Annotated in this window: 106 protein-coding genes and 1 tRNA gene (2 of these 107 only partly in view); 72 read left to right on the top strand and 35 right to left on the bottom strand. The window is 72.8% G+C overall.

What is annotated here, in order from left to right:
- Positions 1 to 347 carry the end of a LysR family transcriptional regulator ArgP gene (locus AB7F12_RS01645; protein WP_428497149.1) on the top strand. Its footprint begins 571 nt before the window's first position, so 347 of the gene's 918 nt are visible here — the last part of the coding sequence; its start codon lies beyond the left edge, outside the window; its stop codon occupies positions 345 to 347.
- A 270-nt stretch (positions 348 to 617) separates the two neighbouring features.
- On the opposite strand, the gene AB7F12_RS01640 is transcribed toward AB7F12_RS01645, so the two are convergent.
- A complete protein-coding gene (locus tag AB7F12_RS01640; protein WP_428497148.1) occupies positions 618 to 1574 on the bottom strand; it encodes a helix-turn-helix transcriptional regulator in 957 nt (318 codons plus the stop codon).
- A gap of 60 nt (positions 1575 to 1634) precedes the next feature.
- Here AB7F12_RS01640 and AB7F12_RS01635 point away from each other — a divergent pair, with 60 nt between their 5' ends.
- The 7 genes from AB7F12_RS01635 to AB7F12_RS01605 all read left to right on the top strand — a co-directional run bounded on the left by AB7F12_RS01635 (position 1635) and on the right by AB7F12_RS01605 (position 10173).
- Entirely contained in the window at positions 1635 to 2378 is a 744-nt protein-coding gene (locus AB7F12_RS01635) for an alpha/beta fold hydrolase (protein WP_428497147.1), read from the top strand.
- Positions 2379 to 2616: 238 nt separating this feature from the next.
- Positions 2617 to 4440, top strand: a complete 1824-nt coding sequence (locus tag AB7F12_RS01630; RefSeq protein WP_428497146.1) for a phosphoenolpyruvate carboxykinase (GTP) — start codon at positions 2617 to 2619, stop codon at positions 4438 to 4440.
- A 147-nt stretch (positions 4441 to 4587) separates the two neighbouring features.
- A complete protein-coding gene (locus AB7F12_RS01625; RefSeq protein WP_428497145.1) occupies positions 4588 to 4881 on the top strand; it encodes a DUF3311 domain-containing protein in 294 nt (97 codons plus the stop codon).
- Positions 4878 to 6569, top strand: a complete 1692-nt coding sequence (gene mctP / locus AB7F12_RS01620) for a monocarboxylate uptake permease MctP (RefSeq protein WP_428497144.1) — start codon at positions 4878 to 4880, stop codon at positions 6567 to 6569. Before AB7F12_RS01625 ends, mctP begins: the two co-directional genes overlap by 4 nt.
- 355 nt (positions 6570 to 6924) lie before the next feature.
- Positions 6925 to 8814: a hypothetical protein gene (locus AB7F12_RS01615; RefSeq protein WP_428497143.1), complete on the top strand. Its 1890-nt coding sequence runs from the start codon at positions 6925 to 6927 to the stop codon at positions 8812 to 8814.
- A 51-nt stretch (positions 8815 to 8865) separates the two neighbouring features.
- Positions 8866 to 9450, top strand: a complete 585-nt coding sequence (locus tag AB7F12_RS01610; RefSeq protein WP_428497142.1) for a peroxidase-related enzyme — start codon at positions 8866 to 8868, stop codon at positions 9448 to 9450.
- A gap of 246 nt (positions 9451 to 9696) precedes the next feature.
- Positions 9697 to 10173: a hypothetical protein gene (locus tag AB7F12_RS01605; protein WP_428497141.1), complete on the top strand. Its 477-nt coding sequence runs from the start codon at positions 9697 to 9699 to the stop codon at positions 10171 to 10173.
- Positions 10174 to 10220: 47 nt separating this feature from the next.
- On the opposite strand, the gene AB7F12_RS01600 is transcribed toward AB7F12_RS01605, so the two are convergent.
- Genes AB7F12_RS01600 through AB7F12_RS01590 form a run of 3 tightly spaced genes read right to left on the bottom strand, consistent with a single transcriptional unit; the run spans position 10221 to position 12810 of the window.
- On the bottom strand, positions 10221 to 10982 hold the full coding sequence (locus AB7F12_RS01600; protein ID WP_428497140.1) for an amino acid ABC transporter ATP-binding protein: 762 nt from the start codon (positions 10980 to 10982) through the stop codon (positions 10221 to 10223).
- Positions 10979 to 11887: an amino acid ABC transporter permease gene (locus tag AB7F12_RS01595; RefSeq protein WP_428497139.1), complete on the bottom strand. Its 909-nt coding sequence runs from the start codon at positions 11885 to 11887 to the stop codon at positions 10979 to 10981. The genes AB7F12_RS01600 and AB7F12_RS01595 overlap by 4 nt, the downstream gene beginning before the upstream one ends.
- 2 nt (positions 11888 to 11889) lie before the next feature.
- The gene (locus tag AB7F12_RS01590) at positions 11890 to 12810 is read right to left on the bottom strand and encodes an ABC transporter substrate-binding protein (RefSeq protein ID WP_428497138.1); all 921 of its coding nucleotides are present in this window, start codon (positions 12808 to 12810) and stop codon (positions 11890 to 11892) included.
- A gap of 202 nt (positions 12811 to 13012) precedes the next feature.
- On the opposite strand from AB7F12_RS01590, the gene AB7F12_RS01585 reads away from it, so the two are divergent.
- The 5 genes from AB7F12_RS01585 (at position 13013) to AB7F12_RS01565 (ending at position 17730) form a co-directional block, all read left to right on the top strand.
- A complete protein-coding gene (locus tag AB7F12_RS01585) occupies positions 13013 to 13228 on the top strand; it encodes an antitoxin (RefSeq protein WP_428497137.1) in 216 nt (71 codons plus the stop codon).
- Between the two features lie 244 nt (positions 13229 to 13472).
- Positions 13473 to 14684 carry a pyruvate dehydrogenase (acetyl-transferring) E1 component subunit alpha gene (pdhA, locus tag AB7F12_RS01580; RefSeq protein WP_428497136.1) on the top strand — a complete coding sequence of 404 codons (1212 nt, stop codon included), beginning with the start codon at positions 13473 to 13475 and terminating at the stop codon, positions 14682 to 14684.
- A 1-nt stretch (position 14685) separates the two neighbouring features.
- On the top strand, positions 14686 to 15660 hold the full coding sequence (locus AB7F12_RS01575; RefSeq protein WP_428497135.1) for an alpha-ketoacid dehydrogenase subunit beta: 975 nt from the start codon (positions 14686 to 14688) through the stop codon (positions 15658 to 15660).
- 23 nt (positions 15661 to 15683) lie between these two features.
- A complete protein-coding gene (locus AB7F12_RS01570; protein ID WP_428497161.1) occupies positions 15684 to 17066 on the top strand; it encodes a dihydrolipoamide acetyltransferase family protein in 1383 nt (460 codons plus the stop codon).
- Between the two features lie 70 nt (positions 17067 to 17136).
- Positions 17137 to 17730 (top strand): FxsA family protein, encoded by a 594-nt coding sequence (locus tag AB7F12_RS01565; RefSeq protein WP_428497134.1) that lies wholly within the window; start codon positions 17137 to 17139, stop codon positions 17728 to 17730.
- Between the two features lie 418 nt (positions 17731 to 18148).
- Here AB7F12_RS01565 and AB7F12_RS01560 read toward each other — a convergent pair whose 3' ends face one another.
- Together AB7F12_RS01560 and AB7F12_RS01555 are read right to left on the bottom strand one after the other, a co-directional pair.
- Positions 18149 to 18688, bottom strand: coding sequence for an Rv1733c family protein (locus AB7F12_RS01560; protein WP_428497133.1), 540 nt, complete (start codon positions 18686 to 18688; stop codon positions 18149 to 18151).
- Positions 18689 to 18700: 12 nt separating this feature from the next.
- Positions 18701 to 19330, bottom strand: coding sequence for an SIMPL domain-containing protein (locus AB7F12_RS01555; RefSeq protein ID WP_428497132.1), 630 nt, complete (start codon positions 19328 to 19330; stop codon positions 18701 to 18703).
- A 208-nt stretch (positions 19331 to 19538) separates the two neighbouring features.
- On the opposite strand from AB7F12_RS01555, the gene AB7F12_RS01550 reads away from it, so the two are divergent.
- The 4 genes from AB7F12_RS01550 (at position 19539) to AB7F12_RS01535 (ending at position 25716) form a co-directional block, all read left to right on the top strand.
- A complete protein-coding gene (locus tag AB7F12_RS01550) occupies positions 19539 to 20729 on the top strand; it encodes an AAA family ATPase (RefSeq protein WP_428497131.1) in 1191 nt (396 codons plus the stop codon).
- A 748-nt stretch (positions 20730 to 21477) separates the two neighbouring features.
- Entirely contained in the window at positions 21478 to 21798 is a 321-nt protein-coding gene (locus AB7F12_RS01545) for a GroES family chaperonin (RefSeq protein WP_428497130.1), read from the top strand.
- Between the two features lie 115 nt (positions 21799 to 21913).
- The gene (locus tag AB7F12_RS01540; protein ID WP_428497129.1) at positions 21914 to 25195 is read left to right on the top strand and encodes a VanW family protein; all 3282 of its coding nucleotides are present in this window, start codon (positions 21914 to 21916) and stop codon (positions 25193 to 25195) included.
- A 95-nt stretch (positions 25196 to 25290) separates the two neighbouring features.
- Entirely contained in the window at positions 25291 to 25716 is a 426-nt protein-coding gene (locus AB7F12_RS01535) for a CBS domain-containing protein (protein ID WP_428497128.1), read from the top strand.
- 51 nt (positions 25717 to 25767) lie between these two features.
- On the opposite strand, the gene AB7F12_RS01530 is transcribed toward AB7F12_RS01535, so the two are convergent.
- Positions 25768 to 27582: an acyl-CoA dehydrogenase gene (locus AB7F12_RS01530; RefSeq protein ID WP_428497127.1), complete on the bottom strand. Its 1815-nt coding sequence runs from the start codon at positions 27580 to 27582 to the stop codon at positions 25768 to 25770.
- Positions 27583 to 27810: 228 nt separating this feature from the next.
- Between AB7F12_RS01530 and AB7F12_RS01525 the strand changes: the two genes are divergently transcribed.
- From AB7F12_RS01525 to AB7F12_RS01510, 4 genes are all read left to right on the top strand, one after another.
- A complete protein-coding gene (locus AB7F12_RS01525; protein WP_428497126.1) occupies positions 27811 to 28875 on the top strand; it encodes an N-acetylmuramoyl-L-alanine amidase in 1065 nt (354 codons plus the stop codon).
- A gap of 244 nt (positions 28876 to 29119) precedes the next feature.
- A complete protein-coding gene (locus tag AB7F12_RS01520; protein ID WP_428497125.1) occupies positions 29120 to 31861 on the top strand; it encodes a LuxR C-terminal-related transcriptional regulator in 2742 nt (913 codons plus the stop codon).
- 498 nt (positions 31862 to 32359) lie between these two features.
- A complete protein-coding gene (locus AB7F12_RS01515) occupies positions 32360 to 32707 on the top strand; it encodes a PE domain-containing protein (protein WP_428497124.1) in 348 nt (115 codons plus the stop codon).
- On the top strand, positions 32704 to 33243 hold the full coding sequence (locus AB7F12_RS01510) for a DUF3558 family protein (protein WP_428497123.1): 540 nt from the start codon (positions 32704 to 32706) through the stop codon (positions 33241 to 33243). Before AB7F12_RS01515 ends, AB7F12_RS01510 begins: the two co-directional genes overlap by 4 nt.
- 16 nt (positions 33244 to 33259) lie before the next feature.
- Here AB7F12_RS01510 and AB7F12_RS01505 read toward each other — a convergent pair whose 3' ends face one another.
- From AB7F12_RS01505 to AB7F12_RS01490, 4 genes are all read right to left on the bottom strand, one after another.
- On the bottom strand, positions 33260 to 34759 hold the full coding sequence (locus tag AB7F12_RS01505) for a dynamin family protein (RefSeq protein WP_428497122.1): 1500 nt from the start codon (positions 34757 to 34759) through the stop codon (positions 33260 to 33262).
- A gap of 73 nt (positions 34760 to 34832) precedes the next feature.
- Positions 34833 to 36659 carry a dynamin family protein gene (locus AB7F12_RS01500; RefSeq protein WP_428497121.1) on the bottom strand — a complete coding sequence of 609 codons (1827 nt, stop codon included), beginning with the start codon at positions 36657 to 36659 and terminating at the stop codon, positions 34833 to 34835.
- A gap of 134 nt (positions 36660 to 36793) precedes the next feature.
- Positions 36794 to 37696, bottom strand: coding sequence for an IniB N-terminal domain-containing protein (locus AB7F12_RS01495; RefSeq protein WP_428497120.1), 903 nt, complete (start codon positions 37694 to 37696; stop codon positions 36794 to 36796).
- 45 nt (positions 37697 to 37741) lie between these two features.
- A complete protein-coding gene (locus AB7F12_RS01490; protein WP_428497119.1) occupies positions 37742 to 38656 on the bottom strand; it encodes an IniB N-terminal domain-containing protein in 915 nt (304 codons plus the stop codon).
- A 370-nt stretch (positions 38657 to 39026) separates the two neighbouring features.
- Here AB7F12_RS01490 and AB7F12_RS01485 point away from each other — a divergent pair, with 370 nt between their 5' ends.
- The 10 genes from AB7F12_RS01485 (at position 39027) to AB7F12_RS01440 (ending at position 49236) form a co-directional block, all read left to right on the top strand.
- The gene (locus AB7F12_RS01485) at positions 39027 to 40874 is read left to right on the top strand and encodes an Hsp70 family protein (RefSeq protein ID WP_428497118.1); all 1848 of its coding nucleotides are present in this window, start codon (positions 39027 to 39029) and stop codon (positions 40872 to 40874) included.
- Between the two features lie 201 nt (positions 40875 to 41075).
- The gene (locus tag AB7F12_RS01480; protein WP_428517839.1) at positions 41076 to 41510 is read left to right on the top strand and encodes a hypothetical protein; all 435 of its coding nucleotides are present in this window, start codon (positions 41076 to 41078) and stop codon (positions 41508 to 41510) included.
- Positions 41511 to 41570: 60 nt separating this feature from the next.
- The gene (locus tag AB7F12_RS01475) at positions 41571 to 42812 is read left to right on the top strand and encodes an MFS transporter (RefSeq protein ID WP_428497116.1); all 1242 of its coding nucleotides are present in this window, start codon (positions 41571 to 41573) and stop codon (positions 42810 to 42812) included.
- A gap of 39 nt (positions 42813 to 42851) precedes the next feature.
- Entirely contained in the window at positions 42852 to 43670 is an 819-nt protein-coding gene (locus AB7F12_RS01470; RefSeq protein ID WP_428497115.1) for a hypothetical protein, read from the top strand.
- Between the two features lie 67 nt (positions 43671 to 43737).
- Entirely contained in the window at positions 43738 to 44073 is a 336-nt protein-coding gene (locus tag AB7F12_RS01465) for an MmcQ/YjbR family DNA-binding protein (RefSeq protein ID WP_428497114.1), read from the top strand.
- A 97-nt stretch (positions 44074 to 44170) separates the two neighbouring features.
- A complete protein-coding gene (locus AB7F12_RS01460; protein WP_428497113.1) occupies positions 44171 to 44944 on the top strand; it encodes a hypothetical protein in 774 nt (257 codons plus the stop codon).
- Positions 44945 to 44948: 4 nt separating this feature from the next.
- Positions 44949 to 46106 carry an FAD-dependent oxidoreductase gene (locus AB7F12_RS01455; protein ID WP_428497112.1) on the top strand — a complete coding sequence of 386 codons (1158 nt, stop codon included), beginning with the start codon at positions 44949 to 44951 and terminating at the stop codon, positions 46104 to 46106.
- A 48-nt stretch (positions 46107 to 46154) separates the two neighbouring features.
- Complete coding sequence (locus AB7F12_RS01450; RefSeq protein WP_428497111.1) at positions 46155 to 46586, top strand: hypothetical protein; 432 nt, start codon at positions 46155 to 46157, stop codon at positions 46584 to 46586.
- 99 nt (positions 46587 to 46685) lie between these two features.
- Positions 46686 to 46880, top strand: a complete 195-nt coding sequence (locus AB7F12_RS01445) for a hypothetical protein (RefSeq protein WP_428497110.1) — start codon at positions 46686 to 46688, stop codon at positions 46878 to 46880.
- A 121-nt stretch (positions 46881 to 47001) separates the two neighbouring features.
- Positions 47002 to 49236: a UvrD-helicase domain-containing protein gene (locus AB7F12_RS01440; protein ID WP_428497109.1), complete on the top strand. Its 2235-nt coding sequence runs from the start codon at positions 47002 to 47004 to the stop codon at positions 49234 to 49236.
- Between the two features lie 147 nt (positions 49237 to 49383).
- Here the strand turns inward: AB7F12_RS01440 and AB7F12_RS01435 are convergent, their stop codons facing one another.
- Together AB7F12_RS01435 and AB7F12_RS01430 are read right to left on the bottom strand one after the other, a co-directional pair.
- Positions 49384 to 49806: a VOC family protein gene (locus AB7F12_RS01435; RefSeq protein ID WP_428497108.1), complete on the bottom strand. Its 423-nt coding sequence runs from the start codon at positions 49804 to 49806 to the stop codon at positions 49384 to 49386.
- Positions 49807 to 49972: 166 nt separating this feature from the next.
- Positions 49973 to 50046: transfer RNA gene (locus AB7F12_RS01430), tRNA-Gly, on the bottom strand.
- 175 nt (positions 50047 to 50221) lie between these two features.
- Between AB7F12_RS01430 and AB7F12_RS01425 the strand changes: the two genes are divergently transcribed.
- Together AB7F12_RS01425 and dcd are read left to right on the top strand one after the other, a co-directional pair.
- Positions 50222 to 51340, top strand: coding sequence for a UDP-N-acetylglucosamine 2-epimerase (locus AB7F12_RS01425; RefSeq protein WP_428497107.1), 1119 nt, complete (start codon positions 50222 to 50224; stop codon positions 51338 to 51340).
- A 25-nt stretch (positions 51341 to 51365) separates the two neighbouring features.
- A complete protein-coding gene (gene dcd, locus AB7F12_RS01420; protein WP_428497106.1) occupies positions 51366 to 51947 on the top strand; it encodes a dCTP deaminase in 582 nt (193 codons plus the stop codon).
- A 79-nt stretch (positions 51948 to 52026) separates the two neighbouring features.
- Here the strand turns inward: dcd and AB7F12_RS01415 are convergent, their stop codons facing one another.
- The gene (locus AB7F12_RS01415; protein ID WP_428497105.1) at positions 52027 to 52797 is read right to left on the bottom strand and encodes an ABC transporter permease; all 771 of its coding nucleotides are present in this window, start codon (positions 52795 to 52797) and stop codon (positions 52027 to 52029) included.
- A complete protein-coding gene (locus tag AB7F12_RS01410) occupies positions 52794 to 53801 on the bottom strand; it encodes an ABC transporter ATP-binding protein (protein ID WP_428497104.1) in 1008 nt (335 codons plus the stop codon). Before AB7F12_RS01410 ends, AB7F12_RS01415 begins: the two co-directional genes overlap by 4 nt.
- A gap of 121 nt (positions 53802 to 53922) precedes the next feature.
- Between AB7F12_RS01410 and AB7F12_RS01405 the strand changes: the two genes are divergently transcribed.
- The 10 genes from AB7F12_RS01405 (at position 53923) to AB7F12_RS01360 (ending at position 67249) form a co-directional block, all read left to right on the top strand.
- Positions 53923 to 55113 carry a sensor histidine kinase gene (locus AB7F12_RS01405; protein WP_428497103.1) on the top strand — a complete coding sequence of 397 codons (1191 nt, stop codon included), beginning with the start codon at positions 53923 to 53925 and terminating at the stop codon, positions 55111 to 55113.
- A complete protein-coding gene (locus AB7F12_RS01400) occupies positions 55110 to 55724 on the top strand; it encodes a response regulator transcription factor (protein ID WP_428497102.1) in 615 nt (204 codons plus the stop codon). Before AB7F12_RS01405 ends, AB7F12_RS01400 begins: the two co-directional genes overlap by 4 nt.
- A 107-nt stretch (positions 55725 to 55831) precedes the next feature.
- The gene (locus AB7F12_RS01395; protein ID WP_428497101.1) at positions 55832 to 56920 is read left to right on the top strand and encodes a hypothetical protein; all 1089 of its coding nucleotides are present in this window, start codon (positions 55832 to 55834) and stop codon (positions 56918 to 56920) included.
- Between the two features lie 180 nt (positions 56921 to 57100).
- Positions 57101 to 59380: a (Fe-S)-binding protein gene (locus tag AB7F12_RS01390; protein ID WP_428497100.1), complete on the top strand. Its 2280-nt coding sequence runs from the start codon at positions 57101 to 57103 to the stop codon at positions 59378 to 59380.
- 422 nt (positions 59381 to 59802) lie between these two features.
- Entirely contained in the window at positions 59803 to 60069 is a 267-nt protein-coding gene (locus AB7F12_RS01385; protein WP_428497099.1) for a hypothetical protein, read from the top strand.
- A 4-nt stretch (positions 60070 to 60073) separates the two neighbouring features.
- On the top strand, positions 60074 to 60649 hold the full coding sequence (locus tag AB7F12_RS01380; RefSeq protein WP_428497098.1) for a hypothetical protein: 576 nt from the start codon (positions 60074 to 60076) through the stop codon (positions 60647 to 60649).
- Complete coding sequence (locus tag AB7F12_RS01375) at positions 60636 to 63644, top strand: ATP-binding protein (protein ID WP_428497097.1); 3009 nt, start codon at positions 60636 to 60638, stop codon at positions 63642 to 63644. The genes AB7F12_RS01380 and AB7F12_RS01375 overlap by 14 nt, the downstream gene beginning before the upstream one ends.
- The gene (locus tag AB7F12_RS01370) at positions 63641 to 65635 is read left to right on the top strand and encodes a hypothetical protein (protein WP_428497096.1); all 1995 of its coding nucleotides are present in this window, start codon (positions 63641 to 63643) and stop codon (positions 65633 to 65635) included. Before AB7F12_RS01375 ends, AB7F12_RS01370 begins: the two co-directional genes overlap by 4 nt.
- 2 nt (positions 65636 to 65637) lie before the next feature.
- Positions 65638 to 66225, top strand: a complete 588-nt coding sequence (locus AB7F12_RS01365; RefSeq protein ID WP_428497095.1) for a hypothetical protein — start codon at positions 65638 to 65640, stop codon at positions 66223 to 66225.
- Between the two features lie 7 nt (positions 66226 to 66232).
- Positions 66233 to 67249: a C40 family peptidase gene (locus AB7F12_RS01360; protein ID WP_428497094.1), complete on the top strand. Its 1017-nt coding sequence runs from the start codon at positions 66233 to 66235 to the stop codon at positions 67247 to 67249.
- A gap of 7 nt (positions 67250 to 67256) precedes the next feature.
- On the opposite strand, the gene AB7F12_RS01355 is transcribed toward AB7F12_RS01360, so the two are convergent.
- Genes AB7F12_RS01355 through AB7F12_RS01340 form a run of 4 tightly spaced genes read right to left on the bottom strand, consistent with a single transcriptional unit; the run spans position 67257 to position 71114 of the window.
- Positions 67257 to 68066: a cytidyltransferase gene (locus AB7F12_RS01355; RefSeq protein ID WP_428497093.1), complete on the bottom strand. Its 810-nt coding sequence runs from the start codon at positions 68064 to 68066 to the stop codon at positions 67257 to 67259.
- Positions 68063 to 68926 carry a dioxygenase gene (locus AB7F12_RS01350; RefSeq protein ID WP_428517837.1) on the bottom strand — a complete coding sequence of 288 codons (864 nt, stop codon included), beginning with the start codon at positions 68924 to 68926 and terminating at the stop codon, positions 68063 to 68065. The genes AB7F12_RS01355 and AB7F12_RS01350 overlap by 4 nt, the downstream gene beginning before the upstream one ends.
- 59 nt (positions 68927 to 68985) lie before the next feature.
- The gene (locus AB7F12_RS01345) at positions 68986 to 70572 is read right to left on the bottom strand and encodes a 4-hydroxyphenylacetate 3-hydroxylase family protein (RefSeq protein WP_428516735.1); all 1587 of its coding nucleotides are present in this window, start codon (positions 70570 to 70572) and stop codon (positions 68986 to 68988) included.
- A gap of 35 nt (positions 70573 to 70607) precedes the next feature.
- Positions 70608 to 71114, bottom strand: a complete 507-nt coding sequence (locus AB7F12_RS01340) for a flavin reductase family protein (protein ID WP_428497090.1) — start codon at positions 71112 to 71114, stop codon at positions 70608 to 70610.
- 122 nt (positions 71115 to 71236) lie between these two features.
- Between AB7F12_RS01340 and AB7F12_RS01335 the strand changes: the two genes are divergently transcribed.
- The 3 genes from AB7F12_RS01335 to AB7F12_RS01325 all read left to right on the top strand — a co-directional run bounded on the left by AB7F12_RS01335 (position 71237) and on the right by AB7F12_RS01325 (position 73923).
- Positions 71237 to 72160 carry a LysR family transcriptional regulator gene (locus tag AB7F12_RS01335; protein ID WP_428497089.1) on the top strand — a complete coding sequence of 308 codons (924 nt, stop codon included), beginning with the start codon at positions 71237 to 71239 and terminating at the stop codon, positions 72158 to 72160.
- 155 nt (positions 72161 to 72315) lie between these two features.
- Positions 72316 to 73350: a maleylacetate reductase gene (locus AB7F12_RS01330; protein ID WP_428497088.1), complete on the top strand. Its 1035-nt coding sequence runs from the start codon at positions 72316 to 72318 to the stop codon at positions 73348 to 73350.
- Positions 73351 to 73491: 141 nt separating this feature from the next.
- Positions 73492 to 73923: a hypothetical protein gene (locus AB7F12_RS01325; RefSeq protein ID WP_428497087.1), complete on the top strand. Its 432-nt coding sequence runs from the start codon at positions 73492 to 73494 to the stop codon at positions 73921 to 73923.
- A 4-nt stretch (positions 73924 to 73927) separates the two neighbouring features.
- On the opposite strand, the gene AB7F12_RS01320 is transcribed toward AB7F12_RS01325, so the two are convergent.
- The 3 genes from AB7F12_RS01320 to AB7F12_RS01310 form a co-directional block, all read right to left on the bottom strand.
- Entirely contained in the window at positions 73928 to 74692 is a 765-nt protein-coding gene (locus tag AB7F12_RS01320) for an ESX secretion-associated protein EspG (protein WP_428516733.1), read from the bottom strand.
- Positions 74689 to 75996 carry a hypothetical protein gene (locus tag AB7F12_RS01315; RefSeq protein WP_428498990.1) on the bottom strand — a complete coding sequence of 436 codons (1308 nt, stop codon included), beginning with the start codon at positions 75994 to 75996 and terminating at the stop codon, positions 74689 to 74691. The genes AB7F12_RS01320 and AB7F12_RS01315 overlap by 4 nt, the downstream gene beginning before the upstream one ends.
- A 559-nt stretch (positions 75997 to 76555) precedes the next feature.
- Positions 76556 to 77122 (bottom strand): DUF3558 family protein, encoded by a 567-nt coding sequence (locus tag AB7F12_RS01310; RefSeq protein ID WP_428498989.1) that lies wholly within the window; start codon positions 77120 to 77122, stop codon positions 76556 to 76558.
- Between the two features lie 225 nt (positions 77123 to 77347).
- On the opposite strand from AB7F12_RS01310, the gene dnaK reads away from it, so the two are divergent.
- Genes dnaK through AB7F12_RS01290 form a run of 4 tightly spaced genes read left to right on the top strand, consistent with a single transcriptional unit; the run spans position 77348 to position 81558 of the window.
- Positions 77348 to 79204: a molecular chaperone DnaK gene (gene dnaK / locus AB7F12_RS01305; protein WP_428498988.1), complete on the top strand. Its 1857-nt coding sequence runs from the start codon at positions 77348 to 77350 to the stop codon at positions 79202 to 79204.
- The gene (gene grpE / locus AB7F12_RS01300) at positions 79201 to 79872 is read left to right on the top strand and encodes a nucleotide exchange factor GrpE (RefSeq protein WP_428516731.1); all 672 of its coding nucleotides are present in this window, start codon (positions 79201 to 79203) and stop codon (positions 79870 to 79872) included. The genes dnaK and grpE overlap by 4 nt, the downstream gene beginning before the upstream one ends.
- Positions 79873 to 79891: 19 nt before the next feature.
- Entirely contained in the window at positions 79892 to 81088 is a 1197-nt protein-coding gene (gene dnaJ / locus AB7F12_RS01295) for a molecular chaperone DnaJ (RefSeq protein WP_428498986.1), read from the top strand.
- 5 nt (positions 81089 to 81093) lie between these two features.
- A complete protein-coding gene (locus AB7F12_RS01290) occupies positions 81094 to 81558 on the top strand; it encodes a heat shock protein transcriptional repressor HspR (protein WP_428498985.1) in 465 nt (154 codons plus the stop codon).
- Between the two features lie 58 nt (positions 81559 to 81616).
- Here the strand turns inward: AB7F12_RS01290 and AB7F12_RS01285 are convergent, their stop codons facing one another.
- Entirely contained in the window at positions 81617 to 82798 is a 1182-nt protein-coding gene (locus AB7F12_RS01285) for a globin domain-containing protein (RefSeq protein ID WP_428498984.1), read from the bottom strand.
- Positions 82799 to 83020: 222 nt separating this feature from the next.
- Here AB7F12_RS01285 and AB7F12_RS01280 point away from each other — a divergent pair, with 222 nt between their 5' ends.
- Positions 83021 to 83863 carry a pyridoxamine 5'-phosphate oxidase family protein gene (locus tag AB7F12_RS01280; RefSeq protein WP_428498983.1) on the top strand — a complete coding sequence of 281 codons (843 nt, stop codon included), beginning with the start codon at positions 83021 to 83023 and terminating at the stop codon, positions 83861 to 83863.
- A gap of 2 nt (positions 83864 to 83865) precedes the next feature.
- On the opposite strand, the gene AB7F12_RS01275 is transcribed toward AB7F12_RS01280, so the two are convergent.
- Positions 83866 to 84915, bottom strand: a complete 1050-nt coding sequence (locus AB7F12_RS01275) for a tetratricopeptide repeat protein (RefSeq protein ID WP_428498982.1) — start codon at positions 84913 to 84915, stop codon at positions 83866 to 83868.
- Positions 84912 to 86165, bottom strand: coding sequence for an ATP-binding protein (locus AB7F12_RS01270; RefSeq protein ID WP_428498981.1), 1254 nt, complete (start codon positions 86163 to 86165; stop codon positions 84912 to 84914). The genes AB7F12_RS01275 and AB7F12_RS01270 overlap by 4 nt, the downstream gene beginning before the upstream one ends.
- A gap of 143 nt (positions 86166 to 86308) precedes the next feature.
- Between AB7F12_RS01270 and clpB the strand changes: the two genes are divergently transcribed.
- The 14 genes from clpB to AB7F12_RS01200 all read left to right on the top strand — a co-directional run bounded on the left by clpB (position 86309) and on the right by AB7F12_RS01200 (position 100306).
- Entirely contained in the window at positions 86309 to 88924 is a 2616-nt protein-coding gene (gene clpB, locus AB7F12_RS01265) for an ATP-dependent chaperone ClpB (RefSeq protein ID WP_428517835.1), read from the top strand.
- A 117-nt stretch (positions 88925 to 89041) separates the two neighbouring features.
- On the top strand, positions 89042 to 89404 hold the full coding sequence (locus tag AB7F12_RS01260) for a YbaB/EbfC family nucleoid-associated protein (protein ID WP_428498979.1): 363 nt from the start codon (positions 89042 to 89044) through the stop codon (positions 89402 to 89404).
- Entirely contained in the window at positions 89401 to 89703 is a 303-nt protein-coding gene (locus AB7F12_RS01255) for a hypothetical protein (protein WP_428498978.1), read from the top strand. Before AB7F12_RS01260 ends, AB7F12_RS01255 begins: the two co-directional genes overlap by 4 nt.
- A complete protein-coding gene (locus AB7F12_RS01250) occupies positions 89700 to 90644 on the top strand; it encodes a WXG100 family type VII secretion target (protein WP_428498977.1) in 945 nt (314 codons plus the stop codon). The genes AB7F12_RS01255 and AB7F12_RS01250 overlap by 4 nt, the downstream gene beginning before the upstream one ends.
- Before the next feature lie 81 nt (positions 90645 to 90725).
- Complete coding sequence (locus AB7F12_RS01245; protein ID WP_428498976.1) at positions 90726 to 91388, top strand: hypothetical protein; 663 nt, start codon at positions 90726 to 90728, stop codon at positions 91386 to 91388.
- A 44-nt stretch (positions 91389 to 91432) separates the two neighbouring features.
- Positions 91433 to 92203 carry an SDR family NAD(P)-dependent oxidoreductase gene (locus AB7F12_RS01240; protein ID WP_428498975.1) on the top strand — a complete coding sequence of 257 codons (771 nt, stop codon included), beginning with the start codon at positions 91433 to 91435 and terminating at the stop codon, positions 92201 to 92203.
- A 26-nt stretch (positions 92204 to 92229) separates the two neighbouring features.
- The gene (gene pyrE, locus AB7F12_RS01235) at positions 92230 to 92778 is read left to right on the top strand and encodes an orotate phosphoribosyltransferase (protein WP_428498974.1); all 549 of its coding nucleotides are present in this window, start codon (positions 92230 to 92232) and stop codon (positions 92776 to 92778) included.
- A gap of 315 nt (positions 92779 to 93093) precedes the next feature.
- Entirely contained in the window at positions 93094 to 93633 is a 540-nt protein-coding gene (locus AB7F12_RS01230; protein WP_428498973.1) for a hypothetical protein, read from the top strand.
- Positions 93630 to 96035, top strand: a complete 2406-nt coding sequence (locus tag AB7F12_RS01225) for an AAA family ATPase (protein WP_428498972.1) — start codon at positions 93630 to 93632, stop codon at positions 96033 to 96035. Before AB7F12_RS01230 ends, AB7F12_RS01225 begins: the two co-directional genes overlap by 4 nt.
- A gap of 245 nt (positions 96036 to 96280) precedes the next feature.
- Positions 96281 to 96862: a hypothetical protein gene (locus AB7F12_RS01220; protein WP_428498971.1), complete on the top strand. Its 582-nt coding sequence runs from the start codon at positions 96281 to 96283 to the stop codon at positions 96860 to 96862.
- 4 nt (positions 96863 to 96866) lie between these two features.
- Positions 96867 to 97529: a TrmH family RNA methyltransferase gene (locus AB7F12_RS01215; protein ID WP_428498970.1), complete on the top strand. Its 663-nt coding sequence runs from the start codon at positions 96867 to 96869 to the stop codon at positions 97527 to 97529.
- Positions 97530 to 97825: 296 nt separating this feature from the next.
- Positions 97826 to 98749, top strand: a complete 924-nt coding sequence (locus AB7F12_RS01210; RefSeq protein ID WP_428517190.1) for a pyridoxamine 5'-phosphate oxidase family protein — start codon at positions 97826 to 97828, stop codon at positions 98747 to 98749.
- 61 nt (positions 98750 to 98810) lie between these two features.
- Positions 98811 to 99260, top strand: coding sequence for a hypothetical protein (locus AB7F12_RS01205; protein WP_428498968.1), 450 nt, complete (start codon positions 98811 to 98813; stop codon positions 99258 to 99260).
- Positions 99257 to 100306 carry a glycoside hydrolase family 76 protein gene (locus tag AB7F12_RS01200; RefSeq protein ID WP_428498967.1) on the top strand — a complete coding sequence of 350 codons (1050 nt, stop codon included), beginning with the start codon at positions 99257 to 99259 and terminating at the stop codon, positions 100304 to 100306. The genes AB7F12_RS01205 and AB7F12_RS01200 overlap by 4 nt, the downstream gene beginning before the upstream one ends.
- 19 nt (positions 100307 to 100325) lie before the next feature.
- Here AB7F12_RS01200 and AB7F12_RS01195 read toward each other — a convergent pair whose 3' ends face one another.
- The 4 genes from AB7F12_RS01195 to AB7F12_RS01180 are packed head-to-tail and all read right to left on the bottom strand — an operon-like array spanning position 100326 to position 102959.
- Complete coding sequence (locus tag AB7F12_RS01195; RefSeq protein ID WP_428498966.1) at positions 100326 to 101066, bottom strand: DedA family protein; 741 nt, start codon at positions 101064 to 101066, stop codon at positions 100326 to 100328.
- A 43-nt stretch (positions 101067 to 101109) separates the two neighbouring features.
- Positions 101110 to 101778 carry a DedA family protein gene (locus AB7F12_RS01190; RefSeq protein WP_428498995.1) on the bottom strand — a complete coding sequence of 223 codons (669 nt, stop codon included), beginning with the start codon at positions 101776 to 101778 and terminating at the stop codon, positions 101110 to 101112.
- A 46-nt stretch (positions 101779 to 101824) separates the two neighbouring features.
- Positions 101825 to 102214 carry a hypothetical protein gene (locus AB7F12_RS01185; RefSeq protein WP_428498965.1) on the bottom strand — a complete coding sequence of 130 codons (390 nt, stop codon included), beginning with the start codon at positions 102212 to 102214 and terminating at the stop codon, positions 101825 to 101827.
- A gap of 43 nt (positions 102215 to 102257) precedes the next feature.
- Positions 102258 to 102959, bottom strand: coding sequence for an RNA polymerase sigma factor (locus AB7F12_RS01180; protein ID WP_428498964.1), 702 nt, complete (start codon positions 102957 to 102959; stop codon positions 102258 to 102260).
- A gap of 122 nt (positions 102960 to 103081) precedes the next feature.
- Here AB7F12_RS01180 and fbaA point away from each other — a divergent pair, with 122 nt between their 5' ends.
- The 3 genes from fbaA (at position 103082) to AB7F12_RS01165 (ending at position 105514) form a co-directional block, all read left to right on the top strand.
- Positions 103082 to 104113: a class II fructose-bisphosphate aldolase gene (gene fbaA, locus AB7F12_RS01175; protein ID WP_428498963.1), complete on the top strand. Its 1032-nt coding sequence runs from the start codon at positions 103082 to 103084 to the stop codon at positions 104111 to 104113.
- 34 nt (positions 104114 to 104147) lie between these two features.
- Entirely contained in the window at positions 104148 to 104561 is a 414-nt protein-coding gene (locus AB7F12_RS01170) for a DUF3151 domain-containing protein (RefSeq protein WP_428498962.1), read from the top strand.
- Between the two features lie 317 nt (positions 104562 to 104878).
- Positions 104879 to 105514 (top strand): lysophospholipid acyltransferase family protein, encoded by a 636-nt coding sequence (locus tag AB7F12_RS01165; RefSeq protein WP_428498994.1) that lies wholly within the window; start codon positions 104879 to 104881, stop codon positions 105512 to 105514.
- A gap of 279 nt (positions 105515 to 105793) precedes the next feature.
- Here AB7F12_RS01165 and AB7F12_RS01160 read toward each other — a convergent pair whose 3' ends face one another.
- On the bottom strand, positions 105794 to 106495 hold the full coding sequence (locus AB7F12_RS01160) for a hypothetical protein (RefSeq protein WP_428498961.1): 702 nt from the start codon (positions 106493 to 106495) through the stop codon (positions 105794 to 105796).
- Positions 106496 to 106571: 76 nt separating this feature from the next.
- Between AB7F12_RS01160 and AB7F12_RS01155 the strand changes: the two genes are divergently transcribed.
- Positions 106572 to 107852: an adenylosuccinate synthase gene (locus AB7F12_RS01155; protein ID WP_428498960.1), complete on the top strand. Its 1281-nt coding sequence runs from the start codon at positions 106572 to 106574 to the stop codon at positions 107850 to 107852.
- A gap of 342 nt (positions 107853 to 108194) precedes the next feature.
- Here the strand turns inward: AB7F12_RS01155 and AB7F12_RS01150 are convergent, their stop codons facing one another.
- Genes AB7F12_RS01150 through nth form a run of 4 tightly spaced genes read right to left on the bottom strand, consistent with a single transcriptional unit; the run spans position 108195 to position 111496 of the window.
- On the bottom strand, positions 108195 to 109391 hold the full coding sequence (locus AB7F12_RS01150) for a MarP family serine protease (RefSeq protein ID WP_428498959.1): 1197 nt from the start codon (positions 109389 to 109391) through the stop codon (positions 108195 to 108197).
- Positions 109392 to 109404: 13 nt separating this feature from the next.
- Positions 109405 to 110112, bottom strand: coding sequence for an NUDIX hydrolase (locus AB7F12_RS01145; protein ID WP_428498958.1), 708 nt, complete (start codon positions 110110 to 110112; stop codon positions 109405 to 109407).
- On the bottom strand, positions 110109 to 110756 hold the full coding sequence (locus AB7F12_RS01140) for a TlpA family protein disulfide reductase (RefSeq protein ID WP_428498957.1): 648 nt from the start codon (positions 110754 to 110756) through the stop codon (positions 110109 to 110111). The genes AB7F12_RS01145 and AB7F12_RS01140 overlap by 4 nt, the downstream gene beginning before the upstream one ends.
- The gene (gene nth / locus AB7F12_RS01135; RefSeq protein WP_428498993.1) at positions 110753 to 111496 is read right to left on the bottom strand and encodes an endonuclease III; all 744 of its coding nucleotides are present in this window, start codon (positions 111494 to 111496) and stop codon (positions 110753 to 110755) included. The genes AB7F12_RS01140 and nth overlap by 4 nt, the downstream gene beginning before the upstream one ends.
- Positions 111497 to 111734: 238 nt before the next feature.
- On the opposite strand from nth, the gene AB7F12_RS01130 reads away from it, so the two are divergent.
- From AB7F12_RS01130 to AB7F12_RS01120, 3 genes are all read left to right on the top strand, one after another.
- The gene (locus AB7F12_RS01130; protein ID WP_428498956.1) at positions 111735 to 111989 is read left to right on the top strand and encodes a hypothetical protein; all 255 of its coding nucleotides are present in this window, start codon (positions 111735 to 111737) and stop codon (positions 111987 to 111989) included.
- 143 nt (positions 111990 to 112132) lie between these two features.
- The gene (locus AB7F12_RS01125) at positions 112133 to 112807 is read left to right on the top strand and encodes a Crp/Fnr family transcriptional regulator (protein ID WP_296153377.1); all 675 of its coding nucleotides are present in this window, start codon (positions 112133 to 112135) and stop codon (positions 112805 to 112807) included.
- A gap of 43 nt (positions 112808 to 112850) precedes the next feature.
- Complete coding sequence (locus AB7F12_RS01120) at positions 112851 to 114101, top strand: MFS transporter (RefSeq protein WP_428498955.1); 1251 nt, start codon at positions 112851 to 112853, stop codon at positions 114099 to 114101.
- Here the strand turns inward: AB7F12_RS01120 and AB7F12_RS01115 are convergent.
- Positions 114064 to 114840, bottom strand: the 3' portion of a protein-coding gene (locus AB7F12_RS01115) for an MBL fold metallo-hydrolase (protein ID WP_428498992.1). The gene runs 18 nt beyond the window's last position; only the last 777 of its 795 coding nucleotides appear in the window; its start codon lies off the right edge, out of view; it ends in the stop codon at positions 114064 to 114066. The genes AB7F12_RS01120 and AB7F12_RS01115 overlap by 38 nt on opposite strands.

Genomic DNA, 114840 nt, shown 5'->3' with positions numbered 1-114840 from the left:
TGGTCGACTACGACCGTCGCGACGACCTTCAGACCCGCTGGCTGCGCTCCCGTGGTGTCGACCCGGATGCGCCGCCGCGCAATCTCGTGCCCGCGACCAGCGACTTCGCCACCGCGGTGCGGTTGGGTCTGGGGTGGGGGCTGCTGATGCCGGCGCAGTCCCGCGATCCGGCGCCGGGGGGTGAGCTGGTGGGCCTCGGGGGTCCGCCGGTGACGGTCCCGCTGTTCTGGCAGCGCTGGCGGCTGCGTTCGCCGTTGCTCGACGCCGTCGCTGCCGAGGTGGCCGCCGAGGCAGCGACGGCCCTCGACCAGCCACCGATCAAGCGCCCGTCCCCGAGCGTGTCGTGAGCGCCGTCCGCCCGCGCTGACGACACGTCCGGCAGGTGGTCCGGGGGCAGCGCCGGCCCGTGCCGCCGACGCACACGCACCGGGCAGGTCGGGGAACGGCGCGTCCGGCAGTGCCCTGATCGGCGGCCGTGTCATGCGAGCGATCGAGCCGCGCTGATGACACGCCGGATCGGGTGACGTCCCACGCAACCGCGCCGGCGCACCGGGCGGGTCGTGGGAGCGGCCCGACCGCGCTGAGAACACGGCGGGTGCCGGACGGCCACCACGACGTCAGGGCGGTGTCACCTGGCGCAGGAGCCGCTCGGCCAGCGCGCGGACCTCTGCCCGCAGGTCGGCGGGAGCGACGACGGTGAAGCCCACGCCGAGGCCCGCGAGCATCCGGGCAGCGCCGTCGAGGTGTTCGGCGCGTCCGGTGAACAGCGTTCCGGACGGATGGGGCGCAAGGGTTCCCGCGCTCCGGGGCACGAGCCGGCGGGCCTCGTCGACGGGGACGTGCAGCACGACCTCCATCGCGTGCGCCCAGCCCGCCGCGGCGATGCCGGCGACGACCTCGTCGGCGGCGTCGAACCCGGCGGGCGGCGCCGTCCCGGGTCCGAGGACGTCGACGCGGGAGACGCGGTCGACGCGGAAGTTGCGGACGTCGTCGCGGTCGCGGTCGTGCCCGCTGACGTACCAGCGCCCGGCGTGGAAGGTGATGCCCCAGGGGTCGAGCTCGCGCCGGGAGGCCGTCCCGCTCCAGGAGCGGTAGGCGAACCGGACCCTGACCCGGTCGCGGGCGGCGGTGCCGAGCGCGAGCAGGACGCCGGCGTCGGGCGGGGTGGCGGGGTGGGCGGGGGCGGTGAAGCCGAGCACGTCGGCGACGGCTCGGACCTGGTCGCGGACGGCGTCGGGCAGGACGCGTTCGAGCTTCGCGCGGGCGCTCGCGACGGCGGGTGCGGCCGCGTGCAGGCCGGTGCGCTCGGCGGCGAGCAGACCGAGGACGACCGCGACGGCCTCGTCGCCCGACAGCATCAGCGGTGGCAGCCGGTAGCCGGGGAGCAGCCGGTAGCCGCCGTGCCGACCGCGGCGGGCGACGACGGGGACGCCGAGCTCGTCGAGGGTGCGCACGTGGCGTCGGACGGTGCGTTCGTCGACGTCGAGGCGCTGGGCGAGTTCGGGTCCGGTGAGGCCGGGGCGGGCCTGGAGGAGTTCGAGGAGGGCCAGGACGCGGCTCGCGGAGGAGGCCATGCGGCGATTCTCGCCGAAACAGGACGGTTTCGGCCCGGTTAAGTTCCTACAGTCCCGGACATGGCGACATACGTGCTGGTCCCGGGGTTCTGGTTGGGTGCATGGGCGTGGGACGGGGTGGCGGCCCGGCTGCGCGCCGACGGTCACGACGTCCACGCGGTGACGCCGTTGGGCGTCGGGGAGCGGGCCACGACGGCCGACGTGAGCGCCGACGACCAGGTCGCGGACATCGTCTCGATCCTGCGCGCGACGTCGGCTCCGGTGGTGCTCGTCGGGCACAGCGGCGCCGGCCCGGTGGTGGTCGCCGCGGCGGAGAAGGCGCGTGGGCGCGTCGCGCACCTGGTGCTCGTCGACACCGGTCCGCTGCCGGACGGTATGGCGCACATCGACTTCCACGAGCCGCCGGTGCAGGAGTGGATCCGCGCGCGGATCGCCGCCGACGACGGCTGGTACCCCGTCCCGGACGTGGACCGGCTGCGCGCGTGGGGAGTGAGCCTGGACGGGCTGGACGACGACACGCTGGAGACGATGTGGGCGGGCGCGACCCCCGAACCGGGCGGGGTCGTGACAGGATCGGCGTCGCGCGGGACGAACGACCCGACGCTGCCGAAGACTCTCGTCGCGAGCAGCTTCCCGTCCGGGCAGGTGCGGGCGCTCGCGGCGGCGGGGGTGCCGGCGTTCGTGGAGCTGGCGGGACCCGAGTGGGACATCCGGGATCTTCCGACGGGCCACTGGCCGATGCTCTCGGAGCCTGACGCGCTCGCCGCCGTGCTCCAGGGCGTGGGCGCCGTCACGATCATGTGACAGCCGTGTGAATCGATCTTCGAGCAGGCCGGATCTTCCTGTGCCGTTGGTCTCTGAATCGATTACCTGATCGGTCTTGTGAGCCGGTCGACAGGTCACTCGTAGGAGTGGAACACGGTTTTCCGGGTAACCTCCATTGTCATCTTCCTGCGCCACACCCGGCCTTCACCGGACGGGTGGGCGTTGGCATTCCCAGGGTCGGGTGGTTGGCCTGACCAGGCAGGAGAGCTCACACCAGATGACCACTGCAGCCGTTCGAGGTATCGACGCAGCTCCGACGACGAACGCCCAGCTGATCGACTGGGTCCGGGAGATCGCCGATCTGACGGGCCCGGACGAGGTCGTCTGGTGCGATGGTTCCGACGCCGAGTGGGACCGCATGACGAGCCGCCTGGTCGAGGCCGGCACGTTCGTGAAACTGAACGAGAAGAAGAAACCGAACTCCTTCCTCGCCGTCTCCGATCCCGATGACGTCGCCCGCGTCGAGGAGCGCACCTTCATCTGCACCGCCGACGAGACCGGCGCGGGCCCGACCAACAACTGGGTCGACCCGGCCGAGATGAAGTCGACGATGTCGGAGCTCTACCGCGGCTGCATGCGGGGCCGCACGATGTACGTCATCCCGTTCTGCATGGGCCCGCTCGACGCCAACCCGCCGATGCTCGGCGTGGAGATCACCGACTCCGAGTACGTGGTCGCGTCCATGAAGATCATGACGCGCATGGGTGCCGACGTCGTCAAGCTCCTCGACGCGCGCGGTGGCGAGTACGTGAAGTGCCTGCACTCCGTCGGCGCGCCGCTGGAGGAGGGCGCCGCCGACGTCGCGTGGCCCTGCAACGACACGAAGTACATCAGCCACTTCCCCGAGACCCGCGAGATCTGGAGCTACGGCTCGGGCTACGGCGGCAACGCGCTGCTGGGCAAGAAGTGCTACGCGCTGCGCATCGCGTCGGCCATCGCGCACGACGAGGGCTGGCTCGCCGAGCACATGCTGATCCTCAAGCTGATCAGCCCCGAGGACAAGGTGCACTACGTCGCGGCCGCGTTCCCGTCGGCGTGCGGCAAGACGAACCTCGCGATGCTGCAGCCGACCATCCCGGGCTGGCGTGCCGAGACCGTCGGCGACGACATCGCGTGGATGCGCTTCGGTGAGGACGGCCGGCTCTACGCCGTCAACCCCGAGTTCGGCTTCTTCGGCGTCGCGCCGGGCACCAACTGGAAGACCAACCCGAACGCGATGCGCACCATCGAGCAGGGCAACTCCTTGTTCACCAACGTCGCGCTGACCGACGACGGCGACGTGTGGTGGGAAGGCCTCGAAGGCGACCCGCAGCACCTCACCTCCTGGACCGGCGACAGCTGGACCCCGGAGTCGGCGAAGCCGGCCGCGCACGCCAACTCCCGCTACACGACGCCGATCAGCCAGTGCCCGGTCGTCGCGCCGGAGTGGGAGGACCCCAACGGCGTCCCGATCTCGGCGATCCTGTTCGGCGGTCGCCGCAAGACGACGGTCCCGCTGGTCAGCGAGTCGCGCGACTGGCAGCACGGCACCTTCATGGGCGCCACCATGTCCAGCGAGATGACCGCGGCCGCCAAGGGTGGGCTCGGCCAGGTCCGTCGCGACCCGATGGCGATGCTGCCGTTCCTGGGCTACAACGTCGGCGACTACTTCCAGCACTGGATCAACGTCGGCAAGGGCGCGGACGCCGACAAGCTGCCGAAGATCTTCTACGTGAACTGGTTCCGCCGCGGCGACGAGGGCCAGTTCCTGTGGCCCGGCTTCGGCGAGAACAGCCGGGTCCTGAAGTGGGCCATCGAGCGCATCGAGGGCACGGCCGCCGCGGAGGAGACCGCGATCGGCTACGTCCCGACGCCCGAGGCGCTCGACCTCGAGGGCCTCGACGCCCCGCTCGCCGACATCGAGGCAGCCCTGACCGTCGACGTCGAGGAGTGGAAGGCCGAGCTCCCGCTCATCGAGGAGTGGTTCGCCAAGGTCGGCGACAACCTGCCGACGTCGATGCGTGACGAGCTGGAGGCCCTGCGCCTGCGCCTCGGCGCCTGATCGACCCGCAGTCCCCGGCGGCCCGTCGCACCCCTCGTGGGGCGGCGGGCCGCTGTCGTGTCCGGCGTGTGCCGGCTGCGCGATGCGTGCGGTGCCGCGTGGTCTTACGATCCCGCAGTTCGTCGGATCGAGGGGAGGCGCGCACCGATGCCGGAGACGACGCCGCGGGAGCCGCGAGGCGGTGGCGAGCAGACAGGGCTGCGTTTCAGCGCGTGGAACCTGCTGCTGCTCGTGCCGCTGTTGATGCTGGTCACGCCGTGGTTCAACAAGACGGACCCCAAGTTCCTGGGGATGCCGTTCTTCTACTGGATCCAGTTCGTGTGGGTGTTCGTCGGCGTCATCTGCGTCGCGATCGTCTTCCGGATGACACGTGACGAGCCGGTGACCCACGGCGCCGACCACCTCGGCATCGACGACCTCGACGAGAGGGACGCCCGATGATCGACTGGCTCGAGCTCATCGTCTTCCTCGTCCTGTTCCTGCTGGTGACCGTGATGGGCTTCATGGCCGCGCGCTGGCAGCGCGGCGGCGACCTGGGGCATCTCGACGAGTGGGGCCTGGGCGGGCGCAAGTTCGGCTCGTGGATCACCTGGTTCCTCGTCGGCGGCGACCTCTACACCGCGTACACCTTCGTCGCGGTCCCGGCGCTGCTGTTCAGCTCCGGCGCGCTCGGCTTCTACGCGCTCCCGTACACCGTCGTGCTCTACCCACTGGTGTTCCTGCCGGTACTGCGTCTGTGGTCGGTCTCGCGGGTGCACGGCTACGTGACGCCCGCCGACTTCGTGCGCGGCCGCTACGGCAGCTCGCTGCTGGCGCTGATCGTCGCCGTCACCGGCATCGTCGCGACGATGCCCTACATCGCACTGCAGCTCGTCGGCCTGGAGGCCGTGCTGCGCACGATGGGGATCAACGCGTCGGGGTTCCTGGGCCACCTGCCGCTGCTGATCGCGTTCGTCATCCTCGCCCTCTACACCTACCAGTCGGGGCTGCGGGCGCCGGCGCTGATCGCGTTCGTCAAGGACATCCTGATCTACGTCGTCATCCTGGTGGCCGTGTTCTACCTGCCGGCCAAGCTGGGCGGGTGGTCGGCGATCTTCTCGGCGGCCGAGCAGAAGATGGCGCAGCCGAGCGCGACGAGCGGGGGCAAGCCGCAGGGCTCGATCCTGCTGACGGCCAACAACCAGCTGCAGTACATCACCCTGGCGCTGGGCTCGGCGCTCGCGCTGTTCCTCTACCCGCACTCGCTCACCGGCGTGCTGGCGTCGCGGGGGCGGAAGGTCCTCAAGCGCAACATGGTCGCGTTGCCGGCGTACTCGTTCCTGCTGGGGCTGCTCGCGCTGCTCGGCTACGTCGCCATCGCGGCGGGGGTCAAGCCCATCACCAACAACGCGACCGGCCGGCCGGACACGAACACGATCATCCCGGCGCTGTTCGACTCGCAGTTCGGGTCGCTGTTCGCGGGCATCGCGTTCGCGGCCATCGGCATCGGCGCCCTGGTGCCGGCGGCGATCATGTCGATCGCGGCGGCGAACCTGTGGACGCGCAACATCTACAAGGAGTACCTGCACAAGGGGGCGACGCCGGGTCAGGAGGCGCGGCAGGCCAAGCTGGCGTCGCTCGTGGTGAAGTTCGGCGCGGTGGCCTTCATCCTGTTCGTCGACCCGCAGTTCTCCATCGACCTGCAGCTCATCGGCGGCGTGATCATCCTGCAGACGCTGCCGTCGGTGGCGATCGCGCTGTACACGCGTTGGCTGCACCGCTGGGCGCTGGTGGCGGGCTGGATCGTCGGCATGGGCTACGGGATGTACCTGCTGTACCTGATCCCGAACCCGGCCAGCGGGAAGCTGCACTTCGGCGGCTCCGCGCTGACCCTGGACAAGCTCACGGTGTTCGGCTGGCATCCCTTCGCCGGTTCGGCGGTGCAGATCTACGTCGGCTTCGTGGCGCTGGTGGTCAACCTCGTGGTCGCGGTCGTCGTCAGCCTCGTGCTGCGTGCGGGGCAGGTGCCCAACGGCCCCGACCAGACCGACCCGGCCGACTACCACGCCGACGAGGACTCGCCGCGGCTCAAGCCCGTCGCCGACGCGCTGGCGGGCGCCCCGGGCGCGAAGGTCGTCCCGGGCGACTGAGCGTCGGGCAGCGGGACCGTCGGGCACCGGACCGTGGCCGACGGACCGGAAGGGTGTCACCCGCGGTGGCACCCTTCCGGTCGTTCCGGGGCGAATCGCCGGCCGCAGGCCCCTGACCGCTCGGCGCAGCCGTGACGACGGAAAGTGCATCGCCTTACGACGCGCGGATGAAGAGCCACTCACACGAGCGACCGAATCGGGACCTAGGGCCTCCCGTCCAGCGCAGAGAGTTACCTCTCAACGGCGGAACGTTGCAGATTTACACGATCGGGGTGGAACATTGCCGGATTCTGCGCGATACATCCTGTGACCGTCGCCGAGCCCGCGGCCGCGGCTTCAGGTGGAGGTGACACTGGTGCTGGACGTCGGACCCTCGAGCTCGTTCGAGGTGGACGCACACCTGGCCACGTTCGTCGACCGGCTCGCCGGCGACAGCGTCGCCGGCCCGGCTGACGCCGCGCGCCGCCGCATCCACGCCTCGATCACCGCCGGCAGCGTCCCACCCGGCCTGCGCCGCCTCGCCGAGGCCCTCGCCGCCTCCGCGGGCGACGGACCGCCCCAGCCCCGCCACCCCGCCGAGGACCCCGACACCGTCGCCGACGCCCTGCGCGGCAACACCCTGATCGTCCTCGACGAGTTCGACACCGACGCCGTCGTGTCCGCATTGGCCGCGCTGGTCCGCGACGGCCGCCGCGTCGCCGTGACCGCGGCCGACCGGGCCGAGCTCACCGGCCTGCGCGACGCGCTCACCCCGGCCGTCATGCGCTCCTGCGTCGACGCGCTGCCCATGATGTCCACCGCCGACCAGCGGGAGCTGCGCCGCCTGCTGGCCACCGCCACTCCGGAGCGCAGGGCCCGCCGCGGCACCCAGCTCCCCCCGGCCGAGAGCTTCCCTACCGTCGCCGACGTCGCCGATCTGTGCGCCCGCGCCGCCGGCACCGTCGCAGGTGCCGACCGGCTGCTCGTCGACCTGTTGTCACGCATGGACCCCGACCGCCGCGCCGCCGTCACCGACGCCGCCCGCCGCGTCGAGGCCACCCTCTCCGCGCTCGGCCCGCGCGTCCCCGGCCACTGGACGTGGTCGCTGCTGTCCCACCTCGTCCACAACACCCACGCCGGCGTGTTCGGAGCGCTCCTCGAGCAGGTGGGCCAGGCCGTCGTCGCCGACGAGCGTGCCCGGGCGTACCCGCCGGTCACCGTGCACGGCTCGCTCGGTCCCGCGGGGATCGACGCGTTGCGCCGGTACGCCGAGTTCCTCGGCGGCGGCGGCCGCAACCGCGCCTACTTCCGGTCCCAGGCCCAGCGCGACGTGCAACCCGTGCTGCGGCAGGTCGTCGTCGGCGGCCACCCGGCCGAGTCGGTCGACGACATCTACGCCGCTCTCACCCATGTCGAGCTGGCCGAGCGGTTGCTCGCCATCGACACGTCGTGCCGGCAGGCCGGCGTGCCCGCCCCGCGCAGCGCCGCCGACCTCGCCGAGCTCACCGCCACGCTGCACCGCATCGGCGACGCGGCCCGCGCCGTCGGCGACCTCCGCCACGACGTGCTGTTCATCCACCCCAACTCGCCCGTCTCGGTGCCCGACCTCGACAGCGCCCAGCACGTCGCGGCGACGATCCTCGACTACGACGCCCACGGCTCCGCCGACGAGGCCGGACGCCGCCTGGAGGAGGCGGCGCACCTGGTCGGGCTGCTCACCCCGCACACGCGCATGGCGCCCGAGCACACCCGGGCCGTGGAGGCCCTGCGCGCCCACGACAGCGAGGCCTACGCCGCCGCGCTCGACGAGCTGTCCGCCGCCCGCCGGCTCGCCGACCAGGAGAACCGCTGCGTCGCGCTGCTCGACCGGTTGCGTCGCGACGCCCCGCGCGTCGCCGAGGCGTGGGAGGCCGCGGGAGCCGAGCGGTCCAGCGCCTACGGCATCGCCTGGTTCGTCGAGGCCGACCGGCTGATGTCGGCGCTGCCCGGGGAGGACACCGTCGACGTCGTGCTGCTGCTCGGTGCCGCCGACCTCGGGGTCGACCGGCTGCTGCTCACTGCCGCCGCCCCACGGCTCGCCGCGGTCGTCGCGCCCGGGGTGCGTCAGGCCGACGGGCCGACGCTGCTCGGCGTCCTGCGCCGGGCGTCCGCGCTGGTCGTCCCCGGGCGGGTCGAGCCGCCCGCGCCGACAGCGCAGGTCGTGCACCTGTCGGCGGCGAGCCGGGCACGTCAGGCCGCCGGATCGGCGCGTCAGGACCCCGCCTGATCCATCTCACACCGACCCCGCGGGCGGGGCCGGCGGGATACGGTCCCCGGTATGACCGACACACGGCCGGTGAGCCGCTTCGGCGCCGTAGAACTCGAGGACATGCCTGACGACCTGCGGGAACGCATCGGCGCCGTCGCCGAGAAGTCCGGCTTCGTCCCCAACGTGTTCAAGGCGCTCGCCCGCCGCCCACGCGAGCTGCGCGCGTTCCTCGATTACCACGACGCGCTCATGGACAGCAACGACGGACTGACGAAGGCCGAGCGGGAGCTGGTCGTCGTCGCGACGTCCGGGGCCAACAGCTGCACGTACTGCGTCGTCGCGCACGGGGCGATCCTGCGGCTGCGCACGAAGGACCCCGAGATCGCCGACCGCGTCGCGACGAACCCCTACGGTGTCGAGCTCAGCCCCCGCGAGCGGGCCATCGTCGACCTCGCGCTGATCATCGCCACGGAGTCGGCGTCGCTCACCGAGGCGGAGCTCGACGACGCGCGCGCCGCCGGCCTCACCGAGGACGAGATCTGGGACGTCGGCGCCATCACCGCGCTGTTCGCGATGTCGAACCGGCTCGCGCACCTGACGGCGCTCCGCCCCAACGAGGAGTTCTTCCTGATGGGACGCACGCCGCGGTCCTGACGTGGCACCGACGTCGGAGGTCGACAACCCGCCCCCGCGCGTGCCGGCCGGCCCCCGCGGCCGCGGGTCGTTTCCGGGCCCGGTCGCGAGCCTCTGACGACGCGGTTCGCGTCGGCCGCGAGGCACGACCGGATGCGACCGCGGCCGGGACGGCTGCGAATTGCCGGCGAGGCCGGCCCGGGCCTGTGTCGGGCGCCATCATGGTCGCGCGCCTCGCGATGGGCGCCTGTCAGGTGGGAGAACGTCATGGTGCGTCGTGGTCCGGAGGCCGCCGGGCAGGTGTGGCCCCTGGCCGGGGTGTGGCGGGTGTGGCTCTGGTCGTCGGCGGCGATCTTCGTGCTCTTCCTCGTCGCCGGGCTCGGAATCGCCGTCGTCGCGGTCGTGGCCGCGGTCGGGACACCGTCGGGCCTGATCCTGCTCCTGCCCGCGGCGGTCCTGCTCGCCGTCGGCGCGGCCATGGGATGGCAGCTGTGGCACATCGCGACCACGGTGTCCGTGGGAGCGAGCGGCACCGTCGTGATCCGGCGCCCGATGGGCGAGCTGCGCACCGACGCCCACGCCGTCCAACGGGTGCGCCCCTCCGCTCTCGTGTCGGGGCGCAACACGCCCACCGTCGTCGAGACCCCGGACGGATGGGCCTACCTGGTTCGTGCTCGGACGGAGAAGGAGGCGATGGTCGGAGCGATCCGCGCGTTCAACCCGGCCCTCCGCGTCGAGATCTGAGCGACGACGCCACGGCCGGGCCCGCCACGGACGCACCGGCGACCTCGTCAGAGGACCTTCGACAGGAACGCGCGCGTCCGTTCGTGCCGCGGGGCCGACAGCACCTCCCGCGGCGCGCCCTCCTCGACGATCACACCCTCGTCCATGAAGACGAGGCTGTCCCCGACCTCCCGGGCGAACCCCATCTCGTGGGTGACGACGAGCATCGTCATGCCGTCGCGGGCCAGGCCGCGCATGACGTCGAGCACCTCCCCGACCAGCTCCGGGTCGAGCGCCGAGGTGGGCTCGTCGAAGAGCATGAGCCGCGGCTGCATGGCCAGCGCCCGGGCGATCGCGACGCGCTGCTGCTGGCCGCCCGAGAGCTGCCCGGGGTAGGCGTCGCGGCGCGCGGACAGCCCGACCCGGTCCAGCAGCTCGTCGGCGGCCTTCCGGGCGGCCCCGCGCCCGGTGCCCAGCACCGTCCGCGGCGCCTCCATCACGTTCTCGGCCGCCGTCATGTGCGGGAACAGGTTGAACCGCTGGAACACCATCCCGATGTCGCGGCGCTGCCGCGCCACCTCGGACTCCCGCAGCTCGTGCAGCTTGCCGCCGGCCTCGCGGTAGCCGATCAGCTTCCCGTCGACGCGCATGCGGCCGGCGTCGATGCGCTCCAGGTGGTTGACGCAGCGCAGCAACGTCGACTTCCCGGAGCCGGAGGGGCCGATCACGCAGCAGACCTCGCCGGGCTGGACCACCAGGTCGACACCGCGCAACACCTCGGTGCGCCCGAACGACTTGTGGATTCCGGCGGCCTCCACCATCGGGGTCATTTCGTGCCCGCCCGTGACAGCAGCCGGCTCCCCGGCCGGTCCGGCACGAACCCGCGCCCGTAGCGGCGTTCCACGAAACCCTGCCCGATCGTCAGCAGCGACGTCAGCACCAGGTACCAGAACGCCGCCACGATCAGCAGCGGGATGACCTGGAAGTTCTGGTTGGAGATGCGCTGCGCCGACGTCAGCAGCTCGAAGTAGCCGATCACCACGACCAGCGACGTCGTCTTCAACATGGAGATCGTCTCGTTGCCCGTCGGCGGCACGATCACCCGCATCGCCTGGGGCAGCACGATGCGCCGCAACGCCTGCGACCGCGTCATCCCCAGCGCACCCGCCGCCTCGGCCTGGCCGCGGTCGACCGACAGCAGCCCGCCGCGCACGATCTCGGCCATGTACGCGGCCTCGTTGAGCCCCAGGCCCAGCAGGCACGCCGCGAACTGGGTGATCAGCACGTTGGTGTCGACGGAGACGAACTCCGGCCCGAACGGGATGCCCAGCGACAGCCTCGGGTACAGCGCGGACAGGAAGTTCCAGAACAGCAGCTGCGCGATGAGCGGGGTGCCGCGGAACAGCCAGATGTAGGTCGCCGCCGTGCCGCTCACGATCGGGTTCGGCGACTGGCGCATCACGGCCAGCCCGATCCCGCCGACGATGCCGATCAGCATCGACAGCACCGTCAGCACCAGGGTGTTGCGCAGCCCGTTCAGGATGGGCGCGGAGAACAGGTACTGCCCGACGACGTCCCAGCCGAACCGCTCGTTCGTGAGGACGGTGTGCACGAGCATCGCCGCCAGCACGGCCAGGACCGCGACGGCCACCCAGCGCCCGGGGTGCCGCACGGGAACGGCCTCGATCTCCTGCCGCTCCCGCCCGGGCTCCGCGGCCCCGGCCTGGTCGGTCACGCTCAGCTCCGGACCTCGGCCGTCGGGATCGCGCCGTCGCTGGTGCCCCACTTGTCCAGGATCTTCGCGTAGGTGCCGTCCGCGATCAACGCCTGCACCGCCTGCTGCACGGCCTGCGGGTACTGGCCCTGACCCTTGTTGACGACGACGCCGTACGGCGCGGTGTCGTAGGCCTGCCCGACGACCTCCAGCTGGTCGCCGGTCGTCTTCACCGCGTAGGCGATGACCGGCGAGTCGGCCAGCATTCCGACGATGCGGTTCGACGTCAGTGCCAGCGTCACGTCGGTCTGCTGCTGCAGCTCCGTCGACGCGATCGCGGGCTTGCCCGCGTCGGTGCAGGTCTTGCTGCGCGCGGCGATGTCGTCGACCTGGACCGTGCCGGCCTGGACGCCGATCGCCTTGCCGCACAGGTCGTCGATGGCGAGCCCGTCCGGGTTGCCCTTGCGGGTGGCCAGGCTCGTGCCCGCGCTGAAGTAGCTGACCATGTCGACGAGCTTCAGCCGCTCGTCGTTGATCGTGAACGACGACATCGCCATCTCGTACTTGCCGCCCTGGATTCCCGGGATGATCCCGGGGAACGCGGCGTTCTGGAACTCCGGCGTCAGCCCGAACTTCTGCGCGATCGCCGTGCCCAGGTCGACGTCCATCCCGACGATCGTCGTACCGTCGGGCCCGACGAACTCGTTCGGCGGGTACGAGGCGTCCACCCCGAACACCAGCTTGCCGTCCGCGGTGATCGAGGCCGGGACCATCGCGGCCAGCGCGGCGTCCTTCGCCGCCGGCGGGATCGCCGCGGCCGCGGACGTCGGTGCGCTGCCGGCGCCCCCGCCGCCCGATCCGTCGCCGCCCGATCCGCACGCCCCGAGCGTGGCGGCCAGTGCGACGGCGGTCAGGGCGGAGAGCAGGTGTGTACGGCGAGTCACGGGCACCTCCAGGTGTCCTCGATCGGGGTACGCCGGATCGTGCCACCGCGCTCCGCTCGTGGCAGCGCGTGCCGCTCGGTCGTCACAAGACCGTTGCCCGCAGGTCGCAGGGAGGTTCGCCCGTCCGGCCGACGGGTACGGGAACGGGACGGGCGGATCGGACGTTCCACAGACGACGGACGCCCGAACGAGGAGGAACACGATGGGGCTGATCAAGAAGCTCGCCGTGCTCGGCGGCGCTGCCGAGGTCGCGCGCCGGTACGCCCAGAAGAACCCGGACAAGGCCGGGCGCTACGTCGACCAGGCCGCCGAGTTCGTCGACAAGCAGACGAAGGGCAAGTACAAGGGCCAGATCAGCGGCGCCGCGGGCAAGGTGAAGGGGGTCGCCGGCATCAACCGGCCCGGCCACGGGGTCTGACCGACCCCACCCACGCGGGTCCACGTCCCGCGGCGGCCCGACGGCCGCTGCGGGACCTTGCGCGTTCCCCACAATCCACCAGCCGATCTTGTGGACGAGGCGCTGCCGCTCCCCGCGGCGGCGTGCCAGGATCGGGGAACCAGCATCGTCGAGTGCCGGGTCGCCCGCCCCACCCGGGCGGGTCCCGGTGCCGTCCCGGTCGCCGCCACGAGCGGGCCGGGTCGGGGTACGCGAGGAGGCACCCGTGTCCGTCTCTGATCCACAGGCCTGGAACCCGGCCGATCCCCGGTCCCGGCCCAACCGCGAGCAGGTGCTCGCCGGGCTGCGCGGCACCGACGCCGGCGGCCCCGAGCTCGTCCAGCTGCTCACCCCCGAAGGTGAGCGCGTCGCCGACGAGCGGTTCGACGGCCATGCCGCCGACGTCGACGCCGAGACGCTGAAGTCGCTCTACCGCGACATGGTCCTGGTCCGCCGGGCCGACCGCGAGGGCAACGCGTTGCAGCGCCAGGGCCAGCTCGGCATCTGGGTCCCGCTGCTCGGCCAGGAGGCCGCCCAGATCGGCGCCGGCCGCGCACTGCTGCCCACCGACATGGCCTTCCCCAGCTACCGCGAGCACGGCGTCGCCTGGTGCCGCGGCATCGACCCGACCGACCTGCTCGGCATCTTCCGCGGCACCGACCACGGCAGCTGGGACCCGCTGGAGAAGCGGTTCCACCTGTACACGATCGTCATCGGCAACCAGTGCCTCAACGCCACCGGCTACGCCATGGGCCAGCGCTTCGAGGGTCGCGTCGGCAACGGCTCCGACGCCCCCGAGAACGCCCCCGACGAGGCCACCATGTGCTTCTTCGGTGACGGCGCCACCTCGCAGGGCGACGTCCACGAGGGCTTCGTGTGGGCCGCCGCCTACGACGCGCCGGTCGTCTTCTACTGCCAGAACAACCAGTGGGCCATCTCCGTGCCGCTGGAACGCCAGACCCGCGTCCCCCTCTACGAACGCGCCCGCGGCTACGGCTTCCCGGGCGTACGCGTCGACGGCAACGACGTCATCGCCTGCCTCGCCGTGTCGCGCTGGGCGCTCGAGGAGTGCCGCAGCGGCAACGGGCCCGTCCTCATCGAGGCCTACACCTACCGGATGGACGCCCACACCACCTCCGACGACCCGAGCCGCTACCGGCTGGCCGACGAGCTGGAGCTGTGGAAGCTTAAGGACCCCATCGAGCGGGTGCGGGTCAACCTGGTCCGCGAACATGGCGTCGACCAGGCGTTCTTCGACAGCGTCGCCGCCGAGGCCGACGAGCTGGCCGCCCGCCTGCGGGAGTTCTGCCTGAACATGCCCGACCCGGCGCCCGACCGGATGTTCACCGAGGTCTACGCCGAACCGTCGCCGCTGGTGGAGGCGCAGCGCGAGGAGTTCCTCGCCTACCATGCGTCCTTCTCCACAGAGGAGGCCTGACATGGCCGTCCTGACGATGGCAAAGGCCCTCAACGACGGGCTCCGTAAGGCCATGGAGGCCGACCCGCGCGTGCTGGTGATGGGTGAGGACGTCGGCAAGCTCGGCGGCGTCTTCCGCATCACCGACGGCCTGCAGAAGGACTTCGGTGAGCAGCGTGTCCTCGACACCCCCCTCTCCGAGTCCGGGATCATCGGCACGGCCGTCGGCCTCGCGATCCGCGGCTTCCGCCCCGTGTGCGAGATCCAGTTCGACGGCTTCGTCTTCCCCGGCTACGACCAGATCGTCTCCCAGCTGGCCAAGGTGCATTTCCGCTCGCAGGGCAAGGTGCCCATGCCGGTCGTCGTGCGCATCCCGTTCGGCGGCGGAATCGGCGCGGTCGAGCACCACAGCGAGTCCCCGGAGTCGCTGTTCGCGCACGTGGCGGGCCTCAAGGTCGTCGCCTGCTCCAACCCGAACGACGCCTACTGGATGATCCAGCAGGCCATCTCCAGCAACGACCCGGTCATCTTCTTCGAGCCCAAGCGGCGCTACTGGGAGAAGGCGGAGGTCGATGTCGAGACGGCGCCGCCGCCGCTGCTGCGCTCGCGGGTGCTGCGCGAGGGCACCGACGTCACCGTCGCCACCTACGGCCCGTCGGTGCGGACGTGCCTCGACGCCGCCGTCGCCGCCGAGTCCGACGGCACGTCGCTCGAGGTCGTCGACCTGCGCACGCTGTCGCCGCTCGACCTCGACCCGGTGTTCGAGTCCGTCCGCCGGACCGGTCGGCTCGTCGTCGTCTCCGAGGCGCCGCCGGAGTCCTCGGTGACCTCCGAGATCGCCGCCCGCGTCCAGCAGGAGTGCTTCCACTCGCTGGAGGCGCCGGTCCTGCGCGTCACCGGGTTCGACACGCCCTACCCGCCCTCGAAGTGCGAGGACGACTACCTGCCCGACCTCGACCGTGTGCTCGACGCCGTCGACCGCTCGAAGGCCTGGTGAGCCCGGTGCGTCGTGAGTTCCGGATGCCCGACGTCGGCGAGGGGCTGACCGAGGCCGAGATCGTCACCTGGCGGGTCGCGCCCGGCGACACCGTCACCGTCAACCAGATCATCGCCGAGATCGAGACGGCCAAGGCCGTCGTCGAGCTGCCGTCCCCGTACGCGGGAACGGTCGGCGAGCTGCTGGCCGAGCCGGGCGTGACCGTCGAGGTCGGCAGCCCCATCATCACGATCGACACGGCCGAGGCCGACGCGCCCGCCGCTGCTCCCGCCGCGTCGGGAGAGGGTGGCGCGAAGATCGGTGAGGCGGGTGCCGACGGGCGGATCGCCACGCTGGTCGGGTACGGCCCGCGGCAGGGCACCGTGTCGCGTCGCCCGCGCCGCGGCGCCGCGGCGGCCGCCACCGCTCCGGCCGCTCTCGCCGACGCCGCTGCCGCGCCCACCGAGGTCGCGCCGCCCGCGCCGGTCGAGCCGTCGCCGGCCGCGCCCGCATCCGTCGGCGGTCCCGCGCCGACGCCCGCCACCGGGCCGTGGGGCGACCTCGTCCCGCTGGCCAAGCCACCCGTCCGCAAACTGGCCCGCGACCTCGGCGTCGACCTGCGGCAGGTCACCGGCTCCGGTGCCGGGGGCGTCATCACCCGGGAGGACGTCCGGTCGTTCACCGCTCCCGCCTCGCCGGAGCCCGCGGTGGCGGTGCCGGCCGTCGGGCGCGAGGACCGGCGCGAGGCCATCCGCGGCGTCCGCAAGGCCACCGCCGCGGCGATGGTGTCGTCGGCGTTCACCGCGCCGCACGTCACCGAGTTCCTGTCCGTCGACGTCACCGCGACCATGGACCTGCGGGACCGGCTCCGCGGCGGCCGCGAGTTCCGCGACGTCAAGCTGACGCCGCTCGCGTTCGTCGCCAAGGCGGTGTGCCTCGCCGCGAAGCGCACTCCGTCGATCAACGCCACCTGGGACGCCGACGCCGGCGAGATCGTCTACCACGGCGCGATGCACCTGGGGATCGCCGCCGCGACCCCGCGCGGGCTCATCGTCCCCAAGATCCGTGACGCCGACCTGCTCGACCTGCGCGGACTCGCGGACGGGCTCGCCGGGCTCACCGCGACCGCACGGTCGGGGAGGACGCCGCCGGCCGACCTCGTCGGCGGCACCTTCACCATCACCAACGTCGGGGTGTTCGGCGTCGACACCGGGACGCCGATCATCAACCCGGGCGAGGCCGCGATCCTGGCCGTGGGCGCCATCAAGCCGATGCCGTGGGTCGTCGACGGCGAGCTCGCGGTCCGGACGGTGTGCCAGCTGTCGCTCTCGTTCGACCACCGGCTCGTCGACGGTGAGCAGGGATCCCGGTTCCTCGCCGACGTCGGCGCCCTGATGGAGGACCCGGGAGTCGCCCTCACCTGGTGACGTGACGCACCGTGGCGAGGTCGTTACCGGAATCCGGGCACGCGAACGGCGTCCCGGTCGTTGGACGGGTATGCCGTACGTGCTGCTGTACCTCGTCGTCGAGATCGTCGCTCTCGTCGCGCTGGGCTCGTGGATCGGCGTGGGCGCGACGCTGCTCGTCCTGCTCGCCGGGTCCGTCCTCGGGCTGCTGCTCGCACGCCGCGAAGGCGTCCGCGCCGCACAGGCGTTCAGCGCGGCACTGCGCGAACGCCGGGTCGCGCACGCAGAGCTGACCGACGGGGTTCTCGTCGCGGCCGCCGGCGTGCTGCTCTTCGTCCCCGGCCTGGTCACCGACCTCGCCGGCCTGCTGCTGCTCGTCCCGCCGGTGCGCAAGCTGGTGCGCAACCGGCTGGTGCGGGCGGCCGAGCGGGCCAACCCGGGCCTGCAGCGCGCGCGCATCTACAGCGACGGCCCCGTCGTCGACGGTGACGTCGTCGACGACACCGCCGGCGATGTCACCGACCGTGACGGTGACAGGCCGGGCTGGGCGTCGGTGCGGACCCTCCCGCGTCCGTCCGCGGCCGACGACACGACGATCGTGGACGGGGAGGTCGTGGAGTCGCACGACGAGCTCCCGAAGTCCGCTCCCGACAATTCCCGCTCACGCGGAGAACGCGCGAGCTGACCGCGGACATTCGCGCCGGCCGGTCTCGGGGGACACGGCCGGCGCGAATTCGCGAATCAGGTCAACGGTCCGACACGAAGGCGGCCGGGACGGGAACCTCGGCCTGCGCCGCATGCGCCACGCCGAGTGCCGTGCCGCTGAGCAGCAGCAGGCCCACAGCGCCCGCGAGCAGCGCGCGAACCGTGCGGACCGGGCCGCGGCGACCCCCACGGTCGTTCGGTCGAAGGCGCAGGGACGGGCCCGATGAACGGCGGAGACGGTGGCGTGCACGGCTGTGGCTCATTCGAAATCGCACCCCCCTGACCGGTCCTGAGGACGAACCCCCGGAAACGGCATGCAGCGATTAGGCCGTTCGAGTGTCCATCGTTAGGACGTCGAATAGCCAGCCGCCACGCGTTCTTCACCCGAACGGGATCCGTCAGGAAATTCGGCCGCTCCACAGCGGTTCGACCCGCGCCCATTCGCGGTCCCACCGGTCACTGTCGGTCTCGTCGAGCCGCATACGCACCGTGATCGTGATCAGGAAGACGACGGCCCACGCCACGAGGACCCACGCGACGGCCAGCACGATCCCCACGTTCCGGGCGACCTCCGGCGAGCTGGGCGGCTCCCCCACGCCGCCGCGCCGGTCGACCCACAGCTGCATCGTCGCCTCGGCGGGCGCACCGATCGCGACGGGCAGCACCGCCGTGTGCACGCTCCCGTCCGGAGCGGAGTAGCGGACGAGGCGCGACATCGTCATCGCCGGCCCGGCCGGGTCGGGCAGTGCCGTCGGCGCGTCGGGCTCCAGCACCACCGCCGTCACCGGGGTGAGCCGCTCGGCGGCATCCACCGAACGGCTCCTCTCCCAACCGTGAGCCAGCAGGCCGACGGGCAGCGCGAGGACCAGCACGAGCACGACGAGAGTCGCGACGGTCCGGCGAAGGCGGGCGCGGGCCCGATCGGTGGCGCGTTCCACGGTGGCCCCTGCTCAGCCGGCGAGAACGAGTGCCCAGGTGGTCGTGCACTGGGCCGTGACGCGGACGGGTTCCGGTTCGAGCCCCAGCTCGGTGACGTCGACGGGCCCGCGGGCCCCCACGTCCATCGCCGCGGCCCGCATCAGTATCGGGCCGCCGCCGTGGTCGGGTGCCTCGGTGAGCTTCTCGAGCGCGCCGAGCGAACCGCCGAGGGCGTCGGCGTACCCCTCCGCGCGCCTGCGGGCGTCGGCCACCGCCTCGCGCTGGGCGACGACGAGCGCCGCGGCCTGGTCGTCGAGCAGCCAGCGCGGGCCGTTGAACGACGCCGGCTCGGCGGCCAGCACGGTGCCCAGCACGTTCTCGAGGACCTCCAGGTCGGTGACCCGGAGCTGGATGCTCTCCGTGGCCCGGGCCCCGGACTGCTTGCCGCGCCGCCACTCGGCGCCGACGTGCAGGCTCCGGCTGCGCACCTCCACTCCGGCGTGCGTGAACACCGGTTCGGCGGCGGCGACCGCCCGGCCGAGGTCGCGCACCGCGCTCGCCCGGTCCCTGCCGGTCGCGGTGAACGACACGTCGATCTCTGCCCGGTCGGCGAGCTGCTCGTGCCAGCCCGTCCCCACCGTCACGATCTGCGGATCACCCACGGCTCAAGTTAACCGGATCCCGGCGTATCGCGGTGTCTAGTGGATCCGTGAGAAAGCCCTCGACGGCGCGATCGGGCGGTCGATCGCCCCGTATCGGGCTCTCTCCGGCAGAGACTAGAAACGCGTAGACGAGTCGATCGACGACACGCGATCGCGTTCGATAGCGAAATCTAGGGTCCGGCCAAGACGCCCGGATACCGTCCGATCCATGGACCCCGTCCGCAACCCCTTCGCACCCGGAGCCGGCCAACGACCGCCCGAGCTCGCCGGTCGCGACAAGGAGGTGGACGCCTTCGAGATCGTCCTGGAACGCGTCGCCCGCGGCCGCCCCGAACGCAGCCTCGTCCTCACCGGACTCCGCGGCGTCGGCAAGACCGTCCTCCTCGGCGAACTCCGCTCCATGGCCGTCCGCGCCGGCTGGGGCGCCGGCAAGATCGAGGCCCGCCCCGACGCCGACCTCCGCCGACCCCTCTCCGCCGCCCTGCACCGCGCCATCCGCGACCTCGCCGTGCGCCACCGCAACCCCGAACGCGTCGACGAGGTCCTCGGCGTCCTCAAGGCCTTCGCCCTGCGCGCCTCCCCCGACGGGGCCAAGCTCCGCGAACGCTGGCAGCCCGGCATCGACGTCCCCGTCAAGAACGGCCGCGCCGACTCCGGCGACATCGAGATCGACCTCGTCGAACTGTTCACCGAGGTCGCCGAGCTCGCCGCCGACGTCGGCACCGGCGTCGCGCTGTTCATCGACGAGATGCAGGACCTGCGACCCGACGACGTCTCCGCCCTCTGCGCCGCCTGCCACGAACTGTCCCAGTCCCGGGCCCCGCTCGTCGTCGTCGGCGCCGGACTGCCGCACCTGCCCGCCGTCCTGTCCGCGTCCAAGTCGTACTCCGAGCGCCTCTTCACCTACAGCCGCATCGGCCGCCTCCACCGCGCCGACGCCGACACCGCCCTCCTCGCGCCCGCCCGCCGCGAGGACGCCGCCTTCGACGGCGACGCCCTCGACTCGCTCTACGAACGCTCCGGCGGCTACCCCTACTTCATCCAGGCCTACGGCAAGGCCGCCTGGGACGCCGCGCCCACCAACCCGATCAGCGGCCGCGACGTCACCGTCGCCGCACCCGAGGCCGAGGCCGAGCTCGCCGTCGGCTTCTTCGGCTCCCGCTTCGAACGCGCCACCCCCGCCGAACGCGAGTACCTCCGCGCGATGGCCGAACTGTCCGACGGCCGCGACGAACCCGTCGTCACATCCGGGATCGCCGAGCACCTCTCCCGGCGCGCCTCCTCGCTCTCCCCCGCCCGCGACAGCCTCCTCAAGAAGGGGCTCGTCTTCTCCGCCCAGCGCGGCCAGATCGCCTTCACCGTCCCGCATTTCGGCCGCTATCTGCTGACCCAAACCTGAGAGCCCACTGCTCCGTACGAGTGATTCGCTGATCTCCGCCGGAGCGGTGTAACACCGGGGCCCGTCGAACCGACTCCCTGTACAGCCCCGTGGTGCTGTCGGACCCCCGACCTGGCAGCCCCGCGGGGTTCTCATTTCTCAGGTTCGCCCGTCGACACACGTCCTGCAGGCGAGGACGCGTGGGGCGGGGACGCGCCTGCCCGTGTCCTGCCCCGCCGTCCGGGAACGGACCGTGGGACGTGGCGGCCGGGGGCGAGCCGTCGCGTCGTCCGGGGGTCGTGCCGGGGGCCGGGGTCACCGCGGGTCGACCGGAGCCGGTGTGTGATGCCCGGGGCGCGGATGCGCCGGTCCCGCGGTCGCGCGTCGTGCGTGGTCGGTCGACATCGTCCGAGGGCCGGTCGGCGACCGAGGACCCCGCGGATCGACCGGGAACGTGCGCGTGTCCGGGGCGGCGCGGTGGGCGCCCCGCTCGCCGGGACGGCGGATCGGCGTCCGGTCGCGCCGGGCGCGCATCGACCGGAGAAGCCACGCCGCGCCCCGCGAACAGCGAGGCGGCGTGCCCGCGCGACAGCAGGCACGAGCGGGGGCGGGCGCCGGAGCCCGATCGGCCGCGTCGACGGGTCCACCCGCGCCGGGCCAGGGGGCGGAACACGTCGGCGCGACGTCCTCGGCACGCACATCGCCCGGAAGGTCGCCGACGCCGGATCCCGGACGGTGGCCACACAGCGTGACCCGTAGCATCTGCCCGGTGCCGGACCCACGCCTCGAGATCCAGATGCTCCACGATCGGGTGCTGGTCCGCATCCTCGAGGGCTCCGGCGAGCGGCGGAGCTCCGCGGGCATCGTCATCCCCGCCACGGCCCAGGTCGCCAAACGGCTCGTCTGGGGCGAGGTGTTCGGGGTGGGGCAGAACGCCCGCTCGGTCAAGGTGGGCGACCACGTCCTGCTCAACCCCGACGAACAGTACGAGGTCGAGGTGCAGGGTTCGACGTACCTGATCCTGCGCGAACGCGACCTGCATGCCGTCGCCGCCGAGCGTGCCGAGCACGGAACCGGGCTCTATCTGTGACGACCCGGCCCTGAGCGCCGGCCTGCTGTAACCGGACGACCCCCGCCCGCGGGGGTGGAGTAGTGGATGTCCCCGGCCCCGCCGGGGTGGCGGTGAAGAGGGGAAGTCGGACGTCATGACCGAGCGCGAGCCCGGGGTCGACGAGGGTCACGAGAACGCCGCGGGGGCGGCCGGATCGCCGGCTGCCGACGACGTCGCGCAGTCCGGCACGGCCGTCACGGGTACCGGTGCCGAACGACCGACGTCGTCGCTGTCCGGGGACGACCTCTTCGCCGTCCCGGCGTCGCCCGCAGTCGGGTCGACCGTGGTGTCGATGCTGCCCGGGCCCGCGCAGCCGCCTGCGGCGCCCGAGCCCCCGGCTCCGGCTCCGGCTCCGGAGAGCGTGGCCGCTGACGCAGCCGCCGGCGACGGGTCCGAACACACGGCCACGCCCACTGACGCAGCCGCGGCCCCGGTGGCCGACACCCCCGCGTCGTCCGTCCCTGCAGACGATTCGCCCGCGACGCCCGTCCCCGCGGCCGACACTCCCGCGGCCGCCGTCCCCGCGGGCGACACCCCCGCGGCCGAGAACAGCGCCGCGCCCGTGGAGGAGAACAGCGCCGCGGCGAAGCCTGCCGTGCCCGACGCCGAGGTCGGTGCGGAGCGCTCGGAGTCGGCCGCCGCGTGGGCCGGTGCCGACAGGTCGCACACAGAATCGGCTGCCGATGCTGGCGTCGGCCCCGGGTCCGCCGCCGTCGAGCCGGCGGTCGAGGGCACGCCCGACGTCGCCCGGCCGGACGTGGCGCTGCCTGCCGGCCCGGCGCCTGTCGCCCCGGGCGCCGTCCCGACTGCTCCTCCTGCGGCCGCGAGTGCCGGCTCTGCTGCGGCCGGCACCGACGAGCCCGCTGCCGCCTCCCGAGAGGCCGCCCCTGCCGCTCCTGAGGTCCCCGCTCCCGCGCGGACCGACGTCCCGGCGGAGCCCGCGGCTCCCGAGCCGGCCGTCGAGCCGACGTCCGCCGCCACGGCGGCCGAGGTCCGTGAGCCTGCCGGCACCCGCGAGCCTGCCGAGGCCCGCGAACCTGCCCGCCCGGACGCCGCTCGTCCGGAACCTGCTCGTCCGGAGGCTGCCCGGCCGGAGCCCGCTCGCCCGGAACCCGCGGAGGCGCCCGCTGCGCAGGCCCCCGCCCCCGGGGCTCCCGGTGACCGTCAGCACGGCTGGTTCGACCCTGCGCGCGACACCGAGACGACCGCGGTGCTGCCGGCCGTCCGCCCGGCGAAGCCCGCCACCCCCGACGAGCCCCGTTCGCGCCAGGCCGCCGCCGTCGACCCGGCGACCGTCCGCATCCCGGCGCGCCGCACCGAGCAACCGGTCGAGCGGCCCACGGAGGTCATCCCCGCGATCGCCGCCGAGACGCCGCGGCGCGAGGCTGTGCGTCGTCCCGACCAGGCCGAGGCGCCCACGACCCTCACCAAGGCTCCCGCCGCTGCCGCTGCCGCTGCCGCTGCCGCTGCCGCTGCCGCGGCCGGGGCCACCGCCGTGCTCGGCGCAGCCGCAGCCGCCGGCCGGCCCACCGACGCCGGCCCGACCACGACAATGCGGGCGGGTGGCACCGCAGGCGCCGCGGGCGAGGGTGCCACCGCCCCCGCGGGCCCGGGTGCCGCCGCGACGCGGCCCGTCGGCCCCGATGCCGACTCCGGCGGCGACGGGCCGGACGGCCCCGACGCCCCCGAGGCAGGCGCGACGGGCCGCCGCCGGCGCAAGCCGTTGCTCGTCGCGGCCGCGGTCGTCGGCCTGCTCGCGGTGCTCTACGTCGTCGACCTCCTGCTGGGTATGGGCGACATGCCTCGCGGTGTGTCGGTCGCCGGGCAGGCCGTCGGCGGGATGTCGCGCGAGGAGGCCGAGGCGTCGCTGCGCGCGACCATCGACCCCCGTTCGACGCAGCCGATCGTCGTGACCGCGGGCGACGTCCGCACCGAGATCGACGCGGACACCGCGAAGCTGGGCGTCGACTGGGGGGCGACCATCGAGCGGGCGGGTGCGCAGCCGCTCAACCCGATCACCCGGGTGCAGTCGTTCTTCGTCGACAAGGACTTCGACGTCGTCAGCACGGCCGACGAACGCGCGGTCGCCGCGGCGCTGGAGGGCATGGGCCCGCTGGTCGACGACGAGGCGACCGAGGCGTCGGTCCGCTTCGACGGGCTGGAGCCGGTCCCGGTGATGCCCGAGGACGGCCACCGGCTCGACGTCCCGGCCGCGGTCCCGCTCGTCTCGACGAAGTGGGCGACCGGGCAGCCCGTCGAGCTGCCGCTGGTCACGATGAAGCCGGTCACGACGGCCGATGACGTCCGCCAGGCCGTCGACTCCATCGCGCGGCCCGCGGTCTCGGCGCCGATCACCGTCACCGGGGAGGGCGCGCAGGGCACCCTCGACCCGGCCGAGATCGCCAAGGCGCTCACGTTCCGCGCCGACGCCGCGGTGAACCCGCGGCTCGTCCCGGAGCTCAACCCCGAGGTCGTGTCCGACGCGCTGTCGCCGCAGCTGGCGAAGACGGAGAAGCCGGGTCGCGACGCGACGCTCGACGTCAGCGGGCCGACACCGGTCGTCGTCCCCTCGCAGGACGGCCGCGGCATCGACTACCCGGCCACGCTCACCACGATGATGCCGGTGCTCACGGCGCCGGCGCCGCGCCAGGTGGCGGCCGTCTACGGCGACAAGCCGGCCAAGGTGACCACCGAGGACATCGAGAAGCTGGGTATCGCCGGCGAGATCAGCACGTTCACGACCGGTGGGTTCGCGGCCGACTCGGGCCGCAACATCCGCCGCGCGGCCGAGCAGATCGACGGCACCATCGTGAAGCCGGGCGAGACGTTCTCACTGAACGCGAAGACGAACCCGCGCAACGCGGCCAACGGCTACGTCGAGGCCGGGATCATCGAGGACGGGCACCCGGCGCGCGGTATCGGTGGCGGCGTCTCCCAGGTGGCGACGACCCTGTACAACGCGGCGTACTTCGCCGGCATGGTCGACGTCGCGCACAAGGAGCACAGCTTCTACATCAGCCGCTATCCGGTGGCCCGTGAGGCGACGGTGTTCGACAACGTCATCGACCTCAAGTTCCGCAACGACGGCCCGACGGGTGTCCTGATCAAGACGTTCTGGACCCCGTCCAGCCTGACCGTGAAGATCTACGGCACCAAGCGCTACGAGGTGACGTCGACGACGGGGCCGCGGACCAACGAGACCTCGCCGAGCCCGGTGACGATCCCGGCCGGACAGCCGTGTTCGGCCAGCAGCGGTGCCCCCGGCTTCACCGCCACCGACACCCGGACGCTGCGCAACGTGCAGACCGGCGAGGTGCGTACGGAGCGGCGCACGGTGCGCTACAACCCGTCGCCGATCGTCGTCTGCGGGGGTTGACGCCGACCGCCGGTCGGGTGCTTCGTCTTTCGAGACGGCCGTCACATTCGTACCCTCACAGTGACAGTGCCGTCACCGAGGATCGGGGATCGCCGATGCGAATATCGGACGTACTGCGCAACAAGGGTTCTGCCGTCGCCACGATCGGGACCGACGCGTCGGTCGGTGACGTCATCGCCATGCTGACCGCCGGCAACTACGGGGCGCTGCCCGTGATGGACGGGGATCGGCTCGTCGGGATCGTGTCGGAGCGCGACGTCGTGCGCCGGTTGCACGAGCGGGGACCGGGGCTGGTCACCATGCCGGTCGTCGAGATCATGACGAGCGACGTCGTCACCGCATCGCCCGACGACAGCGCGCTGGAGCTGTCGCGGGTCATGACCGAGCGCCGGATCCGCCACCTTCCGGTGACGGCCGACGGCGTGCTCGTCGGCATCGTGAGTATCGGGGACATGGTCAAGGCGCGCATCGACTCCCTCGAGGAGGAGCGCGAACAGCTGCAGTCCTACATCGCCTCGTAGCCGAGGACGTGACGACGGGCCCGGCGGTGCGCCGGGCCCGTTACAGGCACGTCAGAACGCGGCCTCGGGGAGTTCCATCAGGGCGTTGTCGGTGTTCTCGACGATCTTGCGATCGGCCGTGAGCCGCGGCAGCACCGTCTTGGCGAAGAAGTGCGCGGCGCCGACCTTGCCCTCGTAGAACGCCTGGTCCTTGGCCGGGACGTCGCCGCCGAGCTTGTCGAGCGCCACGGTGGCCTGGCGCAGCAGCAGCCACGCGACGAGCAGGTCGCCGACGGCCATCAGGAACCGCACCGAGTGCTGGCCGACCTTGTAGACGTTCGCGGGGTCCTGCGCCGCGCCCTGCAGCTGGGCGGTGAGCGCGCCGAGCATGCCCTGGACGTCGCCGAGGGCGCGGGTGAGCAGCTCGCGCTCCTCCTTGAGCCTGCCGTTGCCGGAGTCGGCGGCGAGGAACGTCTGGATCTCCCCGGCGACGTGCATCAAGGCCTGGCCGTTGTCGCGCACGATCTTGCGGAACACGAAGTCGAGCGACTGGATCGCCGTCGTGCCCTCGTACAGCGAGTCGATCTTGGCGTCGCGGATGTACTGCTCGATCGGGTAGTCCTGCAGGTAGCCGGACCCGCCGAGGGTCTGCAACGACAGCAGGAGCATCTCGCTGGCCCGCTCGGAGCCGACGCCCTTGACGACGGGCAGCAGCAGGTCGTTGACCTTCTCCGCGACCGCGGTGTCGCCACCTGCACGGATGCGGTCCTGGTAGGTCGCCGTGTAGGTGTACAGGGCGCGCAGGCCCTCCGCGTACGCCTTCTGCAGCATGAGGATGCGGCGGACGTCGGGGTGGTGGGTGATGGTGACGCGCGGCGCGGACTTGTCCGTCATCGCCGTCATGTCGGCGCCCTGGACACGCTCCTTGGCGTACTCCAGTGCGGCGAGGTAGCCGGCCGACAGCGTGCCGATCGCCTTGGTGCCGACCATCATGCGGGCGTACTCGATGACCTGGAACATCTGCGCGATGCCGTCGTGCACCTCGCCGAGCAGCCAGCCGACCGCCGGGGTGCCGTGCTGGCCGAAGGTGAGCTCGCACGTCGTCGAGGCCTTGAGGCCCATCTTGTGCTCGACGCCGGTCACGAAGGCGCCGTTGCGCTCGCCCGGCTCGCCGGTCTGCGAGTCGAAGTGGAACTTGGGGACGAGGAACAGCGACAGCCCCTTGGTGCCGGCCTTCGCGCCCTCGGGGCGGGCCAGGACCAGGTGCATGATGTTCTCGGTCATGTCCTGCTCGGCGGAGGTGATGAACCGCTTCACGCCGTCGATGTGCCAGGTGCCGTCGGCCTGCTGGACGGCCTTGGTGCGGCCGGCACCGACGTCGGATCCCGCGTCGGGCTCGGTGAGCACCATCGTGGCGCCCCAGCCACGCTCGATCATCAGCTCGGCCCAGTGCTTCTGCTCGTCGGTGCCGTTGCGGTGCACGACGGAGGCGAAGTTGGGGCCCGCCATGTACATGAACGCGGCCGGGTTGGAGCCCAGGATCAGCTCGGCGGCGGCCCACTGGACGCTCGGCGGGATGCCGTAGCCGCCCAGCTCGGTGGGCAGCGACAGGCGCCACCATTCGCCGTCCCACAGCACCTTGTAGGAGTCCTTCAGCGACTGGGGCAGCGCCACGGTGTGCGTCGCCGGGTCGAAGACGGGCGGGTTGCGGTCGGCGTCGGCGAACGACTCGGCCAGTGGTCCCGTCGCGACGCTCTCCAGCTCGGAGAGGACGCCGCGGATCGTGTCGAGGTCGACCTCGGAGTCCGCCGCCAGCGCGTCCTGGACCCGGAACACCTCGAACAGGTTGAACTCGAGGTCGCGCAGGTTGCTCCTGTAGTGGCCCATCCCCAGGTCACCGCCGTTCCCGCTCGTCCGGCGGCCGTCATCGTCAACGACCTACTCACCGGTAACTCCAAGGATATTACCGACGGGTAACCGACGGCAACCATCGCCTCCCGTCGAGATCGCCTCACACCTTCGGGTCCCGCCGTTGTGCACGCTGCGTGTGTGCTGAATGGTGCTCATGGTGTGCATGTGACTCACGTGGTCACCGGGTCGAGCGAAGGAGTGAGCGTGGACCGGTACCGGATGACGCGCCGTGGTTTCCTCGCCGGGGGCCTCGCCCTCGCCGGGACGGCCGTCCTCGGCTCCACCGTCGGCGCCGGGACCGCCCTCGCCGCCGACTCACCACACATCACCGACTGCGCCGGCTGGGGAGCCCGCCCCAACAGCGACATCGTCCCCATCTGGAACCGGCGACCCGTCAAGATCCTCGTCCACCACACCGCGACGCCCAACGGCGGCGACCTCGGCGAGGGCGCCGGCTTCGCCCTCGCCCGCAGCATCCAGAACTTCCACATGGACAGCCGCGGCTGGCTCGACACCGGCCAGCACTTCACCATCAGCCGCGGCGGCTTCGTCATGGAAGGACGCCACCGCAGCCTCGAGATCCTGCGCGGCGGCACCCGCCAGGTCGAAGGAGCGCACTGCACCGGGCAGAACATCGTCGCCGTCGGCATCGAGAACGAAGGCACCTACATCGACACCGTGCCCACCGGCGCGCTCTGGGACAGCCTCCGCGCCACCTGCGCCTACATCTGCACCCAGTACGGGATCGCCCCCACCGAGCTCTACGGCCACCGCGACTTCAAGAACACCGCCTGCCCCGGCGACGCCCTCTACGCAATGCTCCCCCGCCTCCGCGGCGAGGTCGCCGGCCTCCTCGGCCGCAACATCGAGGGCGGCGCCACCCACAAGGCCAGCTGGCCCCTGCTGCGCCCCGGCGACACCGGCCCCGCCGTCACCGCAGCCCAGTACCTGCTGCGCGACAACGGACTCACCGAAGTCGTCCCCAACGGCCACTACGACGCCACCACCTCCGACGCCGTCCTGCGCTACCAGGACGCCACGGGCGCCGAGGACGTCGGCATGATCGGCGGCGAGACCTGGCCCGTGCTCGCCCGCACCGTCCGCAGCAGCGAGGACAGCGACGCCGCCAAGGCCGTCGAGACCCTCGCCGCCCGCCGCGGTGCCGAGAGCGTCCCCGACGTCGTCGACCGGCCCGACTGGCAACGCCTCCTCGGCACCGGCGGCGCACCCGCCGACGTCTCCGTCGACCCCACCGGCCCACCGCGCTGACCCACCGCGCTGACCCGCCTCGTGTCGCACGAACGCCACAGTGAGGCAACTCGATTGCGCGACAGGGCCGTTCGTTCCGGTGGACGGGGCCGGTCCGGCACGCGGGCGGGTCCGTTGGCCGCGCACCTCACCCGCCCGGGCGACTTCAAGAGCGAGTGACCCCGGGCACGACTGGGGCCCCCGCTACTCTCGTTGGTCGCGGGCCCTCCTGAACGGGCGGGCGCCGCGGACGGGGGAGGACGAGGTGAGCGTGACGGCCCGGTCGACGGGACCGGGGGCGGGCCCCGAGCCGTCCCGGCCCGAACCGGACGCCGCCCTCGCCGGCGCCACGGCCGCCCGCCGGCTCTACCGCGAGATCGTCGCCGCCCCCGCCGCCCCACGCCGCATCGACGTCGTCGCCCCCGCCGGACACGGCAAGACCGTCCTGCTCGACCTCATCACCGACGCCTACCGCACCGCCGGCGCGACCGTCCTGCGCACGCTGCCCGCCGACGTCCCCGACGACGCCGTCCTCGTCCTCGACGACGTCCACCTCCTCCCGGCCGCCGAGCTGCGCCGCCTCCGCGACGTCGCCGCCGCCCGCAGCCACCGCATCGTCGTCGCCCACCGTCCCTGGCCCACCGGCCCCGAGCTCGCCGCCCTCGGCGGCGCCGTCGCAGGCGGCGGCACCCTGCTCGTCCTCGGCGCCCTCGACCGGCCCGGCGTCGCCGCCCGCGCCGCCCGCATCCTGCGCGAACGCCCACCCGTCCCCCTCGTCGACCACGTCCTCGCACAGACCGCAGGCCTGCCCGACCTCGTCGACCGCCACCTCACCGGCATCCTCGACCAGATCGGCCCCGCCGACCGCGGCCGCCTCGCCCACCCCGGCGGTATCCCGGCCCGGCCCCCGCAGAACCTCGTCCACCAGCTCGGCTACGCCGTCTACGGCATGGAACGACGCGTCCGCGAGCTCCTCGTCGCCCTCGCCCTCGGCGCCCCCCGCGACGCCGAGGTCCTCGTCCCCCTCCTCGGACTCGCCGACGCCGCCGGCGGCGGCATCGACGAGGTCGACGAGCTCGTCGAGGAAGCCCGCTCCGCCGGACACCTCACCGCCGACGGCGCCCTCCCCCCGCTCGTCGCCCACGCCATCCGGCAACGCGTCCCCGGCGCCCGCCGCCTCGAGGTCCGGCGCACCCTCGCCGAGATCGAGCTCGACCGCGGCGGCTCCGTCCTCACCGCCGCCCGCGGGCTCCTCGACACCGGCGCCACCGGCGCACGCGCCGCCGAGGTCTTCGTCGCCGGCGCCGACGAGGCCGCCCGCACCGGTGACCCCGTCGCCGGACCCCTCTACGCGGCCGCCGTCACCGCCGGCGCCCCCGGCCTGCGCCTCGCCGCCCGCCGCGCCGAAGCCGCCGTCCGCGCCGGTGACCTCGACCTCGCACTCGCCCAGGCCGACCAGGTCCTCTCCCACGTCGACGCCGTCGACATCGAGGACGCCGTCGTCGCCGGCACCGCCGCCGCCGCCGTCCTCGCCCACCGCGGGCTCCTCGCCCGCAGCGCCGAGCTCTACCGGTGGATGAGCGCCGTCGGCGGATCCGCCGAGACCGGGCCGCTGGCCGTGCCCGCACTGATCGGGACCGGCGCACTGGAAGAAGCCCGTGCGCTGCTCTCCGAACCGGCCGCCCCCGCATCCCCCGCTCCCGCGGTCCCGCCCCCGCCCCCGCCCCCGCCCTCGATCCTCGCGCCGCCGCCCCTCTTCGGCGGGCCCTCGCCCGCCGCGGCCGTCGGACGCCCACCCACCCTGCTCGCCTCCGCCGAACAGCTCATGGCCGCCGGCGTGCTCGACTCCGTGGCCGGCTCCCCCACCCGCGCCCTCTCCCAGCTCGCCCGCTCCGCCTCACTCCTCGAGGCCTCCAACCGGGCCGCCCTGCTCCCCGACACCCCCGCCGCCCTCGCCGCCCTCGTCGCCATCCACTGCGGCGAGCTCGACGTCGCCCAGTCCGTCCTCGACCGCGCCGTCGACGTCGAGCTCGGCGGCCCCGCCGCCGTCGCCCGCCACCAGCTCCTGCTCGCCTGGATCGCCGTCTTCCGCGGCGCCGTCCCAACCGCCCGGTCCCTGCTGGCCATGGCCTCACCCATCGACGCCCGCCTCGAACCCCGCGACGAACTCCTCGCCGCCGCCCTCGAGGTCTCCATCGCCCGCCGCGCCGGCGACCTCGCAGCCCTCATGCCGGCCTGGGGCCGCGCCCGCGAAGCGATCGTCCGCCACCCCGTCGACCTCTTCGTCCTCCAACCTCTCGGCGAACTCGCCATCGCCGCCGCCCGGCTGCGTGAGACCAGCTGGGTCCGCCCCCACCTCGACGAGGCCGCCACCCTCCTCGACCTGCTCGGCCGCCCCGCGCTCTGGTCCGCCCCCCTGCACTGGTCCCAGCTGCACGCCGCGATCGTCGCCGACGACCGCGCCGCCGCCACCGCCCACGCCGACGCCCTCCGCGCCGCCGCCCCCGTCAGCCGCTACGCCACCGCCATGGCCGACGCCGCACCCCACTGGGTCGACCTCATGGACGCCGAGGTCGACGCCGACGCCGTCGAAGCCGCCGCCCGCGGCCTCCACGCCGTCGGCCTGTCGTGGGAGGGCGGCAAACTCGCCGGTCAGGCCGCCATCCGCACCCGCGACCGCAAGGCGATGACCGCGCTGCTCGGCGCGGCCCGCGCCATGCAGGCCGGCGGTCCCGTCGGCACCCCCAACGCCGCTCCCGCCCCCCGCCCCGACGCCCCGGCCGCCCCCGAACCCGACGACCTCGGCGACGGCCCCCTCAGCGACCGCGAACGCGAGGTGGCGAAACTGGTGGTGGAGGGGCTGACCTACAAGCAGGTCGGCGAACGCCTCTTCATCAGCGCCAAGACCGTGGAACACCACGTCGCCCGCATGCGCCAACGCCTCGGCGCCAACTCCCGCGGCGAACTCTTCGCCCACCTCCGCCAGATCGTGGGCCCCGACACCTGACCTCCACTCCGCGCGCAACCTCACCGCTGTGCCGGCTGGCTGGTTGACGACCATGAGGTTGCGCGCGGTGGTGGGGCCGACCTGGCGCGGTGGTCGGCGCACGGCTGTGCTCGGGTTCCGTGCCCCCGCCGCGCGACGGCCCCGGCCGCTCCCACCGCTATAGCGAGTGAGCATCAAGTGCGGGACATGCGCGCCACCGGTGACGCCGATGTCCCCGCCACGATGATCACCGGACCTCCACTCGACCGGGGCGCCTGGTCCGGCACTCGTGCGACAGCCGACCCGGGTGGGCATGATCATCAGGCCTGGTCCCTGAGCGACACCTTCTTCGCCCCGCCGCCACGACCAGCGATCACGGGTGCGGCGTATCAACATGGCAGGCCTTGCGCGGCGATCAGGACGGCCCGCTCGCTTCGGGGACTCGCTGACGCGAGCGCGGTTGGGCGCATTCGTTCGAAATCGGCCCGCTCGGGTCCGTTGTCGATCTACTGTGCCGCCGTGGACGTGGACATCGACGGGCTCAGGGCCGGCATCAACGCCTCCGCGGCGGGGATGAGCGTCAACCGCGAGAACGTGCTCAAGGTGGGTGCCGTGCTGCTCGCGGAGGCCGACCGACTGGATCTGGCCCTCAGCCCTGTGCTCGGGGTCGAGGCGGGACTCTGTGGTGGCGATCCCGTGTCCCAGGACGCGGCGGCAGCCTTTACGGAACGGGCCCAACTGTTGATGAAGGCCTATCAGGGCTACATCGAAGATCTGCGGCGCCAGGCCGACGCTCTCCAAGAATCTGCCCGGAGCTATGGATACGCCGAGGCCGAGATCCGAGCTGTGTTCGGGGACCGCAGATGATCCGCGGCCTCGCCGCATCTGCGGCGTTGTGTTTCCTGATGACGCTGACGGCATGCGGTGCAGCGGGCGGACCTGGAGGCCGTGAAGCTTTGCCACCGACGAGTTCGGCGGCCCTCGGCTCCATCGACCCATGCTCTCTGGTGGACGACGGAATGCGCCGGTCGCTCCGACTCGACGCGGGAATTTCGCAGTCGGACGTTCCTGTTTCCGGCGCCAATTCGTGCCACTGGTTCTCGACCGATCGCGAGTTCTCACTGGTGTTCGGGTTTTTCCCGGGTTCTTACCGAGTCGACGACATCGCGGCCAAGTACGACGATGCCGCCTGGATCGGCGTAGACGGGAGGCGCGCTGTTCGGGCGTCGTCAGGTCTGGCGACGTCGGGTACGACTTGTCTCTTGTTCACCGAGCTGCCCGCCCGAGGTGTCGCCTACACGCAGGTCCGATTGCTCGCGTCGCCCGCGGGGAAGGCATCGGCTGGGCCGTGCGAGCGGATTATCGACCTCACGCGAACGCTGCTGGCATCCGCAAATCTGTGAGCGCAACTGCCAGTTGTCAGTAGCGGTGGAGGCTCGCGAGCATTCCTTCGCAGCTGCGGACGACGATGCGGGCGGCGTCGGCGGTGTTGCGGCTGGAGAGGGGGCTCTCGGCGCGGCGCTTCCAGCGCGTGGCGGCTTCGAGGGCGGCGCGGCGGAGGTCCTCGGGGTGGATGCTCGGGTCGAGGCCGAGCCTTGCGGCGGCGGAGCCGCCCTCGCCGCCGAGGAGGCGCTCGGCTTCCTCGATGGCGTCGGTGGGGAGTTTGACGGCGCCGGCGCGCAGGGCGGAGAGCATCCGCAGCTCGACGAACTCGTGCGCCCCCGCAAGGATCTTCTCCACCTCGGCGGCGAGCGCGGCGGCGGCGGGGCGGGGTTCACGCTGCAGCACCATCTCGACGGCGAGCAGCGCCGAGCGTGACTTCAGCAGGTCACGGCGCTCGGTGAACTGCGTCGACAGGACGGACCGGAGGTCTTCGAGGCCGCTGCGGCGGACGAGTTCCTCGGCGACGCGGGTGGGGTCGTTGATGCCCTGCCGGACGAGGGTGACGCCGAGCCGGACGCCGAACAGGCCGAAGCGTTCGATGAGGCGGGCGCGGGCGTCGGTGTCGGGCTGGGCGAGCTCGACGCCCTCGCCGCGGACGAAGCGGTCCACCGACAGCAAGAGGCTGTCCATGTCGGCGCGGGGCAGCTCGGCGAGGGCGACGAGCGCGGCGAACTCGTCCTGGCGCATGGTGCGGCCGGTCTGGGCGAGGAGCCCTGCGACGGCGACGACGGTCTGGCAGAGGCCGCGGATCTTCTCGTCGGAGCGGTAGCGGCGGGCGATGCGGCGGGCGGAGGTGAGGGCGTCGAGGCGACCGACGCCGATCTCGTCGGCCCGCGACAGCACGGCGATGGTGTTGACGGGGGTGGCCTTCGCGACGCCCTGGTCGTAGAAGGACTCGAGGAACCGCACGTCGGTGGCGTGCAGGTGGCGCATCAGGTAGATGACGGCGTCGGCGGGGGTGGGTGCGTCGTCGGGGGTGAGGAAGGCGCCGGCACGCATCGAGGTGTCGTTGGACAGCGAGGCGATGCCGGGGGTGTCGATGAGGGTCTGGCTGCGCAGGTTCTGCGAGGGCCAGTCGACGACGAGCCGGTCGACCTGGTCGGTGGGGGTGCCCTGCAGGTCGAAGGCGAGGGCGCCGCGGTTGCGGTGGATCGTCAGCGGCCTGGGCTGGGCGGCCTTGGGGTACATCAGGACCTTGGGGACGTGCCCGTCCTGGTACCAGGTGACGACGCGGGTGCACTCCCCGGCGTCGGTGGGGGCGATCTCCTCGCCAACGAGGGCGTTGAGCAGTGTGGACTTGCCGGCCTTGACCTTCCCGGCGATGGCGACGCGCAGCGGTTCGTCGAACCGTTCGAGGTGGTGGCGCAGCCAGCCGAGGGCCTGGGGGCTGTCGGAGTAGACCTCCATGGTGTGCCGCAGCAGCACCCGGACGGTCGACCCGAGGGGCGGGGCCTGGCCTACCGTCGGCGCACTCATCGCGGTGCCTCGCCGGAGCTCGGGCGGCGTTGCGGGCACACGCCGTCTCGTCGGTTCGCTCGCTGCCGCTCGCTCACGCGGTGACCTGCCCGGCCTGGGTGGCGAGCTGTTTGGCGCGGTCGCCGAGGGCTTCGATGCGGACGAGTTCGGCGCGCAGGTCGCGGATGCGGGACTCGCGTTCGTTGGTGTCGGTCTTGACGGCCGACTGGGCGGCGGCGACGGATGTCGCGAGGGATGTCGAGACTTCCTCGGCGAGGACGGTGAAGTGGTCGCGCAGGTCGCGCTGGATGCGGCGCAGCATGTCCCGGGAGTCCTTGGAGACCTGGAAGGTCACCTCGTCGATGTGTTTGCGCACGGCGTTCTTCGACTCGGCCTGCCGTCGCTGCTTGAGGCGTTTGCGTTCGTCGCGCACGGTCTTGCCGCCGAAGAGGAGGCCGGCGCCGATGGAGATGGGGTTGAGCAGGGTGAGGCCGGCGATGCTGGTGGCGAGGCCGATCATGAGGAGGCCGCCGTAGCCGCCGCGCATACCGGTGAACAGTTTCTGGCCGATGCCGAACTTCTCGTCGACGGGCTGTTCGAGGGCTCCGACGCGGCCGCCCATGGTGCCGACGGTGTCCTCGAAGCGCAGCGTCGGCAGCGCGATCTCGGCGCCTTCGGCGAAGTGTTCGGCGACCTGCCCGGCGAGGTAGCGGGCGCGTTCGGCGGTCCACACGAAGTTGGCGGATGCGGCGGCGGACACCTGTTGGTGCAGCCATTCGGCGAACTGGTCCCAGATGTCGGCGGGGTCGGCGTCGTCGAGGAGCTGTTCGGCGTCGCGGGCGATGGCGCGCAACCGGTCGCGCAGGTCGTAGTCGATGTCGGCGATGAGGTCGGCGACGCCGTCGTTGAGGGTGGTCTGCCAGCGGGCGGAGCGTTGGCGCAGGGCGTCGGCGCGGGTCTTGGCCGCGGTGAGGTCGGCGACGAGCGCTTCGGTCTGCTCCGGGTTCTCCTGGGCGCTGAGTTCGGCCTTCATACTGGTGGCCATCTGCTCGCAGACGTCGAGGACGTCCTGCGCGGTGGAGCGGCGGTCGAGGTCGTCGGCGCGGGCGACGACGCGGTTGAGCAGGAACCCGATGAGTTCCTTGAACCCGGACTCCTCCATGAGGGCGGCGTCCTGGGTCTGGGCGGCGTGCAGGCGCAGCGTCGAGGAGATCGGCAGGATGTCGGCCTTGACCCCGGCGCGCGCGAGGTGCCCGGCGTCGAGCTCGACGATGCGGCGCCAGTGCGGGTACAGGTCGGTCTTGGTGACGACGCAGGCCACGTTGGGGCACAGTTTCATCGCCGCGCCGAGGAACTCCATCTCGGGGGCCGTGTACTCCTGCGCGGCGTCGGACACGAGCAGGACGGCGTCGGCGCTGGGCAGCACCGACATCGTGGCCGCACCGTGGGCCGAACCGAGGCCGCCGACGCCGGGGGTGTCGACGAGGACGAGGCCACCGGCGAGCAGCTTGCGCGGCAGCGAGACCTCCGCGTAGCTGAGTTTGGCCCGGTTGTCCGGATTGCCTGCCTCGGAGACGAACTCCGCGAGGCGCCCGATGGGCACCTCCGTGCGCTCAGGGGGTCTTTCGTCGTCGGGGCCGTGGTCGCGGACGATCGACACGGCGGGCGTGTCGCCGTGTTTGACGACGGTCGGCACCGACGTGGAGATGTCGTCGTCCACGGGGCAGACGGGGGCGTTGACCAGGGCGTTGACCAGCTGGGACTTGCCCTGCTTGAACTCGCCGACGATGAGGACGCGGACTGCGGGGTCGGCGAGGCGTTTACGGGTGTGCTGCAGACGTGTCCCCAGGTCAGGGCGCTGGTAGGCCGTGGTCGCCTTGAGCGCCAGGTCGACCAGGTCGACAGCTGCCGGAACCGCCACTGCGTGCCGAACCCCCCACGTTCCATCACCGCGTTCGGTGTCCTTCGTACACGACGAGATCGGCCCCGCCCTCCCGGGTCCGGGAAGGCGGGGCCGATCGTCGGGTCGTGCTCAGGCTACCCCTGGGCGGTGCGTCAGACGAGGTCGATGCCGTCGGCGCCGTCGCCCGAGCCGCCCGAGTTGCCGGACGCGACTGCGTTGTTCGACAGCACGTCGTTGTTGGACAGGATGTCGACGTCGTTCTGGGTGTTGAACGAGTCGTCGACGTCGATGTCGGTCTGGTTGTTCGAGTTCGTGTTGGTGGTGGTCGTCGTGGTCGAGTCGTCGTCGACGTGGACGTTGGCCTGGCCGACGGTGGAGCCGTTGCTGGCGGTGGCCACGTTGGTGTCGCCGTCGCCGAAGTTGGCGACGTTGGTGTCGGCGTCGTTGCCCGAGGCGTCTCCGCCGAGGGAGATGGCGCCGCCGTTGCCGGTGGTCAGGTCGCCGGTGGAGACGGCGTCGCCGTTGCCGAAGGCGGTGGTGTTGCCGTCGCCCTTCACCACGTCGTTGCCGTTGCCCACGACGTTGTCGTTGCCGGTGGTGATGGTGCTGTCCTCGATGTCGCCGCCGGCGGCCACGGACCCGTCACCGGACGCGACGACGGAGTCGACGTCGATGTCCTGGTTGAAGATGCCGCCGCGGTTGTCGATGTTCTGGTTGATCGAGTTGTCGACGATGGTGTCGCGGTCGTCGATGTAGTTGTTGGTGACGTAGGTGTTCAGGTACTTGACGGCGACGTCGTGCGAGTCCTCGCCAGGCTTGGGGTGCGGGGGCGGCGGGATGTGCGGGTGGTGGTTGCCGCCGGTGTTGTAGTCGCGGTCGAAGCTGGCGTCGTGGGAGTCGCGCAGCAGGACCAGCGCCTCCTGGACGTCGCCCGGCTCGAGGTCGGTGAACCCGCAGGACGCCAGGAAGGCGTTGGGGTTGGCCTGGAACTCGGCGAGCTGCTCCTCGTCCTCGAACAGGCTCATCAGGAACTGGATCAGGGTCTGGTCGGCCATTTCGTGCTCCTCGGGTAAGTAGGCGTTATCGGGTGAAGGAAGGAATCAGAAGGCGTCGATGCCGTCGGCGCCGTCGCCGCGACCGCCCTCGTTGTTCGACAGCACGTCGTTGTTCGAGGCGATGTCGTTGTTCGACGCGAAGTCGATGTCGTTGTCGGTGTTGAACGAGTCGTCGACGTCGATGTCGGTCTGGTTGTTCGAGTTCGTGTTGTTGGTGGTCGTCGTGGTCGAGTCGTCGTCGACGTGGACGTTGGCCTGGCCGACGGTCGAGCCGTTGCTGGCGGTGGCCACGTTGGTGTCGCCGTCGCCGAAGTTGCGGACGTTGGTGTCGGCGTCGTTACCGGACGCGTTGCCGCCGAGGGAGATGGCGCCGCCGTCGCCGGTGGTGAGGTTGCCGGTGGAGACGGCGTCGCCGTTGCCGAAGGCGGTGGTGTTGCCGTCGCCCTTGACCACGTCGTTGCCGTTGCCGACCACGTTGCCGTTGCCGGTGGTGATGGTGCTGTCCTCGATGTCGTCGCCGGCGGCCACGGCGCCGTCGCCCGACGCGACGACGGAGTCGACGTCGATGTCCTGGTCGAAGATGCCGCCGCGGTTGTCGATGTTCTGGTTCACCGAGTTGTCGACGATGGTGTCGCGGTCGTCGACGTAGTTGTTGGTGATGTACTTGTTGATGTACTCGACGGCTTCCTTGTGCCCGTGGCCGCCCTCACCGTGGCCGCCGTGGCCCGCGTGCGCCGGCACCGGGGGAACGTAGTTGTGGCCGGTGTCGTAGTTGCGGTCGAAGCTGGCCTGGTGGCTGTCCTGGGCGAGGATCAGCGCGTCGTAGACGTCCTGCGCGCTGAGGTCGGTCAGGTTGTAGGCCTCCAGGACCTCCTCGGGGTCGTCGCTGAAGTCCTCGCGGAGGTCCTCGTCGTTGATCAGGCGGAGCAGGAAGTCCAGCAGCGAGATGCTCTCGGCCATCGTGATCGTCTCCTCGGTGGGCTCGTTGCCCGGTCGCTTGTGTTGTGTCGTGCGGGCCGGGCTGAGCGGCCCTGGCGTTGATGCAGAAGTTAGGGACGGATCGGGCGCCGGCCATCGGGGAACTCCCATGGTTCGGTAAAGCGCCGGTACGGGGATCGTCGGGATCGGGCGTTAGGGGCTTCGGGGGACGGGGCGGGATGTCGCAGGTGGGAGCGGGATCCGGCCCCCTGTGGTGCCACCCGTTCGTGCATTGGGGTGTTAGCACCCCTTCGGTCGCTAACGAACTACGGCGATACTCCGATGGCACCAGTGCAAGGGGGGGCCGCGCACGCACCGGGGCAGCTCGCGGACATCGGGGGAAGGACGGACGATGGGGTACCTGCTCGGTATCGACCTGGGCACGACGTACTCGGCCGCGGCCGTGTGCCGTCCATCGGGAGACCGGTGGGCCGAGCCCGAGATGGTGACCCTCGGGTCCCGGTCGGCGAGCGTCCCGTCCGTGCTCTACCTGGGGGCCGACGGCTCGGTCGTGGTCGGCGAGGCGGCGGAGCGCCGCGCGCTGACCGACCCGGATCGCGTCGTCCGCGAGTTCAAGCGCCGCATCGGTGACCCCACCCCGCTCGTCGTGGCCGGCGTCCCGTGGGCGGCGGAGGAGCTCGCCGCGCAGCTGGTCTCCTGGATCGTCGCGCAGGTCGCGACCCGGGAGGGCGGCGCGGCCGACGGCATCGCCGTCAGCCACCCCGCCGCCTGGGGCCGGCACAAGAAGGACCTGCTGGCAGGGGCCTTGGCCGGGCACGGCCTGACCGTGACGTTCCTGGCCGAGCCCGAGGCCGCCGCGATGCACTACGCGTCCGCGGAGCGGGTCGGCACCGGCTCCACCATCGCCGTCTACGACCTCGGGGGCGGCACCTTCGACTCCGCCGTCGTCCGCAAGGGCGGCTCCGGGTTCGACCTGCTCGGCCGGCCCGAGGGGATCGAACGCCTCGGCGGCATCGACTTCGACCAGGTCGTGTTCGACCACGTCGTCGAGGCCATGCCCGACGCGTTCGCGGAGCTCGACGACACGAACGCCGACGTCCTGGCGGCCGTCGCCCGGATCCGCCGAGAGTGCACCGAGGCCAAGGAGACGCTCTCGGCCGACACCGAGGCCTCCGTCCCCGTCCTGCTGCCCGGCACCCAGGGCTCGGTGCGGCTGCACCGCAGCGAGTTCGAGCAGCTCATCGGCCCGCACGTCGAGGAGACGGTCGCGGCGCTGCGCCGGGCCGTCGGGTCCGCAGGCCTCACCCCGGAGATGCTCGACGCGGTGTTGCTGGTCGGCGGGTCCTCACGCATCCCGCTGGTCGCGCAGCTGGTGTCCGAGCAGCTCGACCGGCCCGTCGCGGTCGACGCCGACCCCAAGAACTCCATCGCCAAGGGTGCCGTCCTCGCGGTGGCGCCGCAGCCGTCGATGTCGTGGCCCGCGGTCGAGATGGCGCCCGTCGAGACCACGGCCCCGATCCCCGTCGTCTCGGCAGCCTCCGCGGCGGCGCTGGTCCCCGCGGCCGGTGCCGGGCCGGCGCCCTGGTTCGAGGCCGCCCCCGTCGACGTCCGGCCGGTCGCCCACGTCGCGCCCCCACGGCCCCCGGTGCAGCCGTTGCCCGACTGGACCCGCGACGAGCTCGACGAGCCCCGGGAGCGCCGTGGCCCGGTGGGTCTGCTCATCGGTGCCGGTGCGGCGCTGGGGATCGCAGCGATCGCCGCGGCCGTCCTGACCTGGCCGACGGCCCGTCCCGCGTCCGCGGGCTCGACCGTCACCGGCCCGCTGTCGACGGCCTCCGCGCCCGCGGAGCCGGGCGCGGTCTCGCCGGCCGCCAACCCCGTCGCCGAGCAGCCCGCCGCCGGCAACAACGCCGCGCAGACCAAGCCCCCGGCCGCGGGCCCCGCGGGTCCGGGGGCCCCCGCCGCCCCGGTCGTCCCGCCGGCCCCGCTCGGCACCACCGTGCCGCCGCCGGTGGTCACCGACCCGAGCACTCCTCCGCCCGCGACCGAGGGAACGCCCTCGGACCCGCCGCCGGTCACGGACCCGCCGGTGACGAACCCGCCGGTGACGGACCCGCCCGTCACGGACCCGCCGGTCACGAACCCGCCGGTGACGAACCCGCCCGTCTCCGAGCCGCCGCCGGTGTCGCAGCCGCCGGTCGTCGTGCCGCCGCCCTCGGCCGAGGTCCCGGCCTCCTGAGCCCCCTCGCCACGGCGGGGCACGGGCCGGGACCGGCGCGGCGGGGGGAGCCCACGCGCCGGTCCCTGGTGCGGCAGCCCTGACCTGACGGAACCGGGCCCTGTGTCGAACTCGGTGTGGTGGGGGTGTCACGTTCCGGCGTCGTCCGGCGATGGAGTGGCGTGCCCACTGCGGGAGTGGGCGCTACGAGGGGGGTTCCGGGTGGCACGCATGTCGGCCGTGGTGATCGTGTTGGAGACGTTGGCGATCGCGCTGGCGGTGGCCGTGTTCGGGCCGTTCGTGCTGCTCGTCGGTGTACCGGCGTTCGTGGCGACGCTGCTCGTCCTGCTCACGGCGGTGCTCGCCGAGCGGCGGCGCGTGCGTCGTGAGGAGGCTGCTGCGGCACTGCCCACCGTTCCGGGTGGTCTGATGAGCGGCTTCTTCCGTGTCGCCGCACAGCCTGCCGTCGCACAGCCCCCCGTCCCGGCACAGCCTGTCGCGGCACAGCCTGTCGCGGCACAGCCTGTCGCGGCACAGCCTGTCGCGGCACAGCCTGTCGCGGCACAGCCCGTTCCCCCGCCGCCCGGCCGCCCCCGGGACGTGCGCGTCCCCGTGCGGGACGTGCGTGTCGACGCGGCGGAGCGCGCCCGGTCCTGACGGGGAGGCCGACCGGGTAATTCGGACGACTCCGCTCCCTGCGCGCCGTAGGTTGCCGGGGTGTCCGCCCCCGAGCCGGCGCCGCTGGGGGCGTTGACCCTCGTCCGCACCCACGGTCCCTATCGGACGCTGTGGGCGGCGCGCGGGGTGTCGTTGCTGGGTGACGCGCTGAGCCTGGTCGCGCTGATCCTGCACGTGGCGTCGACGACCGGTGAGGCGCTGGCCGTCACGGTTCTGCTGCTGGTGGGTGATGTCGCGCCGGCATTGGCGGCGCCGGTGCTGGGCGCGATCGCCGACCGCGTGGACCTGCGTCGGCTGATGATCGGCTGCGACGTCGCGCAGGCCGCGGTGACGGTGGTGCTGGCGTTGCTGCTGCCGCCGTTGCCGGTGCTGCTGGTGCTGGTCGCGACGCGGGCGTTGCTGGGGCAGTTGTTCGCGCCGGCGTCGCGCGCGGCGGTGCCGGGGCTCGTCCACGACCGCGACCTCGAGGGTGCGAACGCCGGCATCGGGTTCGGGGCGAACGTCGCGGAGATCGCCGGTCCGTTGCTGGCGGCGGCGTTGCTGGTGGTCGCGGACATCAGGGTCGTGTTGTTGGTGGACGCTGCGACGTTCGCGGTCTCGGCGCTCGTGCTGCTGCGGTTGCCCCCGCTGCCGCGGCCGTCGGTGTCGCGGACGGCACCGGCGGAGCCGTCGATGTTCGCGCAGGCCAGGGCGGGGATCGGCTACGTGCGGCGGACGCCGCTCGTGCGGATCGTGGTGGTGGCGTTCTGCGCGGTGGTCGCCGCGAACGGTGTCGACGACGTCGCGCTGGTCTTCGTCGTCCGCGACCTCGGCGCGCCCGACTTCGTGCTGGCGCTGCTGTACGCGGCGGTCGGCGTCGGGCTGCTCGCCGGCTACCTGTGGCTGGGCCGGCGCCGCGCCCCGGCGACGGTCGCGCTGTTCGTCGCAGGTATGGCGGTGAGCAGCCTCGGGAACCTGCTGACCGGCGTCGTGTGGGCGGCCGCGGCGGCGGTCGCGATGCAGGCGGTGCGCGGCGCCGGGCTCGCCGTGAAGGACGTCGCGGCGACGACGATCCTGCAGCGGATCGTGCCCGCGGGCATGCAGGGCAGGGTGTTCGCGAACCTCTACGGAGGCATCGGCGTCGCCGCCGCGATCTCCTACGTCGGAGGTGGCTTGTTGTTGCAAGCGACGTCGGCCCGGACGACGATGATCGTCGCGGGCGGGGTGGGGGTGCTCGTGACCGCGCTCACCGCATGGAGACTGGGGCGGGTGACGGCTGCCTCGGCTGCCGGGCAGGACTGAGTCAGGGTCGGCACCGTCGAGCAGAGGGAGCGTCGCGAGGTGGTCCTGGGCCTGGTGTTCGCCGTCGCGGCGATGGTCCTCAACTGCGTCGCGGGACTGCTGCAGTCCGACGCCACGACCCGCACCACCCGCCGACGCCCGCTCGCCCTGCAGCCGCGGTTCATCCTCGGGCTGATCGTCGACGGGCTGGCCTGGGTGTGCACGGTCGTCGCGCTGCGGTTCCTGCCGGTCTTCGCGGTGCAGGCCATCCTCGGCGGCTCGATCGCGTTGACGGCGCTGGCGGTCCGCTGGATCTGGGGGGCGCGGCTGAGCGTGCTCGACCGGGTCGCGATCGGCGGCTGCGTCACCGGGCTGGTGCTCATCGCGGGCGCCGCGGGCGTGGACCGGCCGGGAGGGGCCGGCACGGCCGCCGACATCGTCCTCGGCATCTCGCTCGGGGTCCTGGCCGCGGCGACGATCGTGCTCTACAACTCGCGGCACGCCTGGCTGCTCGCGCTCGTCGCCGGGCTGGGGTTCGGTGGGACGTCACTGGCGGTGCGCTCGGTGTACATCGGCCCCGACGGGTTCGACGTCGTCGCCCTGCTCGCCCAGCCCGCCACGTATCTGTTGCTGGGGTTCTGGCTGGTCGGCATCGTGACGTTCGCGCGTGCCCTCTCCCGCGGCGACCTGTCCCTCGTCACCGCGGTGTTCACCGTGACCGAGGTCGTCGTGCCGGGGCTCGTCGCGATCGGGCTGCTCGGCGACCGGATTCGTGACGGTTGGACGGTGCCCTTCGTCGTCGGGCTGGTCCTGGCCGCGGCGGGTGTCGTCGCGCTGGCCGGGTCGCCGACGCAGCGCACGGGGCAGTGGCAGCGCTGAGCCGTTGTTCCCGGTGCTGTTCCGTTCCGTCCATGACGTCCGGGGCGCAGGGCGCCACGATGGGCATGTGGACTGGGACGACGTGGTGCGGATCGGGACTGCGCTGCCGGAGGTCGAGGAGTCGACGTCGTACCGGACGCCTGCGCTGAAGGTCCGCGGCAGGCTGATGGTGCGGCTGCGCACGGAGGCCGAGGGGTTGCTCGTCGTGATGTGCGCGCTCGACGAGAAGGAGGCCATGCTCGCCTCGGGCGATCCCGCGTTCTCCACGACGCCGCACTACGACGGGCACGGTTCGATACTCGTCGACCTGACGAGTATCGGGTCGGCGCAGCTCACCGAGCTGATCACGGAGGCGTGGCGGCGCGCGGCGCCCGCGCGGCTGCGGGCGGCGCACGAGACGTGAGGTTCCTCCGCCGATCCGTCGGATTCGTCGGTTGCTTCTGCTACAACTCCGTGTGCGACGACCGCTGGGGTGGCGGCGTCGGATCCAGGGGGACCGCATGTCCAGCTCGCCCGGCCAGTGGCCGCAGAACCAGCCGCCGGGAGGGCAGCCCTATCCGGGCCAGCAGCCCGGGCAGCCGTACCCGGGCCAGCAGCCGCCCTACGGCGGGCAGCCCCAGTACGGCGGCCAGCCCCAGTACGGCGGCCAGCCCCAGTACGGCCAGCAGCCCGGGGGCCAGCAGTACGGCCAGCAACAGCAGTACGGGCAGCAGCAGCCCTACGGCGCGCCGCAGGGTCAGCCGCAGTACGGCGCGCCCGGGCCCGCGCCCAAGGGATCGCCGGGTGGCGCCGCAGGCCAGGGGATGATCTTCGGGATCATCACGGCCGTCGGTGGCCTGCTCGCGGTCGTCGGCTCGTTCCTGCCGTGGGTCACCATCCAGGCCGGGGCGTTCGGCTCCCTGTCGGTCGCCGGCACCGAGGGCGACGGCAAGATCACCCTCGTCGTGGGTGTCCTCATCCTGGCGGTCGGCATCCTGCGCCTGGTCAAGCCGTCGATCCCCGCGATCGTGCAGCGGCTGCCGATCCTGTTCGGGCTCATCGTCGTCGGCCTCGGGGTCTACGTGATCATCAACCTGAACTCCACGATGTCCGAGGCCGCCGGCGGCGGGCTCGCCTCCGAGCTGGCCGACGCGCTCGACATCTCGCTCGGTTTCGGTCTGATCATGACGATCGTGGGCGGCGTCGCCGCGATCGTGGGCGGCATCGTCGTCAGCAAGCAGAGCGGCCCGGCCGTGCCACCGGGGGTCGCGGGGTACCCGCCGGCCGGGTACTGACGCCGTGCGCGCGGTCGTCGTCGGCGGGGGGATCGGGGGCCTCGCGTCGGCGGTCGCACTGCGCCGTGCGGGTCTCGACGTCACGGTGTTCGAGCGGGCGCCCGAGTTCGGGGAGGTCGGCGCCGGGCTCACCCTGATGTCCAACGCGTTGCGCGGGCTCGAGGTCCTCGGCCTGCGTGACGCGGTGGTCGACGGCGGGGTCGCGGAGGCGCCGGTCGGGACCCGGACGCCGGACGGCCGCTGGCTGTCACGGTTGCGGGCCGACGAGGCGGCGTCGCGTCTGGGGGCCACGGCCGTCGGCATCCACCGCGCACGCCTGCTGCAGATCCTGCTCGACGCCCTGCCTACCGACGCGTTGCGCGCCGGGACCGAGGTCGTCGGTGTCGAGGCCGGGCCACCGGCCACGGTGGGGTTCGTCCGCGACGGCACGGAGGAGACCGTCGAGGCCGACGTGGTCGTCGTCGCCGACGGCATCGACAGCCGGTTGCGCAGCGCGCTGCTGCCGGGCAGCGGCGGGACCCGGCACAGCGGCTCCACGGCCTGGCGGGCGGTGACGGCAGAACCGTGGACGGAGCCGCTCAGCCCGGCCATCACGTGGGGTCCGGGGTCGGAGTTCGGGATCGTCCCGCTGGGCGACGGCCGCGTCTACTGGTACGGCGCCACCCGGCTGGCGCCCGGCACCCGGTTCGCCGACGAGGCCGCGGAGGCGCGTTTCCGTTTCGGCGGCTGGCACGACCCGATCCTGCGGCTGATGGACGCCACCGATCCCGCCACGGTCATCCGTCACGACCTTCGCGACCTCGCCGACCCGTTGCCGACCTACGTCGTCGGGGCGACGGCACTGCTCGGCGACGCCGCGCACGCGATGGTGCCGCACCTCGGGCAGGGCGCGTGCCAGGCGATCGAGGACGCGGTGGTCCTGGGCGCGGCGTTCTCGGGAGGCACTCCGGCCGCGGAGGCGTTGCGCCGCTACGACTCCGAGCGGCGGACGCGGTCGCAGTGGGTGGCCGCGTCGGCGCGGAACATCGCGCGGATCGGCCAGGAACTGCACAACCCGGTGGCGGTGCGGGTGCGCAACACCGCGATCCGGCTGACGCCTCCGCAGGTCGCGCTGAAGTCGATGGCGCGTTTCGCCGCGTGGGAGCCGCCGGCGTACCGCTGAACCGGGCTCCGTGTTGCCGCCGGGGCGGCGGGTATCGAGGATGCGGGCATGGGAGACGACGCAGTTCGGTCGCGGCCGGCAGTCGGGCTGATCATCGGGATCGTCTTCGGCCTGGTGTTCGTCGTCGTCAACAGCGGGCCGTTGGGCTCGCCGGCGTCGACGGTGCTGCGGATCGCGGGAGTCGTCGTCGCCGCGGTGCTGCTGTTCGTGCTGCAGGCGCGCATGCGTGGTGGCACAGGGGGGATCACGCGGGAGGGTGGCGCCGGGTTCACCCGCGGCTACTGGATCGTTGTCGCGGTCGAGGCAGTGGCGCTGTTCGGCGGCCTCGTCCTGATCAACGGCGTGTTCGGGCACGGGGAGTTCGGCGTCGCCTGGGTGGCCGTCGTGGTGGGGGTGCACTTCTTCGGCCTGGGCGCGGTCTGGCACGCGCCGCCGCTGCACGTCCTCGGCGGGGTGCTCACGGGCCAAGGAGCGCGCTGAAGAACTCGGACCTACTGCGCGACGTCCAGGCGGTGCCCTCGCGGCGTTGGGCAGACGCGCCGATACAACAGCGGTATCGCCACGCCTGCCCGCCTTGCGATGACACCACCTGGACGCCGCTCGCTACGGCCGGAGTTCTCCAGCGCCCTCCTGGGGATCCTCGGCGCGGTCCTCGGCCTGGTGACCGGCTCCGAGGCGTGGATCGCGGGGGTAGCGGGCGTCGGCTCGGGTGCCGCGCTGCTGGCCGGGGCGGCGCTCGCGTTGGGGTCCTGGCGGGACGTCTCCGCGGCCTGACCGGCACAGCGGGAACCGCAACACATTTGCGCTGAATTCGGCGGAGACGTTATTCTGACGGGTGCCCTTGAATGACAAAGCCCTAGCTCCGCAACTCAATGATAGCACGGGCGAGGAGAGCGTGGAAACACCTTCTTACGAGCAGGAACTGACGGCCGAGACCGAGCACATCCGCGGACTGCACGCACTACTCGTCGACGAACTGGAGAGCGCGACTGCCCAGGCACGGGGCATGCTGGCGGCGCCGACCGGCGGCGAGATCAGTGGGCTCTGGGAACGCGACGTGTCGGTCCACCGCTGGTCGGATCGGGTGGGTGCGCTGGCGGCCGCCCGCTCGGGCCTCTGCTTCGGGCGGCTCGACCACGCCGACGCGACCACCGCCTACATCGGACGCATCGGCCTCACCGACCCCGCCGACGGCGAGAGCGCCCTCCTCGACTGGCGCGCACCTGCCGCACAACCGTTCTACTGCGCGACGATGGCCACACCACTCGGAGTGAGCCGTCGACGCCATTTCCAGATCGCCGGAACCGCGCCTTCCGAACGAGTCACGACATTTCACGACGACGTCCTCGACGGCACCATCGAGTCCGGGTCGGCGTCCGATCCGGCGCTGCTCGCCGCGCTGAAGGCACCGCGCGGCTCGATGATGCGCGACATCGTCACGACAATCCAGGCCGAGCAGGACGCGATCATCCGCCTCCCGCTGTCGGGGACGGTCGTCATCGAGGGCGGGCCCGGCACCGGCAAGACCGCCGTCGCACTGCACCGCGTCGCCTACCTCCTCTACGCCCACCGGGAGCGGCTGGCGCGCAGCGGCGTGCTCGTCGTCGGGCCGAGCGCCGACTTCATCCACTACGTCGGCGGCGTACTGCCCGCGCTCGGCGAGTCGGCCGTCCTGTTCACGACGCCCGGCCGGCTCGCACACGGCGTCGTCGCCACGGCCGTCGACGCCGACGACGTCGCCCGGCTCAAGGGGGACCTCGTCATGGTCGACGTGCTGCGCCGCGCCGTCGACGACCTCCAGAAGGTGCCCACGTCCCCGATCGCCGTCGAGCTGGAGGACGTCACCGTCGAGGTCGACCGCAAGGTCGCGACCGAGGCCCGCCGCCGCGCACGGGCCACCGGGCAGCCCCACAACATCGCCCGCGCGACGTTCCGCGACACCCTCGGCAAGCTCCTCGTCCAGCAGGGCCTCGAACGGCTGAACCACGAGTTCGAGGACCCGCCCGAGCTCGTCGAGCTGCTCAGCGGGCTGTCCGGGCTCCCCGAGATCGAGCCCGCGGGCGCCGCCGAGATCACCGCCGAGATGCGCGCCGAGCTCCGCGACGACCTGCGCGCCGACCTCGCCTTCCACGCCGCCGTCGACGAGTTGTGGCCGGCGATCACCCCGGAGCAGGTACTCACCGACCTCTACGCCTCGCCGGAGCGGCTGCGGACCGCGGGCGGCGACGCCTCGCTGCGCCGTGACGCCGGCGCCCCCTGGACCGTCGCCGACGCGCCCCTGCTCGACGAGCTCGCCGAGCTGCTCGGCCCGCTGCCCGCCGGGCCCGCCCGCCGCGACGCCGAGGCGGAGGCCGACAGCCGCTACGCCGCCGAGGTGCTCAGCATCCTGGAGGCCGCCGACCGGCAGCTCGCCGGCGAGGACCCCGACGAGGCCCGCCCCACCGACTTCGTCACCGCCGACGTCCTCGCCGCCCGCCAGGTCCCCGGCCACCTCGCGAGCGTCGCCGAACGCGCCGCGAGCGACCGGGACTGGCGGTTCGGGCACCTCGTCGTCGACGAGGCGCAGGAGCTGTCGGCCATGGACTGGCACGTCCTGCTGCGCCGCTGTCCGTCGCACTCCATCACCGCGGTCGGCGACCTCGCCCAGCGCAGCGCCCCCGCCGGGGCCCGGACCTGGGGCGACGTCCTCGCCCCGCACCTGGCCGACCGCTGGACCTACCGCACGCTCACCGTCAACTACCGGACGCCGACCGAGATCATGGCTGCCGCCGCGGCCGTCCTGGCCGAGTACGCCCCCGACCGCCGCCCACCCGAGTCCGTCCGCTCCACCGGCGAGGACCCCTGGGAGCGGACGGTCCCGGCGGCCGACCTGTCGTCTGCGCTGCGGTCAGCCGTCGAGACCGAGGCGTCACAGCTGCGCCGCGGCACCATCGCCGTGATCGCCGACGACGTCAGCGGCCTCGACGACCTGCCCGCCGAGCTGCACACCCCGTTGTCCGCGAAAGGACTGGAGTTCGACGTCGTCGTCATCGCCGACCCGGAGGCCATCCGCCGCCGCAACCCCGCCGACCTCTACGTCTCGATGACCCGGGCGACCCGGCGCCTGGGCCTGCTCCGCGTGGAGTCGTGACCACCGCGGGGCACCTGCGCGGCGTTCGGCGCGATGCCCGCGGCGGGAGTCCCGGGCGGACGTGGCGGAGCTGCGCCGTGCGCCGGCGCGGTCCGTGGGCGACCTGCGTCCTGCCGATGCGCGTCGACGCAGGTGATCATCGCCGGCTCACAGGACGTCGAACTCGTTGCCCTCGGGGTCGGCCATGGTGACGTGGTCGGGGACATCCCGGAGCACGGTGGCGCCGAGGCCGGTGAGGCGCTGGACCTCGGTGTCGACGCGTGAGCGTCGGAGGCCGGGGTCGACGTGGCGACCGCCGCCGACGGCGAGGTCGAGGTGCATCCGGTTCTTGACGGTCTTGCCCTCGGGGACGCGCAGGAAGGAGATGGCGGGGGCCGTACCGCCGGGGTCGTGGATGAAGGCGCCGTCGTCGCGTTCGGAGGGCGGGACGTCGTGGTCGTCGAACCAGTCGTCCCAGGTCGTCCAACCTTTCGGCGGCGGCGCCGGTTCGTAGCGGAGGGCGACGGCCCAGAAGGCGGCGAGGGTCGTCGGTGAGGCGCTGTCGATCGTCAGGCTCCAGGCGGTGGCCACGGCCGTCACCGTAGGGCGAGGCCGGTGCGGACGACGTCGAGCCCGGGGCGTGAGCGGCGTGGTCATGTCGAGGTCGAAGGACGCCGCGCCGCGACCCTGTGGAGAACCGAGGTACGACGAAGGCCCAGGTCCGGTGTGGACACCGACTGACCTGGGCCTTCATGTATGGAGCGGATGACGGGAATCGAACCCGCGTATTCAGCTTGGGAAGCTGATGTTCTACCATTGAACTACATCCGCACGTCTGTGATGACCTTAGCATCATCACTGTCAGTCACCGGATGGGCCACCTGGTCGCCGCCCATCGGGGTGGTTGCGGCGGAGTGCATCACCGACTGTTCGGATCCGGTCGACGGCGTGACCCGCATTGGCCCACACTCCGGACACGCAGCTCCCCGGCAGCGGAGGATCGGGAATGACGGCATTCGAGAGGCTCATCGGAGACCTTCCCGACGACCACGAGCACGACGTTCTCCTGGTCGCGGGTACTCGGCCCGAGGTCGCCCGCCTCGCCCCCGTCGCCACGGCGATCGCGGAGGCGGACCGCATCCGGGGCCTCACCGTCGCCACCGGTCCCGACCCGATGGTCACCCACGACGCGTTCGAGGCCCTCAGCGTCCCCGCCGACATCACGCTCCTGCTGCCCGAACACCCCGGCTACACGCCCGCGGCGGTGGCGTCGGCCCTCACCGCGAAGCTCGACCAGCTGATGGTCGAGCAGGACCCGTCCGCAGTGATGATCTACGGCGGTGGGATGACGGCGCTGCTGGCCGCGCAGGTGGCGTTCTGGCGCCTGATCCCCGTCGTGCACCTGCAGGCGGGCATGGCCACCGACGACCTGCTGTGCCCGTTCCCCGAGGAGGCGAACCGGCGGGTCATCAGCCAGCTGGCGTCGCTGTTCCTGACGACGGGCGGGCCGACGCTCGGCAGCCCGCTGGGTCCGAACGTGCTGCAGGTGGGTGACACGATCGGATCCAACCCGCCGCCCGACGACCTCCGGTTCGCGAAGCTGATCATGCGGGTCGCAGCGGGCACGTCGCGGCTCGTCGTCGCGGGTCTCGACAGCCCGTCCTCGGCGGCCGTGATGGCCGACCTACCGGCGCTGCTCGACCGCGACGACGACCTGGAGGTCGTCCTGTTCGGCGACCTCTGCGGTGACGACGGCGCCGCGGCCCTGGCCCGGCACGACCGCGCGGTCGTCGTCCCCCACCTGGAGCTGAACGACCTGGTGCACCTCGTGTCGTCGGCCGGCGTGCTCGTCTCCGACGACCCGGAGCTGGTCGGGGACGCACCGGGGCTGGGCACACCGGGCGTGCTCGTCGACGGCCCGCACGTCGCGGAGCCGGGTGACTCGATCCGCAGCGTCGACGGCAGGCACGTGCTCGACGACGTGTGGCGCATCCTCGACGTCGACCCGCGCCCGCAGCCGCCGCGCTACGACGGCAAGGAGGCCTCGCGGGCCGAGGCGGCCGTCGCGTGGATGTTCGGGCTGAACCCGTTCCCGCAGCTGGCGCCCCGGTCCTCCGACGTCTGACCGTGCGTCCCGCTAGGGTGACCCGGTGCTGCTCTCCGACGGTGACCTGCGCAAGGAGATCGAGTCGCAGCGGCTCGTCCTCGACCCGTGGGACCTGGCGATGCTCCAGCCGTCGAGCATCGACGTCCGGCTCGACCGGTTCTTCCGCGTCTTCCAGAACTCGAAGTACACCCACATCGACCCGCGCGAACAGCAGGACGAGCTGACGACATCGGTCGAGCCCGAGGGCGACGACCCGTTCGTGCTGCACCCCGGGGAGTTCGTGCTGGGGTCGACGTTCGAGTGCGTCACCCTGCCCGACGACCTCGCGGGCCGGCTGGAGGGCAAGTCGAGCCTGGGCCGGCTCGGCCTGCTCACGCACTCGACGGCCGGGTTCATCGACCCCGGATTCACCGGCCACATCACGCTGGAGCTGTCCAACGTCGCCAACCTGCCGATCACGCTGTGGCCGGGGATGAAGATCGGGCAGCTGTGCCTGTTCCGGCTGTCCAGCCCGGCCGAGCGCCCGTACGGCAGCGAGGGCGTCGGCTCGCACTACCAGGGGCAGCGCGGTCCGACGCCGTCGCGGGCGCACATGAACTTCCACCGGGTGGGCACCCGGCGCTGATCCGGGTCGGCACCCGCCGTGACGCCCCCGAGCCCCGGCGGGCGCCGACCCTCGCACGACCCGTGACGGGCCGGAGTTCTCAGCCGTTGCGCGGGTCCCACCGGAACTTCCGCTGCGCGACGCGGGCGAAGATGCCCGCCCACGCCAGCAGGGCCACGGTGGCGACGATCGTGCCGGTCACCGCGCCCATGCCGATCTCGCCGCCGAACGCGAGCCGGACCAGCGTGCCCACGGCCGCGCCGGGGACGAGGAGCAGCGCCTGCAGCCAGCCCTCAGCGGGGATGACGGCCATCGCGATGGCGCCGCCGAGCATCACGAACACCAGCGGCAGCGTGGTGATCTGCGCCCGCTCCGGCGACGGCGTGACCACGCTCGTGGCGAGCGCGGCCGTCACCATCAGGGCGACCCCAGCCAGCACCATCGCGACGAGAGCGAGCGGGTTGACCGGGGCGACGACGCCCATGACCAGGTCGATCACCGCGAAGACGACGATCTGCACCAGTGCGATGGCGATGGCCGGGGCGAGTGTCGCGGTGAGCAGTCCCGGGTCGGAGATGCCGCTGGTGCGCATCCGGGTCAGGACCCGGGTGTGGCGGCGGGCGACGACGGTCTGCGTCGCCGTCAGGTAGAGCCCCATCCCGAGCGTGACCGCGGCCTGCAGCGCGACGACCATCGGCCACACGTCGGGTCCGCCGCCGAACGAGAACGCCCAGAACACGCCGAGCGCGACCGGGACCAGCAGCGTCGAGACGGCCATGGTGCGGTTGCGCATCACCAGCTTGATCTCGGTGACGGCGAGGGCGAGGACCTTCTGCGCGGGGCTCGTCCCCGCGGGGGTCGCGGTGGTCATCGGGTCACCTCCGTGTCGTTGCGGGTGGCGCTGTTCGGCGCGCCGACGGTTCCCTCGCGAACCGAGTGGTAGATCTCGGCGAGCGACGCGGGCGCGGCGCGCAGGTCGGTCAGCGGGACGCCGTGATCCGCCGCCCAGGTCAGGAACGTCGTGAGATCGGCCTGCAGCTCGGCCGTGCGGACCGTGACGTGCACGGAGTCACCGCGCACCTGGGCCGCCGGGTCGCCGACGAGCTGCGGGAGGTCGGCAGGCCCGGCCGGGATCGCCGCCGCGGGCAGCGTCGCCGAGAAACCGGCCGGCCGCGTCGCGAGGATCTCCGCGAGCGTGCCCTGCACCGCGACGCGACCCTCGTGCATGATCGCGACGCGGTCGGCCAGCGCCTCGGCCTCCTCCAGGTAGTGCGTGGTCAGCAGCACCGTGCGGCCCGCCTCCTGCAGCTCCTGGATGGCGTCCCACGTGCGGGTCCGCGACTCCGGGTCCAGCCCTGTCGTCGGCTCGTCGAGGATCACCAGCTCCGGTGACCCCCACACGGCCAGCGCCAGGTCGAGACGGCGCTTCTCGCCGCCCGACAGCTTCGACGCCGGGACGTCACGACGACGCGTCAGCTCGAACCGGTCGAGCAGCCGCTCCACTCGGTCGGTCCGGTCCGAGAGCTTCTGCCACAGCCCGAGCGTCTCGCCGACGGTCAGCTCGTCGACGAACCCGCCCTCCTGCAGCTGCACCCCCATCCGGCGGCTCAGCTCGTGCCGGTGCGTCGCCGGGTCCAGCCCGAGCACCGACACGTCGCCGCCGGTCCGGCGGCCGAAGCCCTCCAGGACCTCCAGCGTCGTCGTCTTGCCGGCGCCGTTCGTGCCGAGGAGCGCGAACACCTCTCCGGTCCGCACGGTCAGGTCGATGCCGCGGACGGCCTCGAACTCCCCGTAGGCGACCCGCAGCCCCCGCAGCTCGACGGCCGACCCCCTGCTCGTCGCGGCGTCGCCCGCCGCCTGCATCGTCTCCGTCATGGCCACAACGGTGCCGTCCGGGCCGGGGGTCCCGGTAGTCATGACGGTCATCAGCCGGTGTGACACCGCGTCCGCCCTTCGATGACACCTGTCATCAGGGGTTCTCGGATACGGTCTGGTCGTGGATTCGCAGGGGGTGGGCAGCGGGCTCGCCGGGTCCGAGGAGCGCCGCATGCGGGCCGCGCGCCGGTTCGGCGTCATCGGCATGCTCATCACCGTCGGCTGGTTGTTGTTCGTGCCCGCGATGGTCATCTGGACGGGGCTGCCCGCAGCGCCGTACGCGATCACCCTGTTCGCGCTCTACTTCGTCGCGCTGGGCCTGCACCTGTTCCGGATCCGCCAGCACGTGCGCTCCCTCGGCTCTCCCGCCTCGCCCTGGTTCGTGGTCGTCGCCCTCGCGGTGGTGCTCGGCCTCGCGCTGGTCGGTCTCGCCTCGTCGTTCGCCGGCTTCACCTGGGCGCTCGTGAGCGGGGTGCTGCTCGGCGACGTCGTCGGAGGTGGGCGGCTCTGGCGTGGCGCCGTGACCGTCGTCCTCACCGCCGCCGCGGTGCTCGGCTTCGGCTGGTGGATCGCCGCCAACACCACCTACGAGTTCCCGTTCCCGCCGTGGCTCGGGGCGGCCCTCGCCGCGTTCTACGTGCTGTTCATGTGGTGCGTCGACGTCGAACGGCTCTGGTGGCTCAAAGCCGTCACCGACCTCGACGAGTCCCGCCGCGTCGCCGCCGAGCTCGCCACCGCCCGCGAACGGCTGCGCCTGGCCGACGACCTGCACGACATCCTGGGCCACGCCCTCGAGGTCGTCGCGTTCAAGAGCGAGCTCGCCAGCCGCCTCATCGACGTCGACACCGACCGCTCGAAGGCGGAGCTCGACGACGTGCAGCGCGTGGCCCGGGAGTCGCTGTCCGAGGTGCGCGCGCTCGTCCGGGAGACCCGCACGACGGATCTGGCGTCGGAACTCGCGGGCGCCCGCGCCGTCCTCGACTCCGCCGGCGTGGCACTCGTCGTCCACGGGGATCCGTCGACGATCGCCGGACCCGCCCGCGGCGTCCTCGGCCGCGTCCTGCGCGAAGCCATGACCAACGTCCTGCGCCACGCCCAGCCCCGCAGCTGCACCATCGAGATCGAGGTCGTCGACGGCGCCGCCCACCTGCGCGTCACCAACGACGGCGCCTTCCCCACCGCGGCCGAGGACGCCGGCACCGGGCTCGTCGCGCTCGGCCGTTACCTCGACGAACACGCCGGCCGCCTCGACGCCGGACCCGGCCCCGACGGCACCTTCCGCCTCGACGCGTCCCTCCCGGTGCCTGCGTGACCGGACCCATCAGGCTCGTCCTGGCCGACGACGAGTCCCTCACCCGCGGCGCCGTCGGCGCCCTGCTCGGACTCGAGGGCGACCTCGTGATCGTCGCCGAGGCCGCCACCGGCGACGAGGCCGTCGAGGCCATCCGCGACCACGCCCCCGACGTCGCCGTCCTCGACGTCGAGATGCCCGGCCGCGACGGCGCCGAGGTCGCCCAGTGGGTCGCCGAGAACCAGCCGGCGACGCGCTGCATCATCCTGACCCGCCACGCCCGCCCGGGGGTGCTGCGCCGTGCCCTCGGGGCCGGGGCGCGCGGGTTCGTCACCAAGAGCGCGCCCGCCTCCGTCCTCGCCGACGTCGTCCGCCGCGTGCACGGTGGCGGTCGCTACGTCGACCCCGACCTCGCCATGACGGCGTTGACCAGCGAGGACTGTCCCCTGACCGACCGGGAGCTCGACGTGCTCCGCAACGTCGACGACACCGGCACGGCCAACGACATCGCCGGCCGCGTCCACCTGTCCCCGGGGACGGTCCGCAACTACCTGTCGTCTGCGATGCAGAAGCTGGGTGCGGGCAGTCGTTCCGAGGCCGCCCGGATGGCCCGCGACCACGGCTGGCTCTGACCCGTTGCTGGGCCCCTCTCCGGGTCGATCGCCCGAACCGGGAGGACGCCACCCTTCGCCCGCGAGCTCACGGACGGCGGTGTCCGTGGCCAGTAGGCTGGCCGCCGATGGGAGAGCCGCGCACGCCCCAGCCGCCGGAACAGCCGGGGGCGTCGCCGCCGAACCCGCCCGTCGACATGTCGAAGCCTGGCGTACCGGAGCAGGCCGGGGGGCCGGTGCCCGACGATCGGGCACCCGTGCCCCACGGCGTCTGGTACCACCCGGCCGCCCCGGGGCATCCCGGGCAGCAGCAGGGCCAACCGCCGCCACCTCTCGGGTGGGGCCCGCCACCCCCGCAGCAGCCGTCGTCGGGCGGGGCGTGGGCGTGGTTGCGGGCGCGGGGCTGGCGGTTGGCGGTCGGCGTCGGCATCGCGGGCGCGGCGTTGCTGCTCATCCCGTTCTTCCTGTTCCCGACGCTCGACCCGGACAAGCCCGTCGCGCAGTGGTGGCCGCCGTTCGCGATCGGCCTCGGGACCCTGGTGCTGCTGTCGGTGCTGCGGCTGGACCGGTTGCTCAAGGGCTGGACGTGGCACGTCGCGGGCATCGCGTTCGTCGGCGCCCTGGTGGTGTGGACGAAGGACAACCCGTGGGCGTGGGCGCTGGCGTTGAGCCTGGGGCTCCTGCTGGCGGGGCTGTTGCGGTTGCCGCGCTGGCAGTTGCTGGTGGCGGGGGCGGTGCTGTGCGCGGTGTCGATCGTGGGGTTCGCGATCACGGCGTCGCGGATCACGGCGGCGGAGACGCAGCGGGAGATCCAGGCGGGCAACGAGGTGCGGGCGACGGTCGGCGGGGTGCCGAACGCGCAGGAGGTGCCGCCGTTGCTCGACCGGGTGATCTCGGGCCGGGTGGCGGACCCGCAGCCGTTGTGCCGCATCGTCGGGCCGGCAGCCGAGACGCAGCTCACCACCGCGACGCGGACGGCCGACTGCGCTGCGGCGGTGGCGGTGGTGTGGGAGGAGCGGGCGTCGGCGGGTGGTCCGACACCGGTGACGAGTGTGCGCAGTGACGCGGCGCCGATGACGTCGGAACGGACGTACACGCTCTCGACCTGCGGCTCGGCGTGGGCGGTGGCGGCCGGTCCGGAGCTGGGGCGGGTCACGGTGACGTGGACGGACGACGACGCCCGCCGCTACGCCATCACCGGCTTCCAGCCCTGCTGACGGCGGGCGCTCGTCCGTTACATGCGTTACGTTCTTCACCTCCGCTGGGTTACTCTCCAGTAACTAGTTAAACAATTGACCGGGTGCTGGTCGGCACCCGATGGCGCGGAGGGCTACCCTCCCGCCGCAACGGGCCGCGTCCCACCACACGCGGAATCCCGGCTGTTCGAGGAGGAACACGTGTTGGTCCGACTGGTCATCGGTCTGGTGATCACCGTCGCCGCCGTCGCGATCGCCGGGCGCCGCGCGCTGCAGGTCTACAAGCTGATCGAGTCGGGTCAACCCGACGACGACCGCCGCGACGGTCTCGGTGCGCGGGTGCGGACGCAGTTCGTCGAGGTGTTCGGCCAGCGGAAGCTGCTGAAGTGGTCCGTCCCGGGCCTGGCGCACTTCTTCACGTTCTGGGCGTTCGTCATTCTGGCGACGGTCTACCTCGAGGCCTACGGGGCCCTGTTCGACCACGACTTCCACATCCCGTGGGTCGGGCGCTGGGCGGTCCTGGGCTTCCTGCAGGACACCATCGCGGTGCTGTGCCTGCTGTCGCTGGGCGTCTTCGCCGTCATCCGGATCCGGAACGCGCCCTCCCGCGAGGCGCGTGCGTCGCGGTTCTACGGCAGCCACACGGGCCCGGCCTGGCTGATCCTGTTCATGATCCTCAACGTGCTCTGGACGCTGTTCTTCTTCCGCGCGGCGTCGTCGGCGCTCGGCGTGTTCCCGTACAAGTCGGGGGCCTGGGCGTCGATCGGGCTGGGGAACCTCTTCACGGGGATTCCCACGCCGGCGCTCGAGGTCGTCGAGACCGTCGGCCTGCTGCTGCACATCGGCGTCATGCTGGTGTTCCTGGTGATCGTCGCCTACAGCAAGCACCTGCACATCTTCACGGCGCCGATCAACGTCTCGGCCAAGCGCATGCCCAAGGCGCTCGGCCCGCTGCTGCCGATGATGTCGGACGGCAAGAAGATCGACTTCGAGGATCCCGACGAGGACGCGATCTTCGGTCGCGGCAAGATCGAGGACTTCACGTGGAAGGGCATGCTGGACTTCGCGACCTGCACCGAGTGCGGTCGCTGCCAGAGCCAGTGCCCGGCCTGGAACACCGGCAAGCCGTTGTCCCCCAAGCTCGTGATCATGGACCTGCGCGACCACCTGTTCGCGAAGGCGCCCTACATCATCGGCGGCAAGGACCTCCCCGAGATCGAGTCGGTCGACTTCGACGTCCTGGAGGCCGCGACCAACGGAAACGGTCACGGCGTCCCGGAGTCGGGCTTCGGTCGCGTCCTGGGCTCGAACGACCAGCAGGCCGCCCGACCCCTGGTCGGCACCGCCGAGCAGCACGGCGTCATCGACCCCGACGTGCTCTGGTCCTGCACGTCGTGCGGCGCGTGCGTCGAGCAGTGCCCCGTCGACATCGAGCACGTCGACCACATCATCGACATGCGTCGCCACCAGGTCATGATCGAGTCCGAGTTCCCGTCCGAGCTCGGCGTGCTGTTCAAGAACCTGGAGAACAAGGGCAACCCCTGGGGCCAGAACGCCAAGGACCGCCTGGAGTGGACGAAGGGCCTCGACTTCGAGGTCCCGGTGTTCGACGGGGAGCTGTCGGCCGAGACGGAGTACCTGTTCTGGATCGGCTGCGCGGGCGCGTTCGACGACAACCAGAAGAAGACGATCCGCGCGACGGCCGAGCTGCTGCACCGCGCGGGCGTCGGCTACACGGTGCTCGGCCCGGAGGAGTCCTGCACGGGCGACCCGGCCCGGCGTTCCGGTAACGAGTTCCTGTTCCAGATGCTCGCCATGCAGAACGTCGAGGTGCTCAACGCGGTGTTCGAGGGCCGCGAGCCCGGCACCCGCAAGATCGTCACGACGTGCCCGCACTGCCTCAACACCCTCGGCCGGGAGTACCCGCAGCTCGACGGGCACTACGAGGTCGTGCACCACACGCAGCTGCTCAACAAGCTGGTGCGCGAGGGCAAGCTCGTCCCGGTCGCGGAGCCGGCCGCCGACAAGGCCGCGCCCGTCACCTACCACGACCCCTGCTACCTGGGCCGGCACAACGAGGTCTACGCCGAGCCGCGCGAGCTCGTCGCGGCCGCGGGGGCGACGCTCACCGAGATGCCCCGCCACGCCGACCGCTCGATGTGCTGCGGCGCGGGTGGCGCGCGGATGTGGATGGAGGAGCGGATCGGTCAGCGCGTCAACGTCACGCGCACGACCGAGGCGCTCGACACCCTCGCGGGTGTGGGTGGCGACGGCGGCACGATCGCGGTCGGCTGCCCCTTCTGCAAGACGATGCTCTCGGACGGCCTGACCGAGAAGCAGTCCGAGGGGGGCGGCGCGGGCGTCCAGATCCAGGACGTCTCGCAGATGCTGCTCGCGGCGGTCAGGCGCGGCGACCCGGCGACGAACGGGGCTGCCGTCTCCGGCACGACCGCGGACGCGGCGGAGGACGCCACCTCCTGACGTCCGGGGCGGCGGCGGACGGGCCTCTCGTCCGCCGCCACAGCCGCGTGATGTCGTCGACGGCTCTGCTCGTCGGGGCGTGGGCGCAGCCATTGTCCGCCGGCTGCCGGCCCAGGACTCGTGGAGGAGGACGAGCGTGGTCACCGGCTGCGCCTCTTCACGAGCGAGCCGCGCCACAACCGAACGGCCGAACGCAGCCCGTAACACCGTTGTTGCTCTTCGTGTCATCACACGATCGGTCGAAGGGCACTACGACACCGTTGCAGTGCGCTCATGACCGATTCCGACAACCGGACGTTGTCGCCGCTTGACGCTTATTTTTCCTCGCCGGAGCATGCTTGACTCGAAACCCCGGCCCGCGGCCGGGCACGGTAGCGTGCGCTGGTTCGTCGCGGGGCTGGACGTCATTGGGAGGGGTCGGCATGAGCGGCACGGAAGGGGTGACCTTCTGGGTTGCGCAGGTGTCGACGGGAGGTCTCCAGGGCTGGATCCAGAACAACATCGTCCCGCTCATCCTGCTCGGGATCGCGATCATCCTGTTGTGGATCGGCGGCCGCGGTGACAACGCAGGCGTCGCGCGGCGCAGCGTCGGTCTGATCGTCGGCCTGGTGGCCCTCGGCATCGCGGTGTCCGGAACCGGGCCCGCCGTGGGGTCGTTCCTGGCGTCGCTGATCACCGACGCCAGGTGACGGGGTGCTGGTCCGCACTGACGACGAGGTGTACCGCGTCGACGCCGTGTGGCTCGGTCCGCCGCGGGCCACGTTCCCGTGGCGTGCGCGCTATGTGAGCTACGGGCTCGGCCTCGCGGTCATGGTGGTGATCATGTTCGCCCAGCGCCGGCTGGGCATCTCGCTGGACTTCTTCTCCGTCGCCTGGTCACTGCTGTTGACGATCGTGATCACCCGGTTCCTGGGCAAGCGGGTCAACTACGACCGGCCGCTGGGCCAGATCGTGGCGCTGTTCCGGCACGAGGTCACGGGGCCCCGGGCGGCGACGGCGGCGCGGGGCGGGCCGGTGCGGACGGGCCGGGTCCGGGTGCGCAGTTCGGTGCCGCGCTCGACGCGGTCCGGGGCGTCGCCGGCCACGGCGTCCCGCGGTGCGCCGAAGCGCAGGGCCCGCACGCAGGTCCTCCCCGCGCGGACCCCCCGGACGCGGACCCCCCGGACGCAGACCTCCCAGGCGCCGACTCCCCAGGCGCCGACTCCCCGGCTGCAGCCGGTCCGCACCGTCGCGGACCACGTCAACGGGAGCCGTGGTGGCCCGGCGTAAGCGTGCCGACGACCCGCGCGAGCGCGACTCCCGCGCCACGTCCACGCCGAAACGCCGGCGCGGCCGCTCGCTCGCGGGCGAGCTCAAGACCGACGGGTTCACCCCCGACATCGCGTTGCGGTCGATCGACGGGCACCTGACGCGCACGGGAACCCAGGTCATGGCCTGGTACCGGTTGGCGGCGCAGGCGTGGAGCTTCCGCAGCGACGTCCAGCGCGAGATCCTGATCCGCCAGATCGCCGCGCAGCTCGGTGAGCTGCAGGGGCGGTGGCTGCACCTGCGGGTCACGACGCGGCCCTACCCCGTCCACATGTGGGCGGAGTCGTTCGACCACAACGCGTTGGGGCGCATGCCCGACGTCGCCGGCGCGCTGGGCTGGGACGGGTTCCTGGAGGGCGAGCAGCGCCACCTGATGGGCCTGTCGATGAGCGACAAGGAAGTCTTCCTCGGCATCGAGGTGTCCGGTCGCGGCATGCTCGACCGCTGGGCCGACATCGCCGCCCCCGTCCTCGACCGGTTCCTGCCCGCGGCGGCCCGCGCGGAGCTGGCGGCGCTGGAGTCGGAGGTCAACCATCTCGACGTCCTCGTCTCCGGGGCGGGTCTCGACGCGGTGCCGGCCACGGCCGAGGACATCGCGTGGCTGATGCACCGCTCGGTCGCGCTCGGCCTGCCCGCCCCGCGCACGCTGGCGGCGGTGCCGGAGGGCACGGGTCGGTGGGAGACGGAGGACCTGGCCGCGTTCACCGACGGTGTCTCGATCTCGCAGGAGCCCTACGCGCCGACGGTCGAGGTGATCGGCCGGCTGCGGTCGCAGACGGTGCGGCGCAACGTCGCCGTGCTGTCGCTGGGGCTGATGGAGGGGCTGCGCATCCCGGAGGTCGACGACCCGTGGATGCAGCACTCCGACCGGTTACCGTTTCCCGTCGAGTGGTCGGCGCGCATGTACATCCGCCGTCCCGAGGACGTGACGGGTGAGCTGCAGCGCCAGATGGGCAAGGTGCGCAGCCAGATCCGGCACTACACCCACGACCACGACCTCGAGCCGCCGATGTCGCTGGCGCGGCAGGCCGACCGGGTCCTGGAGGTGGAGGACGAGGTCACCAGTGGCCTCACGCAGCTGAACACCCGGCTGTACGGGTGGTGGCGCGTCGCGGTCGCGGGCCGCGACGAGGCCGAGGCCGTCCAACGCGCGCAACAGGTCCTGGAGATCTACCGGCCGAAGGTGCAGATCGAGCACCCCGAGGCGCAGTACCGCTACGCGCGGGAGTTCGTCCCCGGCGAGCCGTTGGCGTCGACGGCCTACCGGCGTCGCGGGTCGGTGACATGGGCGGCCGCGGCGGTCCCGGCGGCGACGGCCAGCGTGGGTGACCGGCGCGGCATCATGATCGGCGAGACGTGCACGGCGACACGGCGCCCGGTGGCGTGGGACCCGTGGCTGGCGCAGGAGGTGCGGCGGGCCTCGGGCCTGACGGCGATCGTCGGCGGCCTGGGTTCGGGCAAGTCGTTCCTCACGGGCCTGGTCGTCTACAAGACGTTGCGGGCGGGTGCCCGCTGGACGGTGCTCGACCCGTCGGGCCCGCTCGCGGAGCTGACGCGGCTGCCGGAGCTGGCACCGTTCTCCCGGCACATCAACCTGCTGCGCGCCGATCCCGGCATCCTCAACCCGTACCGGGTGGTGGCCGAGCCGCGGTTCGAGCACTTCGCCGACGACGAGGATCCCGAGCGGGCGTGGCGTCGCGAGAAGTCGCTGGCCGCGGCCACCCGGCGCCGGCTCGTGCTCGACGTCCTCACCGGCCTGCTGCCCTTCGACGTGGCGCGCATGCCGCACACCAGGATCGTGCTGCTGCGCGCGGTCCGCGAGGTCGGCGGCGCCCCCGACCGGCACCCCGGGCAGGTGATCGACGCGCTGCGCCGCCACGCCCGCGAGGGCGAGGACCACGCGGGCGTCGTCGCCGACTTCCTGGAGGAGCGCCGCGAGCTGCCGCAGGCCGCGCTGCTGTTCCCCGACACCTCCCGCGAGGACCCCTGGGCCGCCGACCAGGACTTCCGGCTCACCGTCCTCACCATGCAGGGGATGACGCTGCCGCGGCCGGGCAGCCCCCGCGAGGAGTGGACGGACTCCGAGTCGCTGGCCGTCGAGCTGCTCAACCTCGCGTCGTGGCTGACGCAGCGCACGATCTACGACGCCGACCGCAACATGCGCAAGGGTGTCGCCCTCGACGAGACGCACTTCCTGTCGCAGGTGCCCACCGGCAAGGTGCTGATCGACCGGCTGGCCCGCGACTCCCGCAAGTTCAACGTCCGTGCCCTGTTCGCGTCGCAGCTCGCGGGCGACCTGCTGCGCGTGTCGGGCTTCGCGTCGCTGGTCAACGCCGTGTTCGTCGGCCGTACCGACGACGAGGAGGCCCAGGGCGACGCGCTGCGGCTGCTGCGGGTGCCCACCGGTGTCGGCTACGAGGAGATGCTGGGGACGCTGTCGCCGCGACCGCGTCACGACGACCGCCCCGACGACACGCCGCGCCAGTTCGTGTTCGCCGACGGGCACGGTGGCGTCGAGAAGATCCGCATCGACCTGGAGGCGCCGCACCTGGAGCACGTCCGCGAGGCGCTCGACACCAACCCCGACGCGAACCGCATCTCCGTGTCGGGCGTTCCCGTCGAGGTCCGGCCGCTGGAGGTCCGGGCCCCGGACGAGCCCGCCGACCGCAGACCCGCGCCGCGGCTGCCCCCGGGCCGCCTCGACCTCGACGGCGACGACATCGACCCCGAGGAGCTCGGCGCGCTGCGCAACGGGCAGCGGGTCGTCCTCGGCCCGACGGGCGTCGACGACGTCGTCACCGAGCGCGGCATGATCGTCTCGGCCGACGCCGACCTGCTCGCCGACGAGGACCTCGACCTGCTCGACGACCTCGACCTCGACGAGGGTTACGTGCCCGACGAGCCGGTCCACGGCGGAGGGTCAGAGGTCGGCGCCTCGCGCGAGGCGGGGCGGTGACCCCGCCGGACGGACTCGCGGGGACCGGGCCGTGGGTGGTGGCCTTCGTCGTGCTCGCCGCGATCGTCGCCGCGCACCGCCGGCGGGTCCGGGACCGGCGCACCGCCGTCCTCGACGTCGGCGACGCCTCGACGTTCCTGCCCGACCCGCAGGTCGACGGGGCGCGCCCGCCACGGACCGTCCGGACGTCCGCGCTGCTGGTCGTCGTCGCGATCATGGCGGGGACGTCGCTGATCGGGACCCCCGCGATGGCGCAGTCGCTGGACTGCAAGGAGGCGCCGGAGCCCGACCGCCCCGGCACCGGCCTCGTCGGCTCGCTCGACGCCCTGCGCCCCGACGCCGGTGAGCCGGGCAGCGTGTACCGCGAGGTCGGCTACGCCGGCATGGTGTGGCACAACTACGACCTCGGCTGCGCGGGCCAGGCCGTCCTCAACCCGTCGACGACCACCGACACGTGGCTCGGCAACCAGACGTTCAACATCGCGAAGCTGACCGTCGCCGGGGTGAACTGGGCGCACTACCTGATCGCGACGGGCGGTGCGCTGCTCACCCCGCTCGACGACATCATCACGACCGCGACGAAGGCGATGTACGACGCGGTGTTCACGACGTTCGTCGGCGTCGCACTGCTGATCCTCGCCGTCATCCTGATCGTCCTCGCGATGCGCGGCGACCTCGCGAAACAGGCCCAACGCGCCGGCTTCGCGGCGCTGGCCCTGCTCATCGGCTCCGCGGCCTACCTGGCGCCTGTCGACTGGTCGAAGGCCGCCGACGGCCTCCTGCTCGACGGCGTCACACAGATGCAGGAGGGCTTCCTCGGCCAGATCGGGCTGGGCAACCGCGACACCCTGCCGACGGTGCTCGTGGACCAGGTCATCTACCGCAACTGGGAGCGCGGCGAGTTCGGCTCGCCGGACGTGCCGCAGGCCCAGCAGTTCGGCCGCGACCTGCTGCGCGCGCAGACGTTCACCATCGACGAGGTCCTCGACGGCAAGGACACCGGGGCGCTCGCGCAGGAGAAGAAGAACCAGTTCACGACGATCGCCGGCCAGCTCGGCGACCGCTACACCTACTTCCAGGGCAAGTCGGGCAGCCGGATCGGCACCGGGCTGCTGGCCGTCGTGCAGGCGTTGTGCATCGCCCTGTTCCAGCTGCTGTCCAAGGTGCTGGTGCTGGTCGCGATGCTGCTGCTGCGGCTGATGGTGATGTGTGCGCCCGCGATCGCGGTGCTCGCAGTCCTCAAACCCGACCTGCTGCCCGCGCTGCTGCGAGTGGCGGGCGCGGCGATCGTCAACACGCTGATCGTCGGTGCGCTGGCCGGGCTGCACGCGCTGCTCGTCGTGTCGCTGTTCCGGCCCGACTCTGGCATCGACCTGTGGCTCGCGCTGCTGGTCACCGGCGTCGTCACCGTCGTGATGTGGGCCGTGGCGCGGCCGTTCCGGCGGCTCGTGTCGATGGTGTCGATCACCCGCGAACAGTTCGGCGGGATCGTGCCCGGGGCCGGCGCCGGTCCCATGTCGGGGGCGTGGCGACGGCTGCGCGGGGCCCCGGCCGACGACCGGCAGGCCCGCTGGTGGACCGACCGGCAGGCCCATGGCGCCGGTGGTGACCCCGACGGCGGCCGCCCCGAGACCGTCATGGCCACCGCGACGGTCGTCGGCGGGGCGTCGGCGGCACGGCAGCCCCGGCGCCGCAGCGAGGTCACCCCGGGCGCCGCGGCGGCGCTCGGCACGTCCGGGCGGCGCGCTCTGCCCGCCGGCGCGGGCGGCACCCCTGCCCACACCGGCGGTGTGCCGGGCCGCGCCGACCCCGGTGAGGTCGACGAACGCGTCATCTACCGGCGGCCCGACGCCACCCCGCCGCGGCCGCGGACGCCCGCGCTCGACCCCGAGGTCGTCGACGGCGTGTCGGTGTACCGCATCTACCGGCCTGCCCGGACCACGACGCGCACCGCCACGCGCACGTCCTACAGCCGCACCGAGGACCGCTGACCGTGCCGATCCGATCTCCCCGCGGCCGCGCCGCCGCCTACCGGGCGCTGTGGCAGTGGCCGTTGCACTCGCCGTTGCGCCTGCTGGGGACGGTCGTCGTCCTGCTGGCGCTCGCGACGGGCATCAGCTGGGCCGCGACCAGCGGTCGCAGCCCCGCCCCGTCGGCGCCGAGCCAGAACCCGGCCGGTCTGTCCACGTCGGACGGGAGGTCGGCCGGGGGCGGATCCCCGACGGTCCTGCCCCCCGTCGTGCCCCTCAGCCCGACGACGCTGCCGCTCACGTCGGCCCCGCAGGCGGCGCTCGCCGCGGCGGCGTCGTGGGCGTCGGCGTGGGTCGACCACCCCGACGGCACCACCACCGAGCAGTGGCTCGCCCGGCTGCGCCCCTGGACCACCGACGAGTACCTGGGCGTCCTCGGCTCCGTCGACCCGGGCAACGTGCCCGCGAGGACGGTCACGGGCCCGCCCGAGGCCACCCGCGTCTCGCCCGCGTCCGTGCAGGTGAAGGTCCCGACCGACACCATCACGCTGGTCCTGCTCGTCGTCGACGACGGGTCCGGCTGGCGGGTCGCCGACTCCGACGAGGGCTGAGCCCGTCGTGGTCACCCCGCTGCGGCCGTTCCGGCTGCTGGTCCCCGTCGTAGCGATCGCGGCGGCCCTCGCCCTGTTCATGGGAGTCGGCTTCATCGCCTTCACCATCGGTGGCGGAGGCGGCGGCCCGACGTCGTCGGCCGGGGTGTGCGACACCGGTGTCGGCATCTCCGACGGAGCCGGCCGCTCCGGTTCCACCTTCGCCGACCTGTCCGACGAGCAGCGCGGCAACGCCCAGACGATCATCGCCGTCGCCCGCGACATGGGCGCCCCGCCCCGGGCCTGGCTGGTCGCCCTCGCGACCGCCATGCAGGAGTCCACCCTGCGCAACATCAACTACGGCGACCGCGACTCCCTCGGTCTCTTCCAACAACGACCCTCGCAGGGCTGGGGCACACCCGCCCAGGTCACCGACCCCGTCTACAGCACCCGCATCTTCATCGACCGGCTGCTGAAGGTGCCCGGCTGGGAGACCCTGCCCGTCACCGTCGCCGCCCAGACGGTGCAGCGCTCCGCGTTCCCGAACGCCTACGCCAAGTGGGAGGGGCTCGCCGCGGCCCTCGTCGGGCAGCTCGCCGACGTCTCCGTGCTGCCCGCCCGATGCACCACCCGGACCGCGGCGCTGCCCCCCGGTGCGGCAGGGACGGCGATCGGGTTCGCGCTCAAGGAGGTCGGCAAGCCCTACGTGTGGGGCGCCACCGGGCCCAACACCTACGACTGCTCCGGACTCATGCTGCGTGCCTTCCAGGCTGCAGGCATCGAGCTGCCGCGGGTGTCCCGCGACCAGTACCGGGCCGGCGGGCACGTCCCCGTGCGCGAGGCGCAGCCCGGTGACCTGCTGTTCTACGCGACGGACCCCAGCGACCCGTCCACGATCCACCACGTCGTGCTCTACATGGGCGACGACAAGATGGTCGAAGCCCCCTACACGGGAGCATCCGTGCGGGTGCAGCCCGTCCCGTGGAACTACCGCGAGCTCGTCCCGTTCGCCACCCGCCCCGGCACCACCCGCAACGACGCCTGACGTCGGGTCATCCGAGCTCGGTGAGCAGGTCGAGCCGCACCCGCGTCCCGGGAGCCGGTGCCCGACCGTCGGACAGCTCCACCGTGACCGCGGCCGGGTCGGTGGTGTCGAGGACGGCGGCGCGGGCGGCTGGCCCGACCGACACCCGGTACCGACCGCGGCCGGGCCACAGCGTCGCGGTGGCGGGCCGGACCGTCCCATGGCCGGAACCGGTGACGACGGCCTCGACCCGGTGCGGCCGGCCGAGCAGCCGGGCCGCCGACCGGACCCGGCCCGCCGCGATCTCGGCCCGGACCCTCGTCGACGACACCGGCTGTCCGGCGACGTCGAGCAGGTCGCTCACGCAGACGTCGATGCCGTGGCCACGGCCGAGGTCGCGCAGCAGCGCCGGGTCACCCGCCGCGCGGTGCCCGAACCGGAAGTTGGTGCCGACGACGACCGCCCGGCAGCCGAGCGTGTCCGCGAGCACGCCGCTCACGAAGTCGGCGGCGCTGGTCCGCAGGAACTCGGCCGACACCGGCAGGGCGAGCACGAAGTCGACGCCGCACGACGCGAGCAGCGCCGACTTCTCGTCGAGACCGGTCAGGGTGGGCGGCTCGCGACCGGGTGCCAGCACCGCGGCCGGGTGCCGGTCGAAGGTGACCGCACCCGCCGGCACCCCGAGCCGTTCGGCCCGCCGGACCGCCTCGGCGACGAGCCGCCGGTGGCCCAGGTGCACGCCGTCGAACTGGCCGATGGCGACCACCGACGGACCCGGGGGCAGGACCCCGTCGACGCCGCGGTGGAGCCTGCCGGGCGCCGAGATCGTGGCCGTCACGACCGGGCCAGCACGATGTCGAACCGGGCCAGCGTGAACGGCGCCGCGACCCCGTGCGCGGCGGCGACCTCCGGGTCGTCGACCGTCACGAACTCGCGTACCAGGCTCTGCTTGACGGCGAACACGGCATCGGCGTCGATGTAGGCGCTGTCGGCGACGAACACGTGGGTGGTGAGCCGCTCGTGGCCGGGGGCGTCGACGAGGAAGTGGATGTGCGCGGGCCGGTACGGGTGCCGGCCGGTCGCCAGCAGCAGCTCACCGACCGGCCCGTCGGTGGGGATCGGGTAGTGCGACGGGGTGGCGGTCCGAAACCGGAAGCGGCCCTCGGCATCGGCGGTGAACAGGCCGCGCCCGTTGCCCGCAGGCTGCAGGTCGGGCTGCTGGACGTCGTAGAAGCCGTGCTGGTCGGCCTGCCACACGTCCAGCGTCGCACCGGGCACCGGCCGGCCGTCGGTGTCCACGACCCGGCCCTCGACGACACACAGCGGCCCCGCGCCGGCGTCGTCGATGCTGTCACCGAGCTCGCGGCGCGGGCTGCCGGTCATGTGGAACGGGCCCAGGACCGTCGACGCCGTCGTGCCGGGATGGGCGTCGGCCCCGTTGATCGTCTCGACGAGCATCGAGACGCCCAGGACGTCGGAGAGCAGGATGAACTCCTGCCGGGTGTCGGTGCAGGCCTGCCCGGTGGCGGTGAGGAACGCGATCGCGCGCTCCCACTCGGCCGTCGACGGCCGCAGCTCCCGAACGTAGGCGTGCAGGTGCTGCACGAGGCCCTGCAGCAGCTCGCGCAGCCGCGGGTCGTGGGCCGCCTCGAAGCTCTTCGCGACGACCTGCGCGGACTCGATCTGGGTGAAGTCCACCGGTACCTCCCGGTTGTGGGGCCCGCCGGGCCGGCTCGGCGCCGGCCCGGCGGGACGGGTCAGACCGTCGTCGATTCCTTGTAGTAGCCCTCGCGGACGTCCTGCTCGCGGGCGTACTCGGGCTGGTAGCGCACCGACGCGTAGTGCGAGCGCTGCTCGGCCTCCGCGGCGCGGGCGGCGAGCGCCTCGGTGTCGCCGAACCCGAGGACCTGCCGGGCGAGGTCGGTCAGCGGCCCGTCGATCTGGTACTCGGTGCGCTGCATCGTCAGCAGCTTCACCAGGTACAGCGGCGTGCCGTTGAACTTCTCGAACATCTCGTGCCGCGCGCCCCACTGCGTGAGGTACCGCTCGCTGATCTGGCGGAAGATGCTCACCCGGTCGCGGGCGCTGATCCCCGAACCGCGCAGCGCCTCCTCCAGCTTCGGGCCGATGTAGGGATGGTCGAAGTCGGCCTTCGTCGGGGCCATCACGACGCCGCGCCCGCAGAAGTCGATGAGCATGTTGACGATGTCGTGGATGTTCTCGAGGTAGTGCGCGCGGCCGAGGTCGACGTAGATGTTGTTGGGCTTGTACAACCCGCCCGCGGTGAGGAACCCGGTCTCCTCGGCGGCGATCGCGAACGCCTTGCACGTCTCGCGGAACCGGACGATGTCGGCCAGCTGCGACTGGACGACCGGGTTGGTGTTGGTGCCCAGGGCGTTGGTCAGCAGCAGCCCGAGACCGACGATCAGCTCGGCGTGGATCGCGTGCCGGATCTGGGTCTCGATGTGCACCCAGTCGAACTGGCGCTGCGGGTACCACTTGGCGTGGTCGGGGTTCCCGACGTGCTGCACCCGGTCCCACGGGATGAGCACGTCGTCGAAGTAGGCCATGCCATCGAGCTCGTCACCGATCGTCGACAGCGGGTGGTCGTACGGGTCGGCGTCGGGGGTCGCGTTGGAGTCACGGCAGACCAGAGACAGGCCGGGGATGTTCACCGGCACGAGGGCGTACACGGTCTGCTCGGCGGTCTGCCCGGGTCGCCACAGGTTGCCGATCAACAGTTCGTTGACGAACGCGATCGAGGTGCCGATCGCCTTCCACCCGCGGACGACGATCCCCTCGTCGTTCTGCTCGACGACGCTGAGCATGGGCGTCTCGGCCAGCGCGTCCTCGCGGCCGCGGTCGAACTGGACGTCGACGAACATCGGGGACAGCGCGATGTCGTCACGGGTGACGCGGGCCCACTGGTCGCGGATGTTCTGCGCGAACGGGACGTGCCGCCCGTCGGCGAGGATCGCGTTGTCCTCCCACGGCTGCGGGTCGTCGACCTGCGCGTACATCACGACGTGCATGCCCGCCGGGGGCCGGGTGAAGATGCCACCCTTGAAGTGGCGGAACCAGAACTCGTGGAAGGCGCGCCTGCGCACGGCGTCCTCCTTGGACCGCGGCAGGAACCAGTGCATGCTGCGACGCTCGCCGTCGTCGTCGACGAACGTGAGTACGTCCTGGTGCTCCGGCGCGTGGTGCAGGTCGTAGTACTCGGCGATGGCCGCCGCGTACCCCTTCGTCTTCGGGTGGGTCGTCACGTCGTCGATGAGCTCACCGCCGACATAGACCTGCCGGCCGTCGCGCAACGACTCCAGATACTGCTTTCCCGTCCTCATGGAATGCCTCCGGCTGTGGATGTAGGAATGGATGGTCAGGACGCTTCGTCGTGCGGCACGAACCGGCCGAAGCGGCCGCGGAAATAGGACAGCGGCCCGGCGTCGGCGATCGCGGAGGCGGAATCGACCTCGGCGATGAAGATGCGGTGCGTGCCACCCTCGACGTGATCGACGACCCGGCACGCGAGGTGCGCCAGTGCCGTCTCCAGCCGGGGGCCGTACGGCGTGTGGGCCACCTCGACGCCGGCGAACTTGTCGGCGCCGCGGGTGGCGAACGTGAGGGCCAGCGCATCCTGGCCCTCGCCGAGGATGTTGACGGTGAACCTGCCCGCACCCATGATCGCGGCGTGGGCGCCGAGCCGCTGGTGCAGGCAGACGAGCATCATCGGCGGGTCCGCCGACAGTGACGACACGGCGCTCACGGTTGCGCCGAAGCGCACGCCGTCGTGTTCGGCGGTCACGATCGTGACGCCGCTCGTGAAGTGCCCGACGACATTCCGGAATGCGGACCCGTCGATATTCGGCACTGCGTCGTGCTTCATTTCTTCCTCCCGCAATCGGCAGATCGTCGCGGTGCGTGGGAGGAACGGTAGGAGCGATCAATCGTCCGGTCCAACAGATGTCGCGGATACGAGATATTGACCGCGCCGATATCGTCGGAGCCGTGCTCGACCTCCGGACCGTCGATCTCAACCTGCTCGTCGACCTCGACGCGCTGCTCGCGACCCGCAGCGTCACCGAGGCGGCCCGGCGTCTGAACCTGAGCCAGTCCGCCATGAGCGGGTCACTGGCGCGGCTACGGCGGCTCTTCGGCGACCCGCTGATGGTCCGCACCGGCCGCACCCTGACCCTCACGGGCCGCGCCGAGGCCCTCGTCGAGCCGGTCGCGGAGATCCTGCGGCTCGTCGACCGTGTGCTGGTCGAGAAGAACGAGTTCGCCCCGGCGACGGCAACCCGGTCGTTCTCGATCAGCGCCTCGGACTACGCCACCGCCGTCGTCGTCGCGCCGCTGATCAGGACCCTGTCGGCGGAGGCGCCCCACGTCACCATCAACGTCCGCCCGCGCGCGGCCGACGTCCCGTCGCTGCTGCGCCAGGAGCGCGTCGACCTGGTGATCGAACCGCGGGAGACGATGGGTCCCTCACCGCTGCCCAGCGCTGCCCTGTTCAGCGACCGCTGGCTGTGCATGCTCGACGCCGCGATGCACGACGGGACCGAACTCGACACCCAGCGCTACCTGACGCTGCCCCATCTCGTGTACTCCATCGGCCAGGACCTGCAGCTGAACCTGGCCGACCGGCACCTCGCCGAGCAGGGCGTGCACCGTCGCGTCGAGCTCACCATCGAGAGCTTCCTGATGGTGCCGCTCCTCATCCGCGGCACGTCGCTGGTGAGCCTCGTCCTCGAACGCTCCGCGCAGCTGCTGCCGACCACCGGGCTGCGGCTCGTCGACCCACCCATCCCCGTGCCCGACATCAACGAGGCGATGTACTGGAACCCGCGCAACACCGACGACGCCGGCCACCGCTGGCTGCGGTCACGGGTCGCGGCGACGGCCGCGGCGCTCGACACCGGGCCGGCCGGCTGACCGCCCCCCGGTCGCGCCGTCACATCGCTGCCGCCGATGTCTCGCATCCGGGACAACCGTTGGACCGCACGCTCGGCACGGTCGTAGCGTCGCCGACGTCCTCCCGCGCTCCCTGCAGCGCCGGGCCCGGGACGGCGGAAAGCGAGGGCGCGGCCATGCCGGTGGAGTTCACCTACGAAGGCTTGCCGGGACGGGTGTGCTTCGCCCCGGGCAGAGCCGCCGGACGGCTCGCCGAGGAGGTGTCGGCCCTGGGACTGCGCCGCCTCATGGTGATCACCGGCGGCACCGGGACCGCGCTCGCCCGCGACGTCACCCGCGACGTCGCCGGGCTCGTCGCCGCCCGATTCACCGGGGTCCGGCCACACGTCCCCGCCGACGTCGCCGACACCGCCCGCCGGGTCGCCGCCGACTCCGCGGCCGACGGGCTCGTGACCATCGGCGGCGGCTCCGCCACCGGCACCGGCAAGATCGTCGCCCTGACCACCGGCCTCCCGCTGATCTGCGTGCCGACCACGTACGCGGGCTCCGAGGTCACCCCGGTCTGGGGGATGACGACGGCCGGGCGCAAGGAGACCGGCCGCGACCCGAGGGTCCTGCCACGCAGCGTCGTCTACGACGCCGACCTCACCACCACCCTGCCCCGCACGCTCACCGTCGCGTCGGCGCTCAACGCGATGGCGCACTGCGTCGAGGCCTACTGGGCGCCCGGCGCCAACCCCGTGACGTCGCTGATCGCGACCGAAGGCATCCGGCTGCTCGCCGCAGGCCTGCGCGAACCCGGCGACTCCGGCCGCGAGCAGCTCCTCCACGGCTCCTACCTCGCCGGATCGGCATTCGCCGTCGCGGGCTCGGCGTTGCACCACAAGATCTGCCACGTCCTCGGCGGGGCGTTCGACCTGCCCCACGCCGAGACCCACGCCGTGCTGCTGCCGCACGTCCTCGCGTTCAACGCCGACGCCGCGCCGCAGGCGGAGGCCGCGATCGCGGGAGCGCTGGCCGCGCCCGCGGCCGTGCCCGCGCTGTCCGAGCTCTACCGGGACGTCGGTGCGCCCGACGGCCTCGCCGGGCTCGGGCTGACCCGCGAACAGCTCGACCGGGCCGTCGAACTCGTCGCCGACCGCCTCCCGATCGCCAATCCCCGACCCGTCCGGCGCCGCGACGTCGTGCGGATCCTGGAGTCGGCCTACTGACCCCACCACGGTCCACGGCCGGCCGGGTCCCGTGGAACCATCCGGAGGTGGCCCGCTCGCGACGCGACGGGCACGATCCCCACAGTTGGTGCCGGGGCGGCAGGTCACCGCCGGCGCGCACGACCACCGGAAGCAGGCTCGATGGCACGCGACGAACCCCACAGCCCGGCGTCGACGACGCCGCTGCGCGACTACCTCGACAGGCCGGCGCGCGGCGCGAGCGAGGACTACCTCGTGGTGCCCCGCTCACTCGCCCAGTCGATGCCGCTGCGCTGGCAGCAGGTGTTCACCGGCCTGCTCGCCGACCTGCACGACGCCTACGGCAACCTCGAATGGCCCGAGTACCGGGTCGCGCCCTGCCGCTACGAGGCCCTCACCGACCTCGACGAGGACCAGCTCGCCCTCGCCGGCTACCTCGCCGACCTCGGCCCCGACGGCGAGCTCGTCTACCGCGACGCCGAGGACGGCGTCGTCGACGACCCGGAGTCCCACCGCGTGCTCGCGCCGATCGCCGATCCGCTGCCGCCGCCGTCGGCGGGCCGCGTCGAACCGCGACCGGCGCCGACGCTCTGACCCCTCAGGCCGCCGCGATCAGCTCGTCGATCCGGCGGACCAGCCCCGCGGCATCCACCGGCGCCACGGTGAGCACGTCGCGCCCGTCCCCCGCCGGCCGGCGCACCCGGACCACGTGACCCGACGACGTCCGGTGCAGCCCGATCAGCCACGGCGCCCGCCGCCTGCCCGCACACACCCCGACCACGCCGTGCCGGTCGACGTCGCGGTGCATCGCCACGTAGGTCGCCGCGTCCATGGGGTCCACGCCGCGCCGGACCAGCTCGTCGACCAGCGAACCCGGGTCCCCGCCCGCCGCGCCGACCGCCGCCTCGACGTCTCCCGGGCGCACGTTCACGGTCCGCCCACGGGCGGCCGTGACCGGCCCGACCACCTCCAGGACCGCCCGCGCCAGCCGCGTCGGCGCCACCTCGGCCAGGGCGATCTCACCGTCGTGGCGCACCGCCAGCACCGCGCGGCCCCGGTACCGCGCCGCGACCGCGCTGACGACCGTCGCCCCGTGGACGCGCACGTCCACCGACAGCTCCCGACGGTCCAGCACCGCCAGCGCCGCCGCCAGCCGGGGCACCGGCCTGCGGTCGTCCACGAGCCCGCGCGCGGCGAGCGACGCCAACGCCGCGTCGACGATCCCGCGACGCTCCTCCCACGTCCGGCCGAGCCGCGGCGGGTCGAGCTCCCACGGCGTCTCGTCGAGGCCGGCGGCCTCCCAGGCCACCTCGAACTCCGTCAACGACAGCACGGTCGCCGCGTCCCAGCCGACCGCCGTCACTGCTCCTCCCCGCCGATCACCGGTGCGACGTGCGGGGTGTCGACCTCGAACGGTGCCGAGCTGGGCACCAGGTAGCGGGGCGCGTGCCGGCCGTTGCCGCCCCGGCCGGCCGCCGCGCCCGCCGCCGGCGGGTACATGCCGCCGGGGAGCCCGTTCCCACCCGGCCGGCCCGCCCCGGTCGTCGCACGGCCGGCGTCGCGGGCGCCCGCCGGGGTGCGCGACGTCGGCTCCGCGACGTGCTGCCCGCCGCCGGCGCGCAGCAGCTTGTCGGCGAACCCGCGCCCCGTCGACGTACCGCCCCGGGGCAGCGCCCGGGTGGCGAGGCCGGGCAGGGGCCGGATCGTGTCGCGACCGGGTTCGAGGCGCCGCGGCCGCGGCGGACCAGGGGGCGTGGGTGGCGTCGCGACGCCGTCGGTGCGCGGCCCGGGGACCCTGCCCGGAGGAGGCACCCCCGGGTCGGCGGCACGGACCGATGCGTCGGGCGGCGGGGGGATCGTTGCGGGGGGCCGCAGTTGCGTGTCGCCGACAGTGCGCGTCGGGGGCGCCCCGACGCCGCCGGGTGTTCCGGCGCCGCCGCCCCCGAACCCGCCGCCCCCCAACCCGTCGGCCCCGGGCCCACCGCCCCCGAACCCGCCGGTCCCGGCGCCGCCGCCCCCGGGCACACCGGTCCCGAGCCCGCCCCCGAGGCCGCCGCCCCCGAGCCCGCCGCCGCCGGGCGAGGGTGCCTCCGCCGGGGCCGTCGCCGCGACCGGGAACCGGGCAACGGCAGTCCTCGTGAGCACCTCGTGCGCCCGGAGGGCGACGTTGGCCCGGGCGTCGAGTGTCCGGGTCTGCTCGACCGCCTCGCGGTGGTCGGACTCGGCCGACATGACCCCCAACGGCGCACCGGCAGGGCCGAGCAGCGCGAAGGCCCCCGCCTTGAGGGACGACCCGAACCAGCTGGGCTGCGCGGCGCGCGCCTGTGCCTCGGCCGCGGCCACGTGGTGGCGCATGCCTTCGTAGGACGCGCCGTACCCGTCGACCGACGCCCCCGCCGACCGGCCGGCGTCGGAGTGCGCCTCCGCCCGGTCGGCCGCGACGGACACCGCGGTCCCGGCCCCCGCCCCGGCCCGGCCCTGCCACGCGATGCCCAGCGGCTCGAGCTGTCGACGCAGCTCCTGGTCGGAGTCGGCGAACTTCCCGCCGATGTTCGTCATCCCCTGGTGGAGGGTCGCGATCGCGGAGCTGCCGGGCCCGTCGTCGAGCCACCTGGACTTCTCGGCGAGGGAGTACCCCTCGTACCGGTACCTGTCGATCTCGGTCACGCGCGGATCGTGGCGTCCCGCTGCGCGGGTGTGGGCCGGTCGGGAAGATCTGTGTTCGGGTGCGAACGGTGTGTGGCCGCCGCACGCCCCGCCCGGCCCGCCCGGCCGAACGGCGCCCGACAACCGAACGTGTCAGGGGAGTCGAACGGGAGCGCTGGCGACCCGCTCGCCGGCCGGTGTCCCGTCGAGCGTGTCGCGAGCGCGACGCAAGCGCCCTCGTGACACGTTCGGCCTGCGGAGCGGGTGTCCGACGACCGGTGACAGCCGGCCCCGGGCGGGCCCTCGCGCCCGGACCCGTGCTCATACCTCCCGAGCGTGTGACGGGAGCGGTGTCGGCGCCCCGGTGACACGTTCGGAGCCGACCCCGCGTTCGACCGCGGTCCGGGGTCCGGGGTCCGGGGTCCGGGGTCCGCCGACGTTCCCACGCCCGCGTGTGACAGGAGTTCGACGCGCGCGCTGACGACACACTCGATGTCGGGCCTGCCCTCGGACGTGTCGGGAGAGCGCGTCGACCGCGCTGGTCACACGCTCGCGGGCGGCGGGGGCGGGGGCGCCGGAGTCAGCGTCGGCTGATGCGGGTGAGGGTGCGTAGCGCCGACTCGGTGAAGTCGCGGCCGGAGGCGCAGGCGTCGCCGCTCGGGTCGGCGTCGGCGAGGTGGGTGATCTGCAGGGTCTGCTTCTCGGCGACGTCGACGAGGAGGTTGCACGCGTGGTAGGTCGTCGACGGCAGTTCGACGGTGTAGAAGCCGAGGATGTCGGTGACGCGTGCGCCGGTGTCGGTGGAGCGGTCGCGGGCGGTGTCGGCGAGCCGGAACGTGATGCGGTCACTGTCGGCGGCGCGGCCCTTGCCCAGCCACTGGCAGGCGGGCAGGGAGGCGTCGGCCGTGAGCGGTTGGGCGTCGCCGAGGTTGCGGGCGGCGCGTTGCGCGGGGCTGACCAGGTCGCAGGGGTCGAGCGAGCCGAGGTCGACGCGTTGGCGGACCTGGTCGACGGTCTCGCGTCCACCTGCGAGGGCGGCGGCCTCGCCCGTGATGACGCTGGTGCAGCCGCTGAGCAGGACGGCGACGACGCCGAGGACGGCCGGGAGGACCCGCCGCGTCGGGGAGGTGCGGGGCCCGGCGGTCATACCGCCCACCCTAGGACGCACCGGATGTTCCCGCCGGACGGTCGGGAAGGGGTCGGAAAAGAAGTCGGGCGCCCCGGGAACATCGTGCGGGTGGTGCTCGTTGGGTCGAGTAAGCAAGTTGAGCGTGATGGACTCAAGCCGGACTTGACGGCGCCGAGCAGTCACGTGAAGACTTGAGTCGGACAAGCTCAAGCAGGGCTCACAGTTATCACGGAGGCAACAACCATGGCTCGTGCGGTCGGTATCGACCTCGGAACCACCAACTCCGTCGTCGCCGTCCTCGAGGGTGGCGAGCCGACGGTCATCGCGAACTCAGAGGGTTCGCGCACCACGCCCTCCGTCGTCGCGTTCGCGCGCAACGGCGAGGTGCTCGTCGGGCAGTCGGCGAAGAACCAGGCGGTCACCAACGTCGACCGCACGATCCGTTCGGTCAAGCGCCACGTCGGGTCGACCTGGTCCACCGAGGACATCGACGGCAAGAAGTACTCCGCCCAGGAGATCAGCGCCCGCGTGCTGCAGAAGCTCAAGCGCGACGCGGAGGCGTACCTGGGCGAGGAGATCGCCGACGCGGTGATCACCGTCCCCGCCTACTTCGAGGACGCGCAGCGCCAGGCCACCAAGGAGGCCGGCCAGATCGCGGGCCTCAACGTCCTGCGCATCGTCAACGAGCCCACCGCGGCCGCCCTGGCCTACGGCCTCGACAAGGGCGACAAGGAGCAGACCATCCTGGTCTTCGACCTCGGTGGTGGCACGTTCGACGTCTCGCTGCTGGAGATCGGTGAGGGTGTCGTCGAGGTCAAGGCGACCAACGGCGACAACCACCTCGGTGGCGACGACTGGGACGAGCGGGTCATCGCGTGGCTCGTCGACAAGTTCAAGAACTCGCAGGGCATCGACCTGACCAAGGACAAGATGGCGATGCAGCGGCTGCGTGAGGCCGCGGAGAAGGCGAAGATCGAGCTGTCGAGCTCGTCGAGCGCCACGATCAACCTGCCGTACATCACCGTCGACGCGGACAAGAACCCGCTGTTCCTCGACGAGACGCTGTCGCGCGCCGAGTTCCAGAAGATCACGTCGGACCTGCTCGACCGCACCCGCGCCCCGTTCAACCAGGTCGTGAAGGATGCCGGCATCTCCGTCGGCCAGATCGACCACGTCGTGCTCGTCGGTGGCTCCACCCGGATGCCCGCCGTCACCGAGCTCGTCAAGGAGCTGACCGGCGGCAAGGAGCCCAACAAGGGCGTCAACCCGGACGAGGTCGTCGCCGTGGGCGCCGCCCTGCAGGCCGGTGTGCTGCGCGGTGAGGTCAAGGACGTCCTGCTGCTCGACGTCACCCCGCTGTCCCTGGGTATCGAGACCAAGGGCGGCGTGATGACCAAGCTCATCGAGCGCAACACCACGATCCCCACCAAGCGGTCGGAGATCTTCACGACGGCCGACGACAACCAGCCGTCCGTGCAGATCCAGGTGTTCCAGGGTGAGCGCGAGATCGCGTCGTACAACAAGAAGCTCGGCATGTTCGAGCTGACGGGTCTGCCGCCCGCCCCCCGTGGCGTGCCGCAGATCGAGGTCTCCTTCGACATCGACGCCAACGGCATCGTGAACGTGTCGGCGAAGGACCTGGGCACCGGCAAGAGCCAGGCCATGACGATCACCGGCGGGTCCGCCCTGGGCAAGGACGAGATCGACCGGATGATGCGTGAGGCCGAGCAGCACGCCGAGGAGGACAAGAAGCGTCGTGAGGACGCCGAGGTCCGCAACCAGGCGGAGACGCTCGTCTACCAGACGGAGAAGTTCGTCAAGGAGAACGACGAGAAGCTCCCGTCGGAGGTCAAGGACGGCGTGAACGCCGCTCTGGGCGAGGCGCAGGAGGCCCTGAAGGGCACCGACACCGAGGCTCTCAAGGCCGCGGTGGAGAAGCTGGGGCAGGAGTCGCAGAAGATGGGCGCGGCCCTCTACCAGCAGCAGGGTGCCGACGGCGCCGCCGCGGGTGCCCCGGGTGCCGACTCGACGGCCGCCGGTGAGCAGGCCGACGACGTCGTGGACGCCGAGATCGTGGACGAGGACAAGGACAAGAAGTGAGCAACCCGAACGGACCCGATGCACGCAGGGGCCCGGACGGCGAGCACGAGGGTGAGCGGGTCGTGGTGCGCGATCGTCGGCGCATCGACCCGTTGACCGGTGAGGTCAGGACCCCGGCCGGCGACGAGCCGGCCGGGGCCCCGGCCCCCGGGGAGCCCGCTCCCGCGACGGACCCGCGGATCTCCGAGCTGGAGTCGGAGGTCGCCGAGCGCACGGCCGACCTGCAGCGTGTGAGTGCGGAGTACGCCAACTACCGGCGCCGCGTGGACCGCGACCGGCAGGCACAGCTGGCGGCGGCGCGGGCGCAGTTCGCGTCCGAGATGCTCACGGTGATCGACGACATCGAGCGTGCCGAGCAGCACGGCGACCTCAACGGCCCGTTCAAGTCGGTGGCCGACAAGCTCGTCGACACGCTGACGAGGCTGGGCCTGGAGCCTTTCGGCGTGGGCGGGGAGCCGTTCGAGCCGACGGTGCACGAGGCCGTGCAGCACGAGGAGTCCGACGCGGTCGGCGCGACCGTCACCGTGGTGTCCACGGTGCTGCGCCGCGGCTTCCGCATGGGCGACCGGGTGCTGCGGCCGGCCATGGTGACCGTCGTCGACCGCGCGGTGGCAGACGTCCCGGCGGCAGGCTCCGAGCAGCAGCAGAACTCCGAGCAGCAGAACTGATCAGCGGAAAGGAGGCGGAATGACCCAGCGGGACTGGATCGAGAAGGACTTCTACCGCGAGCTGGGCGTCGCCTCCGGCGCGTCCGCGGACGAGATCAAGAAGGCGTACCGCAAGCTCGCCCGTGAGCTGCACCCCGACGCCAACCCCGGCGACGCCAAGGCCGAGGCGCGGTTCAAGTCCGTGTCCGAGGCCTACGGCGTCCTGTCCGACGACAAGAAGCGCAAGGAGTACGACGAGACCCGCGCGCTCTTCGCCGGCGGCGGCGGTGGTTTCGGGGGCGGCGCGGGTGGTTTCCCCGGCGGCTTCGGCACCGGCGCGGGCGGGCAGTCCTTCGAGGACCTGTTCGCCCGGTCGGGTGCCGGCGGCGGGGGTGCCGGTGGCCTGGGCGACCTGTTCGGCGGGCTTTTCGGCGGAGGTGGCCGGGGCGGCGCGACGCGCGGTGCCCGGGCGGGTGCCCAGCGGGGTGCCGACGTCGAGACCGAGGTCCGTATCGCTTTCGACGACGCGGTCCGCGGTGCCGAGGTGGCGTTGCGGCTGAGTGCGCCGGGCCGGTGCGAGACGTGTGGCGGGTCGGGTGCCCGGCCGGGCACGACGCCGCACACCTGCCCGACGTGTGACGGGCTGGGCCTGGTCACCCGCAACCAGGGTGCCTTCGGTTTCTCCGAGCCCTGCACCGACTGCCGTGGGACGGGCCGGATCGTCGACGATCCGTGCCCGGAGTGCCACGGCAACGGCGTGAGCACCAGGACCCGGACGTTGACGGTCCGCATCCCTGCGGGCGTGGACGACGGGCAGAAGGTGCGGCTCGCGGGTCAGGGCGAGCCGGGTCGTGGTGGCGCGCCGGCGGGCGACCTGTTCGTCAAGGTGCACGTCACCGCGGACAAGGTGTTCGGCCGTTCGGCGAAGAACGCCGACGACCTCACCCTGAAGGTGCCCGTCACCTTCCCGGAGCTGACGCTCGGTGCGACGCTGACGGTGCCGACGCTCGACGGGACCGTGTCCTTGAAGATTCCGGCGGGCACCGCCAGCGGCCGGACCTTCCGGGTGCGCGGTCGCGGGGTGCGGCGCAAGAACGGCAAGACCGGTGACCTGCTGGTCACCGTCGAGGTGGCGGTCCCGTCGACGCTGGACGACGCGGCCACGGAAGCTCTGCAGGCCTACGCGGAGTCGACGAAGGACTTCGATCCGCGCGCGGGTCTGCTCGACGGGAGGTGACCCTGATGAGGTCGGCCGATGGCGACGAACCCGTCGTGGACGCGGTTCTGCCTCCGGGTGCGAGCTCGGACAGTCCGGTCTTCGTCATCTCCATCGCTGCCGAGCTCGCGGGGATGCATGCGCAGACCCTGCGCAGCTACGACCGGCTGGGGCTGGTGAGTCCCGGCCGGTCGTCCGGTGGTGGGCGCAGGTACTCGGCGCGAGACATCGCGCTGCTGCGCGAGGTGCAGCGGCTGTCCCAGGTCGACGGGGTCAACCTGGCCGGGGTGAAGCGGATCATCGAGCTGGAGCAGCTGGTCGACGGGCTGCGTGCCCGCATCGAGGAGCTCACGGCCGAGCTGTCGGCCGCGCACGCGGCGGCCGAGCAGGCCGCGGCGGTCGTGCACCAGTCCTACCGGCGTGACCTCGTGCCGGTCGACCGGCGCCAGGCGCTCGTCGTGTGGCGGCCCAAGCCGCGCAACGACGGCTGACATCCGCGCACGAACGCCGGGTCCGACCAGGTCGGACCCGGCGTCTTGCGTGTGCGGGTCAGTCCATGGTGAACGGGTCGTAGCGGATGCGGTCGAGCGGTGTGCCGGCGACCAGCATCCGCGACACCGTTGCGCGGATCATCGCGGGCGAGCCGCACACCAGCACGTCGTGGTCGGACCAGGATCCGTAGCGGGTGACGACGTCGGCCAGGGTGCCGCGCTCGGCACCGGCGGCGTCCTCGTCGCGCTCCAGGACGGGGACGACGTCGAGCCACGGGTGGGCGTAGGACATGCGGCGCAGCGCGTCGAAGTCGTAGAGGTCGTCCCAGGTGCGGCCGCCGACGAAGACCTGGGTGCGGGGCGCCTCGGGGCGTCGGGTGAGGTCGTCGAGGACGGCCTTCATCGGGGCCATCCCGGTGCCGCCCGCGACCATCAGCAGGTCGCGGCCGTCGTGTTGTGGCAGACCCATGCGGCCCATGGGTGGGCCGATCCGCCAGGTGTCGCCGACGCGGGCGTGGGCGACGATGGCGCGGCTGACCCAGCCGTTGGTGACGGCCCGGACGTGGAACTCGATGGTCCCGTCGGGGCGCGGCGCGTTGGCGGGCGAGAGGTAGCGCCACAGTCGCGGCCGCTGGGGTGTCTCGACGCTGACGTACTGCCCAGGCTGGTAGGGGATGGGTTCCTCGGTCTGCACCGTGATGACGGCGAGGTCCCATCCGATGCGGCGGTGGTCGACGAGGCGGCCGATCCAGGAGGCGCGACCGCGCTCTGCGGCGGCGGCTTCGCTCATGGCCTTGCCCGCGACGGCGTAGGCGTCGGTCCAGGCCTGCTCGACGTCGGGGGTCCAGCCGGTGCCGGCGAAGGTCGAGACGGCGGACATCAGCGCGTTGCCGACGGCGTCGTAGTGCTCGGTGAGGACGCCGAACTTGCGGTGGTCGCGGCCGAGCTGCTGGAGGAACGGGACGAGCTCGTCGAGCTGGTCGACCATTTGCACGACGTGGACCAGCGCGCGGAGCAGCCTGCTGCGCTGGACTTCCATGTTCACGGGGAACAGGTCGCGGGTCTCGGGCGCGTTGCGGAACAGCGTCGCGTAGAAGTGGCGGCCCAGGTCGTCGGCCTCGGCCTCGATGAGGCTCCAGCTGCGGCGGATGGTCTTCACCATGCCGGAGGCGTCGGGGAGGGGGGCGGGGTGCGCAGGAGCCGCGGGGAGGTCGGCACTGAGCAGCTGATCGGCGGTCATCGGGGGCCGACACTCTCCTCGGTCGTGCTGGGGCTGAACGTGTGGCGCCGCGCGGCGGCGAGCGGGTCTCCGACCCTAACCGCGAGCCGATCTTCGCAGCACATCTTCATCCGTTCGGGGACGGTGATCACACAGGGTGGCGCGAGCCCGCGCCGATAGGGCAGCGTAGCGCCCGACGGAGCAATGCGTGACCACCCGGGTACAAAGTGGCACGGTGTAGACGTGGCTCTCCGTGTTTCCAGTGGCGCCGGCCCCCGCCGGGCCGCCCTGCGCAGGTCGTCCGGCCCGTCCGTCGCGGTACCCGTCGAGGTACCCGACACCGCCCCGGTGGTGGCTCCCACCAGGCGGGGAGCCGACTCCCCCGAGCCTCCGCGGCCCGGCTCGTCCGGTGAGCACGTCCTCCAGGAGGCGCACGGCAGCCGCGAGCGAGCCGACCGGTTCTACGCCGACCAGATGCGCGACCGGCTGCTCCCCCGGATGATCGAGTTCGTCGGACGGATGGAGATGCTGTTCGTCTCGACGGCCGACGCGCACGGCGAATGCGACGCCTCGCTGCGGGCCGGACCGCCCGGATTCGTCGTCGTCCTGGACGAGTACACCCTCGCCTATCCCGAGTACCGCGGGAACGGGGTCCACGCCAGCCTCGGCAACATCAGCGAGAACGCCCACGTCGGCCTGCTGATGGTCGACTTCGTCGACGACCTCATCGGGCTGCACGTCAACGGGACGGCACGGATCGTCGAGGACGCCGACTTCCGCGACCGCCACGGCGACGTCGCCGTCGACCACGGCCGTGGCCGGCGCGCCGAGCGCTGGGTCGTCGTCGACGTCGACGAGGCCTACATCCACTGTCGCAAGCACATCCCGCGCATGGAACGGGTGTCGCAGCGCCGCGCCTGGGGCACCGACGACCCCGCCCGCAAGGGCGGCGACTACTTCCACGCGAAGGGCACCGAGCCGAGTGTGCCGCGGGAGCCGCACGCGGTGGCCCGGCCCGCCCGCCGCCGCTTCCCCAGCTCGACCCACCTCACCGGCGGCGCGTCACGCACCCTGCGCAGGCGCTGAGGTCAGCGCTCCGCCACCCGCTGCCGGCGCCTGCGCACCAGCCCGACGACGAGCGTCAGCAGCCCGAGCGCGACCAGTGCGAACCACACGAGGATCGCGAGCGCTCCGAGCCCGGTGGCGACGACCGCGACGAGCACGAGCACGCACACCGCCAGCACCGCGTAGACGAGGGTGAGGGGGCGGTCGGTGCGCAGCGTCGCGGCCAGGACCGGCCACGACCCGCGGGGCAGGTCGCGCAGCGACCACCACCCGAGCGCGACGGTGAGCAGCAGCACGACGCCACCGACGATCCTCGCGGCGAGCCGGTCGTCGGCGGTCACGAGCACGGCGATCGTCGCGACGACCAGCCACAGCCGCAGGCGTCCGGACAGCTGCCAGAGCACGGCGACGACCGTCGACCGGACCTGCGTCATGGCCGGGGCGAGGCGGCCGGCGTCGATGAGTCCCCGCAGTGCCCGGCCGGGCCTGCGGGCCCGGGCGTCGAGCACCGCGAGGTCGTGCCGGGCCGCGGCGTGCTCGGGGTCGAGGCGCAGCGTCTCCTCGTAGGCGCGCCGCGCCGTGGCGACGTCGCCGAGGTCACCGGCGACGTCGGCGAGCAGGAAGTGCGCCTCGGCCGACGAGGGCGCCAGCGTGACGACGTGACCCGCGGCCTGCGCGGCGTCGCGCAACCGGCCCGCGCGCTGCAGCACCCGGGTGTAGGCGACCCCGGCGACGGGCTCCTGCGGCGCGATCGACACCGCCGTCCACGCCGCCGCGAGCGCCTCGGCGTGCCGGCCGAGCATCGACAGCAGCAGCCCGCGCAGCCGGTGCCCGCGCTCGTCCGCCGGGTCGGCGGCGACCGCGGCGTCGGCGGCGGGCAGCGCGTCGGTGTACCGCTGCTGTGCCAGCAGCACGGCCGCGAGCTCGCACAGCAGGCCGGCGTCCCCCGGCCACGACGAGAGCGCCTCGCGGGCGGCCCGTTCGGCGTCGTCGAGGCGGCGGACCTGGCGCAGGTGCGCGATCCGGGCCCGCGCGCCGGCGAGGCCGTCGGTGTCGGGCCGGGGCGCGCTCACAGGTTCCGGTGGCGTTTGAGGTAGGCGGCGAGGTCGTCGTAGCTGCCGTCGGTGTTGCCGAAGAGGGCGACGTTGCGGGCGGCGGCGAACCATGGCCCGGTGCTGGGTGTGACCTCGCGGGCGGCGGCGAGCAGGTCGCGTGTGGTCAGCGCCTGGACGGTGCCCGAGCGCATCGACGCGGCCAGCGCCCGCTCGGCGGCGGTGTCGCAGACGTGGGCGATGTCGGCACCGGAGTAGTGCTCGGTCGCCTTCACGACCTTCGCGACGTCGAGCTCGGCGACGGGGCGTTCGCGCAGGTGGTGACGCAGGATCGACGCCCGGGCCCGGGCGTCGGGCGGCAGGACGAGCAGCATCCGGTCGAAGCGGCCGGGGCGGCGCAGCGCGCTGTCGAGGTCCCACGGGTGGTTGGTGGCGCCGAGGACGAACACGCCGTCGTTGGCGCCGGTCGCGGAGTCCAGCTCCGACAGCAGCTGGTTGACGGTGTTGCGCAGGCTGCCCGAGTGGGTGAGGTGCGACCGCTTCTGGCCGAGGGCGTCGACCTCGTCGAGGAACAGGACGCAGGGCGCGTTGCGCCGGGCGGTCCGGAAGATCTCGGCGAGGTTGCGCTCGCTGCGTCCCACCCACATGTCGAGGACGTCGGCGATCCCGATCTCGACGAACTTCGCCCCCAGCTCGCCGGCGACGGCGCGGGCGATGAACGTCTTGCCGCAGCCGGGCGGGCCGTAGAGCAGCAGGCCACCGCGGGCGGTCGCGCCGAACCGCCTGGCCATGTCGGGGTTGCGGACGGGGCCCAGGAACGCCAGCTCCAGGCGCTGCTTGACCTCGTCCATCCCGCCGACGTCGGACAGTCGGACGGTGGGTCGCTCGGGTGCGCGGAAGTCCTCGGTGGGTGGTGACCCCATGTCGTCGGAGGGTGCCGGTTCGGCGAAGCGGATGTCGGCGACCTGCTGTTCGGCCTTGTCCCAGTCGAACCCCGGCGCGGGCAGCGGTCCGGTGGGCGGCTCGTGGGCGGGCTCCGGCGGGGATGCGGCGGGGGCGCCTCCGGTCAGCGCGCCCGTGATCCGTTGCAGCAGCGCCAGCGCGGCGGGGTTGCCCGGGTCGACGGCGAGCACGTGGCTGCAGTGGGCCAGTGCGTCGGCGGGGCGATGGGCCGTGGTCAGCAGCTCCGCGACGTGCAGCCGCAGCGGCACGTCGTCGGGTGCGGCGGCCACGGCGGCCAGCAGGCTCGTGAGCAGCGGGTCGTCGGTCATCGTGGTCCAGTATCTCAACCACGAAAATCGGCGCAGTTGAGCGGAACAGACTCAAGTTTCCTGACGTTGGCTCTGATGACAGGGCACACTGGCCGAGGGCCGTGCTGCCCACCAGCGCCACGGAAGGACCAGGAGGAACGCGGGTGGACGCCTTCAACCCGACCACCAAGACCCAGCAGGCGATCTCTGCCGCCGCCCAGGCGGCCACCCTCGCAGGCAACCCGGACGTCGGTCCCAGTCACCTGCTCGGCGCCTTGTTGGCCCAGGGTGACGGGATCGCCGCTCCCCTGCTCGAGGCTGTCGGTACCGACACCGCCGCCGTGCGGGGCGAGCTCGCCCAGCTCGACCGGCGCCTGCCGTCGGCGGCCGGCTCGACCGTCAGCGCGCCGCAGCTCTCGCGCGACGCGCTCGCGGCCATCACCGCCGCCCAGCAGCTCGCCACCGAGATGGGCGACGAGTACGTCTCCACCGAGCACCTGCTCGTCGGGCTGGCCTCCGCCGGGGGCCCCGTCGCGCAGCTGCTGCAGCGCCACGGCGCCACGCCCGACGCGCTGCGCGAGGCCTTCACGAAGGTCCGCGGCTCCGCGCGGGTCACCAGTCCCGACCCCGAGGGCAGCTACCAGGCCCTGGAGAAGTACGGCCAGGACCTCACGGCCCGGGCCCGCGAGGGTGACCTCGACCCCGTCATCGGGCGCGACACCGAGATCCGGCGCGTCGTGCAGGTGCTGTCGCGGCGCACCAAGAACAACCCCGTGCTGATCGGTGAGCCCGGCGTCGGCAAGACCGCGATCGTCGAGGGCCTCGCCCAGCGCATCGTCGCCGGCGACGTACCGGAGTCGTTGCGCGGCAAGCGCGTCATCGCCCTCGACCTCGGGTCGATGGTGGCCGGGGCCAAGTACCGCGGCGAGTTCGAGGAGCGGCTCAAGGCCGTCCTGAAGGAGATCACCGACTCCGCCGGTGAGGTCATCACCTTCATCGACGAGCTGCACACCATTGTCGGCGCGGGTGCGACCGGCGAGGGCGCGATGGACGCGGGCAACATGATCAAGCCGATGCTCGCCCGCGGCGAGCTGCGGATGGTCGGCGCCACCACGCTCGACGAGTACCGCCAGCACATCGAGAAGGACCCCGCGCTGGAGCGCCGCTTCCAGCAGGTGCTGGTCGGCGAGCCGTCGGTGGAGGACACCGTCGGCATCCTGCGCGGGCTCAAGGAGCGCTACGAGGTGCACCACGGCGTCCGCATCACCGACGCCGCGCTCGTCGCCGCCGCCACGCTCTCCGACCGCTACATCACCGCGCGCTTCCTGCCCGACAAGGCCATCGACCTCGTCGACGAGGCCGCGTCCAGGCTCCGAATGGAGATCGACTCCCGGCCCGTCGAGATCGACACCGTCGAACGCGCCGTGCGCCGGCTGGAGATCGAGGAGATGGCGCTGGAGAAGGAGTCCGACGACGCCTCCAAGGAGCGGCTGGCAGCCCTGCGCGAGGAGCTGGCCGAGAAGCGCGAGACGCTCAACGCGCTGACCGCCCGCTGGCAGAACGAGAAGGGCGCCATCGAGGCCACCCGCGAGCTCGCCGCACAGCTGGAGCAGCTCCGTGGCGAGTACGAGCGGGCCGACCGCGACGGCGACCTGGGCCGGGCCTCCGAGCTGCTCTACGGCCGCATCCCGCAGCTGGAGAAGGAGCTCGCCGCGAAGACCGAGGTCGTGCAGGAGCACGAGGACGTCATGCTCAAGGAGGAGGTCGGCCCCGACGACGTCGCCGAGGTCGTCAGCGCGTGGACCGGCATCCCCGCCGGGCGCATGCTCGAGGGCGAGACCGCCAAGCTCCTGCGCATGGAGGACGAGCTGGGCCGACGTGTGGTCGGCCAGGCCGAGGCCGTCCGTGCGGTGTCCGACGCCGTCCGCCGGGCCCGCGCCGGGATCTCCGACGAGAACCGGCCCACCGGGTCGTTCCTGTTCCTCGGCCCGACCGGCGTCGGCAAGACCGAGCTGGCGAAGGCGCTGGCCGAGTTCCTGTTCGACGACGAGCGCGCCATGGTGCGCATCGACATGAGCGAGTACTCCGAGAAGCACTCGGTGGCCCGCCTCGTCGGCGCCCCGCCCGGCTACGTCGGCTACGACCAGGGCGGCCAGCTCACCGAGTCCGTGCGCCGCCGCCCCTACACGGTGGTGCTGTTCGACGAGGTCGAGAAGGCGCACCCGGACGTCTTCGACACGCTGCTGCAGGTGCTCGACGACGGCCGGCTCACCGACGGCCAGGGCCGCACGGTCGACTTCCGCAACACCATCCTGGTGCTGACGTCGAACCTCGGCTCGCAGGCCATCGCCGACCCGGCGCTCGACGACGCGCAGCGCAGGGACGCGGTCATGTCGGTGGTGCAGCGGCACTTCAAGCCGGAGTTCCTCAACCGGCTCGACGACGTCGTGGTCTTCCACGCGCTGTCGACCGAGGAGCTCACCCACATCGTCGACATCCAGCTCGGCGTGCTGGGCGGGCGGCTGGCGCGGCGGCGGCTCACGCTCGACGTGACCGACGCGGCGCGCGAGTGGCTGGCCATGAACGGGTTCGACCCGGTCTACGGGGCGCGGCCGCTGCGGCGGCTGGTGCAGTCGTCGATCGGCGACCAGCTGGCCAAGGAGCTGCTCTCGGGAGCCGTCCGTGAGGGCGACACGGTGCGGGTCAACCTCGACCCGGCGGCCTCCGGCGGCACGGGTGGTCTGATCGTCGGCCGGGCGTCGGCGCCGCTGCCCGTGTGAGCCGGTGAGTGGCGATGGTCGCTGCAGCGACCATCGCCACTCACGAGGGTTCGCGCCCGGAACCGATTCGCTCCGAACGCCTCCGGGGGCGGGGGCCGCGTTCTAACGTCCGTGGCCATGACCACCGACGCCTCCACCCCCCGCGACTGGCTCGACGGGTACCTCGCCCGGCTCGACGACACCGCCGTGCGCGCCCAGCAGGCGAGCACCGAGATGGCCGCCGTCACCGGGACCGCCCGCAGCCGCGACGGGGCCGTCACCGTCACCGTCGAACCCTCCGGCGCGCTCCTCGACGTCGTCTTCTCCCCGGTCGCGGCGTCGATCACCCGGGAACGGCTCGCCGAGCAGCTGCTCGGGACGGCGGCGGAGGCCCGGAGGGCGGCGGCCGCGAAGGCCGTCGATGCCGCGGAACGCCTGTGGGGTGCCGACTCCGCGACCATGACCCTGCTGCGCGCCTCGCTGACCGGGCCGGCGCAGTGAGCTCCCCCGGCTTCTCGGTGGACGCCGACGCGGTCGACGCGCACGCCGGCACGGTCGCGGAGCGCGCCGCCCGGGTCAGGGCCGGTGCGCAGGCGGGGAACACGGTCGGCCCCGGTGCGTTCGGCATGATCGGTCAGGCGATCTCGACGCAGGTGATCAGGGCCTCCCACGACCTCACCACAACGCTGAACGCGGCGGCGGGCACCGGTGAGCGGCACGGACAGTCGTTGCGCGACACCGTCGCCGGCTACCGCGAGGTCGAGAGGCGGGTCGCCGCCGGGTTCGGTGGCCGGCGATGACCGATCTCGTCGCGGAGCCCGAGGACACGCCGTTCGTCGCCGGCGCGGGTGTGGTGGAGAGCGTCGCGGAGTTCGGCGAGGCGATCGGCTCCGGCGACATCGGGTCGATCGCGGTCAAGGGCGCGTCCGCCGGTATCGACGCCCTCGGGGTGCTCACCGACCCGTTCGGAAGTCTCGCCTCGGCGGGTGTCGGCTGGGCGATCGAGCACATCGGTTTCCTGCGCGAGCCGTTCGACGCGCTCCTGGGCGACCCCGGCGAGATCAAGGCGCACGCCAGGACCTGGTCGAACGTCTCGAAGCACCTGAAGACGGTCGCTGCCGACGACACCGCCGCGCTCGACCGGCTCTCCGGCTGGGACGGCGCCGCCGCCGACGCCTACCGCGTCCGCGCCCGGGAGTGGACGGGCACGGTCAGGGCCGCCGCCGACGAGGCGGACCGGCTCGTGGACGAGACGATCAGGTCCGCGGCGCTGACCGCCACCGTCCGCTCGACGATCCGCGACCTCATCGCCGATTTCGTCGCCAAGCTGATCGGTCCGCTGCTCGCGGCGGTCACCGCAGCGGCGGTCACGGCCGGGACGTCGCTCGTGGCATTCGTCGCGGGGGTCGTGTCCACGGCGATCTCGCTGGCGCGCAAGTTCGCCGGCCTGATCCAGAAGCTGCTGGACGCGCTCGGCCTCGCCTCCCAGCGGCTCGCGGACCTGATCGCGCGCCTCGCCACGCTCATGCAGAAGGCCGGCACGGTGTCCGTCGGGGCCGTGCACCTCACCCCGGACTTCGCCAGGTGGGTGGGGGCGAACCCGATGAAGATGCCCGCGTCCGTCGTGAAGGCCGAGGGCAAGGTCGGCGGCCCCTTCGTCGGCGCGGCGGTCACGGGCGTCGACGAGGCGGTGCAGATCGATGGCGCGAAGGAGGAGGCGAGGCAGGACGCAACGGTCTGACCGGATGGTTCCGACGCGCCGAACGGGCGAGCGCGGCGCGTTACGCCGACGACGGGGGCCTGCGCGGCTAGGCTCCGCGCCGTGGGCAACGCGTCGGTCTGGTTCGTCATCGCCGTGGTCGCGCTCCTCGCCGGCATCGGCCTCCTGATCGCCGACCGCACCCGCGGCGACGGGGGGACCCGCGACCGCAGGCGCTGGGCGGCATTGCGGGAGTGGGAGTTCGTCGAGAGTGACCCTGTGCTGCCCAGCCGGTGGCGCTACGGGACGATCCACCAGGGCGGCCCGGGCATCGCCCGGAACCTGGTGAGCGGCAACGTCCCCACCCACCAGGGGCCCCGGCAGGCCTACGTGTTCGACCACGAGCAGCACGGCCGGGTCGGGTCCGTCCTCGCCGCGGTGCAGGTGCAGTCGCAGCTGCCCGCTGCCGTCGAGCTGCGGTTGCCCTCGGCACCCCTTCCCGACGACGCGGGCCTCGACCTGCTCGCCCCCGTCGGCGAGCGCTACGCCTTCGTCTCCGACGCCGACGCGGTGAAGCCGCTGCTCACCCCGGAGCTGGCCGATGCCGGCAACGCGGTCGGCGACGACATCGAGCTGTTGTGGGCCGAGGACGCGTGGGTGCTGGCGGCCGCGCCGGTCGACTCCACGACCGAGCGTCTGCAGGACCTGCTCGCCGACATGGCCGAGGTCGCGCACGCCCTCGAGGAGGGCCAGGGCGCGGCCCGTCACCGGCTCAGCAAGAACTGACCCGCTGCGGCGCGTGGCGGCGGCGCCCTGGTTAGGGTCGTGGTGTGCCGACCGCCCTGATCACCGGAGCGACGGCGGGCATCGGTGCCGCCTTCGCCGCGCGCCTCGCCTCCGACGGACACGACCTCGTTCTCGTCGCCCGTGACGTCGAGCGGTTGGAGTCGACGGCGCACCGGCTCCGTGGCCGCGGCTCCACCGTCGAGGTCCTGGGCGCCGATCTGGCCGACGCCGCCGGCCGCTCCCGCGTCGCGGACCGCCTGGCCGACCCGGACCGCTCCCCCGTGGACCTGCTCGTCAACAACGCGGGTATGTCGCACAAGGAGCGGTTCGTCGACACCAGCCCCGCGGACCTGCAGCACCAGCACGACGTCAACGTCACCGCCGTCATGGTGCTGACCCGGGCGGTGCTGCCCGGCATGGTCAGCAGGGGCCGGGGCGCGGTCGTCAACGTCTCCAGCGTGCTCGGGCTCGTCCCCGGCCAGGGTTCCATCTACAGCGCCGACAAGGCGTGGGTCACCTCGTTCACCGAGGGGGTCGCGGCGTCGGCGGCGGGGACCGGGGTGCGTGCGATGGTGCTGTGCCCCGGGTTCGTGCGCACCGAGTTCCACGAGCGGGCGGGCATGAACGTCGGCGACCGCAGCGGGCCGTTGTGGCTCGACGCCGACCGCGTCGTCGACGACTGCCTGGCCGACCTCGCCCGCGGCCGGGTCGTGTCCGTGCCGAGCCGCCAGTACAAGACGATCGTCGGCGTCGCGGACGTGCTGCCGCGCGGGGTGGTCCGCCGCCTCGCCGCGCGCATGTCCCGGCGCCGCTGAGCTCCCCTGCAGGAAGGTTCATCCCGATGAGTTCCGACACCGACCGCGACCGTCTCGCCACGCTCGTCCGCGAGCTGGGTGTGGTGCACGGCAAGGTCACGTTGGCGTCCGGCGCCGAGGCCGACTACTACGTCGACCTGCGCCGGGTCACGCTGCAGCACGAGGCCGCACCGCTGGTCGGCAGGCTGCTGCGGGTGCTGACCGCCGACTGGGACTACCAGGCCGTCGGCGGGCTGACACTGGGCGCTGACCCCGTCGCCGACGCGATGCTGCACTCCGCCGCGGCCGACGGCGTCGCCCTCGACGCCTATGTCGTGCGGAAGGCGACGAAGGAGCACGGCATGCAGCGCCTCGTCGAGGGCCCGGACATCGCCGGCCGTCGCGTGCTCGTCGTCGAGGACACCTCGACGACAGGTGGTTCGGTGCTGACGGCTGTGCGGGCGGTGCGTGCGGCCGGTGCGGAGATCGTGGGTGTCGCGACGGTCGTCGACCGCGACACCGGGGCCAGGGAGGCCATCGAGGCCGAGGGTCTGAGCTACCGGGCGCTGCTCGGGCTCGCCGACCTGGGTCTGTAGCGCGGCGGGGACCCGGCCCCGTCCCCGCCGGGTCCCTCCGAACGGGTGACCCCTGCTTCGGCGAAACAATCGCGCAACCTGTTCGGCGCAGGCAACCGTCATGTTTGTGTCGCATACTCGGATTCGGTCACGAGGTGGTCACGCAGGGGGGGTGCGATGATTGTCCCGCGTCTGCAATTTGAATTGCGAAGTAGGACCGTAAAGTCCGTTTTATCATTCTTCGCCCTGGTCGTAGGCCTGGCCGCCCTCCTCGCCGGCTGCGGCGGACCCAGTGCGCAATACGTCACCAACTCGGCCGACAAGACATATCTGAAAGTGCCGAACACCTGGCGGCAGATCGATCCGGCACAGTTCACCGAGGCCCTCGGCAGCGCACCCGCCGCGAGCAGCGCCGACGGCACCTGGATCGTCGGGTACGACGCCGCCACCGGCCCGGCGCTCCAGCACATGTTCGACCCCCGCACCGACGCGCCCGTCGTCCTCGTCAGCGTCGACGGCGTCCCCGAGAAGTCCCGCGGCCAGATCAGCCTCGACGTCGTGCGCGACTTCCGCTTCCCCGTCTCCGCCACGGCCCGCCAGCAGCTCGAACTCGGCGCCTCCCGGCTCACCGACTTCCAGCTCCTCGCCGACGAGATGCTGACCCCCGGCCACGGGGTCCGCGGCGTGCACACGGTCTTCGCCTACCGCATCGACGGCGGCCCACCCCAGGTGTTCGACCAGATCGGTTACCTCAACGACGACGCCAGCAAGGTCTACGTGGCGATCGCCCGCTGCTCGCTCGACTGCTTCCAGGAGCGGCAGTCCGAGATCGAGGGCGTCGTCAACTCGTTCACCGTGCGGGAGGACAGCCCATGACGGCCCCCGACCTGACGAAACCCGCCGACGGGCCGGAAGGGCACCACCACGTCCCGCCGCCCGAACGGCCGACGACCCGCAAGCGGATGCCGATGTGGAACCGCATCCGGCTGCTGCTGCTGTTCGCCGTCGCGTTCTTCGTCATCGTCTGGGCCGCGATGGCCGACAACCCGCTCATCACGTTCGCCGACTCGCTGAAGATCCAGCTCTACGAGTCGCAGTGGCTGATCTGGCTGGCCGGCCTCGAGTTCCTGCGCCAGATCCACTACCTCGTCTCCGAGCGTTCCGTCGGCTACCACCGGTTCTGGTCGGAGAAGGTCTTCGGCGGGTTCGACCGCGCCGTGAAGAAGCGGTTCTCCGACTGGACCCGGTTCCGGCTCGGCCGGCTCGTCAAGGTCGTCGCGCTGCTCGTGCTGTTCGCCTTCATCGCCGCCGCGATCCTCGAGACGTCACCGATCCTCGCCGTGTTCCAGCTACCCGCGCTGATCTGGCAGGCGATGCCGCTGATCCTGCAGCTGCTCTTCGCCTTCTTCTTCATCGCGTTCCAATTCATCGGGCTGTTCTGGCTGCTCTCACGCGGCGGCGTCGACACCTACTACCCCGACGACATCAAGACCCGGTTCACCGACGTCTGGGGTCAGGACCACGTCCTCGACCGCATCCGCGAGAACATCATGTACCTGGAGCGACCCGAGGAGATCGAGGCCAAGGGCGGCTACGTGCCCGGCGGCATCCTGCTGTGGGGCCCACCCGGCACCGGCAAGACGCTGATGGCCGAGGCCGTCGCCGGCGAGACCGGGCGCCCCTACGTGTTCGTCGACCCCGGCGCGTTCATCAACATGTTCATGGGCGTCGGCATCCTCAAGGTCAAGTCGCTGTTCCGCAAGCTGCGCAAGCTGTCCCTGCGCTACGGCGGCGTCATCGTGTTCTTCGACGAGGCCGACGCGCTCGGCAATCGCGGCTCGCTCGCCCAGGTCGGCCCCGGCGGCGGACCCCGCGGCATGGCGCCCCCGCCCTTCCGGGCCGCCGGCTGCCACGGCTTCTCCTACCTCTCCGACGACACCCGCGCGCTGCTCACCCGCGAGGCCATGGCGTCGATCCCGGCGCCGGAACCGGAGCGGCGCAGCAGGTTCGTCATGGGCGGTGGCATGAACGGCGGCGGGGGCGGCATGGGCACGCTCCAGGCCCTGCTCACCGAGCTCTCCGGGCTCAAGAAGCCCCGCGGCCTGCTCAACCGCTGGGGACGACGCGCACTGGGCATGCGCCCCAAGCCGCCACCGAAGTACCGGATCCTCGTGATGATGGCGACCAACATGCCGGAGGCGCTCGACGAGGCGTTGCTGCGGCCGGGCCGCATCGACCGGATCTACAAGGTCGGCTACCCGAGCAAGGCCGGCCGGATCCGCACCTACGAGGGCTACTTCGACAAGGTGCCGCACGAGATCACGGCCGAGCAGCTCGACAAGCTCGCCACGATCACGCCGTACGCCACCGGCGCGACGATCAAGGACCTCGTCAACGAGGCCCTGATCACCGCCATCCGGGACGGCCGCGAGGTCATCGGCTGGCGGGACGTGCTGCGCGCCAAGCAGCTCAAGGACCTCGGCCCGCCCGAGGACGTCGAGTACATCGAGCGCGAGCGGCACGCCGTCGCCGTCCACGAGGGCTGCCACGCCGTCGTCGCCCACCGGGTGCGCGAGCACATGGAGATCGACCTCGCGACGATCGAGAAGGGCTCCGACTACCTCGGCATGGTCGCGAGCATCCCACCGGAGGACCAGTTCACCCGCTGGCGCTCGGAGTACGAGGCCGACATCCTCGTCTCCCTCGCCTCGCTGGCCGGGGAGCGGATGTTCTTCGACGGCGACAGCTCCTCCGGGGTGTCCGGGGACCTCGAGTCGGCCACGACCCTCGCCTCGTTCATGGAGGGCTTCTGGGGCATGGGAGCGACGGTGTCGTCCTACTCGACGGCGCGTCGCCTGGAGGTCGGCAGCCCCGGTGGCGGCAAGGGTGCGCCGGGGAAGAACGAGCCCACCGAGGCCGTCCTGCGCCGCGCCCTCGCCGACCGCATCGAGGACCACCTCGGCAGGCTCCTCGACCGCGCCGAGCAGATCCTGCAGGACAACAGGTCCGCGGTCCTCGCGCTCGCCCACGCGCTGGAGACGCACAAGACGCTGTCCGGGGAGGACGTGGAGGCGGTCATGAACGGGACCGTCGGCCCGTCCGTCGACGGCAGGATCTACGCCGACGGCGGCTTCCTCGCGCGGCTGGAGGAGTACCACGCCGCCGCGGTCGGCGCACACGTCGGACACACCTCCGTGCAGCTGGCGCTGCCGGTCGTGTGCCCGCAGGACGAGCACCCGACCAACGCCGCCGCCACCCCGCGGCCCGACACCCGGTGAGCGGGGGAGGCGTGCCCGTGATGTGCCACGCGGGGGTGCCCCCTGAGTGCCGGAACGGCCCCTTCCCGCAGCCCGGTTGCGGGAAAGGGCCGTTCGTGCAATCGGGAGGGCCGGGCTGCGTCGAGCCCTCCGGGGCGCGGCGGACGAAGACCGCCGGCAGCACTCACGACTGGTCCCCCATGTCCGACAGCGTGCGCTCATTTGGCACTGACTGCCGTTTCGGCACAGCTCGGTAGGCTCGCCCCATGGACCGCGACGAGCAGCAGCCGAGCCTGCGCGAACGCGGTCGTCGCCAGACCGAGGACGAGATCGGCATCGCCGCACTCGACCTCTTCGAACGCCACGGCGACGCCGCGACCACGGCCGAGGCCATCGCCCGCTGCGCCACGAAGGAACAGGCCGTCATGCTCGGCGACGGCGAGCTGGAGGCGGACCTGCTCGCGACCCTCGGCGCGCTGCGCGCCGGCGACGACGCCTACGCCGCGCTGGAAGCCTACTGGCAGGACGCGCTGATCCGGCTCGGCACCGACCCGGCATCGGGCGACCGGTTCCTGCGCGTCCGCCGCCTCGCACTCCACGAGCCGACGGTGCTGGCCACCAGCCTGCGCCTCGACGCCGAACGCACCGAACAGCGGGCGGCGCTCGTGGCCGGCACGGGGGCGACCCCGCTGCGGCCCGCGCGGTCGTCGACGCCTTCTCGACGATGGTCCGGCTGGCCCTGGAGGAGTGGGTGCGCTCGGTCGAGGGCGGTGAACCGGCCGACCCGCTCGAGGTCTACGCGCAGTGCCGGGTCGCGTTCCGCGAGGCGGTCGCGGGTGGCCGGGTGACCGCATGAGCGAGGTCGGCGTCGAGCAGGCGGGTGCGACCGAGTGGGCGGTACCCGGTCAGGTGGGCGTCGGGCCGTGGGACGGGCCGCTGCCCGACGACCCCCGCCTCGATCCCGACCTGCTGGCCGAGGGCGACCGGCGCAACGTCGTCGACGCCTACCGGTACTGGCGGCGGGAGGCGGTCGTCGCCGACCTGGCCGCGCGCGCACACCCGTTCCACGTGGCGATCGAGAACTTCGGCCACGACCACAACATCGGGACGGTCGTCCGCACGGCGAACGCGTTCGCGGCCGCGGGCGTCCACATCGTGGGGCGGCGCCGGTGGAACCGCCGGGGCGCGATGGTCACCGACCGCTACCAGACGGTGCACCACCACGAGGACGCCGCTGCGCTGCGCGACTGGGCGGAGGAGCGGGGACTGCCGATCGTCGCCGTCGACAACACGGCGGGGGCGGTGCGGCTGGAGGAGACGACGCTGCCGCGCGAGTGCGTGCTGCTGTTCGGGCAGGAGGGCCCGGGCCTGACCGACGTGGCGCGGGCGGCGTCGTCGACGCTCGTGTCGATCGCCCAGTTCGGCTCGACCCGCTCGGTCAACGCGGGCGTCGCGGCGGGGATCGTCATGCACGCGTGGGTGTCCGCGCACGCCGACCTGGACTCGGCCTGGTGATCCGGCGCGTCGGGTTCGTCTCGTAGCCCCGGCCGCGTGGCGGCGGTGACGGGGCGCGCAGGTGCTGTGTGGCGTCCGTCGGTCGCGGCCTGTCCGGGGCCGGTGTGCTGCTCGTCGGTCACCAGGCGGGTGAGGCGATGGTGCCGGTCCTGGTCGGCTCCGGTGGTGGTGCCGGAGACGGGGCGGGTCGTCGAGGAGGGGACGCACGACGAGCTGCCGGCGGTGTGCGGCCGCTACCACTCCGGCGATCTAATGCTTATACTCGCATCAAGCATTAGACGATGTGGGGAGGGACCGTGGCCGCCACGCAGCACGCGGGACACACCGGATTTCACGAGGGCGAGCTCGCCGTCCAGCAACGGGCAGGTGTGCGGGCGGAGGCCGGCCGCCTGCTGGGCATGCTCGACCCCACCGTGCTCAACGCGGGCATCCAGCGGTTCCTCGCCGCGCAGACGTTCGCCGCCTTCGCCGCGCGCGACGCCGACCACCGGCTGTGGGTGACCGGCCTCGCCGGCCCCGCCGGGTTCGTCGAGGTCGCCGGCCTCACCACCCTGCAGGTCCACGCCGCCCCCGACCTCGCCGGACCGCTCGGCGAGCTCGCCCCCGGCCAGCCCTTCGGGATGATCGCGATCGACCTGCTGCGGCGCCGCCGGCTGCGCCTCAACGGCGACGTCACCGCCGTCGACGGGGCCGGCCTCACCCTCGAGGTCGACCAGGCCTACGGCAACTGCCCGCAGTACATCCAGCAGCGTGCCCTCGCGCCCCGCGCCCACCCGGCCACCGACACCGGACGCCGCGACACGGTCCTCGACGACGCCGACGTCGCGCTCGTCCGCCGCTCCGACACGCTGTTCCTCGGCACCACACACCCCGAGCGCGGCAACGACGCGTCGCACCGCGGCGGCCCGGCCGGCTTCGTCCGCGTCGAGGACGAGACCCACCTGTGGTGGCCCGACTACCCGGGCAACAACATGTTCAACAGCCTCGGCAACCTGCACGCCGACCCGGCGGCCGCGCTCCTGTTCGTCGACTTCGCGACCGGCGGGATGCTGCACCTGTCCGGCACGGCGCAGGTGCAGTGGACCGACGCCGCCGGCGACGACGGCGACACCGGCCGCCGCGTCCGGTTCACGGTCGAGCGTGTCGTCAGCGGGGTCGGGCTGCCCGTGGCCGCCGACGAGGTCGGCCCCTACCCGCTCAACCCGGTGCTCACCGACTGACCGCCGCCGCGTGGACGGCGAGGCGCGCGCCCCGCGTGGGCCCGCGCCCTATCGTGACGACGTGGGGTTCTGGAGGAACGAGGAGCGCGGGGCCCGCGCCGTCGAGGAGTGGAACCGCCGGCTCCTCGCCGACGAGGCAACCGGCCGCAGGCGCGCCGATCAGGTGTTCGACGAGTCGCCCACCGGCCGTGCCCGCGCCGCCTACGACGACGGTCTGGAGATCTTCCAGTTCTCCATCCCGCTCGACGAGGTGACGACGATGCCCGTCGCCCGCGCCGCCTCGGGCGAGCTGCACCTGGCGGCCGACATCTCCGACGTCCTCGACGCCGTCGTCCGCGAAGGCTGGGACCTGCACTCGTTCTCGACGGTGTTCGCGCCGCGCCGCGTCACCCCTGCCGGCGACGCCGAGAACCGCGCGACCGACGTGTCCGGCGACCTCGTCGCCACCTACGTGTTCCTGCGCGAGGAGAGCTCCCACGCACCGCTGGAAGTCCCGGGGCGCGGCGAGTGAGCGTCTGGGCGGAACGCGCCGCAGAGGCCGAGACGGCGGTGCGGGCCCGGCACCTGCGCCGCGTCGTCGGCGTGACGCCCGGGACGCGGATCGGGCGGATTCGCTGGCCACGGCCCCGGCTCGACCGGCCCTGGCCGTGGCACTACTGGTGGCAGGCCCACCTGCTCGACTGTCTCGTCGACGCCGAGCTGCGCGCCCCCGACCGGCGGCGCGCCGCCGCGATCGCCGGCACCGCCCGCGGGGTGCGGCTGATGAACCTGGGCCGCTGGGTCAACGACTACTACGACGACATCGCCTGGTTCGGGCTGGCCGTCGAGCGCGCGGGCGCGCTCGCGCGACGCTCGGGCCCGGCCGCCGTCGCCGCTGTCACGACGCGGCTGCGCGCAGGGTGGACCCCCGACGGCGGCGGCGGCATCTGGTGGCGCCGCGCCGACGACTTCAAGAACGCCCCCGCCAACGGCCCCGCCGCGATCCTGCTGGCCCGCGCCGGCCGGGTCCCGCTGGCGGCGTCGATCGTCGACTGGATGGCCGCCGAGCTCGTCGACCCCCGCACCGGGCTCGTCCGCGACGGGATCCGGCTCGCCCCCGACGGCACCGTCCGCGAGATCGCCGCGACCACCTACACCTACTGCCAGGGCGTCTACCTGGGCGCCTGCGTCGAGCTGGCCGAACGCGACGGCGACCCCCGCTGGGCGGCACGTGCCGCCGCCGTGCTCGACGCGGTGGCCGAGCGCATGGCGGAGGCCGACGGGGTGATCCCGGGCTACGACGACGGCGGCGACGGTGGCCTGTTCAACGGCATCCTCGCCCGCTACCTGGCCGACGCCGCACGGCGCCGCCCCGAGCTCACCGCGACCGCGCGGCGGCTCGTGCTGGCCAGCGCGGAGTCGGTGTGGGACAACCGCGCCGAGGTCTCGACCGGCCCCGTGTTCGCCCACGACTGGCGCCGGCCCGCCCGCATCCCCACCCCCGGCACCCCGGAGGCGGCGCTGTCGGTGCAGCTGTCGGGCTGGATGCTGCTGGAGGCGGCGGCCACCCTCACGTGAGCGGTCGCCCGACGGGCCCTCAGCGGTCGCTCTCCGCCTCGCCCGGCCGGTCCGCGTCGCCGTCGGCCGGGGCGGCGTTCGCGCCGACCCGGTTCTCCGGGAGCTCGGCGGTGTCGTCGATCGGGCGGCGCATCTCCTGGCGGTAGCGCCACACCCCGAACCCGGTGCCCAGCACGAAGAACGCGACCGACGCGACCACCGCGGCCGTCTTCAGCCACGGCACCGAGTCGAGCAGGCCGGCGCCGTAGTAGCCGATCATCAGCAGCGTCGGCACCCAGAGGACCGCGCCCACCGTGTTGGCCAGCAGGAACTTGCGGTTGTCCATGCGGACCGCACCCGCGATCATCGGTGCCAGCGTCCGGATCCACGGGATCCAGCGGGCCACGACGATCGACCAGAACCCCCAGCGGTCGAGGAAGCGCCCCGCCCGCTCCAGATTGGCCCTGTTGAGCATCTTCCCGTCCTTGCGGGCGAGGATGCGGGTGCCGGTGTAGCGGCCGACGAGGTAGCCGGCCTGGTTGCCGGCCACGGCCAGCACCACGGCCACGAAGGCCAGCGTCCAGGCGCCACGCTCGTGCCCGTGCTGGGCCAGGACGACACCCGCCGCGACGAGCAGCGAGTCACCCGGCAGGAACAGCCCGACGATGAACGCGCACTCCAGGAAGATGAACGTGAGCACGACGGCCCACACCGTGGCGGGCCCCGCGGAGTCGAGGGGTCCCCAGGCCAGGGTCGTGGTGAGGGCGGTCGTGGTGGTCACTGCTCTCCAGCATGGTCGCCGGGCCCAGCCGTCGTGAAGGCGATCAGCGGCGGGCGCGGTGGGCGGGGCCCGGGCGCGCACGCCGCGCCCGGACGACCTCGACGATGATCGGGATCACCGAGATCAGCACGATCAGGATCAGCATCGCCTCGATGTTGTTCTTGACGATGTCGAAGCTTCCGAGGAAGTAGCCCAGCACGGTCACCCCCGCGGCCCACGCCACGCCACCGATCAGCGAGTAGGTGAAGTACCGGCGCGGGTCCATCTTCGCCACACCCGCCATGACCGTGATGAACGTGCGGACGATCGGCACGAAACGCGCCATGACGATCGCGCGGTTGCCGTACTTGTCGAAGAAGCCCTGCGTCTTCTCGACGTGCTCGGGCTTGAACAACCGTGACTTCGGCTTGTCGAAGATCGCCGGCCCGGCCTTGCGGCCGATCCAGTAGCCGCAGGCGTTCCCCGCGAACGCGGCGACCACCAGGATCACGCAGACCAGCCAGAGCGGTGTACTGATCGCGCCGACGTGGACGAACAGCCCCGCCGTGAACAGGAGCGAGTCACCGGGCAGGAAGAACCCCAGCAGCAGCCCGCACTCCGCGAACACGATCAGCGCGAGCCCGACCAGCGCCCACGGCCCCAGCCACTCGATGATGGTGTCGGGCTGGAGCCACTCCGGGCCCAGGGCCAGCGTGGCGGACGACGGCGCCATGCCGAGGAGGTTCGTCACGGTTCACGACGTTACCCGGCCGCGGGACTCACCCGAGCGGCGGTAGCAACCCCGGCACGAGGACAGAGAGCAGCGCCAACGCGCACCCGAGCACGGCACCGCCCAGCAACGCGACCGTCAACGCCCATCCGACCTGGTTCATCGGGCTGCGCGGCGCGGACCGGCGGCCCCGGCCCGACCCGGTCGCACTCACCGCCTGTTGCGCCCACATGCCCGACGCCTCGTGCTCGGGGTGGACCGGCGGCTGCTGCATCGACTCGTGGACGGGCGAGTACCGGCCGGATGCCTGCGGGCCCGGCGCCGGGGCGGGCGGACGGGGCAGCGGGCCCGGCTGCGGCGGGGCCGCGAACGGGTTCCCGCTGGTCTGCCCCGCGCGGGCGCGCAACGCCTCCGACAACTTCCGACCCGGGTCGTCCATCGCCGTCACGGTGCCGTTCTCCCTGTTCACGGGGGCCTGGACCTCATCGGCCCGACGCGCGGGCCGCCATCACCTTCGCGACGGTGTCGAGCCCCCGGCTCGCCGTCGACTTGACCGTACCGCGACTGATCCCCGTCGCCTCCGCGATCTCGGCTTCCGACATCCCCCCGTAATAACGGAGGACGAGGACCTCACGCTGGCGCGGCGGGAGCGTCGCGAGTGCGTCGACGACCGCCTGGTGCTCGGCCGACAGCATCGCCAACGACTCCGCCGAGCGGGCGTTGACGCTGTGCGGAGGCACGTAGTCGCGTGCCGTGCGGCGCCGCCGCAGCACCGACCGCGACCCGTTCACGACAGCTGTGCGCAGGTACGCCACCGCGGCCGCCTCGTCGCGCAGCCCACCCCAGTTGCGGTGCAGACCCGTGAACGCCTCCTGCACGACGTCCTCGGCCGTGGTCGGGTCGTCGACCAGCAGGACCGCGAGGCGGACCAGCCGGAGCCGGTGGTCGTTGTAGAGGTCGGCCAGCGTCCGCGGCGGCGCGCCCGGCGGGGGCGGCGGCGGAGCGGCGACGGAATCCGGGCCGGCGTCGATGCGGCGCAGCCGGCTGAGGGTCTGCTCGACCGCGCGCTCACCCTCGGTCGGCGCATGCCGGCCGGTGGCGGATCCCGGGGCCGGACCCCCGGCGCCGTAGCGGTCATGGGGCTCGAAAGCGTGCTGGCTCGCCGTACTCCCCTCCCCGTTCACTCGCCGGAGTCTATCGGCGGCCGGATCCGGCATTGGCGGAGCCCGCCCCCGGGTACGTGATAATCGCCTGTGACGAGCGCCGACACGCCACGACGAGCGCCACCCGATCGAGAGGACGCCCCATGCCGATCGCCACTCCCGAGGTCTACAACGCGATGCTCGACGGCGCCAAGAAGGGGGAGTACGCCTTCCCGGCGATCAACGTGACCAGCAGCGAGACCCTCAACGCGGCCCTCCGGGCCTTCGCGGAGGCCGAGAGCGACGGCATCGTCCAGCTGTCGACGGGTGGCTCCGAGTTCGCGTCCGGCCTCGGCGTGAAGGACATGGTCGTCGGCTCCGTCGCGATGGCCGAGTTCGCGCACGTCGTCGCCGAGCGGTACCCCGTCAACGTCGTGCTGCACACCGACCACTGCCCCAAGGACAAGCTCGACGGCTTCGTACGCCCGCTGATGGCCATCAGCGCCGAGCGCGTCGCCCGTGGCGAGGAGCCGCTGTTCCAGTCGCACATGTGGGACGGCTCCGCGGTCGAGCTCGAGGAGAACCTGCAGATCGCGGCCGAGCTGCTCGACGCCGCGGCCAAGGCCAGGATCATCCTCGAGGTGGAGATCGGCGTCGTCGGTGGCGAGGAGGACGGCGTCCACAACGAGGTCAACGAGAAGCTCTACACGTCGCCCGGCGACTACGAGCGCACCGTCGAGGTGCTCGGCGGCGGCGAGAAGGGCCGCTACCTGCTGGCGGCGACGTTCGGCAACGTGCACGGCGTCTACAAGCCGGGCAACGTCAAGCTGCGCCCCGAGATCCTGAAGGAGGGCCAGGAGGTCGCCCGCGCCAAGCTCGGGCTGGCCGCCGACGCCAAGCCGTTCGACCTCGTGTTCCACGGTGGCTCCGGCTCGGGCCTCGAAGAGATCCACGAGGCGATCTCGTACGGCGTCGTCAAGATGAACGTCGACACCGACACCCAGTACGCGTTCACCCGCCCGATCGCGTCGCACATGTTCCAGAACTACGACGGCGTCCTGAAGATCGACGGCGAGGTCGGCAACAAGAAGGCCTACGACCCGCGCTCCTACCTGAAGAAGGCCGAGCAGTCGATGACCGACCGCGTCGTCGAGGCATGCCAGACGCTGAAGTCCGCGGGTCGGACCCTGCGCTGACGGGCGACACGGGGCTCGGGGAAAGATGGACGGCATGACCGTTCACGGCAACCTCCTCGGCCCCGAGCCCACCCGGCTGCCCGTCGACCCGGCGGCTGCCGAGCTGGCGGGTGGCGCGGACGCCACGGCCGTGGCCGCCGCGCACCCCGCCTCCATGATCGCGTGGGCGACCCTGGCCGAGTCCGCCCTCGCCGACGGCGAGGTCGTCACCGCCTACGCCTACGCCCGCACCGGCTACCACCGCGGCCTCGACCAGCTGCGCCGCAACGGCTGGAAGGGCTTCGGGCCCATCCCCTGGGCGCACGAGCCCAACCAGGGCGTCCTCCGGGCGCTCGCGGCGCTGCTGCGGGCGTCGGAGGCGCTCGGCGAGACCGACGAGGTCGAGCGCCTGCGGACCTTCATCGCCGAGTCCGACCCGGCCGCGCCCGCGGAGCTCGGCATCGCGTGAACGACGCCGTCGCGGCGGTCGGCGGGTGCCGCCCGCCGCGACGCGGCCCCGTCATCGGCCGGTCGGGCGGCACCCGCGGACCCCGGCCGCTGCAGCGGAACGACCCGGATCCCGGAGACGTTGCCCGTACGGCGCTCGCGGCGGCCCCCCAGGACATGTGACGGTCGACGGGACGTTCCACTCCGGTGACCCGACGGTCACGATGGGTGGGGGACAATGGTCCGGCGGCAACGCCGACGTCGGGGATCCGTCGACTCCTGGGGAGAGGTCGAACAGCAGTGCAGTTCCTGATCAGGTGGGTCATCCGTCCGCTCGCGATGCTCCTGTGGCGCCCGAAGGCCGAAGGCATCGAGGGGGTGCCCCTCACCGGCCCGGTGATCTTCGCGTCCAACCATCGCGCCGCCGTCGACACCGCGGTCATCCCGCTGGTCGCGCCCCGCCCCGTCGCCTTCCTCGCCAAGGCCGAGTACTTCACCGGCCGCAGCCTCAAGCGCCGCTTCGGCGCCCGCTTCCTCGCCGCCCTCAACTACGTCCCGGTCGACCGCGGCAACGCCAAGGCAGGCCTCGCCGCCCTCGACGCCGGCCGCGGCGTCCTCGAAGCGGGCGGCGCCTTCGGCATCTACCCCGAGGGCACCCGCTCCCTCGACGGCCGCCTCCACCGCGGCCACACCGGCGTCGCGACCCTCGCGCTCACCACCGGCGCCGTCGTCGTCCCCGTCGGCCTCCTCGGCACCGACAAGGTGCAGCCCGTCGGAGTGCGGATCCCCCGGATCGCGCCCGTCACCGTCCGGTTCGGCGCACCGCTCGACTTCTCCCGCTACGAGGGCCTCGAGAACTCCCCCGCCATCCGCCGCGCCGTCACCGACGAGATCATGGACGCCATCGCGCAGCTCAGCGGGCAGGAGTACGTCGACTCCTACCACCGCCGCCCGGACTCGTCCGCCGCCGCATGAGGCCGCGGCGCCGGCCGCGACCGCCCGCCGCCCCCGAGCACCGTCGACGTCCACCCCGGGTGGGCCGCGCCCGCGCATCGGCGCGAGCGACCGGTTCCCGGCGACGACCTCCCTGGACGGGTGCGCCCGTCCAGGGCGCCGGAGAACTCGGGTCGGCGGCGACGTGGACGAGCGGCTTGTCGCGCTCCTGGGGCTCAGGTGCGTGCCAGCAGTTCCACGTCCGCGGTGTTGCTCGCACGCTCCGATCGTGTTTCGCGAAGCGCTGCAACGGGTCCGGCCTCACGGGCGGACCAACAGCCAGTCCTCGGTGTGCCGGTACCACGTCCAGCGCGGCACCTCGCGCGGATGCTCCACCCCGTTCACGACGACCCGCGCCCCCACGCAGCCGATCTGCAGGGCACGGCCCGTCGCCGCCCGGACCCCGCGCCCCTGCACCGACGACACGCCGCCCGGCCCCGCGACGGCCACCAGCCTGCGCACCGACCCCCTGACGACGAGGGTGTCGTCGCAGTACGCCTCGCCCCGCAGGTTGCGCACCTCGCCGCGCCCGACGAGCACGCCGCCCGCGTCATCCCTGACCAACGGGACCGGTGCCGCCGTGCCGTCGAGGGCCAGCGCGGCGGCCGCCGCCCGGTCCCGCGGCAGGTCCCACGCGGCGGCTGCGGCCGAGCGGCGCGTCGTCGGCACGAACGCCACCTCCACCGCCCCGAGCAGGTCCCGGCGCAGCAGTCGCACCAGCACGGCCGCGAGGTCCGCGTCGGTCCCGGAGACCACGACCCGGCCCGGACGTTGCTCGTCCAGGACCGGATCCAGGTCGGTGCGGCCGGGCCGCGAGGGCAGCCGGACCGCCGGCACCCCGGCCAGTGCCGCAGGTACCCGGGCGAGACGTGCGCCCGGCCGACTACCGTGGAACGGAAGCCGCCGGCCCGTGGCCTCGTCCCCGACGGCCAGCAGCATCACCGAGGAATCGATCCTGCTCACTGTGATCGGTTACCCTCCCCGCCGCGGCGCGAACTGCGCCGCGGTCGCTCCGCGCGTTCAGGACTTGGAGTTTCACATGCCGGCGATCGTGCTGATCGGAGCCCAGTGGGGCGACGAGGGCAAGGGCAAGGCCACCGACCTCCTCGGCGGCCAGGTCCAGTGGGTGGTCCGCTACCAGGGTGGCAACAACGCCGGCCACACCGTCGTCCTGCCCGACGGGCAGGACTTCGCCCTGCACCTCATCCCGTCGGGCATCCTCACCCCGGGCGTGCGCAACGTCATCGGTAACGGTGTCGTCGTCGACCCCGGGGTCCTGCTCGACGAGCTCACCGGCCTCGAGAACCGTGGCGTGGACACCAGCGGCCTCATGATCAGCGCCGACGCGCACCTGATCATGCCGTACCACATCGCCATCGACAAAGTCACTGAACGCTTCCTGGGCAAGGCCAAGATCGGCACCACCGGCCGCGGCATCGGCCCCGCCTACCAGGACAAGGTCGCCCGCGTCGGCGTCCGCGCCGCCGACGTCCTCGACGAGAAGATCCTCCGCCAGAAGGTCGAAGCGGCCCTCGAGCTGAAGAACCAGATCCTCGTCAAGGTCTACAACCGCCGCGCCCTCGACGTCGACGAGGTCGTCGACACCGTGCTGGCCTGCGGCGAACGCTTCAGCCACCGCATCGCCGACACCCGGCTGCTGCTCAACAAGGCCCTCGAGGCGGGCGAGACCATCCTCCTCGAAGGCTCGCAGGGCACGCTGCTCGATGTCGACCACGGCACCTACCCCTTCGTCACCAGCTCCAACCCGACCGCCGCCGGTGCCGCCGTCGGCTCCGGCATCGGGCCCAACAAGATCGACCGCGTCATCGGGATCCTGAAGGCCTACACCACGCGCGTCGGCTCCGGTCCCTTCCCCTCCGAGCTGCACGACGAGTGGGGCGAGCGCCTGCGCAAGGTCGGCGGTGAGGTCGGCGTGACCACCGGCCGCCCCCGCCGCTGCGGCTGGTTCGACGCCGTCATCGGGCGGTACGCCGTGCGCGTCAACGGCATCACCGACTACTTCCTCACCAAGCTCGACGTCCTCTCCGGCATCGACACCGTCCCGATCTGCGTGGCGTACGAGGTCGACGGCAAGCGTGTCGACGACATGCCCATGACCCAGACCGACGTCCACCACGCCATCCCGGTCTACGAGGAGCTCCCCGGCTGGTTCGAGGACATCTCCGGCTGCCGCAGCTTCGACGAGCTCCCCGCCAATGCCAAGGCCTACGTCCGCCGCATCGAGGAGCTCACCGGCGCCCCCGTCAGCGCCATCGGCGTCGGCCCCGGCCGCGACGAGACGATCACCCGCGAGGTCTGACCCCCGGGGCCTGGGAGCCGTCGCGCCGCGACGTCGGTCCCTTTCGGCTGTTCGGGGGTGCCGCGGGGCTCCGCGGTCGCTGAGCGGGCTCTGAGCCCGCAGCGCGGCCTACTGCGGCACCTCGCCACCCGCGGCGGCGGGCGATCGCCGCACGGCTTCCCGACCGCCGCGCGGCTTCCCGGATCGAGCGGCGCACCGGATCGCTCCTGCCGCCGCACCCCTTCCGGATGCGCCGCACCCTTTGCAACGTGTGCGGCGGGTACGAAAGGTGTGCGGCGACCTGGCCCGGCGACAGCAGCGAGGTTGCGCGCGCGTCGACGGCGCGCGTGCGGGGGCCGGGGGTCAGGCGGCGCAGGTCCCGGTGTCGACCTTGCGCGTCAGACCGCCCGCGGCGGCGAGGGCGCCCGCGACCTGGTCGGCGGTGAGCACGAAACCGGTCTCGGAGTCGTCGAGCGCCGCGCCGAAGACGACACCGATGACCTGGCCGTCGGGGGCGATCATCGGGCCGCCCGAGTTCCCGGAGCGGACGGTGGCGCGGATCGTGTAGACGTCGCGGGTCACGGTGCCGCTGTCGTAGATGTCCGGGCCGCGGAGCTGGATGCGGTCGCGGACCTTCGCGGCGGTGGCGGTGTAGGGCCCGTCGAGCGGGTAGCCGAGGACGATCGCGTCGTCGCCGGGCCTCGCCGGGTCGGGCGCGAACCGCAGCGGCTGGGCGTCGAGGTCGGGCACCGCGAGCACGGCGACGTCGACCTCGGGGTCGTAGCTCACGACGGTGGCGGTGAGGGTGCGGGTGCGGCCGTTGCGGCCCGGGACCTCGACGCTGGTCTGGTTGGTGCCGGCGACGACGTGGGCGTTGGTCATGACGCGCTGCGGGCCGACGACGAACCCGGTGCCCTCGAGCTGGCGCTGGCAGGAGGGGGCGCGGCCGCGGACCTTGAGGACGCTGCCGCCGACGTCGCGGACGACCTGGCTGCGGGCGAGCGCCGCGTCGGGGGGGCCGACGGCGCTGATGGGGGTCTGCGCGAAGGGGGACAGGACGTCGGGGAAACCGGAGTCGTCGAGGAGCTGGCGCAGTTCGGCGGGCAGGGCGCGGGCGCCCGAGGGCATCACGGAGTCGACGGACTGCAGCACCTCGGAGCTGCGGACGCTGGCGGCGAGCCCGGGGAAGCTGGCGGAGGCCAGCGGGAGGGCGACGAGCCAGGCGGCGACGACCACGGTGAAGGCCTGCAGGAGGGCGCCGAGGGACGAGTCGACCTTGAGGACGCGTTCGCCGGTGATGCGGTCGCGGATGCGGCGGCCGAAGAAGACGCCGGTGGTCTCGCCGAGGGCGACGAGGAGCACGACGACGACGATGCTGACGATCACGCGGGTGTGCTGGGCCTCGATGCCGGAGACGATCAGCGGGGCGACGCGGACGCCGAGAATGGCGCCACCGAGCACGCCGACGAACGACAGGAAGGCCACGGCCATGCCGTGACGCCATCCGGACACGCCCGCGACGATCGCGAGGAGTACGACGATGACGTCGACCCAGCTCATGCGAAGACCCCGGTCATCCCCCGGTGACCTCCTGCCCCGTGTCGTCCCTCGTGACGCCGCTGCGGGCGGCGAGCGCTTCGGCCAGGTCCAGCGTGCGGGTGGCCCTCCACGGGACTTCCCATCCCCCTGCATGCAACAGCGCGGACAATAAGCCCCCGGTGAAACCCCACACGAGCAGCCCCTGGACCTGGAAGGCGGGGCCGGCGCCGCCGGCGGGGTGGCGGACGCGGACGCGGTTGGCAGGGTCGGCGAGGTCGGCGACGGGGATGCGGGCGACGTGCGCGGTCTCGGCGGGGTCGACGGCGTGCACGGCGCTGGGCCGGGCCCAGTGCGCGATCACGGGCGTGACGACGAAACCGGACGGCGGGACGAACAGGTCGGCGAGGGTGGCGAGGGGGACGACACCGGCGGGTTCGAGGCCGGTCTCCTCCTCGGCCTCACGGAGGGCGGCGCCGACGGGGCCCGTGTCGCCGGGGTCGATGCCGCCGCCGGGAAAGGCGACCTGACCGGCATGGTTGCGCAGGTCGGCGGAGCGCTCGGCGAGGAGGACGTCGGGCCCGGAGGGGCCTTCGCCGAAAAGGACCAGGACAGCGGCCCGGCGGCCGCCATCGGTCGGGGGGACGCGGCGGGCGCCGATGTCGGTCGGGGCGAAGTCGCGGATACCGGCGAGCAGTGGGTGGAGCCATCCGGGGGCGAGCCCCGGGTGTAGTTCCTCGGTCACGCGGCGGTCCCCTCGGCGACGGCGGCGGCGACGTCGTCGGCGGTGGCGAACGGGACGGGGGGCAGGACAGGGGTGACGCGGCCGTCGGCGGCGACGAGGTAGCTGAGGGGGACGGCCGGCGGCAGGGAGAGGGCGGCGGCCAGCCTGCCGTCGGGGTCGGTGACCGACGGGAGCCGGACGCCGAGGTCGGCCAGCAGGGTGAGCGCGGGTTCGGGCTGGTCGCGGACGTCGATGCCGAGGACGGTGACGGCGCCGGGGCGGGCGGCGTACTCGGCGAGGGCGGGCAGTTCGGCGCGGCACGGGCCGCACCAGGACGCCCAGACGTTGAGCAGGGCCGGCCGGCCGGCGAGGGCGGCCCCGAGGTCGACGGTGCCGTCGCCGCCGAGGCAGGGCACGGTGACGCCGGCGAGCGGCCCGGCGGCGGGCGCCCCGCTCGGGGCGGGGCACGGCAGGAGAGCGGCTCGGGCGCGCACGGCGGAGAGGTCGGTGGCGGGGGCCGTCGCGGGCGGGTCGGACGCGGACGTGGACGACGCGGACGTGGACGACGACGCGCCGCGCGGCCACAGCGCCACGACGCCGAGCACGACGAGCAGCACGACGACGACGGTCGTGACGATCTCGGTGCGCGTCGCGCGGAGCCTCACGCGTCGGGGTCCGGCTCGCCCGGTCGCAGCGCGCCGTAGCCGGCCAGCGCGAGGAGGTGGTCGCGTTCGGGGCCCTTGACCAGCGGGGCGGCCTTCTCGGGGTCGGTCGGGCCGGCACCGAAGGACGGGCAGTCGACCGCGAGGGTGCAGACGCCGCACGCGGGCTTGCGGGCGTGGCAGACGCGGCGGCCGTGGAAGATCACCTCGTGCGACACGATCGTCCAGTCGCGCTTGGGCACGAGCTCGCCGACGGCGTGCTCGACCTTGACCGGGTCCTCCTCGGTGGTCCATCCCCAGCGGCGGACGAGCCGGCCGAAGTGGGTGTCGACCGTGATCCCCGGGACGCCGAACGCGTTGCCCAGCACGACGTTGGCGGTCTTGCGGCCGATCCCGGGGAGGGTGACGAGGTCCTCGAGCCGTGCCGGGAGCTCGCCGTCGAACCTGTCGACGACGGCCTGCCCGAGCCCGATGAGCGACGACGTCTTGTTGCGGTAGAAGCCGGTGGGCCGGATGAGCTCTTCCATCTCGGTGCGGTCGGCCTGCGCGTAGTCGACCGCCGTGCGGTAGCGCGCGAACAGGGCGGGGGTGACCTCGTTGACCCGCACGTCCGTGGTCTGCGCCGACAGGACGGTGGCGACGGCCAGCTCCAGCGGCGTGGTGAAGTCGAGCTCGCAGTGCGCGTCCGGGTAGGCGGCGGCGAGGGCGCGCAGCGTCCGTCCGACGCGCCGGGCCCGGCCGATCGGGCTCTCCCCGGCGGCGACACGGGCCGCGAGCCGCGCCGCGCTGCGCCGGTCCGGGAGGGTCCGCGCGGGAGTGCTCACCCTTCGAGACTACGGGCGGCCACCGACGGGTTCCGACGGGATCCCGGCAGCCGGCCGAGCCGGCTGCCCCGACAGGTCACAGATCCATCACGGCGCGCGCGGATCGCGGCCCCCGGTGCGCGCGTCCGGACGCGGGTGCGGAATCATCGGGCCCGTCATGACTGCCTGGCTCTCCGTCCTCGTGCCGCTGCTGGTGATGTTCTTCGCGCTCGGTATGGAGCGTGTGGAGTCCCGGCTGCGCGACGCCACCGTGCCCCAGGACGAGCTCGACGAGATGCTCGAGCGTCCCCGTCCCGAGGAGGTGCGAGCCATGTTCCGGCAGGGGACGGCCCGTGCCCTGGAGCTCTTCCGGCTCCGCAACAGACGCCAGGGCAAGCGCAAGCCGGAGGCGCAGAGCAAGATCGCGTCGTGACCGACGAACGCCGACGGGTACCGTTCACCCCCTGGGTGGGTGGTCCCCAAAGTGGTGTCTCGTCGCAGTTCGGGGCCGTACCCCCTAGACTGGCGCGCCGATGATCCGCGCCGTGGGGCGGGGATGACACGAGGAGCGGGAACGTGGACGAGGTTCTGATCCGCGCCGGGATCTTCCAGGGCGTGGAACCACATGCGGCGGAGGTGCTCGCCCAGGCGCTGGAGACCGCCGAGTTCCCGCGCGGGCACGTCATTTTCTCCGAGGGTGAGCCGGGCGACCGGCTGTACATCATCGGCAGCGGCAAGGTGAAGATCGGTCGCAAGTCACCCGACGGTCGCGAGAACCTGCTGATGGTGGCGGGCCCGTCGGACATGTTCGGCGAGCTGTCCATCTTCGACCCGGGGCCGCGCACGTCGTCGGCCACCGCGGTGACGGAGGTCCGCGCCTACACGATGGACCGCGGCGCCCTGCGCGAGTGGATCGGCAAGCGCCCGGAGATCGCCGAGCAGCTGCTGCGTGTGCTGGCCCGACGCCTGCGCCGCACCAACAACATGCTGGCCGACCTGATCTTCACCGACGTCCCCGGCCGCGTGGCGAAGTCGCTGCTGCAGCTGGCGCGCCAGTTCGGGTCGCAGGAGTCGGGCCTGCTGCGGGTCACGCACGACCTGACGCAGGAGGAGATCGCGCAGCTCGTCGGCGCGTCGCGCGAGACCGTCAACAAGGCGCTCGCCGACTTCGCCCACCGCGGCTGGCTGCGGCTCGAGGGCAAGAGCGTCCTCATCCTGGAGCCCGAGCGGCTCGCCCGCCGCGCACGCTGAAACCGTTGGCAGGGAACGCCCCCGCCGTGTGAGGGTGGTGGGCGTGTCCGTCACGCTCGCCGACTACCGCGCCGCAGTCCGTACCCCTGGTGCGGCGCTGCCCGTCGCAGGGTCGGCGCTGGGCCGGCTGCCGATCGCGATGTACGGCCTCGCCGTCCTGCTGTACGTGCAGCGCACGACCGGGTCGTTCGCGTCGGCGGGGCTGGTGTCGGCGGGCATCCTGATCGGGATGTCGGTCGGCGCGGTCATGCAGGGCCGGATCATGGACCGCCGCGGCCCCGCGGTGCTCCTGCTCGTCGTCGCGGGACTGTTCGCCGCGGCGTCCGCGCTGCTGCTGGTGCTCATCGACAGCGGGCAGCCCCTCCCGGCGCTGATGGCCGCCGCGGCGCTCTCCGGGGCGGTGATGCCCGCGCTACCCGGCGCATCCCGGTCGTTGTGGACGGCGCTGCTGCCGCCCGGTCGCAGACGTGACGCCGGCTACGGCTACGAGGCCATCAGCCTCGAGGTCTTCTTCGTCCTGGGCCCGGCGATCGCCGCGTTCCTCGTCACGGCCCCGTGGCCGGGCACGGGCGCGGTCGTCGCGATCGCGGCGATGGTCGTCGGCACCGTCGTGTTCGCGTGCAGTCCCGTGGTGCGCACGGTCCGCGGCAGCGCCCGCGCCGGGCGCCGGTCGCTGCTCGGTGTGCTGGCCCGCCCCGGCCTGCGGATCGTCGCACTCGCCTCGTTGGGCTTCGGAGTCGTCATCGGCAGTGTCGAGGTCGGCGTGCCGGCGGTCACCGCGGCGGCCGGCTCGGCGGCGCTGGGCGGGGTGCTGCTGTCCGCATGGTCGGTGACGTCGGTGCTGGGCGGGATCGGCTACGCCGCCCGGCCCTGGCCACGGCCGCTGCACCAGCGGCTGCCGGTACTGCTGCTCGGGTTCGCGCTGGTCGTCGGCGGGATGGCGGCCGCGGCGGCGACGGGCTCCGTGTTCGCGACGGCGCTCGTGATGCTGCTCGCCGGGTCGCTCATCACCCCGCAGACCACCGCGCACTCCCTGCTGATCGACGTCGTCGTGGACGAGGGATCGGGCACCGAGGCGTTCGGCTGGGTCATCACCGCGGCGACCGTCGGCATCGCGGCGGGCCAGTCGCTGGCCGGGGTCGTCGTCGAGGCCGTCGGCCCGCACGCGGCGTTCCTCGTCGGCGGTGTGGGCGGGCTGCTCCTCGCCGCCGTCGTCTGGCTGCGGAGGTCTGCGGTCCGGGAAGCGCCCGCCGGGGTCAGCGACCGCCTCGAAGGTAGTCCAGCTGCGCCTTGACCGAGCTGTCCGCGGCCGGCCACAGCACCGTGTCGACGTCCGCGTACACGATCTCGACGACCTGCCGCGGCGTCGCGTCCGGGCCGAGCGTCTCCAACGCGGTCCGGACCTGCTGGAGCCGTTCCTCGCGGTGCGCGAGGTAGGTGCGGGCGGCGGCGGGCGCGTCGGCCAGTTCGGGGCCGTGGCCGGGCAGGACGTCGGTGCCGTCGGCGAGCTCGCGCAGCAGCCGCAGCGAGTCCAGGTAGGGGCCGAGGGAGCCGTCGGGCTCGGCGATGACGGTCGTGCCGCGGCCGAGGATCGTGTCGCCCGTCAGCACCGCCGGACCGGGGTCGCCGGGGCCGTCGAGCACGAGGGAGATCGAGTCGGCGGTGTGCCCCGGCGTGGCCAGGATGCGCAGCTCGACCCCCGCGGCGGCGACGACGTCGCCGTGCGCCAACGCCTCCGACCCCAGCACCAGCGTCGGGTCCAGCGCCCGCACCGGCGCGCCCGTCAGCTCGGCGAAGCGGCGCGCACCGCCGGCGTGGTCGTGGTGGTGGTGGGTGAGGATCACCAGCTCCACCGGTCCCTGCTCGGCGACCCGCGCGAGGTGCTCCTCGTCGTCCTCACCCGGGTCGACGACGATGCAGCGCTCCTCACCGGGCGCGCGCAGCACCCAGGTGTTCGTGCCCTCCAACGTCATGGGCGACGGGTTGTGCGCCAACAGGACCGACGCCAGCGGTGTGACCCGGCGCAGCACCTC

It is taken from the genome of Pseudonocardia sp. (assembly GCF_050250275.1).
In the GTDB taxonomy this organism is placed as follows: Bacteria; Actinomycetota; Actinomycetes; order Mycobacteriales; family Pseudonocardiaceae; genus Pseudonocardia.
Note: the sequence above shows the minus strand (reverse complement) of the source record. Positions and strands in the feature narration are given on the sequence as shown.

What these genes read in the sequence shown, in the direction of transcription:
- AB7F12_RS01640 (WP_428497148.1), bottom strand. Translation starts at nt 1,574, where the DNA reads ATGGCCTCCTCCGCGAGCCGCGTCCTGGCCCTCCTCGAACTCCTCCAG.
- AB7F12_RS01635 (WP_428497147.1), top strand. Translation starts at nt 1,635, where the DNA reads ATGGCGACATACGTGCTGGTCCCGGGGTTCTGGTTGGGTGCATGGGCG.
- AB7F12_RS01630 (WP_428497146.1), top strand. Translation starts at nt 2,617, where the DNA reads ATGACCACTGCAGCCGTTCGAGGTATCGACGCAGCTCCGACGACGAAC.
- AB7F12_RS01625 (WP_428497145.1), top strand. Translation starts at nt 4,588, where the DNA reads ATGCCGGAGACGACGCCGCGGGAGCCGCGAGGCGGTGGCGAGCAGACA.
- mctP (WP_428497144.1), top strand. Translation starts at nt 4,878, where the DNA reads ATGATCGACTGGCTCGAGCTCATCGTCTTCCTCGTCCTGTTCCTGCTG.
- AB7F12_RS01610 (WP_428497142.1), top strand. Translation starts at nt 8,866, where the DNA reads ATGACCGACACACGGCCGGTGAGCCGCTTCGGCGCCGTAGAACTCGAG.
- AB7F12_RS01605 (WP_428497141.1), top strand. Translation starts at nt 9,697, where the DNA reads ATGGTGCGTCGTGGTCCGGAGGCCGCCGGGCAGGTGTGGCCCCTGGCC.
- AB7F12_RS01600 (WP_428497140.1), bottom strand. Translation starts at nt 10,982, where the DNA reads ATGACCCCGATGGTGGAGGCCGCCGGAATCCACAAGTCGTTCGGGCGC.
- AB7F12_RS01585 (WP_428497137.1), top strand. Translation starts at nt 13,013, where the DNA reads ATGGGGCTGATCAAGAAGCTCGCCGTGCTCGGCGGCGCTGCCGAGGTC.
- AB7F12_RS01575 (WP_428497135.1), top strand. Translation starts at nt 14,686, where the DNA reads ATGGCCGTCCTGACGATGGCAAAGGCCCTCAACGACGGGCTCCGTAAG.
- AB7F12_RS01570 (WP_428497161.1), top strand. Translation starts at nt 15,684, where the DNA reads ATGCCCGACGTCGGCGAGGGGCTGACCGAGGCCGAGATCGTCACCTGG.
- AB7F12_RS01565 (WP_428497134.1), top strand. Translation starts at nt 17,137, where the DNA reads ATGCCGTACGTGCTGCTGTACCTCGTCGTCGAGATCGTCGCTCTCGTC.
- AB7F12_RS01550 (WP_428497131.1), top strand. Translation starts at nt 19,539, where the DNA reads ATGGACCCCGTCCGCAACCCCTTCGCACCCGGAGCCGGCCAACGACCG.
- AB7F12_RS01540 (WP_428497129.1), top strand. Translation starts at nt 21,914, where the DNA reads ATGACCGAGCGCGAGCCCGGGGTCGACGAGGGTCACGAGAACGCCGCG.
- AB7F12_RS01535 (WP_428497128.1), top strand. Translation starts at nt 25,291, where the DNA reads ATGCGAATATCGGACGTACTGCGCAACAAGGGTTCTGCCGTCGCCACG.
- AB7F12_RS01530 (WP_428497127.1), bottom strand. Translation starts at nt 27,582, where the DNA reads ATGGGCCACTACAGGAGCAACCTGCGCGACCTCGAGTTCAACCTGTTC.
- AB7F12_RS01510 (WP_428497123.1), top strand. Translation starts at nt 32,704, where the DNA reads ATGATCCGCGGCCTCGCCGCATCTGCGGCGTTGTGTTTCCTGATGACG.
- AB7F12_RS01505 (WP_428497122.1), bottom strand. Translation starts at nt 34,759, where the DNA reads ATGAGTGCGCCGACGGTAGGCCAGGCCCCGCCCCTCGGGTCGACCGTC.
- AB7F12_RS01495 (WP_428497120.1), bottom strand. Translation starts at nt 37,696, where the DNA reads ATGGCCGACCAGACCCTGATCCAGTTCCTGATGAGCCTGTTCGAGGAC.
- AB7F12_RS01490 (WP_428497119.1), bottom strand. Translation starts at nt 38,656, where the DNA reads ATGGCCGAGAGCATCTCGCTGCTGGACTTCCTGCTCCGCCTGATCAAC.
- AB7F12_RS01485 (WP_428497118.1), top strand. Translation starts at nt 39,027, where the DNA reads ATGGGGTACCTGCTCGGTATCGACCTGGGCACGACGTACTCGGCCGCG.
- AB7F12_RS01460 (WP_428497113.1), top strand. Translation starts at nt 44,171, where the DNA reads ATGTCCAGCTCGCCCGGCCAGTGGCCGCAGAACCAGCCGCCGGGAGGG.
- AB7F12_RS01450 (WP_428497111.1), top strand. Translation starts at nt 46,155, where the DNA reads ATGGGAGACGACGCAGTTCGGTCGCGGCCGGCAGTCGGGCTGATCATC.
- AB7F12_RS01445 (WP_428497110.1), top strand. Translation starts at nt 46,686, where the DNA reads ATGACACCACCTGGACGCCGCTCGCTACGGCCGGAGTTCTCCAGCGCC.
- AB7F12_RS01425 (WP_428497107.1), top strand. Translation starts at nt 50,222, where the DNA reads ATGACGGCATTCGAGAGGCTCATCGGAGACCTTCCCGACGACCACGAG.
- AB7F12_RS01415 (WP_428497105.1), bottom strand. Translation starts at nt 52,797, where the DNA reads ATGACCACCGCGACCCCCGCGGGGACGAGCCCCGCGCAGAAGGTCCTC.
- AB7F12_RS01410 (WP_428497104.1), bottom strand. Translation starts at nt 53,801, where the DNA reads ATGACGGAGACGATGCAGGCGGCGGGCGACGCCGCGACGAGCAGGGGG.
- AB7F12_RS01395 (WP_428497101.1), top strand. Translation starts at nt 55,832, where the DNA reads ATGGGAGAGCCGCGCACGCCCCAGCCGCCGGAACAGCCGGGGGCGTCG.
- AB7F12_RS01385 (WP_428497099.1), top strand. Translation starts at nt 59,803, where the DNA reads ATGAGCGGCACGGAAGGGGTGACCTTCTGGGTTGCGCAGGTGTCGACG.
- AB7F12_RS01345 (WP_428516735.1), bottom strand. Translation starts at nt 70,572, where the DNA reads ATGAGGACGGGAAAGCAGTATCTGGAGTCGTTGCGCGACGGCCGGCAG.
- AB7F12_RS01340 (WP_428497090.1), bottom strand. Translation starts at nt 71,114, where the DNA reads ATGAAGCACGACGCAGTGCCGAATATCGACGGGTCCGCATTCCGGAAT.
- AB7F12_RS01330 (WP_428497088.1), top strand. Translation starts at nt 72,316, where the DNA reads ATGCCGGTGGAGTTCACCTACGAAGGCTTGCCGGGACGGGTGTGCTTC.
- AB7F12_RS01325 (WP_428497087.1), top strand. Translation starts at nt 73,492, where the DNA reads ATGGCACGCGACGAACCCCACAGCCCGGCGTCGACGACGCCGCTGCGC.
- AB7F12_RS01310 (WP_428498989.1), bottom strand. Translation starts at nt 77,122, where the DNA reads ATGACCGCCGGGCCCCGCACCTCCCCGACGCGGCGGGTCCTCCCGGCC.
- dnaK (WP_428498988.1), top strand. Translation starts at nt 77,348, where the DNA reads ATGGCTCGTGCGGTCGGTATCGACCTCGGAACCACCAACTCCGTCGTC.
- dnaJ (WP_428498986.1), top strand. Translation starts at nt 79,892, where the DNA reads ATGACCCAGCGGGACTGGATCGAGAAGGACTTCTACCGCGAGCTGGGC.
- AB7F12_RS01290 (WP_428498985.1), top strand. Translation starts at nt 81,094, where the DNA reads ATGAGGTCGGCCGATGGCGACGAACCCGTCGTGGACGCGGTTCTGCCT.
- AB7F12_RS01285 (WP_428498984.1), bottom strand. Translation starts at nt 82,798, where the DNA reads ATGACCGCCGATCAGCTGCTCAGTGCCGACCTCCCCGCGGCTCCTGCG.
- AB7F12_RS01270 (WP_428498981.1), bottom strand. Translation starts at nt 86,165, where the DNA reads ATGACCGACGACCCGCTGCTCACGAGCCTGCTGGCCGCCGTGGCCGCC.
- AB7F12_RS01260 (WP_428498979.1), top strand. Translation starts at nt 89,042, where the DNA reads ATGACCACCGACGCCTCCACCCCCCGCGACTGGCTCGACGGGTACCTC.
- AB7F12_RS01250 (WP_428498977.1), top strand. Translation starts at nt 89,700, where the DNA reads ATGACCGATCTCGTCGCGGAGCCCGAGGACACGCCGTTCGTCGCCGGC.
- pyrE (WP_428498974.1), top strand. Translation starts at nt 92,230, where the DNA reads ATGAGTTCCGACACCGACCGCGACCGTCTCGCCACGCTCGTCCGCGAG.
- AB7F12_RS01225 (WP_428498972.1), top strand. Translation starts at nt 93,630, where the DNA reads ATGACGGCCCCCGACCTGACGAAACCCGCCGACGGGCCGGAAGGGCAC.
- AB7F12_RS01220 (WP_428498971.1), top strand. Translation starts at nt 96,281, where the DNA reads ATGGACCGCGACGAGCAGCAGCCGAGCCTGCGCGAACGCGGTCGTCGC.
- AB7F12_RS01215 (WP_428498970.1), top strand. Translation starts at nt 96,867, where the DNA reads ATGAGCGAGGTCGGCGTCGAGCAGGCGGGTGCGACCGAGTGGGCGGTA.
- AB7F12_RS01190 (WP_428498995.1), bottom strand. Translation starts at nt 101,778, where the DNA reads ATGGCGCCGTCGTCCGCCACGCTGGCCCTGGGCCCGGAGTGGCTCCAG.
- AB7F12_RS01185 (WP_428498965.1), bottom strand. Translation starts at nt 102,214, where the DNA reads ATGGACGACCCGGGTCGGAAGTTGTCGGAGGCGTTGCGCGCCCGCGCG.
- fbaA (WP_428498963.1), top strand. Translation starts at nt 103,082, where the DNA reads ATGCCGATCGCCACTCCCGAGGTCTACAACGCGATGCTCGACGGCGCC.
- AB7F12_RS01170 (WP_428498962.1), top strand. Translation starts at nt 104,148, where the DNA reads ATGACCGTTCACGGCAACCTCCTCGGCCCCGAGCCCACCCGGCTGCCC.
- AB7F12_RS01165 (WP_428498994.1), top strand. Translation starts at nt 104,879, where the DNA reads ATGCTCCTGTGGCGCCCGAAGGCCGAAGGCATCGAGGGGGTGCCCCTC.
- AB7F12_RS01155 (WP_428498960.1), top strand. Translation starts at nt 106,572, where the DNA reads ATGCCGGCGATCGTGCTGATCGGAGCCCAGTGGGGCGACGAGGGCAAG.
- AB7F12_RS01150 (WP_428498959.1), bottom strand. Translation starts at nt 109,391, where the DNA reads ATGAGCTGGGTCGACGTCATCGTCGTACTCCTCGCGATCGTCGCGGGC.
- AB7F12_RS01130 (WP_428498956.1), top strand. Translation starts at nt 111,735, where the DNA reads ATGACTGCCTGGCTCTCCGTCCTCGTGCCGCTGCTGGTGATGTTCTTC.